General features: G+C 69.1%; 103 protein-coding genes, 2 tRNA genes and 1 riboswitch (2 of these 106 cut by a window edge). Of the genes, 63 read left to right on the top strand and 42 right to left on the bottom strand.

The features are described 5' to 3' along the window. Nucleotides 1-161 carry the start of an NAD(P)-dependent oxidoreductase gene (locus NG1_RS10920; RefSeq protein WP_062969912.1) on the bottom strand. Its footprint begins 403 nt before the window's first position, so only the first 161 of its 564 coding nucleotides appear in the window; its start codon is at nt 159-161; its stop codon lies off the left edge, out of view. Beyond that, complete coding sequence (locus NG1_RS10915; RefSeq protein WP_084498843.1) at nt 158-1090, bottom strand: EamA family transporter; 933 nt, start codon at nt 1088-1090, stop codon at nt 158-160. The genes NG1_RS10920 and NG1_RS10915 overlap by 4 nt, the downstream gene beginning before the upstream one ends. Before the next feature lie 78 nt (nt 1091-1168). On the opposite strand from NG1_RS10915, the gene NG1_RS10910 reads away from it, so the two are divergent. Further along, complete coding sequence (locus NG1_RS10910; protein WP_062969911.1) at nt 1169-2053, top strand: LysR family transcriptional regulator; 885 nt, start codon at nt 1169-1171, stop codon at nt 2051-2053. Nucleotides 2054-2138: 85 nt separating this feature from the next. Here NG1_RS10910 and NG1_RS10905 read toward each other — a convergent pair whose 3' ends face one another. Then, nucleotides 2139-3245: a PQQ-dependent sugar dehydrogenase gene (locus NG1_RS10905; RefSeq protein WP_062969910.1), complete on the bottom strand. Its 1107-nt coding sequence runs from the start codon at nt 3243-3245 to the stop codon at nt 2139-2141. 118 nt (nt 3246-3363) lie between these two features. Here NG1_RS10905 and NG1_RS10900 point away from each other — a divergent pair, with 118 nt between their 5' ends. Beyond that, entirely contained in the window at nt 3364-4239 is an 876-nt protein-coding gene (locus NG1_RS10900) for a DoxX family protein (protein WP_062969909.1), read from the top strand. A 79-nt stretch (nt 4240-4318) separates the two neighbouring features. Here NG1_RS10900 and ilvD read toward each other — a convergent pair whose 3' ends face one another. Then, the gene (gene ilvD / locus NG1_RS10895) at nt 4319-6160 is read right to left on the bottom strand and encodes a dihydroxy-acid dehydratase (RefSeq protein ID WP_062969908.1); all 1842 of its coding nucleotides are present in this window, start codon (nt 6158-6160) and stop codon (nt 4319-4321) included. A gap of 322 nt (nt 6161-6482) precedes the next feature. Next, nucleotides 6483-7055, bottom strand: coding sequence for a PH domain-containing protein (locus NG1_RS10890; RefSeq protein WP_063910314.1), 573 nt, complete (start codon nt 7053-7055; stop codon nt 6483-6485). 337 nt (nt 7056-7392) lie between these two features. Between NG1_RS10890 and NG1_RS10885 the strand changes: the two genes are divergently transcribed. From NG1_RS10885 to NG1_RS10860, 6 genes are all read left to right on the top strand, one after another. Continuing rightward, nucleotides 7393-9327 (top strand): acetolactate synthase large subunit, encoded by a 1935-nt coding sequence (locus NG1_RS10885; RefSeq protein WP_062969907.1) that lies wholly within the window; start codon nt 7393-7395, stop codon nt 9325-9327. Continuing rightward, nucleotides 9324-9827 carry an acetolactate synthase small subunit gene (gene ilvN / locus NG1_RS10880; protein WP_039799659.1) on the top strand — a complete coding sequence of 168 codons (504 nt, stop codon included), beginning with the start codon at nt 9324-9326 and terminating at the stop codon, nt 9825-9827. The genes NG1_RS10885 and ilvN overlap by 4 nt, the downstream gene beginning before the upstream one ends. 229 nt (nt 9828-10056) lie before the next feature. After that, the gene (gene ilvC / locus NG1_RS10875) at nt 10057-11058 is read left to right on the top strand and encodes a ketol-acid reductoisomerase (protein ID WP_174315411.1); all 1002 of its coding nucleotides are present in this window, start codon (nt 10057-10059) and stop codon (nt 11056-11058) included. A 230-nt stretch (nt 11059-11288) separates the two neighbouring features. Further along, complete coding sequence (locus tag NG1_RS10870) at nt 11289-12338, top strand: acyl-CoA thioesterase (protein ID WP_063910313.1); 1050 nt, start codon at nt 11289-11291, stop codon at nt 12336-12338. A gap of 21 nt (nt 12339-12359) precedes the next feature. After that, nucleotides 12360-13244 carry an AAA family ATPase gene (locus NG1_RS10865; protein ID WP_062969906.1) on the top strand — a complete coding sequence of 295 codons (885 nt, stop codon included), beginning with the start codon at nt 12360-12362 and terminating at the stop codon, nt 13242-13244. Nucleotides 13245-13352: 108 nt separating this feature from the next. Then, on the top strand, nt 13353-14777 hold the full coding sequence (locus tag NG1_RS10860) for a vWA domain-containing protein (RefSeq protein ID WP_245659855.1): 1425 nt from the start codon (nt 13353-13355) through the stop codon (nt 14775-14777). Nucleotides 14778-14798: 21 nt separating this feature from the next. Here NG1_RS10860 and NG1_RS10855 read toward each other — a convergent pair whose 3' ends face one another. Further along, the gene (locus tag NG1_RS10855; RefSeq protein WP_062969905.1) at nt 14799-15407 is read right to left on the bottom strand and encodes a TetR/AcrR family transcriptional regulator; all 609 of its coding nucleotides are present in this window, start codon (nt 15405-15407) and stop codon (nt 14799-14801) included. Nucleotides 15408-15437: 30 nt separating this feature from the next. On the opposite strand from NG1_RS10855, the gene NG1_RS10850 reads away from it, so the two are divergent. Then, a complete protein-coding gene (locus NG1_RS10850; protein WP_245659854.1) occupies nt 15438-15788 on the top strand; it encodes a DUF6463 family protein in 351 nt (116 codons plus the stop codon). An 89-nt stretch (nt 15789-15877) separates the two neighbouring features. On the opposite strand, the gene NG1_RS37400 is transcribed toward NG1_RS10850, so the two are convergent. The 4 genes from NG1_RS37400 to NG1_RS38785 form a co-directional block, all read right to left on the bottom strand. Continuing rightward, complete coding sequence (locus tag NG1_RS37400; RefSeq protein WP_169812345.1) at nt 15878-16234, bottom strand: hypothetical protein; 357 nt, start codon at nt 16232-16234, stop codon at nt 15878-15880. 557 nt (nt 16235-16791) lie between these two features. Then, on the bottom strand, nt 16792-17406 hold the full coding sequence (locus NG1_RS10840; RefSeq protein WP_062969902.1) for a GNAT family N-acetyltransferase: 615 nt from the start codon (nt 17404-17406) through the stop codon (nt 16792-16794). A 133-nt stretch (nt 17407-17539) separates the two neighbouring features. Further along, nucleotides 17540-18427, bottom strand: coding sequence for an HNH endonuclease (locus NG1_RS10835; RefSeq protein ID WP_062969901.1), 888 nt, complete (start codon nt 18425-18427; stop codon nt 17540-17542). A gap of 97 nt (nt 18428-18524) precedes the next feature. After that, complete coding sequence (locus tag NG1_RS38785) at nt 18525-18647, bottom strand: hypothetical protein (RefSeq protein ID WP_281218169.1); 123 nt, start codon at nt 18645-18647, stop codon at nt 18525-18527. A 1202-nt stretch (nt 18648-19849) separates the two neighbouring features. Here NG1_RS38785 and NG1_RS10825 point away from each other — a divergent pair. Beyond that, nucleotides 19850-21268 carry an NsdA family TPR-like regulatory protein gene (locus NG1_RS10825; protein WP_501193575.1) on the top strand — a complete coding sequence of 473 codons (1419 nt, stop codon included), beginning with the start codon at nt 19850-19852 and terminating at the stop codon, nt 21266-21268. Further along, nucleotides 21265-21405 (top strand): hypothetical protein, encoded by a 141-nt coding sequence (locus tag NG1_RS36575; protein ID WP_157113967.1) that lies wholly within the window; start codon nt 21265-21267, stop codon nt 21403-21405. The genes NG1_RS10825 and NG1_RS36575 overlap by 4 nt, the downstream gene beginning before the upstream one ends. A gap of 157 nt (nt 21406-21562) precedes the next feature. On the opposite strand, the gene NG1_RS10820 is transcribed toward NG1_RS36575, so the two are convergent. Both NG1_RS10820 and NG1_RS10815 read right to left on the bottom strand, forming a co-directional pair. Continuing rightward, nucleotides 21563-22582, bottom strand: coding sequence for a Gfo/Idh/MocA family protein (locus NG1_RS10820; protein ID WP_062969898.1), 1020 nt, complete (start codon nt 22580-22582; stop codon nt 21563-21565). Nucleotides 22583-22618: 36 nt separating this feature from the next. Continuing rightward, nucleotides 22619-23623, bottom strand: coding sequence for a LacI family DNA-binding transcriptional regulator (locus NG1_RS10815; RefSeq protein WP_062969897.1), 1005 nt, complete (start codon nt 23621-23623; stop codon nt 22619-22621). A gap of 248 nt (nt 23624-23871) precedes the next feature. Here NG1_RS10815 and NG1_RS10810 point away from each other — a divergent pair, with 248 nt between their 5' ends. The 10 genes from NG1_RS10810 (at nt 23872) to NG1_RS10765 (ending at nt 34216) form a co-directional block, all read left to right on the top strand. Next, nucleotides 23872-24768 (top strand): TIM barrel protein, encoded by an 897-nt coding sequence (locus NG1_RS10810; RefSeq protein ID WP_062969896.1) that lies wholly within the window; start codon nt 23872-23874, stop codon nt 24766-24768. 9 nt (nt 24769-24777) lie between these two features. Beyond that, nucleotides 24778-25779 (top strand): sugar ABC transporter substrate-binding protein, encoded by a 1002-nt coding sequence (locus tag NG1_RS10805; RefSeq protein ID WP_084498841.1) that lies wholly within the window; start codon nt 24778-24780, stop codon nt 25777-25779. Between the two features lie 10 nt (nt 25780-25789). Next, nucleotides 25790-26836 carry an ABC transporter permease gene (locus NG1_RS10800; RefSeq protein ID WP_062969949.1) on the top strand — a complete coding sequence of 349 codons (1047 nt, stop codon included), beginning with the start codon at nt 25790-25792 and terminating at the stop codon, nt 26834-26836. Next, the gene (locus NG1_RS10795; RefSeq protein ID WP_062969895.1) at nt 26833-27615 is read left to right on the top strand and encodes an ATP-binding cassette domain-containing protein; all 783 of its coding nucleotides are present in this window, start codon (nt 26833-26835) and stop codon (nt 27613-27615) included. Before NG1_RS10800 ends, NG1_RS10795 begins: the two co-directional genes overlap by 4 nt. After that, nucleotides 27612-28562 (top strand): 5-dehydro-2-deoxygluconokinase, encoded by a 951-nt coding sequence (gene iolC, locus NG1_RS10790; RefSeq protein ID WP_218018953.1) that lies wholly within the window; start codon nt 27612-27614, stop codon nt 28560-28562. The genes NG1_RS10795 and iolC overlap by 4 nt, the downstream gene beginning before the upstream one ends. Nucleotides 28563-28865: 303 nt before the next feature. Next, a complete protein-coding gene (locus NG1_RS10785) occupies nt 28866-29759 on the top strand; it encodes a Cgl0159 family (beta/alpha)8-fold protein (protein WP_062969894.1) in 894 nt (297 codons plus the stop codon). Between the two features lie 243 nt (nt 29760-30002). Further along, nucleotides 30003-30899: a 5-deoxy-glucuronate isomerase gene (gene iolB, locus NG1_RS10780; RefSeq protein ID WP_062969893.1), complete on the top strand. Its 897-nt coding sequence runs from the start codon at nt 30003-30005 to the stop codon at nt 30897-30899. After that, nucleotides 30890-32731, top strand: coding sequence for a 3D-(3,5/4)-trihydroxycyclohexane-1,2-dione acylhydrolase (decyclizing) (gene iolD / locus NG1_RS10775; RefSeq protein ID WP_062969892.1), 1842 nt, complete (start codon nt 30890-30892; stop codon nt 32729-32731). Before iolB ends, iolD begins: the two co-directional genes overlap by 10 nt. A 467-nt stretch (nt 32732-33198) precedes the next feature. Further along, nucleotides 33199-33402, top strand: a complete 204-nt coding sequence (locus NG1_RS10770) for a cold-shock protein (protein WP_014987157.1) — start codon at nt 33199-33201, stop codon at nt 33400-33402. Between the two features lie 289 nt (nt 33403-33691). Next, the gene (locus tag NG1_RS10765) at nt 33692-34216 is read left to right on the top strand and encodes a winged helix-turn-helix transcriptional regulator (protein WP_040868436.1); all 525 of its coding nucleotides are present in this window, start codon (nt 33692-33694) and stop codon (nt 34214-34216) included. 15 nt (nt 34217-34231) lie between these two features. Here the strand turns inward: NG1_RS10765 and NG1_RS10760 are convergent, their stop codons facing one another. Then, nucleotides 34232-35038 (bottom strand): nucleotidyltransferase domain-containing protein, encoded by an 807-nt coding sequence (locus NG1_RS10760; RefSeq protein ID WP_062969891.1) that lies wholly within the window; start codon nt 35036-35038, stop codon nt 34232-34234. Between the two features lie 96 nt (nt 35039-35134). On the opposite strand from NG1_RS10760, the gene NG1_RS10755 reads away from it, so the two are divergent. Next, on the top strand, nt 35135-35608 hold the full coding sequence (locus NG1_RS10755; protein ID WP_084498840.1) for a LysR substrate-binding domain-containing protein: 474 nt from the start codon (nt 35135-35137) through the stop codon (nt 35606-35608). Between the two features lie 768 nt (nt 35609-36376). On the opposite strand, the gene NG1_RS10750 is transcribed toward NG1_RS10755, so the two are convergent. Together NG1_RS10750 and NG1_RS10745 are read right to left on the bottom strand one after the other, a co-directional pair. Beyond that, on the bottom strand, nt 36377-38086 hold the full coding sequence (locus tag NG1_RS10750; protein WP_062969890.1) for an alpha/beta fold hydrolase: 1710 nt from the start codon (nt 38084-38086) through the stop codon (nt 36377-36379). A gap of 69 nt (nt 38087-38155) precedes the next feature. Continuing rightward, entirely contained in the window at nt 38156-38710 is a 555-nt protein-coding gene (locus NG1_RS10745) for a TetR/AcrR family transcriptional regulator (RefSeq protein WP_062969889.1), read from the bottom strand. 143 nt (nt 38711-38853) lie between these two features. Here NG1_RS10745 and serA point away from each other — a divergent pair, with 143 nt between their 5' ends. Together serA and NG1_RS10735 are read left to right on the top strand one after the other, a co-directional pair. Continuing rightward, entirely contained in the window at nt 38854-40452 is a 1599-nt protein-coding gene (gene serA, locus NG1_RS10740) for a phosphoglycerate dehydrogenase (RefSeq protein WP_062969888.1), read from the top strand. A 279-nt stretch (nt 40453-40731) separates the two neighbouring features. Further along, nucleotides 40732-41739 (top strand): 3-isopropylmalate dehydrogenase, encoded by a 1008-nt coding sequence (locus tag NG1_RS10735; RefSeq protein WP_062969887.1) that lies wholly within the window; start codon nt 40732-40734, stop codon nt 41737-41739. Between the two features lie 619 nt (nt 41740-42358). Here NG1_RS10735 and NG1_RS10730 read toward each other — a convergent pair. Further along, nucleotides 42359-43540, bottom strand: coding sequence for an MFS transporter (locus NG1_RS10730; RefSeq protein ID WP_062969886.1), 1182 nt, complete (start codon nt 43538-43540; stop codon nt 42359-42361). A gap of 201 nt (nt 43541-43741) precedes the next feature. Here NG1_RS10730 and NG1_RS10725 point away from each other — a divergent pair, with 201 nt between their 5' ends. The 4 genes from NG1_RS10725 (at nt 43742) to NG1_RS10710 (ending at nt 46423) form a co-directional block, all read left to right on the top strand. Next, entirely contained in the window at nt 43742-44515 is a 774-nt protein-coding gene (locus NG1_RS10725) for a fumarylacetoacetate hydrolase family protein (RefSeq protein WP_062969885.1), read from the top strand. Between the two features lie 13 nt (nt 44516-44528). After that, nucleotides 44529-46019 (top strand): glutamate--tRNA ligase, encoded by a 1491-nt coding sequence (gltX, locus tag NG1_RS10720; RefSeq protein ID WP_062969884.1) that lies wholly within the window; start codon nt 44529-44531, stop codon nt 46017-46019. A gap of 114 nt (nt 46020-46133) precedes the next feature. Further along, nucleotides 46134-46205: transfer RNA gene (locus tag NG1_RS10715), tRNA-Gln, on the top strand. Nucleotides 46206-46350: 145 nt separating this feature from the next. Continuing rightward, a tRNA-Glu gene (locus tag NG1_RS10710) sits at nt 46351-46423 on the top strand. A 528-nt stretch (nt 46424-46951) separates the two neighbouring features. On the opposite strand, the gene NG1_RS10705 is transcribed toward NG1_RS10710, so the two are convergent. The 3 genes from NG1_RS10705 to NG1_RS10695 all read right to left on the bottom strand — a co-directional run bounded on the left by NG1_RS10705 (nt 46952) and on the right by NG1_RS10695 (nt 48515). Next, on the bottom strand, nt 46952-47131 hold the full coding sequence (locus NG1_RS10705; RefSeq protein ID WP_062969883.1) for a DUF5302 domain-containing protein: 180 nt from the start codon (nt 47129-47131) through the stop codon (nt 46952-46954). A gap of 148 nt (nt 47132-47279) precedes the next feature. Next, nucleotides 47280-47780 (bottom strand): PPOX class F420-dependent oxidoreductase, encoded by a 501-nt coding sequence (locus tag NG1_RS10700; protein WP_062969882.1) that lies wholly within the window; start codon nt 47778-47780, stop codon nt 47280-47282. A 33-nt stretch (nt 47781-47813) separates the two neighbouring features. Continuing rightward, nucleotides 47814-48515 (bottom strand): IclR family transcriptional regulator, encoded by a 702-nt coding sequence (locus NG1_RS10695; protein ID WP_040868418.1) that lies wholly within the window; start codon nt 48513-48515, stop codon nt 47814-47816. 155 nt (nt 48516-48670) lie between these two features. Here NG1_RS10695 and leuC point away from each other — a divergent pair, with 155 nt between their 5' ends. The 3 genes from leuC (at nt 48671) to NG1_RS10680 (ending at nt 51547) form a co-directional block, all read left to right on the top strand. Continuing rightward, the gene (leuC, locus tag NG1_RS10690) at nt 48671-50092 is read left to right on the top strand and encodes a 3-isopropylmalate dehydratase large subunit (protein WP_062969881.1); all 1422 of its coding nucleotides are present in this window, start codon (nt 48671-48673) and stop codon (nt 50090-50092) included. Nucleotides 50093-50131: 39 nt separating this feature from the next. After that, nucleotides 50132-50740, top strand: coding sequence for a 3-isopropylmalate dehydratase small subunit (gene leuD / locus NG1_RS10685; RefSeq protein WP_040868414.1), 609 nt, complete (start codon nt 50132-50134; stop codon nt 50738-50740). Nucleotides 50741-50896: 156 nt separating this feature from the next. Then, the gene (locus NG1_RS10680) at nt 50897-51547 is read left to right on the top strand and encodes an HU family DNA-binding protein (protein ID WP_062969880.1); all 651 of its coding nucleotides are present in this window, start codon (nt 50897-50899) and stop codon (nt 51545-51547) included. 193 nt (nt 51548-51740) lie between these two features. Here the strand turns inward: NG1_RS10680 and NG1_RS10675 are convergent, their stop codons facing one another. The 3 genes from NG1_RS10675 to cofC all read right to left on the bottom strand — a co-directional run bounded on the left by NG1_RS10675 (nt 51741) and on the right by cofC (nt 55626). Then, complete coding sequence (locus NG1_RS10675; protein WP_245659853.1) at nt 51741-52649, bottom strand: NUDIX hydrolase; 909 nt, start codon at nt 52647-52649, stop codon at nt 51741-51743. 50 nt (nt 52650-52699) lie between these two features. Further along, a complete protein-coding gene (locus NG1_RS10670) occupies nt 52700-54871 on the bottom strand; it encodes an RNA degradosome polyphosphate kinase (protein ID WP_062969879.1) in 2172 nt (723 codons plus the stop codon). 71 nt (nt 54872-54942) lie between these two features. Further along, nucleotides 54943-55626 carry a 2-phospho-L-lactate guanylyltransferase gene (gene cofC / locus NG1_RS10665; RefSeq protein ID WP_062969878.1) on the bottom strand — a complete coding sequence of 228 codons (684 nt, stop codon included), beginning with the start codon at nt 55624-55626 and terminating at the stop codon, nt 54943-54945. A 31-nt stretch (nt 55627-55657) separates the two neighbouring features. Here cofC and NG1_RS10660 point away from each other — a divergent pair, with 31 nt between their 5' ends. Continuing rightward, nucleotides 55658-56653, top strand: coding sequence for an NAD(P)H-dependent glycerol-3-phosphate dehydrogenase (locus tag NG1_RS10660; RefSeq protein WP_062969877.1), 996 nt, complete (start codon nt 55658-55660; stop codon nt 56651-56653). A gap of 88 nt (nt 56654-56741) precedes the next feature. Beyond that, nucleotides 56742-57845, top strand: coding sequence for a D-alanine--D-alanine ligase family protein (locus NG1_RS10655; protein ID WP_062969876.1), 1104 nt, complete (start codon nt 56742-56744; stop codon nt 57843-57845). A 125-nt stretch (nt 57846-57970) separates the two neighbouring features. Here NG1_RS10655 and NG1_RS39220 read toward each other — a convergent pair whose 3' ends face one another. Continuing rightward, nucleotides 57971-58483, bottom strand: a complete 513-nt coding sequence (locus NG1_RS39220; RefSeq protein WP_373686136.1) for a DUF3515 domain-containing protein — start codon at nt 58481-58483, stop codon at nt 57971-57973. Between the two features lie 455 nt (nt 58484-58938). On the opposite strand from NG1_RS39220, the gene thiL reads away from it, so the two are divergent. From thiL to NG1_RS10630, 4 genes are read left to right on the top strand one after another with little or no spacing between them, the layout of a single operon-like run. After that, nucleotides 58939-60105: a thiamine-phosphate kinase gene (gene thiL / locus NG1_RS10645; protein ID WP_062969874.1), complete on the top strand. Its 1167-nt coding sequence runs from the start codon at nt 58939-58941 to the stop codon at nt 60103-60105. Nucleotides 60106-60116: 11 nt separating this feature from the next. Beyond that, nucleotides 60117-60800: a uracil-DNA glycosylase gene (locus tag NG1_RS10640; protein ID WP_062969873.1), complete on the top strand. Its 684-nt coding sequence runs from the start codon at nt 60117-60119 to the stop codon at nt 60798-60800. 52 nt (nt 60801-60852) lie between these two features. After that, the gene (locus tag NG1_RS10635) at nt 60853-61092 is read left to right on the top strand and encodes a hypothetical protein (RefSeq protein ID WP_062969872.1); all 240 of its coding nucleotides are present in this window, start codon (nt 60853-60855) and stop codon (nt 61090-61092) included. A 58-nt stretch (nt 61093-61150) separates the two neighbouring features. Next, a complete protein-coding gene (locus NG1_RS10630) occupies nt 61151-62014 on the top strand; it encodes an alpha/beta fold hydrolase (protein ID WP_040868398.1) in 864 nt (287 codons plus the stop codon). Between the two features lie 7 nt (nt 62015-62021). Here the strand turns inward: NG1_RS10630 and NG1_RS10625 are convergent, their stop codons facing one another. From NG1_RS10625 to rpmB, 3 genes are all read right to left on the bottom strand, one after another. Continuing rightward, nucleotides 62022-62810 carry an enoyl-CoA hydratase-related protein gene (locus NG1_RS10625; RefSeq protein WP_062969947.1) on the bottom strand — a complete coding sequence of 263 codons (789 nt, stop codon included), beginning with the start codon at nt 62808-62810 and terminating at the stop codon, nt 62022-62024. Nucleotides 62811-62820: 10 nt separating this feature from the next. Beyond that, complete coding sequence (locus NG1_RS10620) at nt 62821-63357, bottom strand: GNAT family N-acetyltransferase (protein ID WP_062969946.1); 537 nt, start codon at nt 63355-63357, stop codon at nt 62821-62823. Between the two features lie 103 nt (nt 63358-63460). Beyond that, a complete protein-coding gene (gene rpmB / locus NG1_RS10615; protein WP_011210730.1) occupies nt 63461-63652 on the bottom strand; it encodes a 50S ribosomal protein L28 in 192 nt (63 codons plus the stop codon). A gap of 332 nt (nt 63653-63984) precedes the next feature. Here rpmB and NG1_RS10610 point away from each other — a divergent pair, with 332 nt between their 5' ends. Both NG1_RS10610 and recG read left to right on the top strand, forming a co-directional pair. Next, nucleotides 63985-65721: a DAK2 domain-containing protein gene (locus NG1_RS10610; protein ID WP_062969871.1), complete on the top strand. Its 1737-nt coding sequence runs from the start codon at nt 63985-63987 to the stop codon at nt 65719-65721. A gap of 3 nt (nt 65722-65724) precedes the next feature. Next, nucleotides 65725-68007 carry an ATP-dependent DNA helicase RecG gene (gene recG, locus NG1_RS10605; RefSeq protein WP_062969870.1) on the top strand — a complete coding sequence of 761 codons (2283 nt, stop codon included), beginning with the start codon at nt 65725-65727 and terminating at the stop codon, nt 68005-68007. 13 nt (nt 68008-68020) lie between these two features. On the opposite strand, the gene NG1_RS10600 is transcribed toward recG, so the two are convergent. Beyond that, a complete protein-coding gene (locus NG1_RS10600) occupies nt 68021-69442 on the bottom strand; it encodes a short-chain fatty acyl-CoA regulator family protein (protein WP_062969869.1) in 1422 nt (473 codons plus the stop codon). Nucleotides 69443-69688: 246 nt separating this feature from the next. Between NG1_RS10600 and NG1_RS10595 the strand changes: the two genes are divergently transcribed. Then, on the top strand, nt 69689-70060 hold the full coding sequence (locus tag NG1_RS10595; protein WP_062969868.1) for a nuclear transport factor 2 family protein: 372 nt from the start codon (nt 69689-69691) through the stop codon (nt 70058-70060). Between the two features lie 392 nt (nt 70061-70452). Here NG1_RS10595 and metE read toward each other — a convergent pair whose 3' ends face one another. Beyond that, nucleotides 70453-72723, bottom strand: coding sequence for a 5-methyltetrahydropteroyltriglutamate--homocysteine S-methyltransferase (gene metE / locus NG1_RS10590; RefSeq protein ID WP_084498838.1), 2271 nt, complete (start codon nt 72721-72723; stop codon nt 70453-70455). Between the two features lie 146 nt (nt 72724-72869). Continuing rightward, nucleotides 72870-73100: riboswitch (cobalamin riboswitch) on the bottom strand. 671 nt (nt 73101-73771) lie between these two features. Here metE and NG1_RS10585 point away from each other — a divergent pair. Genes NG1_RS10585 through coaD form a run of 3 tightly spaced genes read left to right on the top strand, consistent with a single transcriptional unit; the run spans nt 73772 to nt 78275 of the window. Continuing rightward, nucleotides 73772-77176 (top strand): pyruvate carboxylase, encoded by a 3405-nt coding sequence (locus NG1_RS10585; RefSeq protein WP_062969866.1) that lies wholly within the window; start codon nt 73772-73774, stop codon nt 77174-77176. Next, nucleotides 77173-77736 (top strand): 16S rRNA (guanine(966)-N(2))-methyltransferase RsmD, encoded by a 564-nt coding sequence (gene rsmD, locus NG1_RS10580; RefSeq protein ID WP_062969865.1) that lies wholly within the window; start codon nt 77173-77175, stop codon nt 77734-77736. The genes NG1_RS10585 and rsmD overlap by 4 nt, the downstream gene beginning before the upstream one ends. Before the next feature lie 53 nt (nt 77737-77789). After that, nucleotides 77790-78275: a pantetheine-phosphate adenylyltransferase gene (gene coaD, locus NG1_RS10575; RefSeq protein ID WP_062969864.1), complete on the top strand. Its 486-nt coding sequence runs from the start codon at nt 77790-77792 to the stop codon at nt 78273-78275. Between the two features lie 66 nt (nt 78276-78341). Here the strand turns inward: coaD and NG1_RS10570 are convergent, their stop codons facing one another. After that, the gene (locus tag NG1_RS10570) at nt 78342-78860 is read right to left on the bottom strand and encodes a GtrA family protein (protein WP_062969863.1); all 519 of its coding nucleotides are present in this window, start codon (nt 78858-78860) and stop codon (nt 78342-78344) included. Between the two features lie 201 nt (nt 78861-79061). Between NG1_RS10570 and NG1_RS10565 the strand changes: the two genes are divergently transcribed. The 12 genes from NG1_RS10565 (at nt 79062) to NG1_RS10510 (ending at nt 90859) form a co-directional block, all read left to right on the top strand. After that, the gene (locus tag NG1_RS10565; RefSeq protein ID WP_062969862.1) at nt 79062-79808 is read left to right on the top strand and encodes a DivIVA domain-containing protein; all 747 of its coding nucleotides are present in this window, start codon (nt 79062-79064) and stop codon (nt 79806-79808) included. A 97-nt stretch (nt 79809-79905) separates the two neighbouring features. Next, nucleotides 79906-80535, top strand: coding sequence for a YceD family protein (locus NG1_RS10560; protein WP_084498837.1), 630 nt, complete (start codon nt 79906-79908; stop codon nt 80533-80535). Nucleotides 80536-80587: 52 nt separating this feature from the next. Continuing rightward, a complete protein-coding gene (gene rpmF, locus NG1_RS10555) occupies nt 80588-80770 on the top strand; it encodes a 50S ribosomal protein L32 (protein WP_014987105.1) in 183 nt (60 codons plus the stop codon). A gap of 22 nt (nt 80771-80792) precedes the next feature. Continuing rightward, complete coding sequence (gene rnc, locus NG1_RS10550) at nt 80793-81506, top strand: ribonuclease III (protein ID WP_062969861.1); 714 nt, start codon at nt 80793-80795, stop codon at nt 81504-81506. A gap of 1 nt (nt 81507) precedes the next feature. Beyond that, entirely contained in the window at nt 81508-82368 is an 861-nt protein-coding gene (gene mutM / locus NG1_RS10545) for a bifunctional DNA-formamidopyrimidine glycosylase/DNA-(apurinic or apyrimidinic site) lyase (protein WP_062969860.1), read from the top strand. 64 nt (nt 82369-82432) lie between these two features. Further along, nucleotides 82433-83014, top strand: coding sequence for a dihydrofolate reductase family protein (locus NG1_RS10540; RefSeq protein WP_062969859.1), 582 nt, complete (start codon nt 82433-82435; stop codon nt 83012-83014). 28 nt (nt 83015-83042) lie between these two features. Further along, a complete protein-coding gene (locus NG1_RS10535) occupies nt 83043-84080 on the top strand; it encodes a PHP domain-containing protein (protein WP_062969944.1) in 1038 nt (345 codons plus the stop codon). A gap of 100 nt (nt 84081-84180) precedes the next feature. Further along, entirely contained in the window at nt 84181-85707 is a 1527-nt protein-coding gene (locus tag NG1_RS10530; protein ID WP_062969858.1) for a PstS family phosphate ABC transporter substrate-binding protein, read from the top strand. A gap of 90 nt (nt 85708-85797) precedes the next feature. Beyond that, the gene (locus NG1_RS10525) at nt 85798-86907 is read left to right on the top strand and encodes a winged helix DNA-binding domain-containing protein (protein WP_062969857.1); all 1110 of its coding nucleotides are present in this window, start codon (nt 85798-85800) and stop codon (nt 86905-86907) included. A 348-nt stretch (nt 86908-87255) separates the two neighbouring features. After that, entirely contained in the window at nt 87256-88452 is a 1197-nt protein-coding gene (locus tag NG1_RS10520; RefSeq protein ID WP_084498836.1) for a glycosyltransferase family 4 protein, read from the top strand. 8 nt (nt 88453-88460) lie between these two features. Continuing rightward, nucleotides 88461-90578: an amylo-alpha-1,6-glucosidase gene (locus NG1_RS10515; RefSeq protein WP_062969943.1), complete on the top strand. Its 2118-nt coding sequence runs from the start codon at nt 88461-88463 to the stop codon at nt 90576-90578. Between the two features lie 95 nt (nt 90579-90673). Then, a complete protein-coding gene (locus tag NG1_RS10510; RefSeq protein WP_062969856.1) occupies nt 90674-90859 on the top strand; it encodes a hypothetical protein in 186 nt (61 codons plus the stop codon). A gap of 72 nt (nt 90860-90931) precedes the next feature. On the opposite strand, the gene NG1_RS10505 is transcribed toward NG1_RS10510, so the two are convergent. The 7 genes from NG1_RS10505 to NG1_RS10475 form a co-directional block, all read right to left on the bottom strand. Then, entirely contained in the window at nt 90932-91387 is a 456-nt protein-coding gene (locus NG1_RS10505) for a DUF350 domain-containing protein (protein ID WP_062969855.1), read from the bottom strand. 64 nt (nt 91388-91451) lie between these two features. Continuing rightward, complete coding sequence (locus tag NG1_RS10500; RefSeq protein ID WP_062969854.1) at nt 91452-92615, bottom strand: glutathionylspermidine synthase family protein; 1164 nt, start codon at nt 92613-92615, stop codon at nt 91452-91454. Further along, complete coding sequence (locus tag NG1_RS37820; RefSeq protein WP_062969853.1) at nt 92616-93428, bottom strand: hypothetical protein; 813 nt, start codon at nt 93426-93428, stop codon at nt 92616-92618. It lies immediately after the preceding gene. A 31-nt stretch (nt 93429-93459) separates the two neighbouring features. Then, complete coding sequence (locus NG1_RS10490) at nt 93460-93738, bottom strand: acylphosphatase (protein WP_040868369.1); 279 nt, start codon at nt 93736-93738, stop codon at nt 93460-93462. After that, on the bottom strand, nt 93738-94199 hold the full coding sequence (locus tag NG1_RS10485) for an OsmC family protein (protein ID WP_062969852.1): 462 nt from the start codon (nt 94197-94199) through the stop codon (nt 93738-93740). The genes NG1_RS10490 and NG1_RS10485 overlap by 1 nt, the downstream gene beginning before the upstream one ends. 98 nt (nt 94200-94297) lie before the next feature. Continuing rightward, nucleotides 94298-94981, bottom strand: coding sequence for a response regulator (locus NG1_RS10480; protein WP_062969942.1), 684 nt, complete (start codon nt 94979-94981; stop codon nt 94298-94300). A 54-nt stretch (nt 94982-95035) separates the two neighbouring features. After that, the gene (locus NG1_RS10475) at nt 95036-97582 is read right to left on the bottom strand and encodes a sensor histidine kinase (RefSeq protein ID WP_062969851.1); all 2547 of its coding nucleotides are present in this window, start codon (nt 97580-97582) and stop codon (nt 95036-95038) included. A 488-nt stretch (nt 97583-98070) separates the two neighbouring features. Between NG1_RS10475 and kdpF the strand changes: the two genes are divergently transcribed. Genes kdpF through NG1_RS10450 form a run of 4 tightly spaced genes read left to right on the top strand, consistent with a single transcriptional unit; the run spans nt 98071 to nt 102974 of the window. Next, on the top strand, nt 98071-98277 hold the full coding sequence (gene kdpF, locus NG1_RS39005) for a K(+)-transporting ATPase subunit F (RefSeq protein WP_084498828.1): 207 nt from the start codon (nt 98071-98073) through the stop codon (nt 98275-98277). After that, nucleotides 98278-99948, top strand: coding sequence for a potassium-transporting ATPase subunit KdpA (gene kdpA / locus NG1_RS10460; protein ID WP_062969849.1), 1671 nt, complete (start codon nt 98278-98280; stop codon nt 99946-99948). 16 nt (nt 99949-99964) lie between these two features. Beyond that, nucleotides 99965-102103, top strand: coding sequence for a potassium-transporting ATPase subunit KdpB (gene kdpB, locus NG1_RS10455; protein ID WP_157113973.1), 2139 nt, complete (start codon nt 99965-99967; stop codon nt 102101-102103). A 1-nt stretch (nt 102104) separates the two neighbouring features. Next, nucleotides 102105-102974: a potassium-transporting ATPase subunit C gene (locus tag NG1_RS10450; protein WP_062969847.1), complete on the top strand. Its 870-nt coding sequence runs from the start codon at nt 102105-102107 to the stop codon at nt 102972-102974. A gap of 48 nt (nt 102975-103022) precedes the next feature. Here NG1_RS10450 and NG1_RS10445 read toward each other — a convergent pair whose 3' ends face one another. Together NG1_RS10445 and NG1_RS10440 are read right to left on the bottom strand one after the other, a co-directional pair. Then, a complete protein-coding gene (locus NG1_RS10445; RefSeq protein WP_210750179.1) occupies nt 103023-103652 on the bottom strand; it encodes an MBL fold metallo-hydrolase in 630 nt (209 codons plus the stop codon). Further along, on the bottom strand, nt 103646-104731 hold the full coding sequence (locus NG1_RS10440; protein ID WP_062969941.1) for an S-(hydroxymethyl)mycothiol dehydrogenase: 1086 nt from the start codon (nt 104729-104731) through the stop codon (nt 103646-103648). The genes NG1_RS10445 and NG1_RS10440 overlap by 7 nt, the downstream gene beginning before the upstream one ends. Nucleotides 104732-104959: 228 nt before the next feature. Here NG1_RS10440 and NG1_RS10435 point away from each other — a divergent pair, with 228 nt between their 5' ends. Beyond that, the gene (locus tag NG1_RS10435) at nt 104960-105385 is read left to right on the top strand and encodes a DUF1707 SHOCT-like domain-containing protein (protein ID WP_062969845.1); all 426 of its coding nucleotides are present in this window, start codon (nt 104960-104962) and stop codon (nt 105383-105385) included. Between the two features lie 57 nt (nt 105386-105442). Here the strand turns inward: NG1_RS10435 and NG1_RS10430 are convergent, their stop codons facing one another. Further along, nucleotides 105443-107053, bottom strand: coding sequence for a hypothetical protein (locus NG1_RS10430; protein WP_157113965.1), 1611 nt, complete (start codon nt 107051-107053; stop codon nt 105443-105445). A 441-nt stretch (nt 107054-107494) separates the two neighbouring features. Here NG1_RS10430 and smc point away from each other — a divergent pair, with 441 nt between their 5' ends. After that, nucleotides 107495-111115: a chromosome segregation protein SMC gene (gene smc / locus NG1_RS10425; protein ID WP_062969940.1), complete on the top strand. Its 3621-nt coding sequence runs from the start codon at nt 107495-107497 to the stop codon at nt 111113-111115. Here smc and NG1_RS36560 read toward each other — a convergent pair. After that, complete coding sequence (locus NG1_RS36560; RefSeq protein WP_157113964.1) at nt 111051-111326, bottom strand: hypothetical protein; 276 nt, start codon at nt 111324-111326, stop codon at nt 111051-111053. The two genes, smc and NG1_RS36560, sit on opposite strands and share 65 nt — an antisense overlap. Nucleotides 111327-111455: 129 nt before the next feature. Further along, nucleotides 111456-112376: an NmrA family NAD(P)-binding protein gene (locus NG1_RS10420; protein ID WP_062969843.1), complete on the bottom strand. Its 921-nt coding sequence runs from the start codon at nt 112374-112376 to the stop codon at nt 111456-111458. A 106-nt stretch (nt 112377-112482) separates the two neighbouring features. On the opposite strand from NG1_RS10420, the gene NG1_RS10415 reads away from it, so the two are divergent. Beyond that, nucleotides 112483-113256 (top strand): TetR/AcrR family transcriptional regulator, encoded by a 774-nt coding sequence (locus NG1_RS10415; RefSeq protein WP_062969842.1) that lies wholly within the window; start codon nt 112483-112485, stop codon nt 113254-113256. A gap of 130 nt (nt 113257-113386) precedes the next feature. On the opposite strand, the gene NG1_RS10410 is transcribed toward NG1_RS10415, so the two are convergent. Continuing rightward, nucleotides 113387-113776: a DUF2237 family protein gene (locus tag NG1_RS10410; protein WP_019048221.1), complete on the bottom strand. Its 390-nt coding sequence runs from the start codon at nt 113774-113776 to the stop codon at nt 113387-113389. Between the two features lie 193 nt (nt 113777-113969). Between NG1_RS10410 and ftsY the strand changes: the two genes are divergently transcribed. Then, nucleotides 113970-115343: the 5' portion of a signal recognition particle-docking protein FtsY gene (ftsY, locus tag NG1_RS10405; RefSeq protein WP_062969841.1), read on the top strand. Its footprint extends 126 nt past the window's final position; the window shows 1374 of its 1500 coding nt (coding positions 1-1374); the start codon lies at nt 113970-113972; its stop codon lies beyond the right edge, outside the window.

Raw genomic sequence — 115343 nt, 5'->3', positions numbered from 1 at the left:
TCCTGGCCGGGGCCCGGACGGGTCGCGGCCACGATCGCGTCGGTGCCGTGGAACAGGTCACCCATCCGGGCGGAGTCGTTCGCGTCGCCCTCGATCGCGGTCACCCCGGGAACGACGCGGGAGCCGACCATGCCGCTTGCTCCGATGACGGTGATCTTCATTTCAGTACCCCTTCGGGTGTCGAGACGATGTGGGTTGAGCGGCTGGGCGCGGGAAGCTGTCCCGCGACGATCGCGGCCAGCGCGAGCCCGAACCCGGCGACCTGGATCGGCCCGAGCGTCTGGCCGAGCAGTATCGCGCCGAGAACCGCGGCGACCAGCGGTGAGAGCAGGACGAGAACCGCGACCGAGGTGACCGGCAGTGTCCCGATCCCGCGGAACCAGAGGACATAGGCGAGAAGACCGCCGACCAGACCCAGCCAGAGGTAGCCGAGGGCAGCGGGCGGGTCGATCGCGGGAGGCGAACCCTCGACGAGGAACGTGAGCGGCAGCAGGAACAGGCCTCCCGCCGTGAGTTGCCAGCCTGCGAAAGCGGTGGGGCTCGCCTCGGCGGGCCGTCCCCACTTCTTCGTCAGCGTCAGGCCAAGCGCCATCGACGCCGCGGCGGCGAGGCCCGCCACGATCCCCGCGAGGTCGAGGGTCGCATGCGGCCCGATCACCACCATGCCGACGCCGACGACGCCTACCGCGCCCCAGGCCAGGCGCCACGCAGACGGGCTCTCGTGCAGGACCACCACGGCCAAGACGGCCACGACGAGCGGCTGGGCCGCCGCCAACGTCGCGGCCACCCCGCCCGGCAGGCGTTCGGCGGCGAGGAACAACAGCGGGAACAGCAGCCCGATGTTGAGCACGCCCAGCACCGCGGCTTTGCCCCACCAGGCTCCCCGCGGCAGGGTCCGCGTGAACGCCAGCGCGAGCACACCGGCGGGCAACGCGCGCAGGAGCCCTGCGAAAAGGGGGTGCCCCGGGGGAAGAAGCTCGGTGGTGACGACATATGTCGTGCCCCAGGACACGGGAGCGAGCGCCGTCAGGACGGTGCGAGGGAGACTTCCGTCTCTGCCGGAAACCCTCTGTGCTGCTGAACTTTCCACATTCGCAGTCTCGCCCGGAGTGATCAATGAGTCCAACACATGTTTGTCACTTCATCGATCTCGATACACGATTGATCCATGGAGCTTCAGCAGATGCGGTACGTGCTCGCCGTCGCCGAGACGAACAGCTTCACCCGGGCCGCCGAGCGATGCCTGGTCGTCCAGTCCGCGCTGAGTCACCAGATCGCGCGTTTGGAACGGGAATTGGGCGCGAGGCTCTTCGAGCGCACCAGCCGCCGGGTGCGATTGACTGCGGCCGGTGCGGCGTTTCTCCCGGCCGCCCGCCAATGCCTGGATGCCGCCGAGCGCGCGGCCGCCGAGGTCGCCGCGGCGGTCGGCGAGGTACGGGGAAGGCTCGCCGTCGGCCTGATCCCCACCGTCGCCGCGGTCGACATCCCGGAGGCGCTGCGTGATTTCCGGCAGCGATACCCGCACGTGCGCATCAGCCTGCGAGTGGGCGCGAGCGAGGAACTCGTCGAGCGAGTCACACAGGGAGCCCTCGACGTGGCTTTTCTCGGATTGCCCACCACTGCCCGGCCACGGGGTGTCGCCGCCCACGAACTCGCCCGTGACCGGCTCGTCGCCGTGGTCGCACCCGACCATCCCCTCGCCGGTGCGCCCACGGTCGATCTGCGCAGACTCTCCTCCGAGGTTTTCGTGGACCTTCCGGCCGGAACCGCTGGACGCCTCCAATCCGACCAGGCCTTCGCGGCCGCCGGCCTGGACCGCGACGTCGCCTTCGAAGTGACCAGCGCCGACTACATCGCTCGTCTCGTCCGCCCCGGCCTCGCCGTAGCCATGCTGCCGTCGGCCTACGCGCCGCAACTCGAGGGCGTGGTCACCATCGAGGTCTCCGACGCCCCGGCGCGCGTCGAATACATCATCTGGAGCCGCAGCCGCCCACCAGCGGCCACCGCCTTCCTCACTGTCCTCGGCATCCCGGTAGATCGTGACAACTCCTGAGAAGCGCCGAGGAATCGGGCTGCGTCCGATGGCCGTCCGAGTGGCCGTCGCGTCCGCGACGAAGTCGCGGCAGAACAAACACAGCTCAGTCCGGTCCGCCGCCTCCGGCCTGCGGTGGCGGGATGCGGACGACGCGGTCGTCGAACGGGCCGGGCTGGCCGTCGGTCTTGTTCACCGTGGTCACCCAGATGGTGCCGTCGGCGCCGACCGCCGCGCCGCCGAGCTGCCCGTACTTGTCCTGCGCCATCAGGGTCGGCGCCGCGGTGACCGCGTGGGTGTTGGGGTCAGCGGCGGCGATGGCGAGGGCCTTTGCGCGGGTCAGCGAGATCGCGACACCGTCGGTCGCCGCGGCGCAGCCCGCGACGCCGGGCCGGTCCGGCCAGGTCCACGTGGTCGTGACCACGCCGTCGTCGCCGAGCCGTTGGAGCCGGTCCTCGGCGGGGGTGCGGTCGGTGATCCAGATGCTGTCTTTGCTGTCCCGGCACACGTCCCCCGCGGTGCCGATGCCCGAGACGGCGATTTCCGGCGCGGGCGTACGGCCGGGCACCGGAGACTTCACGCGTAGCAGTTTGCCCGCGAGCGAGCCCGCCGAGGCCGCCGCGCCGGGGTTGCCCGCGTCGCCGGTCAGCACCAGCATCTGATCGGGCGCGGCGAAGTCGATCGCGCCGTGATTCCCGGTGGCGCCCTTCGGGATGCCGGTGAGAACGTCCTTGGGGGAGCCGCCTTCGGCGATGCGGACCACCCGGTTGTCGCTGCCGGTGGTGATGTAGGCGTACATCAGGCCGTCTTCGTGGTACGTGGGCGACAGCGCGATGTCGCTGAGGCCGCCGTCGCCGGAGCCGTCCACGTCCAGCTTGGCGATCTCGACCGGCGGCTGCTCCGGAGCCACCTTCATGATCCGCCCGGTCCTGCGCTCGGCCACCAGCGCGCCGTCGGCGAGCGCGACCAGGCCGCCGGTGGTGTCCAGGCAGGTGGCGACCACCGCCGGGTCCGGATCGATGCACGGGCCGCTCGGCCGGGTGGTCGAGGTGGGCGACTGGCTCGGTTTCTTCGGGTCGATGTTGGCTCCGTGCAGGGTCGGTTCCGGGGTGAACGGACTGGACGCCGAATCGTCGAACCGGGCGCACCCGACCAGCAGGACGGAGCCGAGCGCCAAGCTCGCCGCGACGCGGCCCACGACAACCAAACTCATAGCTCAGACGTTACGGAAATACCGTTGCCCGCGCCCCCTCCGGGTGCGTGTTGCGCGCACGCTGACACGCCGCGCGGTACTTGCCCGCCGTGGCACCGTGCGGCATAGGGTATTGGCCGTGACCGACAAGCCGAAAGACACGCCGGAATCCAAGGCCGGGGAGGCCACTGCCGCTACGGCCGAGCAGTCGGCGGTGTCGTCCACCGGTCGAGGGGTGACCAGCCCGTACGACTCGCCGACCGAGCAATTCGCGCGGGTGGATGAGGCCCAGCGTCCGCGGATGTCCAAGGACGTCCCGCGCACCGATGACGAACTCGGGCTCGACCCGGAGGTGCCGAGCACCGCCGAGAGCAAAGGCGCCGGGGGCAAGGGGTCCACCTACGAGTACGCCAGTATCCCGCCCGCCCCCACTCCGCCGAACGACACCGGCCGCCTGCGCAGGCGCACCGGCGAGACCAGGCGCGGCACACTCGATCTCGGTTTGTTGCTGTTGCGCTGGGTGGTCGGCGGCACCTTCCTCTACCACGGTTTGCAGAAGCTCACCGGTTGGTTCCACGGCCCCGGCCTGGACGGCACCCGCGACATGATGGAGCGCGGCGGCTGGGATCACCCGAGCGTGTCCGCCATGCTGGTCACGGCGGGCGAGGTGGGCGGCGGCGCGCTGCTGATCCTCGGGCTGGCCACCCCGCTGGCCGCGGGCGCGGTGCTCGCGGTGATTCTCGACGCGTGGGCCTGGAAGCAGGGGATGGCTCCGGGGTTCCAGTACAAAGCCGGGCCGGGTGCTGTGGAGTTGGAAAGCATCCTCGCCGGCGCCGCCGCCGCGATCATCCTGACCGGTCCGGGCCGCTTGTCCTTCGACCGCAACCGGGGTTGGGCCGTTCGCCCCGCCGCAGGGTCCTTCGTCGTCCTCCTCCTCGCCGTGGCGGCCGCGGTCGGCGCCTACTGGTACCTGCACGGTGGCAACCCGCTCACCGGCATCGGCCCCTTCGACTGAGTCCGCACGAACAAAGGCCCCTTCGCCCCGCAATGGGACGAGGGGGCCTTCGCGTTCGGTAGGCCGCGAGACGCGGGAGTTACGGCACGTGCCGCACGGCGCCCTTGTCCGCGGAGGTGGCCATGGCGGCGTAGGCGCGCAGCGCGGTCGTCACCGGACGATCGCGGTTGACCGGCTGCCAGGGCCGTTCGGAGGCTTCCATCTTCGCGCGGCGCTCGGCGAGGACGGCGTCGTCGACGAGGACCTCGAGCGTGCGGGTGGCCACGTCGATGCGGATCTGGTCGCCGTTCTCCACCAGGCCGATGACACCGCCGCTGGCCGCCTCGGGCGAGATGTGCCCGATCGACAGGCCCGAGGTGCCGCCGGAGAACCGGCCGTCGGTGATCAGCGCGCACTGCTTGCCGAGCCCGGAACCCTTCAGGAACGCGGTCGGGTGCAGCATCTCCTGCATGCCCGGGCCGCCCGCGGGGCCTTCGTAGCGGACCACGATCACGTCGCCGGGCTTGATCTTCTTGCCGAGGATGACCGACACGGCCTCCTCCTGCGAGTCCACCACCACCGCGGGCCCCTGGAAGGTGAACAGTTCCTCATCGATGCCCGCGGTCTTGAGCACCGCGCCGTCGGGCGCGATGTTGCCGCGCAGCACGACGAGGCCGCCTTCGGTGGTGTAAGCGTGCTCGAGGTCGCGGATGCAGCCACCCTCGGCATCGGTGTCCAGCGACGACCAGCGGTTGTCGGTGGAGAACGGCTCGGTGGTGCGCACCCCGCCCGGCGCGGCGTGGAACAGTTCGACGGCTTCCTGGGAAGCCTTGCCGGAACGGATGTCCCAGGTGTCGAGCCACTCGTCGAAGCTCGCGGTGTGCACGGTGGTGACGTCGGTCTCCAGCAGGCCCGCGCGGCGCAATTCGCCGAGGATGGCGGGGATGCCGCCCGCGCGGTGCACGTCCTCCATGTGGTAGTCGGAGTTCGGCGACACCTTCGACAGGGTGGGCACCCGGCGGCTGGTCTCCTCGATGGTGTGCAGATCGAAGTCGATCTCACCTTCCTGCGCGGCGGCCAGGGTGTGCAGCACGGTGTTGGTCGAGCCGCCCATCGCGACGTCCAGCGCCATCGCGTTGCGGAAAGCCTTGGCGTTGGCGACGTTGCGCGGCAGCACGGACGCGTCGTCCTCGCGGTACCAGCGGTTGGCGATGTCGACCACAACGGTGCCGGCCCGCTCGAACAGCGCGCGGCGCGCGGCATGCGTGGCGAGGGTGGAGCCGTTGCCGGGCAGCGCGAGACCGAGCGCCTCGGTGAGGCAGTTCATCGAGTTCGCGGTGAACATGCCCGAGCACGAGCCGCAGGTCGGGCACGCCGACCGCTCCACCTCCGACAGCCCCTCCTCCGACACCGCCTGATTAGCGCTCGCGGAGATCGCCGTGATCAGGTCGGTGGGCGCCTGCGCGACGCCGTCGACGACCACCGCCTTGCCCGCCTCCATCGGCCCGCCGGAGACGAACACCGCCGGAATGTTCAGCCGCATGGCCGCATTGAGCATGCCCGGGGTGATCTTGTCGCAGTTGGAGATGCAGACCAGCGCGTCGGCGGTGTGCGCGTTCACCATGTACTCGACGGAGTCGGCGATGATCTCGCGCGAGGGCAGCGAGTAGAGCATGCCGCCGTGGCCCATGGCGATGCCGTCGTCGACGGCGATGGTGTGGAATTCGCGCGGCACGCCGCCTGCGGCGCGCACCGCGTCGGCCACGATGTCGCCGACGTTCTTCAGGTGCACGTGACCGGGCACGAACTGGGTGTAGGAGTTCGCGATGGCGACGATCGGCTTGCCGAAGTCGGTGTCGGTCATGCCGGTGGCGCGCCAGAGTGCGCGTGCGCCTGCGGCATTGCGGCCGATGGTCGTGGTTCGTGAACGAAGCGGTGGCATGTGGATGGTCCTCGGGTCGCGGGGGCTGACGTGCGACGGCAGAGCCTGCTCGGCGGTCCACCACGTTACTCCCGGTGGGCGTGCCCACCGGTTGGTGGTTGCGCCGGGCGCGGCGGCCATGGCTGTCAGCCGGATCGGGGTTTGTCGCTGTGCGTGGTGTCGCAGGCGACGACGGGTCGCCGGAGGTGCCGGACCGTCGAGGGGTGGGGACGAGAAGGAGGATCACTGCTCCGGAGAAATCATCCCATCACTCGGCCGCAACAACCTAACCGCGGTGGATGTTCCGCGCATCGCTCGAGCCGGTCGGGGACACGACCGACTTCTAACGCGTGTCTTCGACGGTGGCGTCCTCGCCGGACTTCGCGACCCCGTCGGTCGGCGCGCTGTCCTCGCCGCTCGGGTCCGCGTCGTGCCCGCTCGTTTCGGCGGGGCCTTCGGTCGCGGGCTCCGCGAACGGGTCCGGAATCCGTCCGCCGGAGAACGCCGCCAGATCGCGCAGCCGGTCGTAGCTCACCGCGGGCAACTTCACCTCGGTGCCATCGGTCAGATCGGCGCGCACGTATCCGCGCTTGGGGATGCGCACACCCTTCACCCGCGCCCAGTCGAGGTGGCGGGAACCGAACAGCGTCCGCAGGTCCAGCCCCGCGTCCGAGACGCTGGTCTGCGTGCGCAGCACCCACGCCAGCACGGCGACGGGGACGAGCAGCAGCCACCACAGTCCGGCGGGCCAGCCGACGAACGGGAAGAACACGCACATCAGCAGGATGAACACGCCCAGGAAGGCCAGCCGTGGGATGCGGATCACACGGGCGTCGGAGGCGCTACCCGTATCCGTTGCCGCCGCGGGCGTGTGGGACGATTCAGAAGGTGGCACGGACTGATGCGGTGATGACACACCACCATCCTCGCATCCTGGTGAACGGACACAAGCAACCGCACTGTCCCACATAATGGGACGCACGGGGTCATCTGTTTGACTCTTCGGTTCACACCCGCTTAACGTCGTGCGCGTGAATCGAAACGAGTTGCTCGTAATCGGCCGGCGCGTCCAGCGTTGAGCCTGACACACTGAGTCGAATACGTCAGCTCGCGTTGCGACGCGCCACCCTCGAACAGCCCTGTGCTGTCGGGGGCTTTTTTGTGTTCGGACTAACCTCCAGCATGGCGAAGCGCAAGACACCGCTGGCACAAAAATCCGGGGTCAGAACGACAACCAGTAAGGAACGAAGACGGTGAGCGCACCTACCGCACGGCCCGGGCCTTCCGCCCGTAGGCCAGTGCCTTCGGCGAATCAGCAGGCCACGCCCGCTGCCAACGCGATCTCCGCGGCCAACCGCCGTCCGGTCCCGCCCGAGCGGGTCACCGGCGCGCAGTCGGTCGTCCGGTCGCTCGAGGAGCTGGGCGTCGACACCGTATTCGGCATTCCGGGTGGCGCGATTCTCCCGGTGTACGACCCGCTGTTCGATTCCACCAAGGTGCGCCACGTCCTGGTCCGGCACGAGCAGGGCGCCGGTCACGCGGCCACCGGTTACGCGCAGGCGACCGGCAAGGTCGGTGTGTGTATGGCCACATCCGGCCCCGGCGCCACCAACCTGGTGACCCCGATCGCCGACGCGCAGATGGACTCGGTCCCGATCGTGGCCATCACCGGCCAGGTCGGCCGGAGCCTGATCGGCACCGACGCGTTCCAGGAAGCCGACATCTCCGGCATCACCATGCCGATCACCAAGCACAACTTCCTGATCACCGACGGCATCGACATCCCGCGCATCATCGCCGAGGCGTTCTACCTCGCCGCGTCCGGCCGCCCGGGCGCCGTGCTCGTCGACATCCCCAAGGACGTGTTGCAGGCGCAGACCACCTTCAGCTGGCCCCCGGAGATGCGGCTGCCCGGCTACCGTCCGGTCACCAAGCCGCACGGCAAGCAGGTGCGCGAGGCCGCGCGGATGATCATGGAGGCCAAGGCCCCCGTGCTCTACGTCGGCGGCGGTGTGATCAAGGCCGACGCCTCGGCCGAGCTGCTGCAACTGGCCGAGCTGACCGGCATCCCCGTGGTCACCACGCTGATGGCGCGCGGCGCGTTCCCCGACAGCCACACACTGAACATGGGCATGCCCGGCATGCACGGCACCGTGGGCGCCGTCGCCGCGTTGCAGCGCTCGGACCTGCTGATCACTCTCGGCGCGCGGTTCGACGACCGCGTCACCGGCCAGCTGGACTCCTTCGCGCCGGGCGCCAAGGTCATCCACGCCGACATCGACCCGGCCGAGATCGGCAAGAACCGGCACGCCGACGTCCCGATCGTGGGCGACTGCCGCGAGGTGATCGTCGAGCTCATCGAGACGCTGAAGGCGGATCCCGCCGCGGGTGACGCGCTGCCGCTGGCGCTGGCCGACTGGTGGACCTACCTCGACGGCGTGCGCGACTCCTACCCGCTGGGCTGGACCCCGCCCGCCGATGGGTCGCTGTCGCCGGAGTTCGTCATCGAGGCGCTCGGCCGTCTGGCCGGACCCGACGCGATCTACTGCGCGGGCGTGGGCCAGCATCAGATGTGGGCCGCCCAGTTCATCAAGTACGAGAAGCCGCGCACCTGGCTGAACTCCGGTGGCCTCGGCACCATGGGCTACGCCGTCCCGGCGGCCATGGGCGCCAAGATGGGCGCGCCGGACAAAGAGGTGTGGGCGGTCGACGGTGACGGCTGCTTCCAGATGACCAACCAGGAGCTGGCCACCTGCGCCGTCGAGGGCGTCCCGATCAAGGTCGCGCTGATCAACAACGGCAACCTCGGCATGGTGCGCCAGTGGCAGACGCTCTTCTACCAGGAGCGCTACTCCAACACCGACCTGGGCACGCACTCGCTGCGCATCCCCGACTTCGTGAAGCTCGCCGAAGCCCTCGGCTGCCACGGCATCCGGGTGGAGCGCGAGGAGGACGTGGAGGCCGCCATCCGCGAGGCGCAGTCCATCACCGACCGCCCCGTGGTGATCGACTTCATCGTCGGCAAGGACGCCCAGGTGTGGCCGATGGTCGCGGCGGGCACCAGCAACGACGAGATCATGGCCGCGCGCGGCATCCGCCCGCTGTTCGACGAGGACGAGCAGGCCGCCGAGCCGGCGGTCATCCACGCGGCGATGTCGCAGGAACAGAACAAGGTGAACAACGGATGAGTACCACGCATACCCTCAGCGTTCTCGTCGAGGACAAACCGGGCGTGCTGGCCAGGGTCGCGGCGCTGTTCTCCCGCCGTGGCTTCAATATCGAATCCCTGGCGGTCGGCGGCACCGAACTGCCCGAGATCTCGCGCATGACCATCGTCGTCACCGTCGAGGACCTGCCGCTCGAGCAGGTCACCAAGCAGCTCAACAAGCTGGTGAACGTCATCAAGATCGTGGAGCAGGACTCCGACAGCTCGGTGGCCCGCGAACTGATCCTGGTGAAGGTGCGCGCCGACGCCAGTGTGCGGACCCAGGTGATCGAGGCGGTCGGGCTGTTCCGCGCGAAGGTCATCGACGTGTCGCCGGACGCGCTCACCGTCGAGGCGACCGGAACCCGGTCCAAGCTCGACGCGCTGCTGCGGATGCTCGAACCGTATGGCATCCGGGAGATCGTGCAGTCCGGTGTCGTCGCGGTGGGACGTGGACCGAAGTCCATCACCGCCACTCGATGAGGTAGCGAGCGGCACACCGATGGGGCCGACCGGCCGACGGCGGCCACGCGCTAGTCTTTCTGCGATCGACGGTTGGCGTGCCGCCCTCCCCGCCTACGCGGGAATGATCCCCTCCCGCTGCTGCGGGGGTTGATCCGATCCAGAACAACGAAAATCAACACCGGCGCAAGCACGGTGTGCCCCGCCTCGCGCGGGGATGATCCCGGAAGGAACCACAGTGGCAGTCGAGATGTTCTACGACGACGATGCCGACCTGTCGATCATCCAGGGCCGCAAGGTCGCTGTCATCGGCTACGGCAGCCAGGGTCACGCGCACTCGCTGAGCCTGCGCGACTCGGGCGTCGAGGTCCGCGTCGGTCTGGCCGAGGGTTCGAAGTCGCGTCCGAAGGCCGAGGAGGCCGGCCTGACCGTCGGCACGCCCGCGGAGGTCTCGGAGTGGGCGGACCTCATCATGGTGCTGGCGCCGGACACCGCGCAGGCGTCGATCTTCGCAGGCGACATCGAGCCGAACCTGAAGGACGGCGACGCGCTGTTCTTCGGCCACGGCCTCAACATCCACTTCGGCCTGATCAAGCCGCCCGCCAACGTCACCATCGGCATGGTGGCGCCGAAGGGCCCCGGTCACCTGGTGCGTCGTCAGTTCGTCGACGGCAAGGGCGTTCCGGCTCTGATCGCGATCGACCAGGACCCGAAGGGCGAGGGCCAGGCGCTGGCGCTGTCCTACGCCAAGGGCATCGGCGGCACCCGCGCGGGCGTCATCAAGACCACCTTCAAGGAAGAGACCGAGACCGACCTGTTCGGTGAGCAGGCCGTGCTGTGCGGTGGCACCGAGGAACTGGTCAAGACCGGTTTCGAGGTCATGGTCGAGGCCGGTTACGCGCCGGAGATGGCCTACTTCGAGGTGCTGCACGAGCTGAAGCTGATCGTCGACCTGATGTACGAGGGCGGCATCGCGCGGATGAACTACTCGGTGTCCGACACCGCCGAGTTCGGTGGTTACCTGTCGGGCCCGCGGGTCATCGACGCCGACACCAAGAAGCGCATGCAGGACATCCTCAAGGACATCCAGGACGGCAGCTTCGTCAAGCGTCTGGTCGCCAACGTCGAGGGCGGCAACAAGGAGCTCGAGGCGCTGCGCAAGCAGAACGCCGAGCACCCGATCGAGGTCACCGGCGCCAAGCTGCGCGGCCTGATGAGCTGGGTCGATCGTCCGATCACCGAAACCGCCTGACACATCTCCTGATTCACGGGTGGCCCGCTCCGGATTCCGGAGCGGGCCACCCGCGTCTTCGCCGTGCGCGTTGCTCATCGATCGCCGAAGACTATTCGCGGGTCGGCTGATGCGGTCGTTTCGCATGGCTGGCGATTCGTTACTCGCTCGTACCGATGCCGGGGCCTAAGGTTCTCCCGGACAACGAGGTCAGGTAGCCGAAGATTCTCTGACCGAACGGATGGTGAGCCTTGCCCAACCCGACCGATACCGACCCTCGCGCGACCGTCTCGCATCCGGCCCCGGCCGGTCGGCGTCCCGAGGCGATCCACCGCTTTCTCGTTCAACCCGCCGACGCGGGCATCGTGGGGTCGGTCGACGGCGGCAAGCTCCTCGAGTGGATCGACAAGGTCGCCTACGCGGCGGCGGCCCAGTGGAGCGGTCGATACTGCGTCACCGCCTACGTCGGGAACATCCATCTCGACCGGCCCATCGCGGTCGGTGAGCTGGTCGAACTGCATGCCAATCTGGTCCACACCGGCCGCACCAGCATGCACATCCTCGTCACGGTCTATTCGACCGATCCCACCCGGGTGAAGCCGGTGCAGTCGGCGCAATGCCTGACGATCTTCGTCGCGGTGGACGACGATCGGCGCACCGTCGAAGTCCCGCAATGGAATCCGACAACGCTGCTCGAATCGCAGCGGCACCGGCAGGCCCGGGCCCGCGTCTCGGTGCGCAAGCACATCGAGGAGGCGATGGCCGCGCAGCGCTACACCTCCGCGGGCACCGCGCCGAGCGCCACGCTGCGTTTCCTCGCCGCGCCTTCGGACATCAACTGGGGCGGCAAGGTTCACGGTGGCCGCACCATGCGGTGGATCGACGAGGCCGCGTACGTGTGCGGCGCGGACTGGGCCGGGCAGCGCGTCCTCACCTCCTACTTCGGCGGGATCCGTTTCTATCGGCCGATCGTGATCGGCCATGTCGTCGAGGTCACCGCGCGACTGATCCACACCGGCCCGCGCAGCATGCACGTCAGCGTGCACGTCACCTCCACCGACACCCATTCCGACGAACCCGCGCTGGCGGCGCACGGCCTCGCCGTGGTCGTCGCGATCGACGACGACGGAAAGGCGCGAGCCGTGCGGCAGTGGGAGCCGGTCTCCGAGGAGGATCGGGCGCTCGACGCGCACGCCCGGCACCTGATCGAGCTGCGGTCGCTGGTCGAACCGTTCACCACGGCAGGCGCCGTGCCGTCCGACGCCGAGCCCAGTCATTTCCGGATACCGACACCGAGCTGACCCCGGCTAGACTAGTTACCGATGAGTAAGTTCTTCGCGTCGGTGGACGAGGTGACCGAGCGCCTCACCGAGGCCGGGTATCTCCCGTCCCTCGATATCGCCACCGCCGTGTTCCTCGCCGGCCACCTCGGCAAGCCCCTGCTGGTCGAGGGTCCGGCGGGCGTCGGCAAGACCGAGCTGGCCAAGGCCGTCGCCACCGCGACCACCTCCGACCTGGTGCGCTTGCAGTGTTACGAGGGCATCGACGAGGCCCGCGCGCTCTACGAGTGGAATCACGCCAAGCAACTGCTCCGCATCACCGCCACAGACGACGAAGGCTGGGACAGTACCCGCGACCACGTCTTCACCGAAGAGTTCCTCCTCGCCCGCCCGTTGCTGGCCGCCATCCGCAACCCGCGTCCCACGGTGCTGCTCATCGACGAACTCGACAAGGCCGACGTCGAGCTGGAAGGGCTGCTGCTGGAGGTGCTCGGCGACTACCAGGTGAGCATCCCCGAACTCGGCACCGTCACCGCGGTGCGCAAGCCGTTCGTCATCGTGACGTCCAACGCCCACCGCGAACTGTCCGAAGCGCTCAAGCGCCGCTGCCTCTATCTGCACATCGATTACCCGACGGCGGAGCTGGAACGGGCTATCGTGCGGATGCGGGTTCCGGAGCTGGACGAGGCGCTGGGGGAGCCGGTGGTCGGCGTGGTCGGCGCGTTGCGTCAGCTGTCGTTGCGGAAGGCGCCTTCTATCGCCGAGACAGTCGACTGGGCGAAGACATTGGTCGCGTTGGGTGCGCGCAACCTGAGTGGAAGCGTTGTCCGCTCGACGCTCGGTGTGCTCTTGAAGTACCAGTCCGACCATCGTCTGGCGATCGAGCGGCTCGGGCTCGATATGGATGCCGACCGAGGAGGGCGGTGAGATGAAGTTCGGGCTCTGTCGGGTCGTTTCTGCGCCGGTCGACGTCGTATCTCGTGTGCCGGGGGCCGTCGCACACGTTGCGGTAGGAATCGGTTGCCGGAGTCGGGCATGAGACTCGCTGAAGGCCGCGCCCGTGAGGCGGGTCGCGACCTCTCCGACTCGATGACCGATCGACTCGTCGAATTCGTCGAGCTACTCCGCGATCACGGCATCAACGCAGGGCCGAGTGAGACCATCGATGCCGCGGAGGCGATGCTTGCCCTCGGAATCGACGATCGCAATCGCCTGCGCTCCGGCATGGCCGCCTGCCTGCTACGCCGCAATGGTCAACGCGCTGTGTTCGATCAGCTCTTCGACCTCTATTTCTTGACCGCTCAGCAGCCGCAGCCCGTTGATCCGTCGACGACCGAATCCATCGAAGCCCTGCGTGATCGCCTCGTCTCCGCACTGGCACAGGACGATTCGGAGTCGGTCGCCGAGCTGGCCCGCCGAGCACTGACCGAACTCGGCGCCTACGGCGGGGCCGGAACCGGGCAGTCCTCCGCACCGGTCACCACCGCATCCGGCGCGGGCTGGTCCTCCTACCTGACCATGAAAGCCCTACGCCCGGAAGAACTCATCGATCGCATCGTCGCGGGCATGAACGGCTCCTCCCAACTCGACACCACCGTCCACACCATCGAAGCCGATCGCCGCCTCGCCCAATTCCGCACCGCCGTCCAGACCGAGGCCCGGCTGCGTTCGGCGCAACTGCGCGGCACCGAATACATCGCCCGCCGCGGCGTCGAATCCAGCACCGACCAGATCGATTTCCTCGGCGCCCGCGAACAAGACCTCGCCGAAATGCGCCGCCTCGTGCACCCTTTGGCCCGCAAACTCGCCACCCGCCTAGCCGTCCGCCGCCGCAAAGCCGTGCGCGGCCGAATCGACCTGCGCCGCACCCTGCGCCGCTCCATGGCCACCGGGGGCGTCCCCATCGACCCGGTCCTGCGCGCCCGCAAACACGGCCGCCCCGACCTGGTCGTCCTCGCCGACATCTCCGGCTCGGTCACCGGCTTCGCCGAATTCACCCTGCACCTCATCCAGGCCCTGCAAGACCAGTTCAGCAGGGTCCGCAGCTTCGGCTTCGTCGACACCTGCGACGAGATCACCCACTTCTTCACCCCCGGCGAGCCACCGACCCCCGGCACCGCCGCGCGAATCATCCGCTCCACCAGAGTCGCCCGCTTCGGCAGCTCCAACTACGGCGAAGCGTTCCAAGGATTCCTCGACAACTACGCCGACGCCCTCGGGCCGCGCACATCCGTACTCATCCTCGGTGACGGGCGAACCAATCGCACGGACCCGAATCTCGCTGCGGTGCAAACCATTGTCGACCGCGCGAAACACACCTACTGGCTGAATCCGGAGCCGTCGCGGTCCTGGTCGACGGGGGATTCCGCCGCCCACGTGTACGCGGACTGTGTGACGATGCACGAGTGCCGGAACGTCAAGCAGCTGGCCGAGGTCATCGCGCGGCTGCTGCCGGCGTGACTCGGCCGCCGGAATGGCGCCTCAGCGGGATGCCCGTTCACTGCCCGCCGGGCGCAACTTGTGGACCACGGCGGCCGTCGCGGTGGCGATGACGTCATCGACCCAGTCCGGAATGGGCGCCGCGCCCGCGATGTACTCGCGAACGAGCCCGTAGGGAATAGCTTTGACGGCAGCCACCGCGATCGCCATGCGATGCTCGTCGGCTTCGCCGAACTCCGCCGCGACGGCGGCGCGTAGCGCGTCGTTCATGCGGTCGTTGACCGTGGCGATGTCGGCGCGCAACTCGGCAGAGCCCACCTCGAGCAGTTCCTCACGCCGGAACATCTTCATCGCACGAGCTTCGGTGGGATGTGCACGGCAGTATCGCGGCAGGTGCATCGCGGCGGCGAGCAGCGGGTCGGCTCCCGACAGCGCGGCGATGAATCCGGTGTGGAAGCGCTGGATCGAGCGCAGCCACAGTCGTGCGAGCAACTCTTCGCGGGAGGCGAAGCGCACGTAGATCGATCCGGTGTGGACGCCGGAGGCAGCGCTGATCGCGGCGATGGTCGGCCTGGTCGTCGCCGGATCGGCGAGCAAGTCGCGCGCGGCATCCAGGATCTGGTCATCGGTGAATCGCCGGGGTCTTGCCATGGGGAAGAGCTTAGGGCAATGTTTAGGAATATGGATTCAAAAACTCCTTTGCCGGTGACGGGCAGTCTGCTCGCGTTCATCGGATCGGCGCATACCGCACTCGGCGTCGTCATCTGGGCGACCGGCCGAGAGCAGACCGAACTCGCCTTCTGGTTCACCGCGTTCGGAGTCGCCGCCGTCGGCTTCGGTATCGCCGTGATCGAGACGGAGCGAACGCGCGGCTACGTTCCAGCGCCGATCCTCGCCGCGATCGCTGTGCTCACCGCCTTCGGCATCGCATTCGAGCCGGTCTCCGGGTTTCTCACCGTCCTGCTGCCGCTGGCCATCGGTGTCCGCGGATGGTTACGCCATCGCCGCATCGCCACGGTTCCGGCAGGGTAAGTCCGGCCCCGCGCACCGGAGGCGAGCCGACTCCGTATCCGCCGCCGCGAGCCCGACCGAAATCGCTGTCGCGACCGGCTAGAGGTCGACTACGAGCCGACGCCGCCGATGTCGGGTCGACCTCGGCCGAGCACGCCGCGCTGGATTGCGCCGCCCGTGGTCGGAACACCTCGGTCGTGGACTTCGGTTCCGCTGGGGCGCAGGAAGGTCCCGGCGGCGAGGGCCACCGCGGCGCCGACCGCCGGGTATATGAGGGCATCGGCGTGCCGGTACCAGAAGGTGGCGTAGCGGCTGTCGGTGGTGTCGCACAGGTCATCGATCGACCGGGTATTCGTTGTCTGGTCGACACAGATCCCGACGTAGATCGGTTGCGCGGTGTCGGTGGTCGGCGTGGTCGAGGGGGTCCGAGAAGTGGTCGTCACCGGTGGGGTAGTGGTGGTGGTCACCGGCGAAGTGGTGCGAGCCGGAGGCTTCGAGGTGGTGGTATAGACCGTGGTGACGATCGGGCGGGGAGCGGCGGTGCCACCAGCCCCGCACCCACTCGACACAAGCGTCATGGCCACCAGGGCGGGCAATGTGTACGAGACACGGCGCGACGCCATGACCCGCTTCTGCCGACGATCGCAGCCCGACGTGCCGCTCATGCATCCCCTCCCGGGTCCATACGAACCACTGTCACGAACCGCCCGATGCTAGCAACGCGCCGGCGCGCGCACCGTCGATCCACGGTTCGTGAAATGCCAATTGCCAGAATGTTTTTCCCCCTCGATCCCCGGATTCGTTCCGATATCGAAGTACGCACTGAACAACCGGGAGAACTCATCAACACGGAGTGCGTGACGATGCGCGCGTGCCGGAACGCTATGCAGTTGACCGAGGTCATCGCGCGGTTGCGGCCGACGTAGAGCCGCAGAACTTCGCACCGTAATTCGCGAATTCCTCTGGCCGGTGTTCACCGCCACCCGCGACCCATGCGGTCAGACGGCTTACTCCTTGTCGGCGATCAGTCGGTTGCGCCCCTCCGAGCTCGCTCGAGACCACGCATCAGCACATCGAATCGCGGGGCCTCCGGCCAGCTCGGTCGCAAGGTGCCGACGCGGTACCACCCCCACCGACGATAGTTGTCATACGCACGGTGATTATCCGGGCGGACCAGCAGTGTCGCGCGCTGCTCGGGCCGTCCCGCGAGCAATTGGTCGTGCAGGGCCCGCGCGATACCCCTCCCGGTGAATTGCTTGCGCACCATGATCTCGCTGAAGGCGAATGTGCGCGAACCGTTCTCGGCGGTGAACGCCGCGTGGTCGCCTTCGTCGAGCCGCAGCCCGTCCCACCACGCGGTCTCGGCGGTGAGCGGCCAACCCCACGCCTGCCCACAGAGTTCGCCGTCGAGACGAGCGATCACCAACTCGAACGCACCGGCGCGGGCGGGGTCGGTATAGGCATCGAATCGGTGCATGAACGCCTCGGGCGACTCGAACTCCTCACCGGACTCGATCGCATCGACGTAGGAGTCTCGGAAGATCAGCTCGACTTCGTCGCGCAGTTCGCGAGCCTGTGCGGCGGTGTAGTGCTGAAAGTTGACGCCATCCACCGGCAACGCGGAATGCCCAGAGCTCATACGGTGATCGTCCTTCCTTCCAGATCATCGAATCGCGTCGAGAACTCCTCGGACCGGCCTTCCGTCGCTACCCGTACGGGTTCGAGTAGCCGCAGCGTTCGAGTAGAGGACACTGTCCTAATCGGCTGCGAGTTCAGCTAGCGGCCTTGAATTCGGCGAAACGTTCAGCGAGCCGATCTCTTGATGGCCGGTCGCTGCGTCGGTGCGGCAGAGACAGTTGGCGACCGTTCATGTCGCGGAAACCATGTCGGAGCATGGGACCGTCATTTGGGTCCTGCATCATCTTCTTCCCGATCACAACTTCGTAGTTGGGCGATATGCCGAGAAGCTGCATGTCGTATGCGGCGTGGTGGATCTTGCAAAGGCACAGGCCGTTATCGACCTCGGGGACGCCTTCTTCGTGGTTATCCGCGAGTATGTGCGCTGCATCGAGAAGCTGTGGTTGCCTTAGGTCGCACACAGCGCATCTGCGATCGTAGGCGAGCAGTATCCTGCCACGAAACTCGGGCTGATGCAGCCGCTGTCGTATGGCGCGCTGGGCGTACTTGCGCTCGATTGGCTTCAGTTTGAGTGGATCCGTTACGAACCGGAGGCTTTCGTCGAGCGCCAAGATAAACCTGCGGCCTTCGGTGTCGTCTGCGACCACGTACACCGGGAATACGGGGACGTAGACGCCAGGGCGGATCCACCGCAGCAAGATGATCGGAAATTCCAGCTCGCATGCTCGGCGCAGCTTCGTATTGTCGCCGTTTGTGCTCCCTTCACGGTACGAGTACGCGAAGAGTGACTCGCCGACTTCCCCATCCGAGTACTGACTGTCAGGCTTCGAAACGATGGACAGTGTTGCTTGCAAGTCGCGCGGGTTCCAGATGCCGCGGTTCAGGTCGATAAGACGTCGAGTCCCCCCGTTCACCGGGAGAGCTGTCAGTTCCGCACGTGTCAGTGTGCCTTGTTCAGCGACACGCTGCGTCAGATGATCGAAGATCATCTGACGCAGTTCCAACTCTGCCCCGCTCTCCACAAGTGGAGTGTGGCACGGACGTCGGATCGGTGTCGACGCTTCCGCGCAGTAGTGGGCTGTCGTAGGCCGCGCCGCGCGTTCGAGTGCGCTCTTCGAGTCACGTCTGAGCGGACCTCGGTTCAGCCAACGCTCTGGAGCCGAGTTGAAGCACCTCTGCCAAGGTCGAGCGGTCGATCGTGAGCTCGAATTCGTTGCCGGACGTGCCGAACACGAAGGTCACAGATTCACTGTCCTCGCCTCTGACGATCCTGACAGGGCAGCCTTCACTCGTACTGACCCAACTGCCGATCGTCAACCGATCCCACGTCATCGTTGATCCTCATCAGTCGTCGATGCTCCCGAGACCTCATCGAGCCATTGCGCTTCGCCGCGTCCTCCGACGTACCGTCCGCCTGGAGGATCGGCATACGCAGCAAGCATGGTTTGTCTTGCCGACGGCGAAGCGGCTGAGAGGTTTCGGTCTCGACAGCGCTTCCAATCCGCCCAGCACCACCCCGCGCCTGCGTCGATCGTGAATTCGGTGACAGGGGTTTTCGCGCCGTCGATGAACACATGGATATCGACGGGTCCGTCCGGATCCCGGACGACGACGACTTCGACCTGTCGATCAGGATGCACGGCCCTCGCGCAATCGCTTCTCACGATTCGAGTCCAAGCGCACCTGATGACAACGCCGTCGAGTTCTGTGGTGGCATCTGCCGTTTCTCCTCTATCACGCCCGGCGCGGACGGGGTCGAGCGCATGCACGGACGGATGCGATGACGGCCAGTCCTGACGGCCGGTAGCTGTCCCGGGGTGGTTGCACCCACACCCGAAATCCGTGTCGGTCAGCGGGCGACGGAAGTGCGATCTGTGCGCCGAGGCGCGCGACGGATGCGTTGAGGCGAAACAGTTCTCCGAACAGGGCGAGGTCGTTGTCGGGCACGTCCGGCACGACGAGGAACGTCCATCGCTTCGACCGGGGATGCGAGACGATCGGGCCGGGGTGAACGCCACGCGCCTGCATGTGTCCTCTGACGGCGGCCCCGAGTTCGGCGGGGACGGTGATTCCGCCGACGCTGCCCGAGGGGATGAAGAGTTGGTGGAGTTGCGGTTGTATGCGCGCGGGCAGGCCGCAGACCTCCCGATAGAACCGGCATCTCGACATCAGGGTGTCCGCGGATACGCCGTGCACGCGTGGTTCTTCGTGGGTCCTGCTTGCCGCAGATCTGTGAACCGACTGCATTCTTCTGCCTTCCTGCTCCAGTCGCTCTAGGACAGGCACCCGGAGAGCCGGACGTGGCTTCGTGTCATTGCGGCGCCGAGTGCTGTGGCTAGATTCCGTCTCGGTGGGGTGCTGCGGGAACGCCCGTTCGAGGGAGGACAAGGGGAGAAGTGCGGGACAGCGGGTCGGTTCAGACATGGACACCCCTGGCGAATGCAATGATTTGTCTGCGGGTTACCGAACGAGGGGGACGGGGCTTGTCTGAACCGAATCACCAGCTCAGTGCGGCCAGAGCGCGGACCAGGTCCGAACTGACCGGGCATCCGTTGTCGCGAGCGGAACTTGCCGATGCGGTGAACTCCTGGGTTTTTCGCCGGACCGGTCGGGTTGTTCAACTGTCCGGCAACTACATCGGGAAGTTGGAGCGCGGAATCTTTCGCTGGCCCAACGCGGACTACCGAGCTGGGTTGAGGGCTGTGCTCGGTGTCGCGACTGACGCCGAACTCGGTTTTCGTCCTGCCGAGCGAGGATCCGTTAGCGATAGCATGGAGGCGGATGATTCACCGATGTCCCCGCCGAGCGCGGGGAGAGAGGTTGACGACGTGCTCCGACGAACCTTCCTGCTCGGTGTTTCTTCCGCTGGTATCGAGATGGCGATCGGGTTGGAATCCGTCCGGCATGGATTCAATCTGGCTGTCTCAGAAGATATCTCGGTCGATCTCGACGACTGGAACGAAATCGTCCGTGAGTATGGAGTTGCTACCGGAACGCACACCGCCACCGAGTTGCGGGAGGCACTGCTGGTGGATGTCATGAGTCTCGAGGTTGCGTTGGGCAGGTCTTCCGACCTCGCACACCGCCGACAGCTGTATCGGATCGGGGCGCTGCTCAGCGAGTACTTAGCTCAGGCTGTTGGGGATCTTGGACTGCGGCGCGAAGCGAGGCGATGGTGGCGCACGGCCAACTATGCCGCAGACTGCTCAGGGGATATGCACGCGATGATGTATGTGCGGGGGCGCGGAGCTATCCGAGCGATTTACGACGGCCAGCAGCCGGAAATCATCATCGATGAGATCAGCAAGTCCGACGAACTGATTGCACACGGCCCCCTGCACGGACGACCGAGTTTGCTCGCGGCGCGCGCGCAGTCGTTCGCGTTGCTCGGACGTGCCGAGGAAGCCAAAGCATCATTGGTCGCACTGCGCGATACTTTCGCGGCATTGCCGTCCGGTATGACGAAAGACCACAGTTGGCATTGCTGGGCATACTCCGAAGCGCGAGTCAGGTTCGCCGAAAGCTTCGTGTACTCCCATCTCGGTGATACTCGCCGGGCGGAAGAGGCGCAGTCGGCGGCTCTCGGCCTGTACCCGCCCAACAATCGGCGCGGGCCGATCCAGATCGAGTTGCAGCGCGCACTGTGCCTGGTCTCGGCCGGTGATCCGAGCGAGGGCACCGCGTACGCGACGACCATGTTGGATAGATTGCCTGTCGAACACCGGACGCGGTACGTCATGGGCTTGGGCGAGCAGGTTTTCGCGGCGGTGCCGAAAGACCAGCGGCGCATCGCGAGTGTCCGAGAACTTCACGAGCTACTGAGGGACGACGCCTTTCGTCAAGGCAAGGCTCTCGAGTCATGATCAAGCGTTCGTTCGAACTCGCCCGCAACGACGCCATCGAGGCACTCGCAGACGAACTCGAGGCCGTGAATCTCGACTCGCACCGCGAGCGTAAGACACCCTGTGGTCCAGCCCAGCACGATTATGGGAACGGTTGAAAGATAGGTCCGCCCCCAGGGCGGGCTTCGAACTAGTGGCTCATGTCGCGCCCGTCCCGGTCGGCGGCTTGATTCGGCATCGAGGTGCCGGCCGCTTCTCGGACTGAGAACAAGAAGCACGGTTACGTATCTTGATTTCGACGATCTCGGCGACTCCTCAGCGCCGAACCTCAGCTATCTCGACAGCCCGGCCCTCTCGTCGCGAAACTTCGCACGCCTCAGCGACGTAGAACGCCTCCAGCGCTTCGTCCGGTGTGCAGGGACTGTCGAGCTGCCCCGTGGCGACATCGACGAACGCGGCCAGTTCGTCGGCATACGCAGCACGGAACCGCTCCATGAACCCCGCATAGGGAGGATAAGGGGAGGGGCTGTGGTCGGGCTCGACGGAAGTCAGGGGGGCGCGTTCGTCCAGTCCTACGATCGCGTTCCCTTCGGAGCCCAACGCCTCCAACCGCACGTCGTACCCCGCCCCGTTGTAGCGGGTCAGCGACACCGTCGCGAGGGTTCCATCGTCCAGGCGTAGCAGCACCGCCGCAGTGTCGACGTCGCCCGCTTCGGCGAAGAACGACGCGCCCCGGTTCGCCCCGGTGGCGTAGACGGAGGTGATCTCGCGCCCGGTGACCCACCGGATGATGTCGAAATCATGCACTCCGCAGTCTCGGAAGATGCCGCCGGAGCGGGCGATGTATTCGGCGGGCGGGGGAGCCGGGTCGAGGGTCGTCGCGCGCAAGGTGTGCAGCCGGCCGAGGCTGCCGGAGCGGATCGCTTCGCGGGCCGCGCGGTAGCCGGCGTCGAAGCGGCGTTGGAAGCCGATCTGGACGGGGACGCGGGAGTGGCGGGTGCGGTCGATGACGGCGAGGGTGCCGGTGATGTCGGCGGCGACGGGCTTTTCGCAGAAGACGGGGATGCGCGCGTCGACGGCGCGGATGATGAGGTCGGGGTGGGAAGCGGTGGTGGTGGCGATGATCAGGCCGTCGAGCTCGGCGGCGAAGAGGGTGTCGAGGTCGGGGGCGAATTCGACGCCGAGGTCGGTAGCGGTGGCGCGGGCGCGGGCGGGGTCGGCGTCGGCGACCAGGACGGTGGCCACGTTCGGGAGTTTGCTCAGGATTTCGGCGTGTGAGGTGCCGATGCGGCCGGTTCCGGCGAGGCCGAGGGTGACGGCTCGGTGGGAGGACATCGGCTCTCCTTCGTGAGGGATCGCGCCGGGCGAGGCTCAGCGCCCCGGTGCGGTCGTGGTCGAGCGGACGACGAGCGTGGGTTCCAACCGGCGGCGGACCGGTCTCGTGCGGCCGTCGCGAAGTCGTTCGGCGATGGCCTCGATCGCGAGGCTGCCCATTTGGATTCGCGGTTGATCGATGGTGGTCAGCGCGACGTGACGCAGGGCGGCCAGCGAGGTGTTGTCGTAGCCGATCACCGAAACGTCCTCCGGCACCCGCAATCCCGCTTCCTCGAGCGCGGACATCGCCCCGACGGCGTTGAAGTCGTTGCCGCACACCAGTGCGGTGGGAAAGGCGTCGCGGGAGAAGAGGTTCAGCAGTTTGCGCACCGCGGCCATGCCCGCGGAATCGGTGTGCTCGCTCGGCACGACCAGCGGTTCCAGGCCGTGGCGTCGCATGGCGGCTCGGTAGCCCTTGCGTCGCGGCGCGGAGGTGAACGCGCCGCCGCCGTCGAGGTGGACGATGCGCCGGTGCCCGAGTGAGACCAGATGATCGACGGCGAGGGTGGCGCCTGCCTCGCCGTCGTCGTTGACCGTGTCGATGCCTGCGACGGTGGAGGTACGCGACACCAGCACCACCGGAGCCTGCTGCGCCGCCGCGCGAATGGCGGCGGCGGGCAGGATGGGAGACAGCAGGATGACCCCTCCCGGCCGGAACGAGAGCAGGCTCTCCAACGCGGTGTGTTCGCGTGCGGCGCTGCGCCGGCCGGTATTGAGGATCAGTTCGAGGCCGGACTCCTGCGCGGCGGCGTCCATGCCTTCGACGACGTCGGCGAAGAAGGCGTTGCGCAAGTCGGAGACGAGGACACCGACGATGTTGGAGGTCCGGCTGGCCAGCGAGCGGGCCAGGATATGCGGCTGGTAGCCGAGGTCTTCGGCCGCGTCCAGCACGGCGCGGCGGCGGTGCTCGCTGACCTTCGGGGAGTCGCGCATGACCAGCGAGACGAGGGCGCGGGAAACGCCCGCGCGCGCGGCGACGTCTTCCATGGTCGGTCGTGCCACGGCGCCTCCGTTCCGCGTTCACCAGCCCTGCCGGGACGGACGATACGCGGTGCGCCAGAGGGGATCAATAGAGCGCTCTAATCTGGCTTCGGCGCACGGCAGTCTTCCATGAAAGACCGGATAATCGCTGGTAGAGCCGCTTTGACCGGCACGCCGCAAGCCCTTGACACGATATGACCCGCGTTACATAGTTGGAGCGCTCCAACTACAGCGGCGTCAACTCGATATCGAAGGTCGGAGAAGTGCCGATGCCCGAATCTCTCCACCCGCTGCGCCTCGCGGCCGCGCCGATCTCCTGGGGAGTCTGTGAGGTCCCCGGCTGGGGTCACGTGCTCGACGCACACACCGTTCTGTCGGAGATGGCCGCGCTGGGGCTGTCCGCGGCCGAACTCGGGCCACCCGGCTATCTGCCGCGCGACCCGAGCGAACTGCGACGACTGCTCGCGGCCTTCGACATCACCGCGGTCGGCGGCTTCCTCGCTGTCGTGTTGCATCGCGACCGGCACGCCGCCCTCGCTCGGACGGAGGAGACCGCCGCGCTGCTGGCCGCCACGGGCGCGGAAGTGCTCGTGCTCGCTGCCGCGACCGGACTCGGCGGATACGACGATCGCCCGCCGCTCGACGACACGCACTGGCGCGCAGTGATCGACACCGCTGCCGAGATCCGCGATATCGCCGCCGCGTACGGCCTGCGCACGGTGCTGCATCCGCATGTCGGCACGCATGTGGAGAGCGAGGCCGAGGTCGAGCGGTTCCTCGCCGATTCCGATCTCGACCTCTGCTTGGACACCGGGCATCTGCTCGTCGGCGGCACCGACCCGGTTCGGCTCGCCCGGCGGCACGCCGAGCGGATCGGGCACGTTCATCTCAAGGACGTCCGAGGCTCGCTGGCCGACCAGATCCGTGGCGGGAAGCTCGAGTACAGCGAGGCGGTGCGCGGTGGGCTGTACGTCCCGCTGGGCGAGGGGGACGTCGACATCGCGGCACTCGTGCACACCATGCGCGGCGCGGGGTATCGGGGCTGGTACGTCCTGGAGCAGGACGCCGCGCTGCGACCGTCCGACTCGGCGGAGAAGCCGAGCGGCGACACCGCGCGCAGCCTCCGCTTCCTCAGCGACATCGCGCTCGCCGCGGCCGGAATCTAGGCGATGCGGATGCTTCTGCGAGCACGACGCGGCGCGACCCCGCGGCACCGGATCCGCATGCTGCCGTGGATCGCCACCGCCGCACTCCTGGCGGCATGCAGCGGCCCCGGCGCCGACGCGCCCGCTCCGTCACAGGCGCCGACCGAGGTCGGCACGGTGCGATCGGTAGCGGTGGTGACCCACGGCAGCCCCGGTGACGCGTTCTGGAACGTCGTCAAGAACGGCGCGGAGGCCGCGGGCAAGGATTTGGGGATCCGTGTGGAGTACAACGCCTCCGGTGATCCCGGTCAGCAGGCGAAGCTGATCGACAACGCCGTGGCGCAAGGCGTCGACGGCCTCGTCGTGTCCATGGCCAATCCCGAGGCGCTTCGGCGCTCGGTCGAAAAGGCTGTCGCCGCGGGCATTCCGGTGGTGACGATCAATTCGGGGGAGTCGGAGAGCGCGCGGTTCGGCGCGTTCGTCCATGTGGGGCAGAGTGAATCGCTGGCCGGGCAGGCCGCGGGCAGACGGCTCGCGGAAGCCGGGCGCGGGAAGATGCTGTGCGTCATCCATGAGGCGGGCAATATCGGCGCGAACGAGCGTTGCGCCGGCGCGACGAAGGTGTTCGGCACCGCGACCACGCTCCAGGTGGACATCAATAATCCGACCGACGCGCAATCGAGGATCAAGGGCGCGCTGGAGGCCGACCGGTCCATCGACGCGGTCCTGACGCTCAACTCCCAGGTCGCCGCACGCGCTGTCGACGCCGTCCGGGAGGCCGGGTCGCCCGCCACCGTCGCGACCTTCGACCTGAATGCCGATGTGGTGGAGGCGATCAGGGCGGGAAAGCTGCTGTTCGCGGTCGATCAGCAACAGTACGAGCAGGGTTATCTTCCGATCGTGTTGCTGAAGCTGTACCGGACGAACCTGAACACCGTCGGAGGCGGCGCGCCGGTGCAGACCGGGCCCGGTTTCGTCGACAAGAACAATGTGGACGCCGTCGCCGCGCTCGTCGCGCAGGGCACGCGCTGAGGTGGATGAAATGACCGTTGCCACACAAGCATCCGACTCGACGCAGGACCGTCCTGGCCTCTCGCCGCTGCAACGTCTGGCCGTGCGGCCGGAGATCGGCGCTGCGCTCGGCGCGTTGCTGGTGTTCGTGTTCTTCTCGCTGGTCACCGACCGGTTCCTGAGCCCGCTCGGCGTCGCGACCTGGCTCGACGACGCCTCCACGCTGGGCATCATGGCGGTGGCCGTGGCGATGCTGATGATCGGCGGCGAGTTCGATCTGTCGGCGGGCGTGATGACGGCCTCGACGGCGCTGGTCACCGCGTTGCTGGCGGTGCACGCCGGATGGAACGTCTGGCTCGCGCTGCTGGCATCGATGGTCTTCGCGCTGGCCGTCGGCGCGTTCAACGGCTGGGTGGTGATGCGCACCGGCCTGCCGAGTTTCATCGTCACGCTGGGCACCTTCCTCGCCCTGCAAGGGTTGAACCTCGGCGTGACGCGCCTGGTGACCGACACGGTGCAGGTGTCGGGCGTGCGGAGCGCGGGTGGCTACCAATCGGCGGGGTGGGTCTTCGCCTCGACCCTCGACATCGGCGAAGCGCGCATCCAGGCTTCGGTGCTCTGGTGGATCGTGCTCACCGCCATCGCCGCGACGATCCTGGTCCGCACGAGGTTCGGCAACTGGATCTTCGCCGTCGGCGGTGCGCTGCCGAGCGCCCGCGCGGTCGGTGTGCCCGCCGACCGCACCAAGATCCTGCTGTTCATGGGCACCGCGTTCGCGGGCTGGGTGGTGGGTTCCTGCAACATCCTGCGGTTCGCCAGCGTGCAGGCCAACCAGGGCGTCGGGCTCGAATTGCACTACATCATCGCCGCCGTGGTCGGCGGGTGCCTGCTCACCGGCGGCTTCGGCTCGGCGGTCGGCGCCGCCATCGGCGCGCTGATCTTCGGCATGGCGCGCCAGGGCATCGTGTTCGCGCGCTGGGACAGCGACTGGTTCATGCTGTTCCTCGGTGTGCTGCTGCTGGCGGCGGTGCTGGTCAACAATAGATTCCAGAAACGAGCCGAAAGGGTGCGCCGATGACTTCCCTCATCGAGGCGGTCGACCTCGGCAAGAGCTACGGCGGCGTCGTCGCCCTGCGCGAGGTGTCCACGGTGGTGAACGCGGGCGAGGTGACCTGCGTGCTCGGCGACAACGGCGCGGGCAAATCGACGCTGATCAAGATCCTGGCCGGGGTGCACCAGCACGACCGCGGCGAACTGCGTGTGGAGGGCGAAGCGGTCCGGTTCGCCTCGCCGCGGGCGGCGCTGGATCGCGGCATCGCCACGGTCTACCAGGATCTCGCGGTGGTTGCGCTGATGAGCGTGTGGCGCAACTTCGTGCTCGGGTCCGAGCCCACCTTCGGATACGGTCCCTTCCGGCTGCTGGACCGCAAGAAAGGCTGTGAGATCGCGCGGACGGCGTTGGCCGACATGGGTATCGAGATCCGGGATATGGAACAGCCGGTCGGCACGCTGTCGGGCGGCCAGCGGCAGTGCGTCGCTATCGCGCGGGCCGTGCACTACGGCGCGAAAGTGCTGATCCTCGACGAGCCGACCGCGGCGCTGGGCGTCAAACAGGCCGGGGTGGTGCTGAAGTACGTCGTGCAGGCGCGCGAACGCGGGCTCGGCGTGGTGCTCATCACGCACAACCCGCACCACGCCTATCCGGTGGGCGACCGATTCCTGCTGCTGAAGCGGGGCGCGATGCTCGGCGCGTACGAGAAATCGGAGATCGACCTGCCGGAGCTGACCCGCCAGATGGCAGGCGGGGCGGAACTGGAGGCATTGCAGCACGAATTGCAGCGTGTGGTGACGCCGTGAACGAGCGGGCAGGCGAGCTGGAGGCGTTGACGATCGGTCGCGTCGGGGTGGACCTGTATCCCGAACAGAGCGGCGTCGCCCTGGCGCGGGTGCGCAGTTTCGCCAAGTTCCTCGGCGGCACCGCCACCAACGTCGCCGTGGCCGCCGCCCGGCTCGGCCGTCGTTCCGCGGTGCTGACCAAGGTGGGCCCCGACGGCTTCGGCGACTTCGTGCGCACGTCGCTGGAGGACTTCGGCGTCTCATCCCGTTACGTGACGACCGCGCCGGACCTTCAGACGCCCGTCGTCTTCTGCGAGCTGACGCCGCCGTCGGATCCGCCGCTGTTGTTCTACCGTGCGCCGATCGCGCCGGACCTCACCCTCACCCCGGACGAAGTGCCCTGGGATGTGGTGGATGCCGTGCCGCTGCTGTGGGTCACGGGCACCGGAGTGAGCGCGGAACCCGGCCGCAGTACACAGCGGGAGGTTCTGCGGCGCCGCGCACGACGGGGGCACACGGTGCTGGATCTGGATTACCGGCCGATGTTCTGGCCAGATGTGGATACCGCGCGAGCCGAGATCGGGTGGATGGTCGACCACGTGAACGTGGTGGTCGGCAACCGTACCGAGGTCGAGGTGGCGGTGGGGACCGCCGACCCGGAGACGGCGGCGGATCGGCTGCTCGCGCGGGGGGTGCGCCTCGCGGTGATCAAGCAGGGCGGTGACGGCGTTTTGGTGGCCACCGCCCAGGAACGCTGGACGGTGCCGCCGTGCCGCGTGGAGGTGGTGTGCGGGCTCGGCGCGGGTGACGGTTTCGGTGGCGCGCTGATCCACGGCCTGCTCTCGGACTGGGACCCACGGCGCGTCGCCACCTATGCCAACGCGGCGGGCGCGCTGGTCGCCGCGCGTCTGGCCTGCGCGGATGCGATGCCCACGGCGGCGGAGATCGAGGAATTGCTGTGCGGCTGAACCGGCGTGGGAATCGAGGAACTGCTGTGGGTGAGCCGCGGGTCGGCGGAGCCGCTGTGCGGCTGGGCGGGGCGCGGAGTGGAGGTACCGCTGTGCGGGTGCGCCCGGGAGGGAGTGGAGACACCGTCGTACGGCTGAGCGGGGCGCAGATTGGAGGAGCAGCTGTGCGGCTGAACCGAGGGCAGATCGGGGAACCGCTGTTGTGCCGCTGGGCGGGGCACGGAGTGGAGAGCCTGCTGTGCCGCTGAGCGGGGCGCAGATCAGAGGAGCCGGCCGGTATCGAGCGCGGAAGAAGGAGCCGCCATGCATGTGACCGACGAACGCTGGCATGAGTTGCTCCATGTGCGTGCGACAGACCCGGCCGCGGTCGAGCGGGCCTACGCGAAACGGCTGCGCCGCGCCGACCTGCTGGCGGGTAAGCAGACGTTGTTCCTGGTCGCCGCCGATCACCCTGCTCGCGGCGCGCTCGGTGTCGGCGAGGACCGTACCGCCATGGCGGATCGGCGCGCGTTGCTGGAACGGCTGCTGATCGCGCTGGCCGACCCGGACGTCGACGGTGTGCTCGGCTCGCCGGATGTAGTCGAGGAACTGTTGCTGCTGGACGCCCTGGACGACAAGGTCGTGATCGGGTCGATGAACCGGGGCGGGCTGGCGGGCGCGGAGTGGGAGATCGACGACCGCTTCACCGGATACGACGCGGACTCTCTGGCGCGGTTCCGGCTCGACGGCGGCAAGATGCTGCTGCGCCTGGTCGATTCCGACGCGGGCACCGTGCCGACCCTGCAAGCCTGCGCGCGGGCGGTCTCGGAACTGGCGGCGCACGAGCTGATGGCGATGGTCGAACCGTTGCCGTACCACCGGGACGAATCCGGTGCGCTGGTGATGAGCAACGACGCCGTCTCGCTGTCGCGGGCGATCACGGTGGCCTCGGGGCTCGGCGTTACTTCGGCCTATACCTGGCTGAAGATCCCCGCACCACAGGACATCTCGGTGCTGGACGCCACCACGCTGCCGGTTCTCGTGCTGGGCGGAGCGCCGTCCGGAGACTCGGCGGTGGATCGCGCGCTGTGGGGCGGGGCGCTCGGCCACGACGTGGTCCGCGGTCTTGTCGTCGGGCGCACCCTGCTGTACCCGCCGGACGGCGATGTCGCCCGGGCGGTCGAGAGCGCCGCCCGCCTGTTGAAGGAAGCCCGATGACGCGCGGCAACCCCCTCGGGTACGTCTGGGCGTCGGCACGGCCGCGAGCAAGAAGTGCCGCTCGCTTGTCGACGAAACCGGACACACCGTGGCGTTCGCGACGCGGGTTCGTGCCGCCTCGAGAACGCCGCGGTCGCAGCTGCGGCTCTGGTGGTGGCCTTCCGCGCACATGGCGGTCGAATTCGTCTGCCGACGGAGCGATCGGACGGAGGGTATCCGGGGAATCTGTATCGAGGAGGTGTGATGACCCTGCATCGTCCCGAAGGAACATTGCGCCATGACGGTGACCCGATCCTGCTGACCCCCGAGGACGCCGGATGGACCTACGCGGGCCTGCGGGTGCTGCGGATCGGCGGGGGCGAATCGCGGATCGTTCGGACGGGCGAGTTCGAGGCGTTCGTCCTGCCGCTGGCCGGAGCGTGCACGGTGCGCGTGGACGGCGCGACCTTCACGCTGGCCGGGCGGGATTCGGTCTTCGCCCGGGTCACGGATTTCGCCTACGTCCCGCGAGACGCCGAGGTGCGGCTGACGGCCGAGGGTGTCGACCTGGAGGTGGCGCTTCCGATGGCCCGTTGCACGAAACGGCTGGAGCCGCGATACGGCCCCGCCGAGCAGGCGCCGGTCGAAGTCCGCGGGGCTGGACGCGCGACGCGCCAGGTCACCAACTTCGGCATACCCGGCGTGTGGGAGCACGCGGACAAACTCAACGCCTGCGAGTTGATCACCCCGGACGGCAACTGGTCGTCCTACCCGCCGCACAAGCACGACTCGGCCGGTGCTTGCGAAGTCGTCAACGAGGAGATCTACTACTTCCGCATCGCCGGACGGGACGGGATCACACCATCGCGCGAGGGATTCGGCCTGCACCGCACCTACACGGCCGACGGCACGGTCGAGGAGAACGTGGCGGTCCGTGACGGTGACGTCTTCCTGATCCCGCGCGGCTATCACGGCCCGTGCGTCGCTGCGCCCGGGTACCCCATGTACTACCTCAACGTATTGGCCGGTCCCGCGCCGGAGCGATCGATGGCGTTCTGTGACGACCCCGCGCACAGCTGGGTGCGGGCGCGCTGGGACTCCGAGCCCCTCGATCCGCGCTGCCCGGTCACCTCGCACGAAGGACGGACGGGATGCGACTGACCACGGCGCAGGCGCTGGTGGCCTGGCTGATCGCCCAGCGCTCCGAGACGCTCGACGGCCGCGAGGCGCCATTGTTCCCCGCCGTGTTCGCGATCTTCGGCCACGGCAACGTGCTCGGCCTCGGCACCGCGCTGCACGAGCGGCGCGCCGAACTACCGGTCTGGCGCGGGCATACCGAAGAGGGGATGGCGCTCGCGGCCGTCGGCTACGCGAAGGCCGCCCACCGGCGTCAGGTGGGCGCCGTGACCTCATCGATCGGTCCCGGCGCGCTCAACATGGTGACGGCGGCGGGCGTCGCGCACGCGAATCGGCTGCCGTTGCTGCTGCTGCCCGGCGACACCTTCACCGGGCGGGCACCGGACCCGGTCTTGCAACAGGTCGAGCACTTCGGCGACCCGACCGTCACGGTGAACGACGCGTTCCGGCCGGTGAGCAGGTACTTCGACCGCCTCACCCGCCCGGAGCAGCTGATCTCGACCCTGCCGCAGGCGGTGGGCGTGCTCACCGATCCGGCGGATGCCGGTCCGGTCGTCCTCGCGCTCCCGCAGGACGTCCAGGCCGAGAGCTACGACTTCCCCGACGCGCTCTTCGAGCCGGTGGTGCACCGTCTCGCGCGGCCGCGCCCCGATCGGCGAGCGCTCGCCGACGCCGTGGCCGCAGTGCGCTCGGCGCGCCGTCCGCTGCTGGTGCTCGGTGGCGGCGTCCGCTATTCGGGCGCGGGGGCCACCGTGCTCGAATTCGCCGAGCGCCACGGCCTCCCGGTCGTGGAGACCACCGCGGGCCGCACCCTCGTGCCGCACGAGCATCCGCTGTTCGCGGGCCCGCTCGGCATCACCGGCTCGGCATCGGCGAACGCGATGGCGGCCGAAGCCGACTTGATCCTCGCGGTCGGGACCCGGTTACAGGACTTCACCACCGCGTCCTGGACGGTTTTCGCGCCGGACGTTCGCCTGGTCACGATCAACGTGGCGCGCTTCGACGCGGTCAAGCACGGCGCCCGCGCGGTGGTCGGTGACGCCGAGGCCACCGTGCGCGAGCTGGCCGCGCAGGTGGGGCAATGGCGAGCCGACCCCGACTGGACCGCGCGAGCCGCCGAACTGCGCGGCTCTTGGGACGCGCGTATCGACGAACTGCGCGCACCGACCCAAGGCGCGCCGAGTTATGCCCAGGTAGTGGGCGCCGTGAACGACCTGAGCGAGCCGAGCGATTACGTGATGACGGCCTCCGGCGGCTTGCCCGGTGAACTCGTCGGCGGCTGGCGGGCGACCGGCGGCGCACCGACGATGGACGTGGAGTACGGCTTCTCCTGCATGGGCTACGAGCTCGCGGGTGCGTGGGGCGCGGCCATGGCGCGGGACGAAGGCGTGGTGACGACCCTGCTCGGCGACGGCTCGTATCTGATGCTGAACTCGGAACTGTTCTCCGCGGCGTTCGCCGGGCATCCGTTCATCGCCGTGGTCTGCGACAACGACGGGTACGCCGTGATCGCCCGGCTGCAAGAGGGGCAGGGCGGCGAGCCGTTCAACAATTTCTACGCCGACTGCCACACCACGCACGAACATCCGCCCCGTGTCGATTTCGCCGCCCACGCCGCCGCGCTGGGATGTTCGGTTTTCACTGCCTCCGGCCTGGACGAATTCCGTGCCGCCTACCCGCGGGCGAGGGCGGCGGCGAGGGCCGAGCGCCGGCCGGCGGTGCTCGTCGTGCGGACGCAGCCGTCGGCGTGGACCGACGCGGGCGCCTGGTGGGAGGTCGGAGTGCCGGAGCATCTGCCCGGCCGTGCCGCATACGACGAGACGAAACCGCGCCAGGTGCGCTACCTCCGGCCGTGAACAGAACTTAAAGAACGGTGCAGGCGGTGCGCCCCGGACGTAGGCTGACTTGTCGTATTCTGCGTCCGGTACACTGAAATCAGTTGTGGCACAAGCTAATTGGTAGCCATTGCGCATCGGTGCCGAACCGCGTCGAAGAAGGAGTCCCATGATGCCGGGCGCGGGTGGCCCCTCCGCGTGGGGTGTGCTCGACCGGGCACGGCGGCGGACGTTATTCGAGGCGAAGTGCGGGTATCCGCCTGATGGGCCCGGCGAAATCGCACGGACCGGGACCCGACCGAACGTGGGAGGTGACAGACCCAGCCCCCTGAGCGAGCGTCGCGCACGACGGAGCCGAGCGTCGTCGTGAGCGTTAGCTCACAGTTGGTGGCGCGGAACGTGAGTAATTCGTCGGATCGTGGCATCGTTGATCTACGAGGCCAGGGCATCTCATAACACCTACCTGGCTCGTCTACAGAAAGTATGAAATGGCTCAAGGCATTGTGAAGTGGTTCAACAGCGAGAAGGGCTTCGGCTTCATCGCACAGGACGGCGGGGGGCCCGACGTCTTCGTGCATTACTCGGCTGTGAGCGGCTCGGGTTTCCGGTCCCTCGATGAGGGGCAGCGCGTGGAGTTCGAGATCGGCCAGGGACAGAAGGGTCCGCAGGCCCAGGACGTCCGCGTTCTCTGATCGCGACTTTAGCTTCGAAAGGCCCCGCACCGGGATGGGTGCGGGGCCTTTCCCCTGTTCGGGACGTTTGCACGCTGCGGAGCGGGTGAAGGTCACGTGGGTGAATCCGGCCCCTGGTTCGGACCGGCGACGTAGCCGTCCAGTTAGATCGCGAGGTTGTGTACGCGCAGCTCGGGCAACGGTTCGCTCATTCCGCTAAGTGATTGCAATTCGCAACTGGTTGTGCGCAGTGTACGGCTTACCGGTTGTATATTGCAAGCAGTAGTTGTCGGACCGAGAGGAGTGCCGGGTGCGCGAGGACGGACGTTCGGGGTGCCCGATCAACGCGACGATCGAGGTGATCGGCGATCGGTGGACGCTGCTCGTGCTGCGCGACGTGATGTTCGGCGACCGGCGGCACTTCCGCGAGCTGCTGGCCGGCTCGGAGGAGGGCATCGCCTCCAACATCCTGTCCGATCGGCTCAAGCGCCTGGTGGCGGCGGGGCTGCTCAGCCGCGCGGACACCCGGCCCGGTCAGAAAGCCGAATACCGGCTCACCGAACCGGCCATCCAATTGGTGCCGATCATGGCGCAGCTCGGCGCGTGGGGATTGCGGCACCGCCCGACCACCCGGACTCTTCGGGTGCGGGCCGAACTGCTCGAGGCGGGCGGTCCGCGGCTGTGGGCGGACTTCATGGACGAGCTACGGGAGAGCCACCTCGGCATCCCGCGCCCAGACCCGGATCGTCCGACCGCGACGCGACGACTCGCCCAGGCCTACGCCGACGCGGTCGCCGAGTCGAACGAAGCCGACGAGCGGAAAGCCGCCTCGTAGACCTCTTCGCGCCGCTCAGCCCGCCAGCGCCTCGGAGCGGAAGAACTCCGCGGTGATCGCGCGGGCCCGCATGTGGTCGCGGCCCCCGGACCTGCGGAACACTTCGGCGGCGCAGGCGAATTCGGCGGCGATGAACCCGGTGATCGGCGCGGGCACCGACCCGCTGCCCATCTCCCTGGTCCGCGACTTCAGGTCGGTCAGCTCGGTCACCGCCGCCGTCAACTCGGCAGGCAGCTCGCACTGCCGCAGCAGCGTCGGCAGATGCATCGGCGCCACCGCCGCCGCGGGATGCTCGCGCAGCCACCGCAGCGCCATCGCAGGCCGCAGCGCGTAGAACACCTTCTTCAACGATCCGGTGCGCTCGTACAGCGCCCACTGCTTGGTGCCCAGGTGCAGATAGTGCCGCGCGACCTTGTCCCGGTCGGCGACCTCATCGGCCACCGCGCGCAATCGGTCGCGGAAATCCTCGTCGCCGCGATAGACGATCGGCGACATCAGCCACTCGATGAGCACCGCGTTACCCTGCACCAGCAGCCGTAGCGCCTTGGCCAGATCCCAGCCGTTCACGTCGAGCAGGTCCGTCAGCGGCGTCTCCACCACGTCGCGGGTGCGCCACGGGGACAGGTAGGTCTCCAGTGTCGCGACATAGACGAACCGGCAGTCGTAGTCCGAATCCGGAGACGGGAATCCCCAAGCGCGACTACCGCTCTCGATCGCCAACCGGATCGACACCCGGTGCTCCCGCTCGACCCGGTCCAGCTCACGATCGATGGACCCGACCACCGCCGGGTCCATCGAAGCCGGAATCGCGCGCAAAGACATGAACGTGATGGTAGGTGCCGAAAAGGGTTGTCGCAGCTGCTTTTCGCCGCCTCACGGGCGAGGCGCGACGGGCCCGAACGAAGCGACGAGCTGCCGATGGGTGAGCGTGATCTGGTGCTCGGATCGGTGTTCGCGGGGCAGCCGCAGACGCTCGCGGTGTCCAGTTCGCATGCGCTCGCGGGACGCGCCGCACTGTCGGTCGAGGACATCGCCGAGGTCCCCATGGTCGCAGTGCGCGCCCCGGCGCCGGAGTACTGGCGCAGGGCGCAGACGCTGGATGTGACGCCGGAGGGCTGGACGGTGCGCCCCGGTCCGGAGGTCGGCACGTTGGAGGAGGGCCTCGCCGCGGTGGCGGCCGGCCGCGGCGCGATGCTGCTGTGCCACCCGACCGCGGAATCGCACCGCAGGCGGCCGGTGACCTTCGTGCCGGTGACCGGGATCGCCGAGTCCCGGCTGGGATTGGTGTGGCACCGCCACCGGGAGACCCAGCGGGTGCGTGCGTTCTCCCGCGCGGTGGCCGCCACGAAGGGGACCGAGGGTGTGCCGTTGGTCACCGTGGACGCTTCCTGACCTACCCCGCGATCGGGATCGCGTCGGTCACCGAATCCCCGTGCCGACATGGCGCGGCTGATTTTCGGAGCCGCCGAACAGGGTTACGGAGAGTTATTCGGAAGCTCTATCGGTCAGCTCGGAAAGGTCGTGCCGAATGATTGTTCATACGCCCCTATTGCTGGGGTAGTGAAAACTCGTTTCGACTTTGTCTACGCGTCGGTTAGCGAGGGAAATTAGCGGCCCGGATTGGGCTTCCGACCTGGACGTATGACTAGAATCGCAGCTCAAAGCCGCTATCTCATGTGCCGCAGACCACTATCGTACGTATATGTGGTCTGCATCTCCATATTATCGAAATTTGTAACCGCCACCGAGTCGCCGCCGATGTCCCCCGTGTCAGCCAGTTCGACTGGATAATTTTTCGAGGAAGAGGTATTTCCATGATCCCCGTTATCATCGACACCGGCAGCGCTGCTGTGAACGGTCTTTTCGACACGCTCGGCGCCGCGCTGCACGGCCTCGTCGACACCCTGTGGACGGGTTCCTTCGGCGGCCGCTGACCGACGTGACGGTCGAGGAGATCGACCGGGTCCCACGCCGACCCGAGGCGTGACCGAGCGGGCCCCCGCACCGAATGGTGTTGGGGCCCGCCGCTGTGTGGGACCGCACGGCGGAACGAACTGTCCGGCTCCCGGTTCGCAGGCGACCTCGGGCATGCCATTGCGTCGGCGACGCCGTTGCGGTCCGGCCCTCGGTAGCGCAGGCGACCTACGGTGCGGGCCCTGATCAGTGCAGCGCCTCGACAGTGCGGACTCGCGCGATCTCGGCCGCGAGCCGCGCGGGATGGGTCAACTGTGGGTAGTGGCCCGTGTCCGGTATCGCGATCGAGTCGCGTGCGGTCGCGACCGTCAACGGATCGGCCGAACCGGTGACGATCCGCACCGGCACCTCGATCCGCGCGAGCAGGGCGCGCAACTTCTCGCGCCGCGCGGGGGCGCTCGCGCGGCGCAGAGCGGCGACGGTTCGTGCGGCGACGCCCGGCCTGCGCAGGTTCGCCGCGGCGCTCGCGAGCGCGGCGCTCTCCGGCACGCCGAGCCGATCGGCGAGGGAACCGGCCGACATCCGGCGCATCGCCACCGCGGCCAATGGTGAGCGCAGCAGCGGGCCGGACCGCGGTTGCAGGAACGCGGGAGCCACCAGCACCACCCCGGAGACCCGCTCGGGATGCCGCGCCGCGTACCGCAGCACCGGACCGCAGCCGAGCGAATGGCCGACCAGCACGGGACGGCTACGGACGGAGGCGAGCAGTTTCGGCAACACCGCATCGGTATCGCCGGGCGCCGAGCGCCCCAAGCCCGGCAGGTCGACCACCAGGCTCGGCCCGTCCAACTCGGCGCGCACCTCGTTCCACGACTCACCGTCGAGCGGAAGGCCGTGCACCAGAACATAGTCCGGTCGGCTCCGTTCGCCACTCACCCATACGCCGTCGACGAAGCCGGCGGTCGGATCGTCGGCCACCGCGCCGAACCGGCTGGCCACCAGATGGTCGGCCCACGTCAGCAAGGTCGCCTCGGTCGGAGGCATGGTGAGCCCGGCACGGCGGGCCACGTCCTGCGCCGCCGATGTGTCGTAACGGTCCTCGGCGATGAACGTCATTGTTTCCGGATCGGCGCCGGTCAGCGCGCGCGGAAGTTTCGCGATGACGCCGACCGGAATGGACAAGCGCGGCGCGCGGACGCCGAGATGCCCGGCAAGCAGGCGAATCAGCTTCGGAAGCTCGGGTGTTCGATCATCCAGAACCGTGTAGGAGCGACCCGCGGTATCCGGCAGGGCGGGCAGGCTGATCAAGAAATCGGTGAAGTAGTCCAGGTCGACGATCGGCACGAAGCTCGCGGGGCCGCCGGGGACGGCGGGGAGCCGTCCGTTCCACAGGTCCTCGACGACGCTCGACAGCCCGACGTACTGACCGGGTCCGATCACGCTGCTCGGATTCGCGATTGTCAGCGCGACGCCGAGCTCCGCCGCCCGGCTGCGCAGCAGCGGGTCCGATTCGAACTTCGAAGCGCCGTAAGCGCCCCTCTCGTAATGCTGCTCCTCGGATTCCTCGACGGTGATCCGATATCCGGTGATGTGCACGACGCGTCGAAGCTCGGGCCGGGCGGCGGCCCACTCCAGCACCCGCAGCGCGCCGGTGACATTGACCGCGTACGCGTCCTCACGAGCGAGCCCGAAGGCGAAGCGGGCGGCGCAGTTGTAGACGTCGCGAATGCCGGAGGGATCGAACCCCGCGGGCAGGCCGAGGTCAGGTGCGGTGACATCACACGAGACGATCTCCAGCCCGCTCGCGTCGACCCCTCGGCGGCGCAACCATCCGGTCAGCCGCTCCTCGCTGCCCGGCCGCAAGGCGGCGGTGACGGAATGCCCCTGCTCGAGTAAACGGGCGACCGCGTTGCGGCCGAGGAACCCGGCGGCTCCGAACACGATGCTGTCGGACATGACTTCTCCTTACTAGACCGGTCTACATATTTTGTGGACACGTGGAAAGACTCGGCGGGACATCCGCGGTCAGATCAGGGTGCGCAGCGTGCGTTCCACCCGTTCCAGGGGTTCACGACTGCGTTGGGCGCGGGCAAGCAATAACGCGCCCTCGACCATCGCCAGCACGGTGGCGGCCAAATCGTCGGCGTTCGCGCGACCGTCGGCGCGCAGCCGCAGCCGCAACGCCTGTTCCCATGCGGCGTACGCGGCGGCGCACTCCGCTTGGATCGGGTCGTTCCCGGCCGCGACGTCCAAGGCCACCGTGGCGATCGGGCAGCCCTGTTGCCAACCGGACGCTTCCAGCCGGTCGCCGAACGCACGCAGCAGCATGCTCGCGGCCGCGCCGGCGTCGCCGGGCTCGATCGTGTCGATCAGCGCCGTGATCTCCTTGCCCGCCTGGGCGATCGCCGCCGCGACCAATTCGTCCTTGCCGCCGGGGAAGTGGAAATACAACGACCCACGTGGCGCGCCGCTGGCCGCCAGGATCTGGTTGAGCCCCGCACCGTAATAACCGTGCCGCTCCACCAGCGTGCGGGCCGCGTCGACGAGTTTGCCGCGGGTTTCGGTGCCTTTGACGCCCATGCGTCGACTGTAGACCGGTCTTCATATTTTTACCAGGAGGGTGACTGAGGACGCCCGCCTACCAGGTGGTAGCGGGGGTGGAAATCGCGCGCACTAAGCTGTTCGGCGGTAATTGCCGACCCCATTCCCCAGGAGTACTCCACGTGAGCCAAGCAGGCCGTCCTGTAGTTCTGATCGCCGACAAGCTCGCCCAGTCGACCGTCGACGCGCTCGGTGACGGTGTCGAGGTCCGGTGGGTCGACGGACCCGACCGCCCGGCCCTGCTGGCCGCGGTGCCCGAGGTCGACGCGCTGCTCGTGCGCTCGGCGACCACGGTCGACGCCGAGGTCCTGGAAGCCGGGAAGAACCTGAAGATCGTCGCCCGCGCGGGCGTCGGCCTGGACAACGTCGACGTGCCCGCCGCCACCGAGCGCGGTGTCATGGTCGTGAACGCGCCCACCTCGAACATCCACACCGCCGCCGAGCACGCGGTCACCCTGCTGCTGGCCGCCGCCCGCCAGGTTCCCGCCGCCGACGCCACCCTGCGCGAGCGCACCTGGCAGCGCAGCAAGTTCAACGGCGTCGAGATCTTCGACAAGACCGTCGGCGTCATCGGTCTGGGCCGCATCGGCCAGCTTTTCGCCGCTCGCCTGGCCGCCTTCGAGACCAAGATCGTCGCCTACGACCCGTACGTGTCGCCCGCGCGCGCCGCGCAGCTCGGCATCGAGCTGCTGACCCTCGACGAGCTGCTCGAGCGCGCCGACCTGATCTCGATCCACCTGCCGAAGACCCCGGAGACCAAGGGCCTCATCGGCAAGGAGGCCATCGCCAAGACCAAGCCGGGCGTGATCATCGTCAACGCCGCCCGCGGTGGCCTGGTCGACGAGGCCGCCCTGGCCGAGGCGATCAAGTCCGGCCACGTGCGCGCCGCCGGCCTGGACGTGTTCGAGACCGAGCCGTGCACCGACAGCCCGCTGTTCGATCTGCCGCAGGTCGTGGTGACCCCGCACCTGGGCGCCTCCACCTCCGAGGCCCAGGACCGCGCGGGCACCGACGTCGCCAAGTCGGTGCTGCTGGCGCTGGCGGGTGAGTTCGTGCCCGGCGCGGTGAACGTCACCGGCGGCACCGTCGGCGAAGAGGTCGCCCCCTGGCTGGACATCGTCCGCAAGCAGGGCGCCCTGCTCGGCGCGCTGTCCAACGAACTGCCGGTCAGCGTGGAGATCCAGGTGCGCGGCGAGCTGGCCGCCCAGGAGGTCGGCGTGCTGGAGCTGTCCGCGCTGCGCGGCATCTTCTCCGCGCTGGTCGAAGACCAGGTCACCTTCGTCAACGCGCCCGCGCTGGCCAAGGACCGCGGGATCACCGCAGAGGTCACCACGGCCTCGGAGAGCCCGAGCCACCGCAGCGTCGTCGACCTGCGCGCCGTGTTCGGCGACGGCAGCACCCTGAACGTGGCGGGCACGCTGACCGAGCCGCAGCTGGTGGAGAAGATCGTCAACATCAACGGCCGCAACTACGACATGCGCGCCGAGGGCCTCAACCTGGCCATCCTGAACTACGAGGACCGGCCGGGCGCGCTGGGCCGGATCGGCACCAAGCTCGGCGAGGCCGAGGTCGACATCCTGGCCGCGCAGCTGACCCAGGACGTCGACAAGGAAGGCGCCACCGTCGTGCTTCGCGTGGCCCGCGAGGTGCCCGCCGACGTGCAGGCCGCGATCGCCGAATCCGTCGGCGCGGCCAAGGTCGTCCAGGTCGACCTGTCCTGATCCCACCGGGGCGCGATGCCCCGGCCGAAGCGGAATCGGCGCCGCGCGCGAAGCGCTCGTGCGCGGCGCCGGTCGCTCGTCCGGCGCGCCACCGGCGCATGAATCGGGACGAGTTCGCGGTGCGCCGCGTGCTCGCGCCCGGTGCTCGGCGATCCGGCCGCGCCGAGTACCGTGACGGTGCTGCGGTCACCCGGCCGGAATGTCGTGCGCACCCGACGGTCGCCTCTGGGCCGCATGATGCGGCGGCCGCGACCGGCAACATCGAACGGAGCATTTGTCATGAAGCTTGCTGTCATCCCGGGTGACGGGATCGGGCCCGAGGTCATCGCCGAGGCGCTCAAGGTGCTCGACGTGGTCGTGCCCGGCGTCGAGAAGACCGAGTACGACCTCGGTGCGCGCCGCTACCACGCGACCGGCGAGATCCTGCCGGACTCGGTGCTGCCCGAGCTGAAGCAGCACGACGCCATCCTGCTCGGCGCGATCGGCGACCCGTCGGTGCCCAGCGGCGTGCTCGAACGCGGCCTGCTGCTGCGCACCCGGTTCGCGCTGGACCACCACGTGAACCTGCGGCCGTCCAAGCTGTTCCCCGGCGTGACCAGCCCGCTGGCGGGCAATCCCGACATCGACTTCGTGGTCGTGCGCGAGGGCACCGAGGGGCCCTACACCGGCACCGGCGGCGCGATCCGCGTGGACACCCCGCACGAGGTGGCGACCGAGGTCAGCACCAACACCCGCTTCGGCATCGAGCGCGTGGTGCGCTACGCCTTCGCCAAGGCGCAGGCCCGGCGCAAGCACCTGACGCTGGTGCACAAGAACAACGTGCTCACCTTCGCGGGCTCGCTCTGGCAGCGCACCGTTGACGAGGTCGCGGCCGAATTCCCCGACGTCACCACGGCCTACCAGCACATCGACGCCGCCACCATCCACATGGTCAACGACCCGGGCCGGTTCGACGTGATCGTCACCGACAACCTCTTCGGCGACATCATCACCGACCTCGCCGCGGCCGTGAGCGGCGGCATCGGCCTGGCCGCCAGCGGCAACATCGACGCGTCCGGGACGAACCCCAGCATGTTCGAGCCGGTGCACGGCAGCGCCCCCGATATCGCGGGCCAGTCCAAGGCCGACCCCACCGCCGCGATCCTCTCGGTCTCCCTGCTGCTCAACCACCTGGGCGACACCGAGGCGGCCACGCGCGTCGAGTCGGCGGTGGCCAAGGACCTCGAGTCGCGCTCGGGAGCCGCGTCGACCGTGGAAATCGGCGACCGGATCGCCGCCACCCTCTGACCGTGCCTCAGGAAGGCCCCTTTCCCCCATGGGAATGGGGCCTTTCCGCATTCGGTCTCGGTACGCACCCGCGCCTCGACCGCTGTCTCGGACATCAGCGTCGCCAGTGTGAGACCGATCGCCGCGCGAAGCGGTCCCCGGTCGGGCCACGACATCGCGAGAGTTCGCCTGCTACGTCACTCCGGCGTGGCTCGGCCTTGTCCGCGGTTCGACTTCGGCCGCGCGACGAAGCTCCTGGTAGATCGATGGCGACGACGAGATCCGAAAATGACCGGATCACTGGGAACTTCGGGACGGCTCGGCCGCCCTTGCGGTCCGCCTACTGCTGTGTCATCTAGTTCCGGCGGATCGGTGGGTCGAGGGCGGGGCGCGGTGAGGGCCCTCGACAGGAGAATTCGGCGTGGTTCGGCCAGGCTTGCGGCTGGGCCGTCGGGTTCCGGCGGATCGGTGGGTCGAGGGCGGGGCGCGGTGAGGGCCCTCGACAGGAGAATTCGGCGCGGTTCGGCCAGGCTTGCGGCTGGGCCGTCGGGTTCCGGCAGATCGGTGGTGCCGAGGTCGAGAGCGTCTCGTGTCCTTGGGCGCCCTTCGGCCGGGATGGGCGAGAGGTCGGGGCGCGGGCCTAGTCGGCGTCTCGCGGGACGAGGGGGACTGCCGCGACAGCCGTGACGGCGGCCAGCAGGAAGGCGGCGGGGAAGCCGCTCGCGGTGATCAGCGCGCCGAACACCGGCGGGACGGCGGCCATGGCCAGGTTCTGGCCGGTGTTCTGGATGCCGAGGCCCCGGCCGCTCCAGTACGGACCCGCGATCTCGGCGACCGCGGTGAAGGCCAAACCGTTGTCGGAGACGGTGATCACGGACGTGGCGATCAGCAGCGGGATGGCCGCCCACCACCACTCGGTCCAGGCGGTCAGCGCCAGCGCGGCCATCGAGAGCACGGCGGCCACGGCGACGGTGCGCAGCGGCCCCATCCGGCTGCCGACCCGATCCGACCACGCACCCGCGCCGATGCGGCCCAGCGCGCCCAGAATCTGGGTGACCGTCACCAGCGCACCGGCGGCGGCCAGGGACCAGCCGATGTCGCGGTGCAACCACAGCAGCGCGAAGGTCCACACCGTGCCCTGCGGGACGACCAGCAGCACCGAGACCAGATGGATGCGCCACAGTGTGGCGTCGTCGCGATAGGGATTGGCGCGCAACGCCGGATCGGCGGCGGAACCGGCGGGGCGCGGCGGATCGACGATGCCTGCCAGACAGCCCACGGCCGCCACGCCCGCCATGAGCGCGGGAACGAGGATGGCCGCGGGCACGCCGTGGGCGGCGGCGACGGCCGGAATCGCCAGTGCGCCGACGCCGACGCCCAGCGGCTGCGCGGTCTGCCGGATCCCCATCGCCAGCCCGCGCCGGTGCGGCGGGAACCAGCCGACGATCACCCGGCCGCTGGCGCCATTGGTGCTCGCCGCCCCGACGCCGCCGAGGAACAGCAGCGCACCCAGCGCGATGTCGTCGGTCGTGGTGGCCGCGGCGCACCCGGCCGCAAGCATCAGCAGCGGACCGCCGATCAGCACTTTGCGTTCGCCGATCCGGTCGACCAGGTAGCCCCACGCGATCAGGGTGCACACCAGGCCGACGGTGGGCATGGCCACGAGCAGGCCTGCCGTCGCCAGCGGCATGCCGCGATCGGTCAGCGCGGGCAGCAGGAACGGGACGCCGTGGATGAAGACCGCGCTGGAGGCCTGGGCGAACACGCCGAGACCGAGCATGGACCAGCGCCGAACCTCGTCGATCTGCGTAACGGTCGCCATCGGCCCACCTCGAATCTCATTATTTGGGATTATCTTCCCATCTTATGAACTGCTTCGCTCACGGTACACCCGGTGGCCGCTCGATTCGACGGCAGCGGCTGTCGGACTCCCCACAGCGCGGACACGGCCGCGTCCGCGTGGGATCCGACCACTCGGTCGGGCGCGTTCGGGCTGGTGACGGCGGGTCGATAGACTCCGGGCATGCGTCTAGGTCGAGTTGCCAGTCCCGATGGGGTCGCCTTCGTCAGCATCGAGGGTGACGGAAGCGACAGCGTGGCCAAGGAGATCGCGGAACACCCGTTCGGCACACCGACGTTCACCGGCCGGAGCTGGCCGCTGGCCGACGTGCGGCTGCTCGCGCCGATCCTGGCCAGCAAGGTGGTCTGCATCGGCAAGAACTACGCCGCCCACGCCGCCGAGATGGGCGGGCCCGCCCCCGCCGACCCGGTGATCTTCCTCAAGCCGAACACCGCGATCGTGGGTCCGAACGCCCCGATCATCCTGCCGCCCAGTTCATCTCAGGTCGACTACGAAGGGGAGCTGGCGATCGTCATCGGCCGCCCCTGTAAGGACGTGCCCGCCGCCCGCGCGCTGGACGTGGTGCTGGGTTACACCGCCGCCAACGATGTGACCGCCCGCGACCAGCAGCGCCACGACGGCCAGTGGACCAGGGGCAAGGGCTACGACACGTTCTGCCCGCTCGGCCCCTGGATCGAAACATCCTTGGACCCTTCGGATCTGGAGATCGTCACCGAGCTCGACGGCGAGGTGCGCCAGCGCAGTCGTACTTCGCTTCTGCTGCACGACATTCCGAAGCTCATCGAGTGGGTCACCACCGTGATGACGCTGCTGCCCGGTGACGTCATCCTCACCGGCACCCCCGAGGGCGTCGGCCCGATGCGCGAGGGCCAGCAGGTGTCGGTGACCGTCGAGGGCATCGGAACACTCACCAATCCCGTTGCCGCCAAACGCTGATCGAAAGAGAGCCATGACTGAAGTACGGGTCCGATTCTGCCCGTCACCGACCGGAACGCCGCACGTCGGCCTGATCCGGACGGCGCTGTTCAACTGGGCCTATGCCCGCCACCACGGTGGCACATTCGTCTTTCGGATCGAAGACACCGATGCCGCACGCGATTCCGAGGAATCCTACCGCGCGATTATCGACGCGCTGCGCTGGCTCGGGCTCACCTGGGATGAGGGGCCGGAGGTCGGCGGCCCTTACGAACCATATCGTCAGTCGTTGCGAAAAGATCTGCACCTGGACGTGGTTCGGCGTTTGCTGGAGGCCGGTGAGGCGTATGAATCGTTCTCCACACCGGAGGAAGTCGAAGCTCGCCATCGTGCCGCCGGACGCGATCCGAAGCTCGGTTACGACAACTACGATCGCGATCTGACGCCCGAGCGGATCGAGGCCTACCGGGCCGAGGGCCGCCCTGCCGTTATCCGGCTGCGAATGCCCGACGAAGACCTGTCCTGGAACGATCTGGTGCGCGGCGAGACCACCTTCAAGGCGGGCAGCGTGCCGGACTTCGCGCTCACCCGTGGCAACGGCGATCCGCTGTACACCCTGGTCAACCCGGTCGACGACGCGCTGATGCGGATCACCCACGTGCTGCGCGGCGAGGACCTGCTCTCCTCGACGCCGCGCCAGCTCGCGCTGTACGCCGCGCTGCGCCGGATCGGGGTCGCCGAATTCACTCCCGAGTTCGGTCACCTGCCCTTCGTCATGGGTCAGGGCAACAAGAAGTTGTCCAAGCGTGATCCGGAGTCGAATCTGTTCGCCCACCGCGACCGCGGCTTCGTTCCTGAAGGTTTGCTGAATTATCTCGCGCTACTCGGCTGGGGACTGTCCGAGGACCGCGATGTTTTCTCCATGGCGGAGATGGTCGAGGCCTTCGATATCTCGAAAGTAAATTCGAATCCGGCCCGTTTCGACCAGAAGAAGGCGGACGCGCTCAACGCCGAGCACATCCGATTGCTGGCGCCGGGTGATTTCGCTCACCGGCTGCGGGAGTATCTCACCGAACACGGGCATATCGGCGCGGAAATCGACGAGAAGGTGTTCGCCGAGGCGGCGGAACTCGTACAGACCAGGATCGTCGTGTTGTCCGACGCCTGGGAACTGTTGCGTTTCCTGTTCGCGCCCGCGGACGAGTTCGCCATCGACCCCGCCGCGGGTGCCAAGAATCTCGGTTCCGGCGCCGCCGAGGTATTGCAGTCCGCTATTACCGTGTTGGAGCCGTTGACCGACTGGACCGCCGAAGCGATCGAAGAGGCGCTGAAAAAGGCGCTGATCGATGATCTGGGTCTGAAACCGCGCAAAGCCTTCGCGCCGGTGCGGGTGGCGGTCACCGGGTCGCATATCAGCCCGCCGCTGTACGAATCGCTGGAACTGCTCGGCCGCGGCGTCACCCTGGACCGGTTGCGCTCGGCGTTGCACTGGAAAGAAGCGGGCCCGGACGCGTCCGAAGGCTGAAAACATGGCTTTGACCAGGCGATTTGTAGTTCACCCTCACCCGTTTGGTACTCTTCTTCTCGGCCCGGAACACGGTCTCGAGTCATCCAGACGCGAGGCTGAACGCCTGGTCATTGGGGTATGGTGTAATTGGCAACACAGCTGATTCTGGTTCAGCCATTCTAGGTTCGAGTCCTGGTACCCCAGCGGAGTGGGTTGTTCGACTTCGGTTCGCGGCCGAAATCAATCAACACCTGGCGATTTGGTCGCCGGGCCTCGGCCGGTTAAGCTAGCCGAGCCTCCTGATCGAAAGATCACCACGGCGCTCCTCGCGACAGTGAGAAGCAGTCCTGGCCCCGTCGTCTAGCGGCCTAGGACGCCGCCCTCTCAAGGCGGTAGCGCGGGTTCGAATCCCGTCGGGGCTACGCGAATGAAAGGCCCATGCTCATAGAGCATGGGCCTTTCTCGTTTCACTATGTCTTGTGGGGTGCTCACCCCCGCCCGGAGCGCTTCGCCCCCGGGCCTGCGGCGAGGTCTACGCCCCGCCTGCGAGCTGCGGCTGATGGGATCGACTCAGCGAGCCACGTGCTCGCTTCGCCGCGACGGCAGCGTGGGATGCCCAAGTGATCGGGTTACGGCCAGGGCCCTCCGAGATACAGCGCACTCAGTTGTGGATTTCGTGTAGAGCCGCGGATCGGGCTCGCGGACACGGCGTGCGCCGGTGCGGCCGCGCTCGTGGCTCGGTCCGCGACGTGGCTGTTCGCGCTACTCCGGATATCGGGCTGCTGTCGGCGGCATGACGCCTTCGCCGGTCCCGGATGTCCAGCTGCCGGAGAAGCCGACCCGGCGGGGTTCGCCGAGACCCGTGTGCCCCTCGACTCGTCCGACCCGAACGGGCGCAAAAGAAAGGCCCTCCAGCGATCTTGCTGGAGGGCCTTCGCCGTCTGCGCGGACTATCCGCTCTTGCGCCGGAATTCCCGCTTGTGGCCGACCGCGGTGTGTGCCGCGGACGCCTTGGACCGCCCGTCGAGGTGGTCTGCCGCGCGGGCGTTCTGCTGGTTCTTGCGCTCCAGTGCCTCCCGGAACTTGCGCTTCACCTCGTCGGCGCCATTGGACTTACCCGAATCCGCCATCGCTGCTCCTCGTCGTCGCGGTCGCGCAGCGCGTCCTCGCGGGCGGCGCTGCCCGGCCGATTCCTGTCGAACACCCCGACGCTAGCCGGTGCGGGGCGGTTGTGTCAGTTGGATTTCGGGCGCGTCGCGCGACCCGGGCGCGGGCGGGTCAGTCCAGCGCCCGCGCGGTGCTGCCGCCGAGGGGCATGGCCGGGAGGCCGAGCTTGCGATGATCCCAGCTGCGCGTGCGCTCGGGCACGACCCGCACGGCGACCCGCTTGTGCAGCATGGCCTCGACCATCGGCCGCACCTCCTCGCTGTAGGGGCCGGTGTAGCGCTCCCAGACGCTCACGCCGACGGCGAAGAGTTTCCCGGCGTCCTCGATGATCTCGGCGCGGCCCTCGATGGCCACGCCCCTGAGCTGGTCGTAGGTGTCGCCCGCCTCGACCATGCAGGTGACCCGGGGATCGCGGCGCAGGTTCACCGCCTTCTGCGACTTGGCCTTGGTCTCGAACCAGATCTCGCCGTCGATGAGCGCGTACCACATCGCGGTGAGGTGCGGCGTGCCCTTCGGGCCGATGGTCGCCAGCGTCGCGATCCGGCTGCGCTGCAAGAAATCGGTGATCTCGGTGTCGGACATCACGATCTGTGCCCGTTGGTTGACTCCCATGGGCCCACTGTAGAGAGCCCGATGTGAAACGCGTTACAGGCGCTTGTGCAGTGCCTCGGCCGCCGCGACCAGATCCGCCGCCCACCGGGCGCCCGGCCTGCGGCCCATCCGATCGATCGGCCCCGACACCGACACGGCCGCGACCACGGTGCCGCCGGCGTCCCGCACCGGCGCGGAAACGCTGGCCACGCCTGCCGCGCGCTCGGCCGCGCTCTGCGCCCACCCGCGCTTGCGCACCTCGGCCAGCGCCCGCTCGCCGAACACCGCGTCCGTCAGGATGGTGCGCTGGAGTTCCGGGTCGGCCCACGCCAGCAGCACTTTGGCCGCCGAACCCGCGGTGAGCGGCAGTCGGGCCCCGATCGGCACGGTGTCGCGCAGTCCGACGGGGGGTTCCAGCGCCGCGACGCAGACGCGGGCGTTGCCGTCGCGGCAGTAGAGCTGGACGCTCTCGCCGGTGATCTCGCGCAACCGGGGCAGGATGGCCGAGGCGGCCTCGAGCAGCGGGTCATCGGCGCTGGTCGCGAGCTCGGCAAGCGCCGGACCAGGCCGCCAGGTGCCGTTGCTGTCGCGAGCGAGCAGGCGATGCACCTCCAGGCCGACGGCCAATCGGTGTGCGGTGGCGCGGGGCAGGCCGGTGCGCGCACAGAGCTCGTTGAGACCCGAGGGATGCTCGGCTACGGCGTACAGGACCGCCACTGCTTTGTCGAGGACGCCGATGCCGCTATGCTGTCTCATAGAACGATACTAGCGTCTCGAATGTTGAGAAATCCACCTTCACCGGTACGTGCCCTCAGCGTTCGGACCAGGCGCAGCTATCCCAACTCGTGCAACCGTCGCCGCGTCGGAGTCCAGATCGCGGAACGGCTGCTTCGTCCGAAAGGTGATCGACAATGGCCGAACCGCGCACGCTGGCCGAGAAGGTATGGGACCAGCATGTCGTCGCTCGCGGGGAAGGTGCGGGTGCCTCGCGCGAACCGGACCTGATCTACATCGACCTGCATCTCGTCCACGAGGTGACCAGTCCGCAGGCCTTCGACGGGCTGCGCGCCGCGGGCAGGCCGGTGCGGCGGCCGGATCTCACCATCGCGACCGAGGACCACAATGTCCCGACGATCGATATCGACAAGCCGATCGCCGACCCGGTTTCGCGCACCCAGGTGGAGACGCTGCGGCGCAACTGCGCGGAATTCGGTGTGCGACTGCACCCGATGGGCGACCTCGATCAGGGCATCGTGCACGTGGTCGGGCCCCAGCTGGGCCTGACCCAGCCGGGCATGACCGTGGTCTGCGGCGACAGCCACACCTCGACGCACGGCGCGTTCGGGGCGCTGGCGATGGGCATCGGTACCTCCGAGGTCGAGCATGTGCTTGCCACCCAGACCCTCTCGCTGCGCCCGTTCAAGACGATGGCGATCACGGTGGACGGCGCCATGCCCCCCGGCGTGACGAGTAAGGACCTGATCCTGGCCGTCATCGCGAAGATCGGCACCGGCGGCGGCCAGGGCTATGTCCTGGAGTACCGCGGCGAGGCGATCCGGGCCATGTCGATGGAGGCCCGAATGACGATCTGCAACATGTCCATCGAGGCGGGCGCGCGGGCCGGCATGATCGCCCCGGACGAAACGACCTATGAATTCCTCGAGGGACGGCCGCACGCCCCGCAGGGAGCCGATTGGGACGCGGCGGTGGCCGCCTGGGAGGCGCTGAAGACCGACGAGGGCGCCGTTTTCGATGCCGAGGTGCACATCGACGCCACCGAGCTGACCCCGTTCGTCACCTGGGGTACCAACCCGGGCCAGGGCGCCCCGCTGGGCGAGACGGTGCCCGACCCCACCGCCTTCGCCGACGAGGTGGCCCGCGAGTCCGCGGAGAAAGCTCTGCGTTACATGGACTTGGAGCCGGGTACTCCGCTTCGACAAGTACCGATCGACACCGTATTCGTCGGTTCGTGCACCAACGGACGCATTGAGGATTTGCGTGCGGTGGCCGGGATTTTGAAGGGACGCCATGTCGCCGACGGCGTGCGAATGCTGGTTGTACCGGGGTCGATGCGGGTTCGCGCACAGGCGGAAAAAGAAGGACTCGGCGAGATTTTCACCGCGGCGGGCGCCGAATGGCGGCAAGCGGGCTGCTCAATGTGCCTGGGAATGAATCCGGACCAGCTCGAGCCCGGCCAGCGTTGCGCGTCCACCTCGAACCGCAACTTCGAGGGCAGGCAGGGTAAAGGCGGCCGTACGCACCTCGTTTCCCCCCTCGTAGCGGCCGCGACAGCGGTCCGCGGAACACTGTCGTCGCCTGCGGATCTGGACTGACCGGCCCCGATTCCCTCGAACAAACCCAGGAGATTCGTAATGGAAGCCTTCACCGTGCACAAGGGCATCGGAGTGCCGCTGCGCCGCTCCAATGTCGATACCGATCAGATCATCCCGGCGGTCTACCTCAAGCGGGTCACGCGGACCGGATTCGAAGACGGCTTGTTCGCCGCATGGAGGTCGGATCCGGACTTCATTCTGAACATCGCGCCTTACAACAGCGGTAGTGTGCTGGTGGCGGGTCCGGATTTCGGTACCGGGTCGTCTCGTGAGCACGCTGTTTGGGCGCTGGCGGACTACGGCTTTCGGGTGGTCATCTCATCCCGGTTCGCCGACATCTTCCGCGGCAATGCGGGCAAGGGCGGTGTGCTCGCCGCTCAGATGTCACAGAACGATGTCGAAATGCTCTGGAAGTTGCTCGAGGAACAGCCCGGCTTGGAATTGGTAGTGGATCTCGGGGCGCGCACGGTGACGGCCGGAACCGTCGTGTTGCCGTTCGATATTGATGACTACACCAGGTGGCGTCTGCTGGAGGGATTGGATGACATCGGGCTGACGCTGCGCCAGGAGGACGCGATCACCCGGTTCGAAAAGGCAAGGCCAACATGGAAACCCACTACCCTCCCGGCACATATTTCGCAGACGTAATCACCCCGATCGGTTAGCTGGACAGCCGGAGTTGCGGTAGCTGGACGTGTGCTAAACCACATGAATTTTGGCGTGGCACATAGACTCTTGCCCAAAGTGGGTTTACCGTGGTACCTAGTCGGTCCGACGACGGGCCATTAGTCTGCGGAGGATTCAATGAACAAGGCGGAACTGATCGACGTTCTGACCGAAAAGTTGGGTACGGACAGGCGCACGGCCACCGCGGCAGTCGAGCATGTGGTCGACACCATCGTGCGCGCGGTGCACAAGGGTCAGAGCGTCACTATCACCGGTTTCGGTGTGTTCGAACAGCGTAAGCGCGCGGCTCGCGTCGCACGGAACCCGCGTACCGGCGAAACCGTCAAGGTCAAGCCCACTTCGGTGCCCGCGTTCCGCCCCGGCGCTCAGTTCAAGGCGGTGATCGCGGGTAAGCAGAAACTGGCCGCGACCGGGCCCGCCGTCAAGCGTGGGGTGAATGCGCCGGTGGCCGCGAAGAAGGCGGCGGCGAAGAAGACGGCGGCGAAGAAGACCGCCGCCAAGAAGTCGACGCCGACCAAGGCTCCGGCCAAGAGCACGGCCCGTAAGGCCGCCGCCAAGGCCCCGGCGAAGACCACCGCGCGCAAGACGACCGCTACCAAGACCGCTGCGAAGAAGGCGCCCGCGAAGAAGACCGCGGTCGCGAAGAAGGCTCCGGCCAAGAAGACGGCCACCAAGGCCACGGCGGCCAAGAAGACCACCACCGCCGCCAAGAAGACCCCAGCGAAGAAGACCGCGGCCAAGAAGGCCTCGGCTCGCGGAACCCGCTGATCTCGAGCCACCGCCGGATCGGCGCTGAATGCGCGGCCCCACCACCGGGCCCATTCGCCTCAACGTCGAGACGGCCCCGGGAGACACCCGGGGCCGTTTTCGGCTGTCCGCCTGCCGTGGCCTCATCCTCGCGGCGCCGTTGTCGTCATCGGCGCCCGCCGACCCGCGCGGTGACGGGGAAGTTGCCGTCGTATCAGGACTCCGCGTCGTAGGCTGACAGCGATCGATCCAGATGGTCGGCGGCCACCAAGCGGTGGCCGACGAACGACAGCACCCACACACTGCCCTTGCGATTGCGCGCCGACGGCAGCGTGATCCCGTCGCGTTCGGCCAACCAGCCCAGCAGATCCGGGATCACCTTGCCCTGACTGCAGACGACGCGAACGGCCTTGTCCGACACCAGGGCTCGCAGACATTCCCGGGCCTCGTCCGGATGTTCGGCGTACCCGGTCTCGGAAAACACCGGCTCCTCGATGATTTCGGCGCCGAGCTTCTCCGCCAGCGGCGCCACGGTCTGCACACAACGCAGGGGAGGAGCCGAATAGACCTGAGATGCGCCGAATGCCAAGAGATTCGGCGTGAGCGCGCGCGCCTGCGTCTCACCCTCGCGGTCGAGCGGACGCTGCTCGTCGGGACCGTTGTAGCGGTCCCTGCGGCCTGCTTTGGCATGCCGGATCAGAAGGAGGGTGTCGGTGCGTGCGGGCAGCCGGGTGAAGGCGCGCACCACTTGCCGATCCATCGGATACGACAACTGGTCCATCACCCGATCCAGCGGGTGCCAGCTGAGCACGTCCACTTCGGAGTTGGCGGTGAACTCACCGCCCGCCTGCTCGGCGGCCCAATAGTCGACCCGCTTGAGCTTGCGGTGGCCCGGAATCGGATAGGTCACGTGGCCGAGGTAGCGGCCGAGCCTGCACTCCAGCCCGGTCTCCTCGCGGACCTCGCGAACCGCGGCCAGCACTGGTGTCTCACCCGGATCGAGCTTGCCCTTCGGCAGCGACCAATCCTCGTACTTGGGGCGGTGGACGAGCGCGATCTCGATCGTCCCCGCCGACGATTCACGCCACAGCACCGCCCCGGCGGCGTAGATATTGGCAGTCACCCGGGGATCCCAGATCGGGCCCCCCTCCTGCTCGAACCCCGTTTCGGCGTTCACTGCTGTTCTGGCCTCCGCAGCCGCATCAAGAACTCCTGATGATCTCTGATCTTGTCCCCGTCGCCGGATTGTCCCGGCGATGCGCGCCAGGTGCCGTCCGGTTGCAACACCCAGCAGCGCGTGTTCGGCGACAGCGCGGAGTCGAACACCCCGTGCAGTTGCTCGGTCAACCGCGGATCCTTCACCTGCGCCATCACCTCGACCCGCCGATCCAGGTTGCGGTGCATCATGTCGGCGCTGCCGATCCAGTACTGGTCCTGCGCCTGGAAGTGCAGGACGCGGGAATGCTCCAAGAACCGGCCGAGGATGGAGCGGACTTCGATGTTCTCGCTCATACCGGCCACGCCGGGGCGCAGCCCGCAGATGCCGCGCACCACGATCCGCACCGGCACGCCCGCCTGCGAGGCCCGGTACAGCGCGTCGATGATCTCCTCGTCGACGATCGCGTTGGCCTTGATCAGGATCCGGGCGTCCTCGCCCTGACTCGCCAGCTCGGTCTCGCGCTGGATGCGCTCGATGATGCCGGAGCGCACGCCGTGCGGGGCGACCAGCAGATTGCGGTAATTCTCTTTTCGCGAGTAACCGGTCAGCGAATTGAACAGGTCGGTCAGGTCGGCGCCGATTTCCGGTGCCGCGGTGAGCAATCCGACGTCCTCGTAGAGGCGCGCGGTCTTCGGGTTGTAGTTGCCGGTCCCGATATGGCAGTAGCGGCGGATGGTCGCGCCCTCGCGGCGCACCACCAGGCAGGTCTTGCAGTGCGTCTTCAGGCCGATCAGGCCGTACACCACGTGCACGCCGGCCTGTTCCAGCGCGCGGGCCCATTTGATGTTGGCCTGCTCGTCGAAGCGCGCCTTGATCTCCACCAGGGCGACCACCTGCTTGCCCGCCTCGGCCGCGTCGATGAGCGCGTTGACGATCGGGGAGTCGCCGGAGGTGCGGTAGAGGGTCTGCTTGATGGCCAGCACCTGCGGGTCGGCGGCGGCCTGTTCGATGAAACGCTGCACGCTGGTGGAGAACGAGTCGTACGGATGGTGCACGAGCACGTCGCCCTCACGCAGCGCGGCGAAGACGTTGCGCGGCGTCTCGCGCTCGCCGAACGCGGGCGGTGTCGCGGGGACGTAGGGGGTGTCCTTCAGATTCGGCCGGTCCACGCCGTACACCTGCCAGAGGCAGGACAGGTCGAGCAGGCCGGGCACCTCGATGACGTCGCCGGGGTCCACGTCCAACTCCCGCAGGAGCAGATCGAGCATGTGCTCGGTCATGTCGTCGGACACCTCCAGTCGCACCGGCGAACCGAACCGCCGCCGAGCCAGCTCGCGCTCCAGCGCCTGCAGCAGGTCCTCGTCGCGATCCTCGTCGACCTCGAAATCCGCGTTGCGGGTGATCCGGAACGAATGGTGCTCGACCACCTCCATGCCGGGGAACAGCAGGTCCAGGTGCGCGGCGATGAGCGCTTCCATCGGCAGGAAAGCGGCGATCGGGGAGCCGGATTCGGTGCGGCGCACGCGGACGAACCGGTCGACGTTGTCGGGCACCTTGACGCGGGCGAAGTGCTCGCCGCCGGTCGAGTAATCCTTCACCGTCACCGCGAGGTTGAGACTCAGCCCGCTGATATAGGGGAAGGGATGGGCCGGGTCCACCGCGAGCGGGGTGAGGACCGGGAACACCTGATCCTGGAAGTAACCCGAGAGGCGCTCGCGCTCGCCGTCGTCCAAGTCGCTCCAGTCGATGATCGCGATGCCCTCGGCCGTCAGCGCGGGCAGCACGCTGTCGAGGAAGACGCGGGCATGCCGCACCGCGATCTCCTGCGTACGCGCGGCGATCAGTTCCAACTGCTCGCCGGGCGACCGGCCGTCGGCCGAGCGCACCAGCAGGCCGGTCTCGGCGCGGCGTTTCAGTCCCGCGACCCGGACCATATAGAACTCGTCGAGATTCGACGCGAAGATCGCTAGGAACTTCGCACGCTCCAGCAACGGGAGCGACGCGTCCTCGGCGAGGGCGAGCACGCGGGCGTTGAAGTCCAGCCAGCTCAATTCACGATTGAGGTAGCGATCGCGTGGCAACCGCGCAGCCGTCTCGTCGGCGGACAGGGGTGTCGCCGCCGGGGGTGGCGTGGGAAGCAACGGCTGCTGCTTGACGGTTTCCGTATCGCTCACGCCAACGATCATCCCCTACCGGAGAGCACCCGCGCATCCCGCGAGCGCGATCGACGTGTGTCTCACACCACCACGGCGACCGGCTAGCACACGTGTGGAACGGGTTCGTGAACGCCGCCCGGCCAGCCGATGTCGTGCAGGACAGCACGGGTCGCGTTTCCGGCCCCGAGCGCCACCGCGCGGTCCAAGTCGGCGGCGGTGTCGACGTCCAGGCGCAGCCCCGGCCAGTCCCCGGTGAGATCGACCGCCCCCGCCTCGATGTGGCTGCGCGCCGAACCGGGGCCGAAGCGGGGGTCGAGCGCGGCGACCGGGTCGCGAACCACGAGTGCGGCGGTGCCGCTGCCCTCGTGGTCGACCACGATCGAGCGCAGTCCGCGCGGGGCGGCGGCGAGCATGTCCGAGAGCTCTTCCGGGCGCAGCGCGGGCAGATCGGCTTGCAGCGCGAGCAGATCGATCGGCCCGTGCGCACCGCGCAGCGCGGCGGCGGTGGCGGCCAGCGCGGTGTTCAGCCCGCCGGCGTGCGGTCCGCGCGGTTCCGGATGGACGTCGGCGCCCAGCGCGCGGGCCAGGTCCGCCACCTCGGGATCCGGCGTGACCACGGTGACCGACACGACTTCCCCGACCGCCGCGGTGGCGGTCACGGTGTCGGTGAGCATGGCCAGCACAAGGCGTGCCCGGTGCTCCGGGCGCAGCCGGTCGGCCAGTCGGCTCTTGGCCTGATCGAGGCTCTTGACCGCGATCACGGCATGCACGGCGTGCGGGCGCATGCGAGCAATCCTTCCATGGCATATTGGGCTGATGACGAGGGTGGCAGTGCTGGGCGCGGGATCGTGGGGCACCGCGTTCGCGAAGGTGTTGGCGGACGCGGGAACCGAGGTCACGATCTGGGCCAGGCGCCCCGAGGTCGCCGCGGCGCTGGCCTCCGAACATCGCAATCCCGATTACCTGTCGGATATTCCGCTGCCGCCGATCGCGGCGACCCACGACCCGGCGGTGGCGCTGGACGGAGCCGACATCGTCGTGCTCGCGGTGCCGTCGCAGTCGCTGCGCGCGAACCTCGCGGCGTGGAAGGGATTGATCGGGGCCGACGCCACCCTGCTGAGCCTGGCGAAAGGGATCGAGACCGGCACGCTGCTGCGGATGAGTCAGGTGATCGAGGAGGTCACCGAGGCGGATCCGAGCCGGATCGCGGTGCTGTCCGGGCCGAACCTGGCGCGCGAAATCGCGGTGGGCCAGCCCGCCGCGACCGTGATCGCCTGCTCGGACAACGACCGCGCCGTGGCGGTGCAGCACGCCAGCGCGACCGGATACTTCCGGCCCTACACCAACACCGACGTGGTCGGTTGCGAGATCGGCGGTGCCTGCAAGAACGTCATCGCGCTGGCCTGCGGTATCGCGTCCGGAATGGGTCTGGGCGACAACTCGATCGCCAGCCTGATCACCCGCGGTCTGGCCGAGATCATCCGGCTCGGAGTGGCCCTCGGCGCCGAGCCGGTGACGCTGGCGGGCCTGGCCGGAGTCGGTGACCTGGTCGCCACCTGCACCTCGCCGCTGTCGCGCAACCGGTCGTTCGGTCATGTGCTCGGCGCGGGCGGGTCCATGGAGGCCGCGCAGTCGGCCACTCATGGCCAAGTCGCCGAGGGTGTGAAGTCCTGCACATCGGTGCGCGCGCTGGCCGAGCGGCAGGGTGTGGAGATGCCGCTGACCACCGCCGTGCATCAGGTCTGCCATGAAGGACTCTCCGTGCGCGAAGCGGTCGGCAACCTGCTCGGGCGGCGGATGAAGCCGGAGTGATCCCGGCTCCGCCCCGCGTGGGCGGAGGCCGGAGTGTCCGGGACGGTCAGGCGTGGGATCGCGTAGTGAAACGGGTACGGTTCGGGGCATGACGAACCGGATCAGGGTGGCAGTGGTCTTCGGCGGGCGGAGCAACGAGCACGCCGTGTCCTGCGTATCGGCCGGTAGCGTGCTGCGTCATCTGGACCCGGAGAAGTACGAGGCCGTGCCGATCGGCATCACCACCGAGGGCAGCTGGGTGCTCGGCGGTGCGGAGGTGGCCGCGCTCGGCATCCACGATCGCGCCCTGCCCTCGGTGGACGCCGCGGGCACGGCACTCACCCTGGCCGCGGACCCGAGCCGCTCGGGGGCGCTGATCGCGCTCGACGATCCGAGCGCCGCGCTCGGCGCGGTCGACGTGGTCTTCCCGATCCTGCACGGACCGTTCGGTGAGGACGGCACCCTGCAAGGAATGCTGGAACTCGCCGGAGTCCCCTATGTCGGCCCCGGTGTGCTGGCCAGCGCGGCGGGCATGGACAAAGAGTTCACCAAGAAACTGCTCGCGGCCGAGGGACTGCCGGTCGGCACCCAGGTGGTGCTGCGGCCCGGCACCGCGACGGTCGCCGAGGAGGACCGGCTGCGCCTCGGCCTGCCGGTGTTCGTCAAGCCCGCCCGCGGCGGTTCGTCGATCGGCATCACCCGCGTCGGCGACTGGAACGACCTCGATGCCGCCATCGCGGCGGCGCGCGAGCACGACCCGAAGGTGATCGTCGAAGCGGGCATCGTCGGACGCGAAGTGGAGTGCGGGGTCCTGGAATTCCCGGACGGCCGGGTCGCGGCGAGCGTGGTCGCGGAGATCCGGATGCCGGAGACCGGCACCATCGCCGACGCGCCTGCCTTCTACGACTTCGACACCAAATACCTCGACGACGTCTGCGAATTCGACGTCCCCGCCAAGCTGGACGACGAGGTCTCCGACCAGATCCGGGAACTGGCCGTGCGAGCCTTCCGCGCGCTCGACTGCCAGGGCCTGGCGCGGGTCGATTTCTTCGTCACCGAGCAGGGACCGGTGATCAACGAGATCAACACGATGCCGGGATTCACCGCCATCTCCATGTACCCGCGCATGTGGGAGGCCACCGGCGTCGACTTCGCCGGACTGATCTCCTCGCTCATCGACACCGCGCTCGCCCGCGGCACCGGCCTGCGTTGAGCCCGCTCCCCTCGGAACTCGGTCCCACTCCGGTTCACGTTCGGCTCTGATCGCCTGCGCTGTGCGCCGCGGGGCGAGTGGTTCGCGCAGGCTTTCGCGGACCGATCGGCGCACGTTGCTCGCCGTCAGTTGGGCAGCGGTCCCGGGTCGATGGGCTGGGTCGGGAGGTGGGCGGTGATGGTGTCGGAGACTTCTTGCAGCGGCGTGGGGCCGGAGCCGTCGGGGACGGTGAGAGCGACGTAGGTCCCCCGGTCGACGGCGAACCAGGTGCTCGCCGCGGCGGCTTGGTCGCGGACCTCGAACCACTGCACGCCGTCGACGATCTGCAACGGCGAGGCGCGGTTGAATTCCAGCGGGCGATCCAGCCCGCAGCGCAGGACGATGGCGTCGCCGCCTTCGGTGCGCTGCCAGGCGCGGGTGGCGGGCGGCGCGGGCTCGACCAGGGTCGATTTGGTGAACTCACCCAGGTTCGCGGGCAGGGTGGGCAGCAGCTCGGCGCAGGCCGGACCCTCCGCCGCCGGGGCGGGGACGGGGCCGAGCACCAGCGGTTCACGCTCGACGGGCGCGCGGCGCGCGAGCACGGCGGCCACGATCACGGCGACGACCAGCACGACCGGAAGCGCCACGGCGGTCGCGATGAGCGCGGGCGAGTACTGGTGCGCGGTGGCCTGCGCGGGCGGGTTGTCCGGTTCGCCCGCTGCTGCGGAGTCTTCGGCGTCGCTCTCGTCTGCTGCGGAACCTCCGGTGTCGCTCTCGTCTGCTGGGGCGGGCGAGTCCTCGGCGTCGCTGTCCCCGGTGCCGTTGTCCGGTGTCGCGGCGTCGGCGCTACTCACCGCATCGTCCGTGTGCCCGGACTTGCGGGATTCGGTAGCGGCTTCCGGGTGTTCGTCCCGCTGCTCGGAATCGCGGTCCGGCGAATCCGCCGCCATGATCACCGATCCTTTCTGGTGCGCGTCGCCCTGGTCGGCAGCCGCGCAGCGGTGGACCGGGCCGGAAGTACTCGAATGCCTCCGAAAGGGTACCGTCGGGCTCGTTCCAGCAAGCACCGCGCCGGAGAGGATCGGTCATCAGCGCCAGCAGGGCCCCGAGGACAGTGCGTGAACTGGGGGAGTTCGCGCTGATCGACCGCATCAACGCGGGCCGGGTGCAGGCGCCGGGTGTGCTGCTCGGCCCCGGCGACGACGCGGCGCTGATCGCGGCTCCCGACGGCCGGTTCGTGGTGACCACCGACATGCTCGTGCAGGACCGGCATTTCCGGCTGGACTGGTCCAGCCCCGAGGACGTGGGCCGCAAAGCGATCGCGCAGAACGCCGCCGATGTGGTCGCCATGGGTGCCACACCGACCGCGTTCGTCGTCGCGCTCGGCTGCCCCGCCGATACCCCGCTCGAGGTGGTCGACGGACTCGCCGACGGCATGTGGGCCGAGGCGGCCAGGGCGGGGGCGTCCATCGCGGGCGGCGACCTGGTCCGCAGCCGGGAACTGGTCGTCTCCGTCACCGCCTTCGGCGATCCGGGTGGTGGCGCGCCGATCACGAGAGCGGGTGCGCGCGTGGGGGATGTCGTCGCGGTGGCGGGCCGGCTCGGCTGGTCGGCCGCGGGCCTGGCCGCCTTCACCGCCGGGGTGACCGGCCCCGAGGTCGCCGAAGCGCTTGCCGCGCACCGCGTCCCGCAGCCGCCGTACGCCCTCGTCCTGGATGCACTGGCCGGTGGTTCTCCCGGAGGGTCGGAACTCACTGCCGCTGAACCGTTTTCGGCTCGCGCCGCATCCGATGTGGCCGCGCTGGATTTCGAGACCGTCTCGCTCGAAGCCCGAGCCCCGGAATCGTCGTCCCGGCCCGCGCCGCTCGGTCCCGAACCGGAAACGCGTACCGCGTCCGGAGGTCCAGCGCCGGGAGCGCCCGGCCTCGGGCTGCACGCGCTGACCGACGTGTCCGACGGGTTGCTCGCGGATCTGGGGCACATCGCATCGGCCTCGGGCGTGGCCATCGACCTGGATTCGGCCGCATTGCGCGACCCGGCGCTGGAGCTCGTCGCCGCTCGGCTGGACGCCGATGCGGCGCAATGGATCCTGACCGGCGGTGAGGATCATGCCTTCGCGGGCGCGTGGGCGCCGGGCCGCGCGCTCCCACCCGGATGGGTCGTGATCGGGCGAGTCGTGGCCGGTCGCGGGCTTACCGTCGACGGCGTCGCGCAGACGGGCGGCGGTGGGTGGGAATCGTTCCGTGGGGCGGAATCGCCGTCCGGCGGCGAGCCACGCTAAGTTGTGCGGTCATGGGCGCGAAACCACTGTCGGAAATCATGGATCCGGGCTGGGCGAAGGCACTCGAGCCGGTGGCGGATCGGATTTCCGCCATGGGCGAATTCCTTCGTGCCGAGAACGCCGCGGGCCGTGGCTACCTACCGTCCGGTGAGAACGTCCTGCGCGCCTTCCAGCGTCCGTTCGACGCGGTGCGCGTGCTCGTGGTCGGCCAGGATCCCTACCCGACGCCCGGCCACCCGATGGGGCTGAGTTTCTCCGTGGCGCCGGATGTTTCGCCGATCCCGCGCAGCCTGGCCAATATCTTCGCCGAATACAGCAAGGATCTCGGCCACCCCACGCCCTCCTGCGGCGATCTGAGCCCATGGTCGGACCAGGGTGTGCTGATGCTGAACCGCGTGCTCACCGTATCGCCGGGTAAGCCCGCTTCGCACCGCGGCAAGGGCTGGGAGGAGGTCACCGATCAGGCGATCCGCTCCCTGGTCGCCAGGGACGAGCCGTTGGTGGCGATCCTGTGGGGCCGCGACGCGGCGACGCTGAAGCCGCTGCTGGTCGAGGCCGAGGTCCCGTACATCGAGTCCGCGCATCCGTCGCCGCTGTCGGCGTCTCGTGGGTTCTTCGGTTCCCGCCCCTTCTCTCGAGTGAACGAACTACTCGACGAACTGGGTGCCGAACCGGTTGACTGGCGCCTGCCCTGAATCGGGCGTCTGTGTGTGATCGACCGAGAGTTAACGAGTGAGGAGCTGTTCCATGCACAACACCACCGTTCGCGGCGCGCTGCGCGGCACCACCGCGACCCTGGCCTTCTGTGCCGCTTTGACCAGCGGCGCGGCCGTCGCGGGAGCGGCCCCCCTGCGGCTCGAGCCCGCCACGGAGACCACGACGGCTCCGGTCGCCGAGGAATACACCTCCAGCGGCTCCTCCACCCTGTCCGCGTCGGTGAACGCCAAGATCGCGTGCCTGTTCTTCGTGGGCAATCTCGGCTGCTGAACCCTCGATTCGCCGGGTTCGCGCCGGCGCGGAACAGCGTTGTGCGATCCTACAGATCGTGAGTAATGCGAACAATCTTCTCGAACCGTCCCGGCTTCGGCTGCGCGGTTCGGGCGGAATCGAGCTGGCCGCCGATCAGTTCGGGCCGGTCGACGGCCCGCTCGTCGTCTTCTTGCACGGTGGCGGGCAAACCCGGCATTCGTGGAAGAAGACCGGCGCCCGGCTGGGCGCGTCGGGGATGCGGGTCGTCACGGTCGACGCCCGCGGCCACGGCGACAGCCAGTGGGCGCCGGATCGTGACTACCGCCGCCAGACCATGGTCGACGACCTGTTGCTGGTGCTGGAACAGTTGGGCGCCCCCGCGGTGGTCGTCGGGGCCAGCATGGGCGGGATCACCGGGCTGCTCACCACCGCGCGGCCCGGCGGAGCGGCGATCAGCGCCCTGGTGCTCGTCGACATCGTGACCCGGCCCGAGCCGGAAGGGGTCGCCCGGGTGATCGACTTCCTCGGCAAGCATCGCGACGGCTTCGACAGCATCGAACAGGCGGCCGACGCGGTCGCCGAGTACCTGCCGCACCGTCCGCGGCCGAAGAGCACCGAAGGCCTGCTGCGCAACCTGCGCGAGCGCGACGGTCGCTGGTACTGGCACTGGGATCCCGAGATGCTCGGCGACCGGCCGGAGGACCCGTCCGCGATGATCGAGCCGATGGAGGACGCGGCGCGGGCGCTGCGCATCCCGGTGCTGCTGGTCCGCGGCATGCGCTCGGATGTGGTGAGCGCCGAAGGAGCCGAGGCGTTCCAGCGGCTGGTGCCGCATGCCCAGCTCGTGGAGATCGGCGGCGCCGCGCACACCGCCGCCGGTGACGACAACGACTCGTTCACCGACGCGGTGGCGAAATTCGTCCTCTCGACCCTCGAGTGACGACCGATCAGGCCCTTCCGGCGTAGTCGGGCTTGCGCTTGGCGACGAAGGCGTCGACGCCCTCCCGTCCGGCGGGGGAACTCGCGGCCGCGGCGATTCCGTCGCGCTCGCTGTCGAGCTGATCGCTCAGCGTCGCGGTATCCGACTGCCGCAGCAGCGTTTTGATGCTCGCGTGGGTGGAACGCGGTCCGGCGGCGATGGTGCGTGCGAGGCGCTGCGCCTCCTCGGCGATCTCGCCGTCGGGGACCAGCCTGCTCAGCACGCCGAGGCGCACCGCCTCCTCGGCGTCCAGGACGGCGTCGGTGAGCAGGATCTCGCGGGCGCGCGCCCGCCCGACGACGCGCGGCAGCGTCCAGGACATGCCGCCGTCGGGGCTCAGGCCGATGCCCGGATACGCCGGGCGCAGCTTGGTGCCGGGTCCGCCGAGGGCTATGTCGGCCAGGCAGACCAGGCTCATGCCCGCCCCGGCCGCCCAGCCCTGGACCGCAGCCACCACCGGGACCGTGACCGCGTCCAGCGCGCGGACGAATTCGTGCAGGTCGGTGGCCAGACCGTGGATGTGCGCCGAGCGATCCGGCGCGGCGGCGAAGCCGCGCACGTCGCCGCCCGCGCAGAAGTTGGCGCCGGTGCCCCGCAGCAGCACCGCCCCCACCTCGGAACCGAGCGAGTGCAGTACGGCGGTGCCTGCGTTGATGCCCGCGAAGTCCATGGACGTGCCGTTGGCGGAGGTGGCGATGGTGATCTGGAGGACGCCGTCGACGGTTGTCGCGTACCCTGCTTGCTCGCTGGAGATCATGATCTGCACCTTAACGGGCACGGTAGGACACGTCCGTGGGTGGCCGACGCCGAGATGGGGTGCGCACCATGCGCACTTCCATCGCGGCGGTGAACGGCTCGACCTTGCGCGTGCCGTCGAGCACGAAACCGTGCTTGCGGTAGAACGCCTGGGCCCGCGCGTTCCGCTCGAACACCCACAGCGAGCACGGGGCGGCCGGATCGAGGGCGGCGCGGATCAGGTCGTCGGCGACTCCGCTGCCGTGCCAGCGGGACCGCACATAGAGGGCGTGCAGCTCGAGCGGGGTCACCGCGTCCGCGTCGTCGGGCGGGCCCGCGCTGGAGAATCCGATGACCAGGTCCTCGACGACCGCGACATGTGTGCGGCCCGGATAGCGCACCCGGTCGCGCTCCCCCAGCTCGGCCCGGCGCTCGATGTCGAACGCGTCGAGCACGTGTACGGGCACCAGCCCCCGATACGCCTCGCGCCAGCAGGCGATGTGGCATTCGGCCAGGCTGTGGACGTATTCGGCGGCCAGCGGCCGGACCCGCCACGGATGCTCGGTCACCGCTGCCGCGCTCGTCGGCACACCGCAGTCACGACAACGCCCCGGACCACCCGATACGGGTGCCGGGGCGTGTGCCGACGGTATTGGTCAGCCGGGAAGCGGATCAGCCGCGGACGACCTTGCCCGCCTTCAGGCAGGAGGTGCACACGTTCATGCGGCGGGTGTTGCCCGGAGCGACCTGTGCACGCACGGTCTGGATGTTCGGGTTCCAACGACGGTTGGTGCGCCGGTGCGAGTGCGAGACCGACTTCCCGAAGCCGGGGCCCTTGGCGCAGACGTCGCAGACGGCAGCCATAGTCGCGAACTCCTTCATGTCAATGGTGGGGACCGCCGCCTTCGCGGTGCGACGCGTCCTCGTTGCAATGTCGAGTGTGCCCTGCCGACGGAGAGCCGACCAGCGCAGACCGGCGACGGCCACGCGAGGCAACCCTGCAAGGGTAGCTGTGCAGGCGCCGATCCACCAAACCGGTCCTCACGGATGAGTGCCGGATCCGTTGCCGGGCATCCCCAGTGTAGGAGCGCGGTCTTGCCGGTCGCCTGTCGGGACCGCCCGCTAACCTGGCGGGCGGCGAGGGTGGGCAGGTGGCGGAAGGGAGTGAGGTGACGGTGTCCGGAGTGCGGGATGTAATGGACGGCACGGCATTGCTGCGCTGGGGCCGTACCTGTCTCGCAGGCCTTGAACACCGGCGCGAGGAGATCAACGCACTCAATGTCTTTCCCGTCCCGGACGCGGATACCGGTACGAATCTGCTGGCCACCATGCGCGCCGCGGTGGAGGCGGGGGAGGCGGCGGCGAACGCGGACGGGAGCGCGGCCCGCGCCGTAGCCGTCGCCATGGCGCACGGCGCGACGGTAGGCGCCAGGGGCAACTCCGGGATCATCTTGTCCCAGGTGCTGCGTGGCGTCGCGGACGCGGTGGACGGTGGCCCGTTCACGGCCGACAGCCTGCGCGCCGCGCTGGCGCGGGCCTCCGAACTGGTCCGCGAAGGGCTTAGCGTGCCGATCGAAGGGACCATTCTCACCGTGCTGGACCGTGCGGCCGCGGCGGCCGCGCAGTGCCCGGACCAGGAGCTGGCGAACGTTGCGCTGGCGGCGGCCGACGGAGCGGCCAAGGCGCTCGGCGACACGCCGTTCCAATTGGGTGTGCTGCGTCGGGCGGGTGTCGTCGACGCGGGAGCCCGCGGATTGGTGGTGCTGCTGGACAGCTTGGTCACCGTGACCCGGGGTGAGGCGCCCGCGCGACCGGAGTACCCACGGCCCGCGGCGGCGCGATCGGCGCCCGCCGACGACGCCGAGCCGCAGTACGAGGTGATGTACCTGCTGGCAGGCTCCGACGAGCGGAAGGTGGCCGCGCTGCGCGCCCGGCTCGGCGAACTCGGCGACTCGGTCGTGGTGGTCGGTGACGGCGGCGGGTCCTGGTCGGCGCATGTGCACTGCGCCGACGCCGGAGCGGCGGTGGAGGCGGGCATCGCGGCGGGCGAACTCAGCCGGATCCGCATCGAGAATGTCGTCCGCACGCCGGACGCCCCGGCCGGGTCCGGCGAACGCGTGGAAGCGGCGAATCCCCTCGCCGGTGACGGTATCTCCGACGCGCGGCCCCGGCCCGTCCGAACCGGGGGCATCGCGTCGTCCGCACCGGCTGCCGATTCGACCCAGGTGGTGGCCGGTGGGCTCGGCTCGAGCGCGGGGGCGACGCCCGAACTTCCGGCCGATCGGGGGATTCTGGCGGTGGTCGCCGGTGCCGGCGCCGCGACGCTGTTCGAGGACGCGGGCGCCGTGGTGCTGGCGGGCGACGAGCCGGTCACCGCGACGACGCTGCTGACCGCGATCCGGCGGATGCCGAACCGCGAGGTACTGGTGCTGCCCAACGGCGCCCTGCCCGCGCACGAACTGGTCGCGGTCGGCGTCGCCGCGCGTGACGCCCATCGGGACGTGCTGCTGCTGCCGAGTGCGTCGATGGTGCAGGGTCTGGCCGCCCTGGCCGTGCACGACCGAGGACGATTCGCGGTGGACGACGCCTTCGCCATGTCGGAGGCGGCCGCCACGACGCGGTGGGGCTCGCTACGCCCGGCGACTGAGCGCGCGCTCACCATGGTCGGCACCTGCGAGCCGGGCGACGGTCTCGGACTGGCCGGGCACGATGTCGTCGTGATCGAGCCCGACGTGCGCGCGGCGGGGCGGACGCTGCTGGACCGGCTGCTCGCCTTCGGCGGCGAGCTGGTCACCCTGCTGATGGGAGCGGCGGCGCCGGACGGTCTCGGCGACGAACTCGCCGCTCATATCGCGCAGAACTTTCCCGGGGTCGAGGTGATCGTGTATTCCGGTGGGCAGCAAGGCGATTCGGTGCAGATCGGAGTGGAGTAGCGCATGGCGGCACTGAGCGATCGGCTCGACCACATTCTCGGCGCGAAGGCCGCGGACTCGCTGGCGGACGCGTTCGACATGCGGACCGTCGAGGATCTGCTGCGGCACTACCCCCTGCGGTACGCGACGCAGGGTCAGCCGCTCACCGAGGATGCGCCCGAGGACGGTTCGCACATCACCGTCATCGGGCGGATCACCAAGGCCGAACTGCGGCCGATGCGCAACCGCCGCGGATCGCTGCTGAAGGTGGTTCTCGACACCGGTGCCGGACGCGGCGTCGACGTCACCTTCTTCAACGGCGACAAGGTGAAATACGTGGTCCGCGAAGGTCTGCGCGCGATGATGTCGGGCACGGTGAACTACTGGCGCCCCGGCCAGTGGAACCTCAGTCATCCCGGCTACCTGATCCTGCCGGAGGCCGAGGGCGACGACGATTCGGTCGGCGCGCTGACGAAGGTGCGCGGCGGCGGAGACCTGCGGGGTCTGGCGCAGAGCGCCGCGGGCGCGGGGGGAGTGGACACGTCGTTCATGGAGCGGGAGTTCATCCCGGTCTACCCGGCGACCGCCAAGGTGCAGAGCTGGGACGTGCTCGCCTGCGTGCGGCAGGTGCTCGACCAGCTCGATCCGCTGGATGATCCGCTGCCGGAGGACGTGCGCGCCGAACGGGCGCTACCCAACCTGTCGGACGCGCTGCGGCTGATCCACTTGCCCGAACGCAAGTCCGATATCGACCAGGCCAAGGATCGGCTGCGCTTCGACGAGGCGCTGGCGCTGCAATTGGTGCTGGCCGAGCGCAGGCACGAGGTGTCCGGCCGCCGGGCGCGCGCCTGCGGGTCGCGCACCGACGGCATCGCCGCCGCGTTCGACCAGCGGCTGCCCTTCGAACTCACGGCGGGGCAGAAGCAGGTCGTGGCGGAGATCTCCGCCGATCTGGGCCGCGAGCAACCGATGCACCGGTTGCTGCAAGGCGAGGTGGGCTCCGGCAAGACGATCGTCGCCCTGCACGCCATGTTGCAGGTGGTGGACGCGGGATTGCAGTGCGCGCTGCTCGCCCCGACGGAGGTGCTCGCCGCGCAGCACTATCGGTCGCTGCGCGGCATGCTCGGTGAGCTGGGGGCCGCGGGCGAACTGGGCGCGGCCGACCACGCCACCCGCGTGGTGCTGGTGACCGGGTCGATGTCGGCCGCGGCCAAGAAGGCCGCGCTGCTGGAAGCGGTGACGGGCGAGGCGGGCATCGTGATCGGCACGCACGCGCTGATCCAGGACAACGTCGAGTTCTTCGATCTCGGCATGGTAGTGGTCGACGAGCAGCATCGTTTCGGCGTGGAGCAGCGAGACGCCCTGCGCGCCAAGGCCAAAACCGGTGTCAGCCCGCATCTGCTGGTGATGACCGCGACGCCGATCCCGCGCACCATCGCCATGACCACGCTCGGTGATCTGGAGACCTCCACGCTGACCGAACTGCCGAAAGGGCGCTCGCCGATCGTCTCCAAGGTGGTGCCGCGCAGGCAGCATCCGAACTGGGTGGATCGCGCGTGGGAGCGGATCGTGGAGGAGGTCGCCGCCGGGCGTCAGGCGTACGTGGTGTGTTCGCGCATCGGCGACGACGAGGAGACGACGGGCAAGTCCCGCAACGGGCGTTCGAAGTCCGGCGACGGCGAGAAGGAGGGCCCGACCACCCAGGCCGCGCTGGACGTATACGAGATGCTGCGCGGCGGCCCGCTGGCCGGCGTACGGGTCGGCCTGTTGCACGGCAGGCTGCCCGCCGACGAAAAAGACCAGGTGATGCGCGCGTTCAACGACGGATCGGTGGACGTGCTGGTGTGCACCACCGTGGTCGAGGTCGGCGTGGACGTGCCCAACGCGACGGTGATGGTCATCGTCGACGCCGACCGGTTCGGCGTCAGTCAGTTGCATCAGCTGCGCGGCCGGATCGGCCGCGGACGCCACCCCGGGTTGTGCCTGCTGGTCACCGATGCCGCGCCGGGCGGGTCGGCGATGGCGCGGCTGGACGCCGTCGCCGCCACCACCGACGGCTTCGAACTCGCGGTGCTCGACCTGCGTACCCGCCGCGAGGGCGACGTGCTCGGCGCCGCCCAGTCCGGCACGGCCCGCTCGTTGCGCCTGCTGTCGCTGCTGGACGACCTCGAGGTCATCACCGCCGCCCAGGAATTCGCCCGCGCCGTGGTGGCGTCCGACCCGGGCTTGCGCAAGCATCCCGGTCTGGCGGGAATGATGCACGCGGCCGTCGATTCCGAGCGGCTGGAGTACCTGGCCAAGTCCTGATGCCCCGGCGAGGTCAGCGCCCCAGCCGCGGGTAGGGCAGGTCGGTGCTGGTGTGCTCGGCGACCGCCAATGGGCTGCCGATGTGCGGGAAGGCGCGCTGCGGGCACGCGGGGCGCTCGCACACTTTGCAGCCCGCGCCGATCGGCACCGAGGCCGCCGGGTCTTCCAGCTGCAACCCGGCCGAATACACCAGACGGTCGGCGTATTCCACGTCGCAGCCGAGGCCGATCGCGAAATTCTTCGCCGCGGTTCCGAACCCGTGCGGGGCGATCGCGGCGGTGCGCGCGACCCACAGATAGCGGCGGCCGTCGGGCATCTCGGCCACCTGGGTCAGGATGCGGCCGGGGTTGGAGAAGGCCTCGTGCACCACCCACAGCGGGCAACTGCCGCCCACCCGGGAGAAATGGAAGGCGGTGGCGGACTGCCGTTTGGAGATGTTGCCCGCCCGGTCGGTGCGCACGAAGAAGAACGGGACGCCACGTTGGCCCTGACGTTGCAGGGTGCTGAGCCGATGGCAGATGGTCTCGAAGCCGACCTCGAACCGCAGACCGAGCAGATCGATGTCGTAGTGCAGTTCCTCGGCCGACCGCAGGAATCGGCCGTACGGCAGCACCAGCGCGCCCGCGAAGTAATTGGCCAGCCCGATCCGCGCCAGGGTGCGGGATTCGCCGTTGAGCGCCGGGCTCTCGGCCAAGACGGCGTCCAGCTCGGCCCCGTAGAGCAGAAGGCCGAGCGTGGTGGCGATCTGGAAGGCGCGCTGGCCGGGTCGCAACCGGCGAGCCAGCGTGAGCGTCCGGGTCTGCGGGTCGTAGTGGCGCTTGGGGACGGTGTGGTCGGCGCCGTCGCCGCGTACCAGAACGGTGACTCCGGCGCGTTCCTCGGCGATGCGGGCGAGCTGACGATCGAGCGAGCCGATGGTGAGCCCGGAGTTCTCGAACAGCTGCTCGGCGGCGATGTCGAGCTGCGCGATGTGGTTGTGATGGTCGTAGAAGAAGTCGCGCACGTCCTCATAGGGCATGGGCACGCCCGGCGCGCCCGCGGGCGCGGACACCCGCGCGGAGAGCAGGTCCAGCTGATCGGTGGCGGCGCGTAGTCGGCGATGCATCGCGACGACGATCCTGGCGACCTCCGGCTGGCGGGTTGCCAGTTCCTCCACCTCGGTCAGCGGCGCGGTGTGCCCGCCCGCGGCGTCGATGAGCACCTCGTGCAGGTCCGACACGAGCCGCGCGTCGGAATCGGCGGCGAAGAACTGGACGTCGAGATCGAAGGTGGAATTGAGTTTCAGTAGTACGGGAATGGTGAGTGGGCGCTGGTCGCGCTCGAGCTGATTGAGATAACTCGGCGACAGGTCCAGCGATTTCGCCAGAGCCGCCTGAGTCATCCTCCGTTCTTCACGCAATCGCCGAAGCCGGGCGCCCGCATACATCTTGCGCACGTGCACGATGGTAGCTGCGATGATTCGCAATCATCGCAAGAACGCGCGTTCTTACCCGCAGGAATATGCTTTTGCGAGGTATCCGGTAATGCCTTCGATCTGCGTAGCGTGCGAAGAGAGGTTTGCCGTCGCCTTGTGGATCGGGCATGAAAATGCCCATCGATCCCCTTCCCCACCGAGCGATTGCTTGGTTGAATCGAGAGGTCCGGCACCCGCCTTCCGGCAGCAGGAAAGTGAGCAGAACGAATGCCCGATCCCGACGAACTCGTGCGTGCGATGTGCCGAAGCTGGTCCGACCCCGATCCGGATCGGATCAGCGCGTATTTCGCCGAGGACGCCGTCTACCACAACATCCCGATGGAACCCATCGTCGGTCGCACCGCCATCCGCGACTTCATCGCGGGTTTCCTGACCACCTTCGAGGCCATCGATTTCGACATCCATCACCAGATCGCCTCCGGCAACGTGGTGATGAACGAGCGCACCGACACCCTCCGCTCCGCGGGACGCGAGACCTCGCTGCCGGTCATGGGCTTCTTCGAGGTCGCCGACGGCGAAATCACCACGTGGCGAGACTACTTCGACATGGCCGCCATCAACCGGGCCTTCGGACTGTAGCGCGGACTCGGTCGAACAGGTCGTCCTCGAATTCGGCTGTGGGTGACGAGTTCGATCGGCCTCGGTGGTGGCGATGATTTCCGGATCGGATGGAACCGAATCAGGGGGTGGGCACGTCGAAGTAGGTAAGAGGGGAACGATTGTCCGGTGGTCGACATGCGAGGAGGGGTAGCCGATGGAGCGTTGTTCCGGGTGTCATACGGCGTGGCGGCGGGGGATGCGGGCGCGGGCGCGGGAGTTGCCGGTGACGCGGCGGGAGGAACCGTGCGATCGGTATACGCTGCGCCGCAGGCAGCCACCGCGGCCGGAGCCGGAAACGGACTGCGGCTCTTGACGGTTCGGTGCCCCCTTCGGGCGGGAAGGGGGCACCGAACGCCGATGAGCGGGAAGGGTTACCGGACAGCGGCCGCCGCGGCGACCATGTTGCGCAGTGAGGCTTCCACCTCGGCGCGCCCCCTGGTCTTCAGCCCGCAGTCGGGATTCACCCAGAGCCGTTCGGCCGGAACAGCTTTCAGTGCCGCGCGCAGCGAAGTGGTGATCTCGTCCACGCTGGGCACCCGCGCGGAGTGGATGTCGTACACGCCGGGGCCGACGCCGAGATCGAATCCCGCCGCGTTCAAATCGTCCAGCACCTCCATGCGGGAGCGCGCCGCCTCGATCGACGTGACGTCGGCGTCCAGCCCGGCGATCGCATCGATCACCTCGCCGAATTCCGAGTAGCACAGATGCGTGTGGATCTGCGTCGCATCGGACACTCCGGAGGTCGCGATCCGGAACGATTGCACCGACCACTCCAAGTACCCGGGCTGGTCGGCCGCGCGCAGCGGAAGCAGTTCACGCAGGGCAGGCTCGTCGACCTGGATGATTCGGATGCCCGCCGACTCGAGGTCGACGGACTCGTCGCGGATCGCCAGCGCCACCTGGCGGGCGGAGTCGCCCAACGGCTGGTCGTCGCGCACGAACGACCACGCCAGAATGGTGACCGGGCCGGTCAGCATGCCTTTCACGGGCTTGTCGGTGAGCGACTGCGCGTACGCGATCCACTCGACGGTCATCGGCTCCCGGCGCGCGACGTCACCGAACAGGATCGGCGGCCGCACGCAGCGGGTCCCGTAGGACTGCACCCATCCCTGCTCGGTCGCCGCGAACCCGTCGAGCTGCTCGGCGAAGTACTGCACCATGTCGTTGCGCTCCGGCTCGCCGTGTACCAGCACGTCCAGCCCCAACCGCTCCTGTAGCGCGATGACCTCCGCGATCTCGGCGCGCATCCGGCGGACGTACTCCGCCTGGTCGATCGCGCCCTTGCGCAGCGCGGCGCGCGCAAGCCGGATGGCCGAGGTCTGCGGGTAGGAACCGATCGTCGTGGTCGGCAGCGCGGGCAGCCGCAAACGGTCCCTTTGCAGTTCTCGGCGTTGTTCGGCGGGTGCGCGGCGGACGGCGTCGGGCCCGAGCGCGGCCAGCCGGGCCCGCACCCGCGGATCGTTCAGCCGCGGATCGGATCTCCGCGACGCCAGCGCCGCACGCACCTCGGCCAACTCGGCGTCGATCGCTTGCGCACCGTCGCTCAGCGCGGTCGCGAGCAGGCGGACCTCGGTCACCTTCTCCGCGCCGAACGCCAGCCAGGAGCGCAACCGTTCGTCCAACGCCGTCTCCGCCGCCAGCGTGTAGGGCACGTGCAGCAGCGAGCACGAACTCGAAACAGCCACCTGCGCAGCGGATCCCCGCAACGTATCGAGGGTGGCCACAGCGCGGTCGAGATCGGTACGCCAGACGTTGCGACCGTCCACGACCCCCGCGACGATCAGCTTCCCGGTCAGCGCGGGCACGTCGGCCCCCGCCGCCACATCGGCGCCGGAGGTGAAGTCGAGCGCTACTCCTTCTATACCGGTGCTCGCCAGCGCAGGCAGCGCGGCGTCCGGCTGCCCGAAGTAGGTCGCGACGAGGATCGCCGGACGCTCGGGGGCGTCGGCGAGTTCCGCGTAGGTGACCTGCACCAGGCCGATCTCCTCCGCCGTGAGGTCGGTGACCAGCACCGGCTCGTCGATCTGCACCCACTGGGCACCGGCGACGGCGAGCCTGCGCAGCAGTTCCCGATACAGCGGCAGCAGTTCGATCAGCCGGGCCAGGGCCGAGCCGCCGCTCGCCTTGGCCAGTTTCAGGAAGGTGATCGGGCCGATCACCACCGGTCGCGCAGGCACGCCCAGCTCGAGCGCCTCCCGCAGTTGCGCCAGCAGCTTGTCCGGGTGCAGCGAGAACGCGGTCTCGGGGCCGATTTCCGGCACCAGGTAGTGGTAGTTGGTGTCGAACCACTTGGTCATCTCCAAGGGCTCCACCGTCTCGGTGCCGCGCGCGGCGGCGAAATACCGATCCAGCGGGTCGGCGATCCCGGCGACCCGGGGCGGCAGTGCGCCCAGCAGTTCGGCGGTGTCGAGCATCTGGTCGTAGTAGGAAAAGGTGCCGACCGGAATCGAGTCGAGGCCCGCGGCTCGCAAATCGGTGAGCTGGGTCCGCCGCAGGTCGCGCGCCACGGCGTGCAACCGGCCTGCGTCGATCTCGCCTGCCCAATAGGCTTCGGTGGCCCGCTTCAGTTCACGCCGGGGCCCTACTCGCGGAAGCCCGAGAACCGTCGCGGTGAACGGGTTCTGCTGTGCAACAGTCACGATGTTTCTCCATTGCTGTGGACGAAAGCCATCGCCGTACGGGCAGGCGGAGAACCTTGCGACATGCCGGTGAAATCCCGGCCGAGGAGCCCGACACGTCAGCTGGTGATCCGCACGCCCAATCCACGAGGCGGTGGCCGCCGGGTACGGCGTACCCGGCACGACTGGCAGGTCTTCGGACTCGCGGGCACCGGCCGTGCGGGCCGGCGTACGCCGGAGTGCTCCCGATGGCCGACCTACTGGCCGTCGCTTCCCGGGTCGCGGAGCCTTCCGGCTCGGTGAAACCCAGTGCCTGGTGACGGCGGTCGTTCCTGCATACCGCTGCGGGACAGTCCCGGATTCCCACCGGGTTCCCTCTCGCCCGCCGTAACGTCGCCGCACGGGCGGGCTCGACTCCGTCGCGCGACGTCGGGGCTCCATCTCGTCGTGCTGCGGTGAACCAGCTGCACTCTCAGCATAGGACGCGGTGCGGCCGCCAGGAACGACCGACCCGAGATCGGGAGCCGTTGCAGCGGCCACCTGCGGTCGGATAGGAGCCGCACTGGTCGGCCCCGCGGACGCGAAGTTGTCCGGTGGCGCGCCGCGAGCGACCTCACATCGAATATTTGCCCGACTCGATCGCCGCGTACCGATTCGGCGCCGGCTTGCGCTCCGGCTATCGGCACGACCGGGCACGCCGATTCGTATCGACCGTTCCCGGAATCCCCGGGTCGTGCGCGGCATCGGATCGGCTCTTCGCCCGATACCCGGCGGCTGTTACCGGCGATCCGCACTCCCGAACTCGTCGTGCGTCGTGGTTCGCCTCATGTGCCCCGCGGCCGCGTGTCGAGGTATCGAGGCAGAGCTCGGCCGTCGGTCGACCGCGCGGCGGCCACCCGCACCCCACCTCGGACCGTCCCCGGCCGCCGGGCAGCACACCGGTTGCTGCGGCGCCGCCCATGTGTCGGCGCTGTGAACGCAACTTCGCAACGGTGCTAGGCGGTCTTGTGAAGAGGTTTGCGAAGGGGGATTCCATGTCGGTGCGGTTCACGCCGCCGGGTACCTTAGGTCAATGTTCTCGAAAGTCTTGGTTGCCAACCGTGGCGAGATCGCCATCCGAGCCTTCCGCGCGGCTTACGAACTCGGCATCGGGACGGTCGCCGTGTTTCCCTACGAGGACCGCAATTCGGTCCATCGGTTGAAGGCGGCGGAGTCGTACCAGATCGGCGAGCCCGGTCATCCGGTGCGGGCCTACCTGTCGATCGAGGCGATCATCGAGGCGGCCAAGTCGGCGGGCGCGGACGCGATCTACCCGGGATACGGGTTCTTGTCGGAGAACCCCGATCTGGCGGCGGCGTGCGCCCGCGAGGGCATCACGTTCATCGGCCCATCGGCCGAAGTGCTCGAACTCGCTGGTAACAAGGCGCGCGCCATCGAGGCGGCCAAGGCGGCCGGTCTGCCGGTGCTGCGTTCGAGCGCGCCGTCGTCGGACGTGGAAGAGTTGCTTGCCGCGTCGCGCGAGCTGGAGTACCCGATCTTCGTCAAGGCGGTCGCCGGTGGTGGCGGTCGCGGGATGCGCCGGGTCGCCGCGCCGGAGCAGTTGCGCGAGTCGATCGAGGCGGCCTCCAGGGAGGCGGAGTCGGCGTTCGGTGACCCGACGGTGTTCCTCGAGCAGGCGGTGGTGAACCCTCGCCATATCGAGGTGCAGATCCTGGCCGATCAGCACGGCAATGTGATGCACCTGTTCGAGCGGGACTGCTCGGTGCAGCGTCGGCATCAGAAGGTGATCGAGCTGGCGCCCGCGCCGAATCTGGACCCCGCGCTGCGTGAACGGATCTGCGCCGACGCGGTCGCCTTCGCCAGGCAAATCGGTTACTCGTGTGCGGGCACCGTGGAGTTCCTGCTGGACGAGCGCGGCAACCACGTCTTCATCGAGATGAATCCGCGCATCCAGGTGGAGCACACGGTGACCGAGGAGATCACCGACGTGGACCTGGTGCAGTCGCAGCTGCGCATCGCGGGCGGGGAGACGCTCGAGCAGTTGGGCTTGAGCCAGGACGCGGTGACGATCCGGGGCGCGGCATTGCAGTGCCGGATCACCACCGAGGACCCGGCCAACGGGTTCCGTCCCGACACCGGCCGCATCACCGCCTACCGCACCCCCGGCGGTGCGGGCATCCGCCTGGACGGCGGTGCGAACCTGGGCGCCGAGATCGGCGCCTACTTCGACTCGATGCTGGTCAAGCTCACCTGCCGCGGTCGCGACTTCGGCGCGGCGGTGGCGCGGGCGAGCCGGGCGCTGGCGGAATTCCGCATCCGCGGTGTGGCCACCAACATCCCGTTCCTGCTCGCGGTGCTGGACGATCCCGACTTCAAGGCGGGCCTGGTCACCACCTCGTTCATCGAGGAGCGTCCGCAGCTGCTGACCCTGCGTCGATCCGCCGACCGGGGCACCAAGATCCTCGACTACCTGGCCGACGTCACGGTGAACAAGCCGCACGGCGAGCGGCCGACCACGGTGTACCCGCACGACAAGCTGCCCGCGATCGATCTGAGCGTGCCGCCGCCGGACGGCTCGCGCCAGCGGCTGCTGCGGCTGGGGCCGGAGGGCTTCGCGCAGGCGCTGCGGGCGCAGAAGGCGGTCGGCGTCACCGACACCACCTTCCGCGACGCGCACCAGTCGCTGCTGGCCACCCGCGTGCGCACCAACGGCCTGCTGGGAGTGGCGGGGCATGTGGCGCGGTTGACGCCGGAGCTGCTGTCGGTGGAGTGCTGGGGCGGCGCGACCTACGACGTGGGATTGCGATTCCTGTACGAGGATCCCTGGGAGCGGCTGGCGGCCTTGCGGGAAGCGATCCCGAATATCTGCTTGCAGATGCTGCTGCGTGGCCGCAACACCGTCGGCTACACCCCGTATCCGGAAGCGGTGACCCGCGCGTTCGTCTCCGAGGCGACTGCCACCGGTATCGACATCTTCCGTATCTTCGACGCCCTCAACAACGTCGACCAGATGCGCCCGGCCATCGACGCGGTCCGCGAGACCGGCACCGCGGTCGCCGAAGTCGCGATCAGCTACACCGGCGATCTGGCGAATCCGGACGAGACGCTCTACACCCTGGACTACTACCTGAAGCTGGCCGAGCAGATCGTGGACGCGGGCGCGCACGTGCTCGCGATCAAGGACATGGCCGGACTGTTGCGCGCTCCGGCCGCGACCAAGCTGGTCACCGCGTTGCGCAGCAATTTCGATCTGCCGGTGCACGTGCACACCCACGACACCCCCGGCGGGCAGTTGGCCACCTACCTGGCCGCCTGGCAGGCCGGCGCCGACGCCGTCGACGGCGCGAGTGCGGCGATGGCCGGCACCACGAGCCAGCCCGCGCTCTCGGCGATCGTCGCCGCGGCGGCGCACAGTGAGTACGACACCGGGTTGAACCTGCAGAACGTCTGCGACATGGAACCGTACTGGGAGGCGCTGCGGAAGGTCTACGCGCCGTTCGAGTCCGGGCTGCCCGCGCCGACGGGTCGCGTCTACACCCACGAGATCCCCGGCGGGCAGTTGTCGAACCTGCGTCAGCAGGCCATCGCGCTCGGGTTGGGTGACCGGTTCGAGGAGGTCGAGGCGAAATACGCCGCCGCCGACCGGCTGCTCGGGCGTCTGGTGAAGGTCACCCCGTCCTCGAAGGTCGTCGGCGACCTGGCGCTGGCGCTGGTCGGCACCGGCGTCGAGGTCGAGGACTTCGCCGCCGACCCCGGCCGCTACGACATCCCGGACTCGGTGATCGGGTTCCTGCGCGGCGAACTGGGCACCCCCGCCGGTGGCTGGCCCGAACCGTTCCGCAGCAAGGCACTCGCCGGGCGCGGCGCGGCCAAACCCGAGACACCGTTGACACCCGCGGAGGAGAAGGCCCTGGCCGGTAGCTCCGAGGAGCGCCGGGCGACGTTGAACCGGCTGCTGTTCCCCGGCCCCACCGCCGAATTCCTCGCCCACCGCGAGAAGTACGGCGACACCTCCGGGTTGTCTGCCAACCAGTTCTTCTACGGCCTGCGTCGCGGCGATGAACACCGGGTGCAACTGGAGAAGGGCGTCACCCTGCTCATCGGCCTGGAAGCCATCTCCGAACCCGACGAGCGCGGTATGCGCACGGTGATGTGCATCCTCAACGGGCAGTTGCGGCCCATCTCGGTGCGCGACCGGTCGATCGCCAGCGAGGTCCCTGCGGCGGAGAAGGCCGACAAGACCAATCCCGGCCACGTCGCGGCGCCGTTCGCCGGTGTCGTCACTCTCGCGGTGTCCGAAGGCGATTCGGTGGCGGCGGGTGACACCATCGGCACCATCGAGGCCATGAAGATGGAAGCCGCGATCACCGCGCCCCGCGCGGGCACCGTCGGCCGCGTCGCCATCGGCACCGTGCAACAGGTCGAAGGCGGTGACCTGCTCATCGAACTGGCGGTCCGGGAGTCGTCCGCCGGATGACGCGGATCGTCGCTGGAACGGCGGGTGGGCGGCGCCTGCGGGTGCCGCCGTCGGGCACCCGCCCGACCTCCGACCGCGTGCGGGAGGCGCTGTTCAGCGCGCTGGACGCCCGGCTGGATTTCGCGGGCGCGCGCGTGCTCGACCTGTACGCGGGTTCCGGCGCGCTCGGGCTGGAGGCGCTGTCGCGCGGCGCCGAGCACGCGCTGCTAGTCGAGTCCGACCGCAAGGCCGCGGCCGTGGTCCGCGGCAACATCGCCGACCTCGGGCTGCCCGGCGCCGAACTGCGGGTCGCGACGGTGGCCGGCGTACTGCTACAGGGCGGGGCGGGCCGCTTCGATGTGGTCTTCTCCGACCCGCCCTACGCGGTGGACAACGCCGCGGTGCTGGCCGATCTGCGGGCGCTGACCGAGCGCGGTTGGCTGCGTCCCGGCGCGTCGGTGGTACTGGAGCGTTCGGCGCGTTCGCCCGAAATAGCCTGGCCCGCAGGCTTCGTCCCCGCCAAATCGCGACGGTACGGCGAAACACGCATCGATCTCGCGGAGTTCGAGCCGGACGGGTAGGCGCGGGTCCGGCCGCGCGTGCCCGCCGGCGGTCGCCCTGCTAGCGTCGCCTCATGGCAGGAGCACTGTGCCCCGGGTCGTTCGACCCCGTGACCTACGGACACCTCGACGTCTTCACCCGGGCCGCGGCCCAGTTCGACGAGGTCGTCGTCACCGTCTTGATCAACCCGAAGAAGCAGGGCATGTTCACCGTCGAGGAGCGCATCGAGCTGCTGCGCGAGTCGACCGCGCACCTGGCCAACGTGCGGGTGGAGTCGTGGCAGGGCCTGCTGGTCGACTTCGCCCGCGAGCAGGGCGTCACCGCGATCGTGAAGGGCCTGCGCGACGCGGGCGACTTCGGCTACGAACTGCAGATGGCGCAGATGAACAAGAAGCTCTCCGGGGTGGACACCTTCTTCATCGCCACCAACCCGTCGCTCAGCTTCCTGTCCAGCTCACTGGTCAAGGAGGTCGCGGCGTACGGCGGCGACGTCGCCGACATGCTGCCGCCTTCGGTGCACAAGCGCCTCCTCGACCGCTTGGCCGAGCGCGAGAACTGACGGAGAAACAAGTCCTGAACGTGGCCGGGTCCCGCCGTACCGGTACTCCCGGAGAGGCGGACCGGCTCAGAACACCAGGCCGCGCAGGGCCAGGAAGCGCAGGCCGCCGACGGCGGCGGTGATGGCGAGGATCGCGGCGGCCTGGGCGGTGTCCCCGAGGCCGGGGGCCCACACGCCGAGTGCGGCAAGCGCGGCGGTCGTGACGCCGAGGCCGACCATCGCCAGCCCGCCGCCTTCCCACTGTGCCGTGAACCAGCCGACCCGTCCCGCCGCGTGGAAGGTGAGCTGACGGTGCAGCTCGTTGGCGATCATGGTGCTGACGATGGAGCCGACCACATTGGCGAGCAGCGGTCCGGCCCCGTGCATGGCGAAGAACAGCAGGACATAGGCGATATTGCTGGACCCGCCGACCAGCGCGAACCGGATCAGCTGAGCGAAGGCGCGATCGCCGCGCAGATACTGGGCGAGCTGTCCGAACTTGCTCGCGACCGCGGTGGCAGGTAACGCGGGGTAGGGGCCGCCCCACGGCACGAAGAAGCTGGTGGCGCTCACTCCCGCCGGTCGCGGTAGTTCCAGAACAGTCATCGTCTTTCCGATCGAACATTCGGTCTTGGTCGACCTTCCAGAAAAATGTAACACGAAGCGGAGAGGAGGTCTCCACTTGATTTCTGTGGCGTGCGAGACACTGACACGACACACCGGAAAGTGACTCGGCACGAGCCGTGACGAGGGGCACACTGGGCTGGGCGGAGAGTTTCGCCGTGAGTCCGCAGGAGGGTAGTGAGCATGTATCGCGTATTCGAAGCGCTCGACGAACTTGTCGCCATCGTCGAAGAGGCGCGTGGCATCCCCCCGACCCGAAGCTGCATCGTGCCGCGTGGCGACGTGCTCGAACTACTCGACGACGTCCGGGACGCGCTGCCCGGCGAACTCGACGACGCCCAGGACGTGCTCGACCATCGGGACAAGATCGTGTCCGATGCCAGGACCGCGGCCGAGACCGCCGTGACCGGAGCGAACGAGCAGGCCGAGCACACCATCACTTCGGCGCGCGAGGAAGCCGATCGCATCCTGGCCGACGCCAAGGCGCACGCCGACCGGATGGTCGCCGAGGCGAGTGCGCACGCCGATCACCTGGTCGCCTCCGCGCAGGAGGAGGCCGATCGGGTGGTGGCCGACGGCAACGCCGAATACGAGGCGGTGACCGGCCGGGCGCGCGTCGAGTCGGACCGGATGATCGAGGCGGGCAAGGCCGCCTACGACCGCTCCGTCGCCGAAGGGCTCGCCGAGCAGGAGCGGCTGGTCACGCAGACCGAGGTGGTCCGGGCCGCGCACGCCGAATCGGCCAGGGTGATCGACGCCGCGCACGCCGAAGCCGATCGCCTGCGCGAGGAATGCGATCACTACGTCGACTCCCGGCTCGCCGACTTCGAGGAGACGCTGACCAGCACGCTGCGCACGGTCGGGCGCGGGCGTCATCAGCTGCGCAGTGGCACGGGCGTACCCGACTACGCCAGCGAATTCCGCAGGTAGCGGCGCCGAGCGCGAGGGGCTGCGTTTGGGAGCGCACCGCCTGATCGCTTATTGTGGAGTGGTTGCCCATACCCCATCGAGCGTGAGTGAGTTCGTGATGTCCGCCGGTTCCGGTTCCGCGTCGCGTCCCAGGTCGGCCAAGCGCCGGTTGCCGGACGCCGGTTTCGTGCTGGACGCCCGCAGCCTCGGCCGCAGGCCGGGGACCATGCGCGAGCTGCGCCGCACCGTCACCACCGAGAATCGGATCGGGCTGGATCTGATCGCCGTTCCCGTGGGCGCGCAGGTGGAACTCGACCTGCAGTTGCAGGCGGTATCCGAAGGTGTGCTGGTCACCGGCACGGTCACCGCGCCGATCGAAGGGGAGTGCTCGCGCTGCCTGGAGCCGTTCGGCGACGAGGTCACCCTGCGGGTGACCGAGCTGTTCGCCTACCCGGACAGCGCCACCGAGCAGACCACCGAGGACGACGAGGTCCACCGCCTGATCGACGACACCATCGATCTGGAGCCCGTGGTGATCGACGCCGTCGGTCTCGAGCTGCCGCTGCAGCCGCTGTGCTCGCCGGATTGCGCGGGACTGTGCCCGGAATGCGGCGTACGGATGGCGATTGCGGGATCCGACCACGGGCATGAGATACTTGACCCTCGCTGGGCCGGACTGGCTAACTTCGCCTCCGGATCGCCCGGCACAGGCAGCCCCGACGAGGGTGCGGCCGACCGAGACCACTGAGCAAGACCGATCAGCCGAACCGGCAGAGCAATTAGACAGAGGAGAAGTAGTCGTGGCCGTTCCCAAGCGCCGGATGTCCCGTTCCAACACCAGGTCGCGGCGCAGCCAGTGGAAGGCCACCGCGCCGACCCTGATCACCTGCCCGAACCGCGCCTGCGGCGAGAAGACCCTGCCGCACATCGCCTGCCCGTCCTGCGGCACCTACAAGGGCCGCCAGGTCACCGCCGCGGTCTGATCGTCAGACCTGTCGTAGCGACGTGACCGACGAACCCGACTCGTCCGGTGAACACGCGAGCCTGCTCGCCGCCCTGGGCGTCGATTTGCAGCCGGATCTTCTGCGTCTCGCGCTGACCCATCGGTCGTACGCGTATGAGAACGGCGGTCTGCCGACGAACGAGCGTCTCGAGTTCCTCGGCGACTCCGTGCTCGGGCTGAGCATCACCGAACGGCTGTATCACGAGCATCCCTCGAAGTCCGAGGGTGAACTGGCCAAGCTGCGCGCGAGCGTGGTGAACATGCGCGCGCTCGCGGAGGTAGCCCGCGGGCTCGGCGATGGCGGCCTCGGTGTGCACCTGTTACTGGGCAAAGGCGAAGAACTCACCGGCGGCCGGGACAAGGAGAGCATCCTCGCCGACGGCATGGAGTCACTGCTCGGCGCCGTGCACCTGGAGCACGGCATCGAGGTGGCTCGCGCCGTGGTGTTGCGGCTGTTCGCCGAGCTGCTCGAGCGCGGACCGCGAATGGGCGCCGGACTGGACTGGAAGACGAGCCTGCAGGAACTCACCGCCGAGCGTGGTCTCGGCGTGCCCAGCTACGAGATCACCTCGACCGGGCCCGACCACGACAAGGAATTCACCGCAACCACGGTGGTCGGTGGACGGGCCTACGGGCAGGGTGTCGGCCGGTCCAAGAAGGAAGCCGAGCAGAAGGCCGCGGGGGCCGCCTACGAGGCGCTGACCGCCGAAACCTGACGTGCCCGAACTACCCGAGGTCGAGGTCGTGCGACGCGGCCTCGCCGAGCATGCGGTCGGCCGGGTCGTGGAATCGGTGGCGATCACCCATCCCCGCTCGGTGCGCCGCCATCTCGAAGGCGCCGCCGATCTCGCCGCGCGGTTGACCGGCCTGCGGATCGAGTCGGCCGAGCGGCGCGGCAAATTCCTCTGGCTCACCTTCGACGACCCGGAAGCCGCCTTGGTCGTGCACCTGGGCATGAGCGGTCAGATGCTGGTCCAGCCCGCCGCCGCGCCGCTGGAGAAGCACGCCCACATCCGCGCCACCTTCGGTGACGGTACCCAGCTGCGTTTCGTCGACCAGCGCACCTTCGGTGGCTGGGCGCTCGCGCCGCTGGTCGAGGTGGACGGCACCCTGGTGCCGCAGCCGGTCGCGCACATCGCCCGCGACCCGCTGGATCCGCGTTTCGACCTCGAGTCCGTGGTCGCCGTCGTCCGGGGTAAGCAGAGTGAGATCAAGCGCGTCCTGCTCGATCAGGGCGTCGTCTCCGGGATCGGCAACATCTACGCCGACGAGGCGCTGTGGCGGGCGAAGATCCACGGTGGCCGGCTCGCCTCGGGACTGTCCAGGCCCGCGGTGCGTGGATTGCTCGCCGATGTGGCCACGGTGATGGGCGAAGCGCTCGACGCGGGCGGTACCTCGTTCGACGCGCTCTATGTGAACGTCAACGGCCAGTCGGGCTACTTCGAACGCGCCCTGGCCGTATACGGTCGGGAGAACGAGCCGTGTCGCCGGTGTGGTGCGCCGATCACCCGGGAGCGGTTCATGAACCGCTCGTCCTACTCCTGCCCGCGCTGCCAGCCGAAGCCTCGCCGTCGCTAGCGCGGGCGGGCTACCGTTTCCTCAGGGCGGTTCGGAATGTCAGCCGGCCGTGAGGAAGGGAAGCATGCGCAAGCTCACCTATTACGTCGCGTCGACGATCGATGGATTCATCGCCACCGAGGATGGCTCGGTCGACTTCTTCCCGGTCGGCGGCGACCACGGTCCGTCGATCAACGCGCAGTACCCCGAGACGCTGCCCACCAAGGTCCGCGAGGCGCTCGGGGTGGAGGAGCGCAATCGCTATTTCGACACCGTGCTGATGGGGCGCAAGACGCACGACTTCGGCGTCCGCACCGGCACCTCCACGCCGTACGCGCACCTGCGGCAGTTCGTGGTCTCGACCACGCTGCCCGAGAGCCCCGATCCGGCGGTCGAGCTGATCTCGGAGAACCCGGTCGAGAAGGTTCGTGAACTCAAGCGGGAGAGCGGGCTGGGCATCTGGCTGTGCGGTGGCGGCGAGCTGGCGCAGGTGCTGCTGCCGGAGATCGACCAGATCTTCCTCAAGCTCTACCCGATCGTGCTCGGCCGCGGCCGCCCGCTGTTCGGCGCCGGATCGCGGCTGCCCGAACCCGCCAAGTTCCGGGTGATCACCAGCACCGTGTTCGAGGACGGCGTGGCCTTCGTCAAATACAGCCGGGTGCGCTAGCACGGTGTCCGACCAGGATCCGAGCGGGATGCCGGACCGGGCCGCGGCGCCGGGTCCGGAGGCGGCGCTGCGGGAGATCGGCTTCTGGCTGGAGCGCTCCCGTGCGGAGACCCACCGCGTGAAGGCCTACCGGCGCGCCGCCGACGTCGTCGCGGGATTGCCCGCCGACGAGCGCGCGGCGCGCCGAGCGGCCGGCAGCTGGACCGAACTGGCAGGCATCGGGCCCAAGACCGCCGCCGTCATCGAGCAGGCGTACGCCGGTGTGGTGCCGCGATACCTGGCCGAGTTGCGCGCGGCCGCCCAGCCGATCGGGGCGCCGGGCAAACCGTTGCGGGAACAGTTGCGCGGCGATCTGCACACGCACTCGAACTGGTCCGACGGTGGCAGCCCGATCGAGGAGATGATGCGCGTCGCGGCGGCGCTCGGGCATGAATACTGCGCCCTGACCGACCATTCGCCGCGCCTGACCGTGGCCAACGGCCTGTCCGCCGACCGACTGCGCAAGCAACTCGACGTGGTCGCCGAACTCAACGACCGGATGGCGCCGTTCCGCATTCTCACCGGCATCGAAGTGGACATCCTCGACGACGGCACGCTCGACCAGCAGGCGGATCTGCTCGCCCGCCTGGACATCGTCGTGGCCAGCGTGCATTCGCACCTGCGCGACGACAGCGCGACGATGACCAAGCGCATGGCGTACGCCGTCGCCGACCCCAATGTCGACGTGCTCGGCCACTGCACCGGCCGCCTGGTCGCGGGTGGACGCGGCACCAGGCCGGAGTCGACGTTCGACGCCGAGGTGGTGTTCGAGGCGTGCCGCACCTACGGCACCGCCGTGGAGATCAACAGCAGGCCCGAACGACTGGATCCGCCTTCGCGATTGCTGCGACTGGCCGCCGAGATGGGGTGCTACTTCTCGATCGACACCGACGCGCACGCCCCGGGACAGCTCGACTGGCAGGGCTACGGTTGCGAGCGCGCGGTCGCGAACGGTGTCGCGCCGGAACGGGTGATCAACACCTGGCCGCTGGCGGATCTCTCGGCCTGGACTCGCGCGCGAGCGTGACCGCCGGGTTAACTGTTGCCGAACACTTCGACTTCGCCTGGGTCGGTAGGCGATCGCCGCCGAGAATGATGGCCACACGGATTGCTGGGGGGATCGACTGGTGGGCGACTTTCCGCTCGAAATCGTACTGGCGCTCATCGGTATCGCGGTGCCGATCGGCGCGTTCCTGTGGGAGTTCGTTTTCGCAGGCCGCAGGCGGCTCGGCTATCGAGTACAGATGGACACGCCGGTCACCGGCGAGATCGAGTCGGTGTTCCCCGGGGTGCTTCCGCAGCTGCGCCCCTCGGCCGACGGCGCCAGCCCGGACCTGAAGGACATCTCGGTCGTGCTGGTGCGCATCGAGAACAGCGGCGTCACGACCATCGACAGTCATGACTACAAGGCGCCGGAAGCCGCGCGGATCGGTCTGCACCTGCGCTTTCCGCAGCGCCGCGTGATCGGCATGGCGGTCAACGAACTCAGCGATCCCGCGTTGGCCGACAACCTCGACGCCGACTCCGGCATCGCGGTACGCGAGGACACCGACGGGCACATCGGTGTGATCGACTTGCCGAAGGTGCCGCTCGGCCCCGGCGATCACTACAAGATCCTGGCGATCCTGCAGCGGTCCGAAGGTGTGGGCGAATACCCGCAACCGGTGCTGCGCGGCGGCATCAAAGCCGGCCGGATCACCGAAACCCGCAGCCGCACCGGAATCCCGCTGATGATGGTCGCGCTCACGATATTCCTGGTGCTGGTGATCGTCGTCCAACTGGTGGTGGCCGCGCTGGAGCCGTCGCCGACGCCACTGGAGTGCGCCTCGGGCAAACTGACCGTGACCGGGTCGTCGGCGTTCGGCCCCGTGGTCAGGGAAGCCGCCGAGCAGTATCGGAAGCGTTGCACCGGTGCGGAATTCGCGTTCGGTTTCGAGGGCACCGAGCGTGGACTGGACCGGCTCGCCGAGGAGGGCGCGGGCAACTCCGGATTGCTCGCCATCACCGACGGTGCGAAGGGCAGCGGCTATCCGTCGTTGGTGCACCGTCCGCTCGCCTTGTCGTTGTTCGCCATGATCGTGCATCCCGGCGTCGGCGTCCGGGATCTCACCGTCGCCCAGATCCGGGATCTGTACCGTGGCGGCATCGGCAACTGGCGCGAGGTGGGCGGACCCGACCTGCCGGTGGTGCTGGTCAACCGCACCCCGGGTTCCGGTTCGCGCAACACCTTCGAACGCAGGCTGCTCGACGGCACTCAGCCGGATCGCGCGCACGTGAGCTGCACGGCGCTGAAGGGCACCGTCACCACCGCGCCCGCGCACTGCGAGGTCCAGGTCACGGCCGACATGCGCAAGGCGGTGGCCGAGATCCCCGGAGCCATCGGCTATACGGAGTTCTCCGAGGCCGTCGACGCGGGCCTGCCGACCCTGGTGATCGAGGGCGTCGGCGCAGGCCGCGACGCCGCGGTGCGCCGCGCCTACCCCTTCTGGGGAGTCGAGTACGCCTACAGCAACGGCGAGTTGCCCGGTGACTCGCTCGCCGCGAGCTTTCTGCACTTCCTGACCGATCAGACCGGCAAGGAGGTGCTGCGCGCGCACGGCAACGCGCCGTGCGCCGACTTGCCCGATCCCGGCCGCTGCCTACCGGATCAGTGAACCCCGGACGCCCTCGCGGGCACCCGTGGAACGGTGCGCATGCTTCGCGAGGAGCGTCGAGATGTCGGTCGGCTCGGCGAAGATGGGCGCATGACGGAACTATCACTGCGCGAGCTGAATCGGACGCTGCTGGTGCGCCAGAAGCTGGTGGAGCGGGTGGCGCTGCCCCCGCTCGAACTGGTCCGGCATCTGGTCGCGGTGCAGGGCCAGGAGCCGAACTGGCCCTATGTGGGGCTGTGGTCGCGCCTCGCGGAGTTCCGGCACGACGATTTGGCCGCGCTGCTGCGTGACCGCAGGCTGGTGCGTTCCACCATGATCCGCGGGACCGTCCATCTGGCCGACGCCGCGGACTACCGCTGGCTGCGGCCGACGGTGCAACCGGTGGTCGACGCCGCGCTGAAAGCACCGTATTTTCGCGACGAGATCGACGGCGTCGATCTGGGAGCGCTCGCGGCCGCCGGACGTGAACTGCTGGCCGGACAGCGGCTGCGCCGCGGTGAACTGGGCGACCTGCTCGCCCGGCGTTTCCCGGACCGGCACGCGCGCAGGCTCGCCGAAACCGTCGAGTTGCTGGTCCCGTTGACGCACGGCCCCGAGACCGGCGCGTGGGGGCGGTGGCGCTATCGGCAGGTCACAGTCGGTCTGGCCGAGGAATGGACGGGCCTGCCCATGGCCGAGGTGTCCCAGCCCGAGACGCTGGTCCTGCGCTATCTCGCCGCGTTCGGTCCGGCCACGGTAGCGGACATGCAGGCGTGGGCGGGTATCACCCGGCTGGCCGAGGTCGTCGACGGCCTGCGCACCCGGCTGCGCGTGTTCACCGACGACCAGCACCGCGTGTTGTTCGATCTGCCGGACGCGCCGTTGGCCGAGCCGGATCTGCCCGTGCCCGTACGCTTTCTGCCCGCCTTCGACAACGCGCTGTTGGGCCACAAGGACCGCCGCAGGATCATCAGCGAGGAAGACCGGAAACGCACCGCTAGAGAGGCTTCCGCGGGCGTTCCCATGTATCTGGTCGACGGTTTCGCGCACGGCCGCTGGTCGCTGGACGGCGCCACGCTGCGCATCAGGCCCTGGCATCCGCTGTCCGCGACCGAGGAGGCGGCGGTGCGCGCGGAAGCGGAAGATTTGCTGTCGTTCATCGTGGCGGGTGGGGACGCCACCGCGGCCGACTGTGATCCGCAGGTCGTGCTCGAAGGGTGAGACGCGCGGTGACCGTCTCGGAGAAGGCGGGGCCACCGGACTACCCATCGGTAGCTGAACAATCGCTGGACGACGGGATTTTTCCCCAACTGTGGTTTGAACCACACCGCCTGAGGTACCTCCCACTCGGCCCCCCTGATCATGCCGAAAGCGTGACCAGGCCAACCAAGCCCCATGGACGGCGGTGCAGCTAGGTCTTCACCTCCGCCGCGGGGGCCACTTAGTTCAGTTCGGCGCCCGGTACTCCGAGTGCTGGGTGAATGCGAGTGCTACTTGGTTGTCCCTGGAAGGAGGGTCATGAGCGCGCTTTCCGTGCCGATTTCCGCGCAGGCGTCGTCCGATCTGGAGATGCCGTCGTGCGACTACGTGTCGACAGATCGCTCCAGCGGTCCGTTCCGGATCGCGATGGTCGTGCCGCCGTACTTCGACGTCCCGCCCAAGGCATACGGCGGTGTCGAGGCCGTGGTGGCCGATCTGGTCGACGCACTGGTGGCCCGTGGCCACGACGTGACTCTGCTTGGCGCGGGGGAACCGGGGACGAAGGCCAAGTTCGTGCCGGTGTGGGATCGGGCGCTGCCCGAGCGTCTCGGGGAGCCGTTTCCCGAGGTCGTGCACGCGTTGCGGGTGCGCCGCGCCATCGAGAAGCTCGTGGCCACATCGGGTGTCGACCTGGTGCACGACCACACCTTCGCAGGCCCGCTCAACGCGTCCGTCTTCCAGCACATGGGTCTGCCGACGGTATTGACCGTGCACGGGCCGGTGGAGGACGACATCTACCGTTACTACCAGGATCTGGGCGACGAGGTGGCGCTGGTCGCGATCAGCGACCGCCAGCGCGAGCTGGCGCCGGGCCTGAATTGGTCCGGGCGCGTGCACAATGCGCTGCACGTCGACGACTGGCCGTTCCGTGTCGAGAAGGACGACTACGCGCTGTTCCTCGGCCGGTTCAACGAGTGCAAGGCCCCGCACCTGGCGCTGGAGGCCGCGCACGCGGCGGGCATCCCGCTGGTGCTGGCCGGTAAGTGCAGCGAACGTCCGGAACAGGCGTACTTCGAGGAGAAGGTGCGGCCGATGTTGACGGACAACGATCACGTGTTCGGACTCGCCGACGCGGCGGCCAAGCGTAAGCTGCTTGCGAATGCGCGTTGCCTGTTGTTCCCAATCCGCTGGGAGGAACCGTTCGGCATGGTGATGATCGAATCCATGGTTTGTGGCACGCCGGTGGTCGCGTTGCGCGGCGGGGCGGTGTCCGAGGTGATCGTCGACGGCGTGACCGGCCGCATCTGCGAGGATCCCGCCGAATTGCCCGCGGCTATCGAAGAGGTCCGCGGCATCGACCCGTATGCCTGCCGAGCCCACGTGCAGGCCAATTTCGGGTCCGACACGCTCGGCTTCGGGTACGAGCAGGTGTATCGCCGTCTGCTGCGTTCCAAGCAGCGGTTCGGTGCCGCGCCGCTCGACATCGCGGCGCCCGCGGCCGCGCCGCTCGACGCCACGGCGACCGGCTCCGCGCCCGTCCGGATCGCGGCGAGCGGATTGGCGTGACCGGTTCCATCCCGTTGAGCCCAGCCCCCCTGAACGCCGGTGAGCCCACCGGGTTCGGGGGGTGCGGTTCGGTCACCCTGGTCGAAGGCGGCACGTTCTGCCTGTCCAACCGGCTCGGTGACGTCGAACCGGGCAAGCCGCACGGCTTGTTCTTCCGGGACGCGCGCGTGCTGTCCCGCTGGGAATTGCTGGTGAACGGCAAACCCGCCGAGTCCCTTTCGGTGCTCAGTCCGGAGGCGTTCGCCGCCAGGTTCGTGTTGCGCAGGCCCCCGCAGGCGGGCCTGGCCGACAGCACGCTGCTGGTGGTGCGCGAGCGGATCGTGGCCGACGGCATGCACGAGCTGATCACGCTGGAGAACATGGGCCGCGAGCCCACCGCGGTGCTGCTGGAACTGCACGTGGACGCCGACTTCGTCGACCTCTTCGCGGTGAAGGAAGGCCGGGCGGGGCACGCGCGGGCCGACGTGACGGTCGCCGACGGTGAACTGGTGCTGCACGACCACGCCGACCGCAGCCGGGGAATATCGATCTCCGCCACGGTGGAACCCGAGGTTCTTCCGGGTTCGCTGCTGTGGCGGGTGATCGTGCCGGTCGGCGAATGCTGGCAGACCGAGATCATCGCCCAGCCGACGGTGGGAAACCAGCGATTCCAAGCCGTGTCGCCGGGGGAGCACTACGGCGTGAGCGCGCCGGGCCGCAAGATCGAGGCGTGGCGCGACACCGCCACCGACATCGCCGCGTCCGATCCGGCGCTCACCCGCGTGCTGCGCCGCACCGAGAGCGACTTGGGCGCGTTGCAGATGCACGACGAATCCGGCGACGCCCGGCCGTTCGTCGCCGCTGGCGCGCCGTGGTTCATGACCCTGTTCGGCCGCGACAGCCTGCTCACCGCGTGGATGGCGCTGCCGCTGGAGGTCGATCTGGCGCTGGGCACGCTCCAGCAGCTGGCGGAACTGCAAGGCCAGGACGTGAACCCGCTCACCGAGGAGGAGCCCGGGCGCATCATGCACGAGATGCGCCGCGGCCCGGCGGGCGGGCAGGTGTTCGGCGGCAACATCTACTACGGAACCGCCGACGCTACACCGCTGTTCGTGATGCTGCTGGCCGAATGCCATCGCTGGGGCGCCGACTGCGAGGCGATCCGGCAACTGCTGCCCGCCGCCGACGCGGCGCTGCGCTGGATCACCGACTACGGCGACCGGGACGGCGACGGCTTCGTCGAGTACCGCCGCGCCACCGACCGCGGCCTGATCAATCAGGGGTGGAAGGACAGCTTCGACGGGATCAACGACGCCACCGGCCATATCGCCGAGGCGCCGATCGCGCTGTGCGAAGTGCAGGGCTACGTGCACGCGGCGATGCTGGCCAGGGCCGAGCTGGCCGAGGCTTTCGACGACCCTCGGCTGGCCGGCCTGCTGCGCGAACGCGCCGCGGAGTTGCGCGTCAAGTTCGCCGAACAGTTCTGGCTGCCCGACCGCGGCTGGTACGCCGTGGCGCTGGACGGCGGCAAACGTCAGGTCGACGCGCTGACCAGCAATGTCGCCCACTGCCTCTGGTCGGGTATCGCCACCGACGAGCACGCGGCCGAGCTGGTGTCGCGTATCGCGTCCCCGGAGATGGACTCCGGCTTCGGTCTGCGCACCTTGGCCTCGAACATGGGTGCCTACAACCCGATGAGCTATCACTGCGGCTCGGTCTGGCCGCACGACACGGCGATCGCGGTGGCGGGCTTGCTGCGCTATCGGCACGTGCCCGGCGCGGTCGAGCTGGCGACCCGGCTGGCCACCGGTCTCTTGGACGCGGCGGCGGTGTTCGACGGCCGATTGCCGGAGTTGTTCTGCGGTTTTCCCCGGTCCCGATTCGCTACGCCCGTGCCGTATCCGACGTCCTGCTCGCCGCAGGCGTGGGCGAGCGCGGCGCCGCTGTTGCTGGTGCGCTCGTTCCTCGGACTCGACCCGGACACGCCGAGCAGGACGCTCACCGTCCGGCCGCAGCTACCGGCGCGGTGGGGCAAGGTCTCGCTGCGCGCGCTGCGGCTCGGTGCGACCACCGTCGACCTGGAGGCCGAGGGCGCGCAGATCACCGCGGCACGCCTGCCCGACGACTGGCGACTGGTGACCCGGTGAGCCACACCGGTTGCCGAGAGGCCCGAGCGGGTATGCCTCCGGCGTAAGGACATTGCAAGCCTTCTCGCTCTGATACGCAGCACGGGAGGTGCACGATGCAGACATCGCTGGATACGCAGGACCTCTGGCGGAGCCGATACCGGGACTGTTCCGCGGACCCGACAGATCTCGACCTCGATCGCGCGCTGTTCGTCCGCGGCGTGCACGCCGGTCACGGCCCGGAGTGCCGCCAGTACCTCGCCGCGGCGGCGTACTGTCTCGACCACGGAGACGATCACTGACCGGCGGCCGCGCCGCTGCGAGGAATGTCGGGCCGGTGCCGGACGTGGGGGCCGATGAGTTCGCGGCTACGCCTAGAGGATCGCGAAGGCGACCACCAAGCCGAGCGCGAAATGCGCGGCCGCCACCACGAGTACCTCGGTGGTGTAGGTGTCGGCGTGCAGCGCGGTGCCGATGTCGATGCCGAGCGCCCGCTCGATCACGCGCACCGAGATGACCTGGGCGACAATGCCGACCAGGCCGAACACCAGCGCGGCGATCAGTCCCTCGGACAGCTTGCCGCCGCCGCCAACGGCGAAGATGGCGAGCACGACGATGAACGCCATGCTGATCATGCCCGCGGCCGTGACGATGACGGCGTTCGGCTTGCCCGCCACCACCAGTTTGCGCAGCTTGCCCGGCGTGGTCAGGTCGATGGCGTAGAAGCCGACGAGCATGAGCACCAGGCCGACGAGGGCGTAGAGGATGATCGCTCCCACACCCTCGCCCAGCGAACTCCAGTACCCCGATTCCAGGGCGACTGCGGTCATCTTGATCCTTCCGAGAGGGATTGGCGGGCGGCCGAGATTATTTCGTGCTTGCCGGTGACGAGGTTCAATCGATGATGCGGTGCGGGACGAAGGCGGAGCCGTCGTCGGTGATCAGTCCCGCGGTCTCGCGGATGCCGAGGCCCGCCGCGGCGTCGCCGACGATCCACGCGCCGAGCACCGGACGCATGTCGTCGAATTCCGGCAGCGGGTCCAGCAACTGGTACACGTAACCTTCCTCGCCGTAGACGCCACCGGTCGCGGTCTCCAAACCGGCGCCGACGATCGTCATATTGGCGCCCTCGCGTCCCAGCTTCGGTTTACGGATGTACTCGGTGAGCTCGTTGGGCTGGTCGAGATAGGCGGGCAGCAGATTCGGGTGGCCCGGGTACATCTCCCACAGCACCGCCAGGATCGCCTTGTTGCTCAGCAGCGTCTTCCACAGCGGCTCGATCCACATGGTCTCCGGCAGGCTGTCCACGACGCGCTTGCCGAAATCGTCGTCGAGCGCCCACTCCCACGGGTAGAGCTTGAAGATCGCCTCGATCGGAGCCTCCGCCAGATCGACGAAACGTTCCAGCGCGGAATCGAAGCCGATCTCCTCGATCGGCAGCGCGATGGTGTCGAACCCGGCCTCGGCCGCGGTCTCCTGCATGTAGGCGGTGGTGACGTTGTCCTCACCGGTCGCGTCCGCGCCGGACCAGGTGAAATGCAACTGCGCGCTGGGCAGCACGTCGCGCAGCTCGCCCCACCGCTCGACCAGCTTCTCGTGCAACGAGTTCCACTGGTCGCCGCCGGGGTAGCGGTCGGTCAGCCAGTGCCACTGCACGATCGCCGCCTCCAGCAGCGAGGTCGGCGTGTCCGCGTTGTACTCCAGCAGTTTCGCCGGGCGTCGCGCGTCGTAACGCAGGTCGAAGCGCCCGTACACGTGCGGGTCGGAGCGCCGCCAGGATTCGGCGATCGGGCCCCAGCTCCATTCGGGCAGACCGAAATCGGCGTACCGCTCGGTCAACACGATGTGCTCCACCGCGTTCAGGCACATCGAGTGCAGCAGTTCGACGTCGGCCTCCAAGGCGAGGATCTCCGGCATCTCGAACTCGTAGTGCACCGACTCGTCCCAGTACGGCCGCGGCTGACCGCTCGCGTCCCGTCCCGGCGAACCGTAGACCAGGCCCTGGCCCTCGATGATCTGCTGCCAGCCGGCCCGGGGAGTATCCCGCACGCGCCGCATCTACGACCCTCCGCCGGTGCTCTTGCTGCCCAGGCCGCCGCGCTGGATCGTGGTGCCGCTCTTTGTCTTGATCTCGGCGCCTTTCGGTTTGATGGTGGTGCCGCCGGTGGGCGGTCTGCCGACGGTGCCGGTGCCGCCGTAGTAGTAGCGGTACTGCGGTCCGCCGCCGAGGATGATCAGACCGGGACCGACACCGGTGTCGCCGATGAAACCGGGACGACCGTCGCCGCAGTGGGAGTCGTCCACCACGATCTCTTGGCCGTTCTCGACTTTCACGCACTGAGCGGTGACCCGGTCCGGGGCGGTCAAGGCGCGATAGGTCAGGTAGCCGCCGCCGACCAGCGCGGCGACGCCGACAATGGCGGCACCGCCGATCATGACGCGCTTGCGGGTGCGCTTCTTGGCCTCCTCGGCCGCCGCGGCCGCGCGCTGCGCTTCTTCGGCGCGCTTGCGGGCCTTGTCCCTCGCCCGTAGCTCGGCCACCGTGGGCGGGCGGGGCTGGGTCACGCCGGCTTCTTGCCGCTGGATACTGCCGGGACGAGGCGGGTGCTCGGCGGGTGGTTGCTGCTCGGCCGGACCGCTCGGACTGCCGGGCGGCACCGAAGTGGGCGTCGACCAGTCGATCTCGGACTGCTCGGGGCCACCCGGCGTGGAAGCGGGTTCCGTGCCACCGGAGACGGGCGTCGACCAGTCCTGTTCGTCGCCGGACCCGGATGTGGCCGCGGCCGGATCGTTCTCGTCGGGGCGTGGCGTCCCGGAAGGCCGCTTGGGATCGTCCCGGCGCTCGTCGTCACCCGGATTCAGCGTGCTCACCGCTGTACCCCCCTCGTCGCCCGAACCACCACTACCGCTCCTCGAAACCGGTCAAATCACCCCGCGCGGGCTCCCAGCTTTCCACAACCAACCTGACCTGACCAGGAGTATCGCCGGAACGCAGCTGTGCGAGCAACCGCTCGCAGGCCGGTCGCGGCCCCTCGGCGATCACGTGCACCCGGCCGTCCCTGGCATTCCTCGCCTGCCCGACCAGCCCGAGCTCCAGCGCCCGCGACCGAGTCCACCAGCGGAAACCCACGCCCTGGACCAGGCCGTGCACCCAGGCGCTCAACCGAACGGCCTCGTCCATCAGGCCTCGATGTCGAACGACAGCGTCACCTTCGACCCCGCCTTCAGCGTCCGTCCCACCGTGCAGACCTTGTCGATCGCACGCTGGACGGTGACCAGCAACCGCTCGCGGGCCTCGTCGTCGAGGTCGCTGAGATCGAGTTCGAACACTTCGTCCAGCTGGGGGTAGACCTCGTTCTCCCGGTCGGCGTCGCCGGAGACGCGGATGGTCGCGTCGAAGTTGTCGCCGAGTTTGCGCGACAGCGGGAAGTCCGCGCTCAGGCCGGAGCAGGCGGCCAGCGCGATCTTCAGCAGCTCGCCGGGGGTGAACACACCGGGGACGCCCTGCGAACCGATCAGGACCTCGGCGCCACGGGAGCTGCGTCCGGTGTAGGCCCTGGTTCCGGTGCGTTCGACCCACAGTGTGGTGGGCTCCGGCGCGCTCGGCGCCGCGGTGGCGGGTGTAGCGGTGTGTTCAGCCATGGGTTCGATCCTGCCATTGTCGTCGCAATCAACTCGCGCGCCTGGCAACGCCGTGCCCCGTCGCGCCATTCCGCGCCGTCGGCGGCCCGTGGCCGGGATTACTCCTGAAACCGGTAACCCATGCCCGCCTCGGTGAGCAGATGCTTCGGGCGCGACGGATCGTCCTCCAGTTTGCGGCGCAATTGCGCCAGATAGACCCGCAGGTAGTGGGTCTCGGTGGCGTAGGACGGCCCCCAGACCTCGCGCAGCAGTTCGCGCCGCCCGACCAGCTTGCCGCGATTGCGGACCAGCATCTCGAGCATGCCCCATTCGGTGGGCGTGAGGTGCACGGTATGGCCTCGCTTGGTGACCCTCTTGGCGGCCAGGTCGACGGTGAACGAGTCGGTGGTCACCACCGGGGCCGAGGCGTCGGTATCGGTGGCGCCGCGCCGGACGGCGGCCCGCAGCCGGGCCAGCAACTCGTCCATGCCGAACGGTTTGGTCACGTAGTCGTCGGCGCCCGCATCCAGCGCTTCGACCTTGTCGGCGGAATCCGTCCGCGCCGACAGCACGATCACCGGCGCCGAGGTCCAGCCGCGCAATCCCGCGAGCACCTCGATGCCGTCCATGTCCGGCAGGCCCAAGTCGAGGATCACGACGTCCGGGTGCCGGTCGGCGGCCGCGCGCAGACCCGCGCCACCGGTCGCGGCGGTGATCACCTCGTAGCCACGGACCGACAGGTTGATTCGCAGCGCGCGCACGATCTGCGGTTCGTCGTCGACCACGAGCACCTTCGTCGCCATCGCCTCGGGCGTCTTCGTCACAACCGCCGCCTCCTGTGTCGTCACCCGGACACCTCACTCACCCGCGCGCGTCGTTTCGTGCGCCGCGCCGCCGCCCGTACCGTCCACGTCAGGCGGCTCGCCGCCGGGCAAGTCGACCAGCATGGTCAATCCTCCGCCGGGGGTCGGCTCGGCGTGCACGGTGCCGCCCATCGCTTCGACGAACCCGCGCACCACCGACAGACCGAGCCCGACTCCGGTGGTGTTGTCCCGGTCCCCGAGGCGCTGGAACGGTTCGAACAGCTGCTCCTCGGTACCTTGCGGCACGCCGGGACCGGTGTCGACGACCGCGATCGAGACCCGTTCGCCCGCCCGTTCAGCGGTGACCCGGACCGTGCCCGCGCGTGGCGCGTGCCGCAGCGCGTTGTCGATCAGGTTGGCCAGCACGCGTTCCAGCAGACCGCTGTCGGCGCGCACCGACACGTCGCCGACCTCGATGCGGATCCGGTCCATCGCGGCGCGGCGCAGTCCGCGCGCACCCATCCCGACGCTCAGCAGCGCGCGGTGCACCGCCTCGTCCAGGTAGACCCGCCGCACTCGCGGGGTGACGACGCCGACCGCGAGCCGGGAAGAATCCAGCAGATTGCCGACCAGCGCGGTGAGCTGGTCCACCGATTCCTCGATCGTCTCCAGCAGTTCGGCGGTGTCCTGCGGGGAGAACTCGATGTCGTCGCTGCGCAGGCTGGACACCGCCGCTTTGGCGCCGGCCAGCGGGGTGCGCAGGTCGTGACCGACCGCCGAGAGCAACGCCCGCCGCAGGCGGTCGGCCTCCAGCAGGGCCGCGGCGGCGCCGGCCTCCTCGGCCAGCCGCGCCTGCCGCACCAAGGCGACGGCCTGGTTGGTGACCGCGTTGAGCACCGGGCGGTCGGCCGCCGCCAGCGGTCGGCCCGCCAGCAGCAGCCAGTGGCCCCCATCGCCCGCCTCGACCACGGTGTCCGCGTCCGAGGGGCGCCGCGGCGGGTCGGCACCCACCTCGGCGAGCATCCGGTCACCCGACACCAGGCAGACCGCGCGCTGCGCGAAGACCTCTCTGATCTGTTCGAGCAGCCGGGGCAGATCCGCGCCGTGCAGGATGGCGCCGGAGAACATGGTGAGCAGTTCGGCTTGCCGGGATGCCTTGCGCGCCTGGCCGGTTCGTTTCGCGGCCAGATCGACCAGCGCCGCCACCGCGACGGCGACGATGAGCAGCACCACCACGGTGATGAAGCTGTTCGGCTCGGCGATGGTCAGGCTGTAGCGCGGCGGCGCGAAGAACCAGTTCAACAGCAGGCCGGACAGCAGGGCCGAGAACGACGCGGGCACCACGCCGCCGAGCAATGCCACCGCGACCACACCCACGACGAACACGGCGCTGATGCCGCCGAGATCGAGCACATCATCGAGGTAAGCGGCGCTGACGGCACAGACCAGGGCCGGTACGGCAACGGCGGCGAGCCAGGCCGCCACGGGGCGGCGCGGATGCAGGGCCGCGTACCGGAAGCCTCGATGGGCCTGCTCGTGCGTCACCATGTGCACGTCGATCTTGCCGGAGCGCTGCACCACCGTGGAGCCGATGCCCTCATCGAAGATGCGAGCCCAGCGCGAGCGGCGGGAGGTGCCGAGCACCAGCTGGGTGGCGTTCACCTCGCGGGCGAACTCGAGCAACGCGGTGGGCACGTCCTCGCCGGTGACGGTGTGCAGCGACGCGTCCAGGCTGGCCGCCAGCTCGCGCAGCCGCGCCAGCCGCTCGGTGGAGACGCCCGCCAGGCCGTCGCCGCGCACCACGTGCACGACCACCAGGTCGGCGCTGGATTTGGTGGCGATGCGGCCGGCCCGGCGCACGATCGTCTCCGATTCCAGGCCGCCGGTCACCGCCACCACGACGCGCTCTCTGGCCTCCCACAGTTCGGTGATCCTGTGGTCGGCCCGGTACCTGGCCAGCGCGGCGTCCACCTGGTCGGCCAGCCACAGCAGCGCCAGTTCGCGCAGCGCGGTGAGGTTCCCCGCGCGGAAGTAGTTGCGCAACGCCGCGTCGATCTTCTCGGCGGCGTACACGTTGCCGTGCGAAAGTCTGCGCCGCAGCGCTTCCGGGGTGATATCGACCAGCTCGACCTGGTCCGCCCCGCGTACCACCGCGTCGGGCACGGTTTCGCGCTGCTGGATGCCGGTGATCCGCTCCACGACGTCGTTGAGGCTGTCCAGGTGCTGCACGTTGACCGTGGAAATCACGTCGATGCCAGCGTCGAGCAGTTCCGCCACGTCCTGCCAGCGCTTCTCGTGCTTGCTTCCGGGGGCGTTGGTGTGCGCCAGCTCGTCGACCAGCACCACCGCGGGCGCACGCCGCAGTACCGCCTCGACGTCGAGTTCCGCGAACGTGCTGCCGCGATACTCGATCGACTTCGGCGGTATGCGTTCGATGCCGTCGAGCAGCGTCGCGGTCTTCTCCCTGCCGTGGGTTTCGACCACCCCGGCCACCACATCGCGGCCGCGTTCCAGTCGCCGGTGCGCCTCGCCGAGCATGGCGTAGGTCTTGCCGACTCCCGGCGCGGCGCCGAGGTAGATACGCAGCTGACCGCGTTTCACGTGTTCATCATCGCGCGTCGCGCTGCCGGGCCGCGCAAGGCTCGATCACCACGGCGTGCTGCCACGGGCATGGTGCTGCCGCGCCGCGTCGCCGGTCCCCGTCACCGGCGCGCATCGTCCGCCTCGATCGTGACCGGTAGGGGCCGCCGCGTCTGTTCACGAGTTCCGAGCGCGCGGATGACCAGCGCGCAGCAGACGAATGTGGCGACGAGGACGACTACCGACATTGCGATCCCTCTCTTCTCTCCGGGCCGTTCGGCACCGGTCGCGCGCTGGAATGGTCCGCGTGGTCCGGCTCTCCACTTCTACCGCCGCCGGACCCGCCGACCTCGATCTTTACGGTGTGCTGACGGTTCACCGGGATTCCTTGACGGGTTACTTGCGGGACGTCGCGCGGCCGTCAACGAAGCGCAAATGCCGAGTATCGGAGCATCAAGAAGTCGTCAGGAGCCGGTCGGCGGGCCCGGACGGGCGGTTCACTCGCTCTGATGCGCCGCGTCCCGGCGCGCGGAGGGAGGTTGTGGAGTCATGTCGGTCGTCGTGTTCACCGCGCTCACCGTGGCTGCGTTCGCGCTGCTGGGGTTGGTCCAGCGCGGGGTGGAGAAATTGTGACCGCGAATTGGATCGGTCTGGTTCTCGCTGTCGGCGTGGCGATCTACCTGATCGCGGCGCTGCTGTTTCCCGAGAGGTTCTGAGTGAGCGCGACAACCGCCGGGGCCGTCTTCGTGGCGGCCCTGATCCTGGCGCTCGCGCTGGTGCACGTGCCGCTGGGGGATTACATGTACCGGGTGTACGAGGGGCGAAGACACTCTCGTGCCGAACGCCTCGTCTACCGTTTGATCGGCGCGCAACCGGAAGTCGAGCAGCCGTGGCCGGTCTATGCACGCAGTGTGCTGGCCTTCTCGGCGGTCGGCATTCTCTTCCTGTTCTTTTTCCAACTCCTGCAAGGCAGATTGCCGCTGCACCTGAACTATCCGGGCACCACGATGACGCCCGCGCTGGCCTGGAACACCGCCGTCAGTTTCGTGACGAACACCAACTGGCAGAACTATTCCGGTGAATCCACCCAGGGGCACCTGGTACAGATGGCCGGGCTCGCCGTGCAGAACTTCGTCTCGGCGGCGGTCGGCATGGCCGTGGCGGTTGCGCTGGTGCGCGGGTTCGCCCGCAGGCACACCGGCGACCTCGGCAACTTCTGGGTGGATCTGGTGCGCGGCACGCTGCGCATTCTGCTGCCGATCGCGTTCGTGTTCGCGGTCGTGCTGGTGGCGGGCGGTGTGATCCAGAACTTCCACCTGCACGATCAGGTGGCGCAGACCCTGAACGGCACCGGGCAGACGATCACCGGCGGGCCGGTCGCCAGCCAAGAAGTGATCAAGGAACTGGGCACCAACGGTGGCGGCTTCTACAACGCCAACTCCGCGCACCCCTTCGAGAACCCGGCTGCCTGGACCAACTGGTTGGAGATTTTCCTGCTGCTGGTGATCAGCTTCTCGCTGCCGCGCACCTTCGGCCGGATGGTGGGCAGTCGCAAGCAGGGCTACGCGATCGTCGCGGTGATGGGGACGATCGCACTGATCAGTGTCACGTTGACCGATCTTTTCCAGCTCCAGCACCACGGCACTGTGCCGACCGCGATCGGCGCGTCCATGGAGGGCGCCGAACAGCGCTTCGGTGTGGCGAATTCGGCGACCTTCGCCGCCTCGACGACACTGACCTCCACCGGAGCCGTCGACTCGTTCCACGACTCCTACACCAGCCTCGGCGGATTGATGACGATGTTCGATATGCAGCTGGGGGAGGTCGCGCCGGGCGGCACCGGATCGGGTCTGTACGGCATGCTGATCCTGGCGGTGATCACGGTGTTCGTCGCCGGATTGATGGTCGGGCGCACACCGGAATACCTCGGCAAGAAGATCACGCCACGCGAGATCAAGCTCGCCGCTTCGTATTTTCTGATCAGCCCGCTGATCGTGCTCATCGCCACGGCAGCGGCGATGGCGATGCCCGGGCAGCGAGCGAGCATGCTGAACTCAGGGCCGCACGGTCTGTCGGAGGTGTTGTACGCGTTCACCTCAGCCGCCAACAACAACGGCTCCGCCTTCGCGGGCCTGACCGGCAACACCGAGTGGTACAACACCGCACTCGGTCTCGCCATGCTCTTCGGCCGCTTCCTGCCGATCATCTTCGTCCTCGCGCTGGCCGGTTCACTGGCCCGGCAGGGCACCACCCCCGCGTCGATCGGCACGCTGCCGACGCACCGGCCGCAGTTCGTCGGCATGGTCGTCGGCGTGACGGTGATCCTGGTCGCGCTCACCTTCCTGCCCGCGCTGGCGCTCGGGCCGCTCGCCGAAGGAATCCACTGACATGTCCAGTTCTGTGATGGATGAGAAGGTTTCGGCGCATGCCGAGCCCGAGCGGCGGCGGGGCGAGAGCGTCCCCAGGGGAGTGCTCGATCCGAGGACGCTGCTGACCTCGTTGCCGGACGCGCTCCGCAAGCTCGACCCGCGCACCCTGTGGCGCAACCCGGTGATGCTCATCGTCGAGCTGGGCGCGGTGTGGTCGACCGTTCTCACACTGGCGAATCCGTCCTTTTTCGCCTGGGCGATCGTCGTGTGGCTGTGGCTCACGGTGATCTTCGCGAATCTGGCCGAGGCGGTCGCGGAGGGGCGCGGCAAGGCGCAAGCCGACACATTGCGCAAGGCGAAGACCGACACCGTCGCACGGCGACTGGTCGAGTGGTCGCCGGGCGCGCGGGTGGTCGAGGAGCGCGTCGCAGCTGCCGCACTGCGCCGCGGCGATCACGTCGTCGTCGAAGCCGCGCAGGTGATCCCGGGCGACGGCGACGTCGTGGAAGGCATCGCCTCGGTCGACGAGTCGGCGATCACCGGTGAATCCGCGCCGGTGATCCGGGAATCCGGCGGTGACCGGTCGGCGGTGACCGGCGGCACCACCGTGCTGTCGGACCGGATCGTCGTGCGGATCACCCAGGAGCCGGGCCGCAGCTTCATCGACAAGATGATCGCGCTGGTGGAGGGCGCGAGCAGGCAGAAGACCCCGAACGAGATCGCGCTGAACATCCTGCTGGCGGCGCTGACGATCATCTTCGTCTTCGCGGTCGTCACCCTGCAGCCGATGGCGATCTTCAGCAAGTCGAACAATCCGGGGGTGCCGGACAGCGCGGCGCTGGACACGCACGGTGTCACCGGCATCGTGCTGGTCTCGCTGCTGGTGTGCCTGATTCCCACGACTATCGGCGCGCTGCTCTCGGCGATCGGCATCGCGGGCATGGATCGCCTGGTGCAACGGAATGTGCTCGCCATGTCCGGTCGTGCCGTCGAGGCCGCGGGTGATGTGAACACGCTGCTGCTGGACAAGACGGGCACCATCACCCTCGGCAATCGACAGGCCACGAACTTCGTCCCGGTGCCCGGCGTGGGCGAGGACGAATTGGCCGACGCCGCACAGCTTTCCAGCCTGGCCGACGAGACGCCGGAAGGCCGCTCCATCGTCGTCTACGCCAAGCAGACCCATGGGCTGCGGGAGCGGACGGCAGGCGAGTTGGCCCACGCGCGGTGGGTCGAGTTCACCGCGCAGACCAGGATGTCGGGTGTCGACCTGGACGGCCGCCGGTTGCGCAAGGGCGCGGCGGGCGCGGTCACCGACTGGGTGCGGGCCGAGGGCGGTGCGGTGCCCGGCGAACTCGGCGCGACCGTCGACGGGATCTCGGCGGCCGGCGGCACACCGCTGGTCGTGGGCCGGATAGCCGACGGCGTCGCGCGGGTGCTGGGCGTGATCCAGCTCGAGGACGTGGTGAAGCAGGGGATGCGTGAACGGTTCGACGAGATGCGCCGGATGGGCATCCGGACCGTGATGATCACCGGTGACAATCCGTTGACGGCCCGGGCGATCGCCGACGCAGCCGGGGTCGACGACTTCCTCGCCGAGGCGACGCCGGAGGACAAGCTGGCGCTGATCAAGCGGGAGCAGGAGGGCGGACGGCTGGTCGCGATGACCGGTGACGGCACCAACGACGCGCCCGCGCTGGCGCAGGCCGATGTGGGCGTCGCGATGAACACCGGCACCTCGGCCGCCAAGGAGGCGGGCAACATGGTCGATCTGGACTCCGATCCGACCAAGCTGATCGAGATCGTGGAGATCGGCAAGCAGTTGCTCATCACCCGCGGTGCACTGACCACGTTCTCCATCGCCAACGACATCGCCAAGTACTTCGCCATCATTCCGGCGCTGTTCGTCACGCTGTTCCCCGGTCTGGACCGGCTCAACGTGATGCGCCTGGCCAGTCCGCAGTCGGCGATCCTGTCGGCGGTGATCTTCAACGCCCTCGTCATCGTGGCGCTCATCCCACTCGCGCTGCGCGGGGTGCGCTACCGGCCGTCCCACGCGTCGAAGTTGCTCAGCCGCAATCTCACCGTCTACGGGCTCGGCGGCGTCATCGCGCCGTTCCTCGGCATCAAACTCATCGACCTCGTTGTCCACTTCCTCCCCGGGATGTCCTGAGATGCGCCTTTCGACCTGGATTCGACAGCATCTCGCCGCGTTGCGCGCCCTGCTCGTGCTCACGGCGATCACCGGAATCGGCTATCCCCTGGCGGTACTCGCGGCGGCGCAACTACCCGGGCTGCACGACAAGGCGGACGGTTCACTGCTCGAGGCGAACGGATCGGTCGTGGGCTCCGCCCTCATCGGTCAATCGTTCGCCGACGCCGGTGGCGCCGCCCTCGCGCAGTATTTTCAGAGCCGCCCGTCGGCCGCTGGTCACGGTTACGACCCGATGGCCACGGCGGCGAGCAATCTCGGACCGGAGGACATCGTGGACACCGCGTCGCGGCCGAGCTTGCTCACCACCGTGTGCGCGCGTAGCAAGGCGGTCGGCGACCGTGAGGGGGTCGACGGCAGTCGCCCGTTCTGCACGAAAGACGGCGTGGGCGCGGTCCTCTCGGTGATCGGTCCACCTGGCGCCGACGGCGACGTGGCGCATCCGGTGCAGGTCGTCAGCGTCAACCAGGTCTGCCCCGCGCGGCCGTTCCTCGCCACCTATCGCGGAGTGCGTGTCGAATGCGCCGAACCCGGCCGGGACTACACCCTCGGCCGTATCGTGCCGATTCGCGGTGACGCCCCCGACGCCCCGGCGGTGCCCCCGGACGCCGTATCCGCGAGCGGCAGTGGGCTGGACCCCCATATCTCACCGGAGTACGCGACCATTCAGGTGGCGCGCGTCGCGAAGGCACGCGGGATCACCGAGGCGCAGGTGCGGGCACTGGTCGACGAACACACCCGCGGCCGGACCCTGGGGTTCCTGGGTGAGCCGCGGGTAGACGTCCTGCGATTGAATCTGGATCTGGATCAGCGCTACCCGTACCGCGGCTGAGCGGGATCGCGGGTGGCCGCACTCGACCCACCCGCGATCCTCGAGGTCTCAGTGACCGCGGGCGATCCACTCGGCCAGGAACGGTTTCTCCGCGCCGATGGTGGTGGAATCGCCGTGCCCGGTGTGGACCGCGGTTTCCTCCGGCAGCGTCAGCAGGCGGTCGCGGATCGACTCGATGATCGTGCCGAAATCGGAGAACGAGCGACCGGTCGCGCCTGGCCCGCCCGCGAACAGCGTGTCGCCCGTGAACACGGCTTTCGCGTCCGGCAGGTGCAGGGCGACCGATCCGGGGGAGTGCCCCGGCGTGTGCAGGACATGGATCTCGGTGTCCGCCACCGCGATCCGGTCGCCGTCCTGGAGCGGCTGGTAGCCGGTGTCCGGGTGGGTCATCCGCCACAGCGGCTCGTCGCCGGGATGCAGCAGGACCGGTGCGTTCAAGCGTTCGGCGAGTTCGGGCGCCACCGTCACGTGATCGTTGTGCCCGTGGGTGCACACGATCGCGCGGACGGCGCGGCCCGCGACCGCCGCGACGATCGGGCCCGCGTCGTGGGCGGCATCGATGACGACCACCTCGTCGTCGTCACCGACCAGCCAGATGTTGTTGTCCACCGCCCAGGTGCCGCCGTCCAGGCAGAAGTCGCCGGAGGTGACGACGCGGTCGATGCGGGCGGTCACCAGACCACCACGGAGCGCAGCACATCGCCGGTGTGCATCTCGGCGAAGGCCCGCTCCACCTGGTCGAGCCCGATGCGTTCGGTGACGAAGCGGTCCAGCGGCAGCCGTCCCTGGCGGTGCAGGCTGATCAGGTTGGGGAAGTCGCGTTCCGGCAGACAGTCGCCGTACCAGGAGGATTTCAAGGCGCCGCCGCGGGAGAACAGGTCCAGCAGCGGCATCTCGATGGTCATCTCCGGAGTCGGCACGCCGACGAGCACCACCGTGCCGGCCAGGTCGCGGCCGTAGAACGCCTGCTTCCAGGTCTCCGGTCGCCCGACGGCCTCGATGACGACGTCGGCGCCCCACCCGCCGGTGTACTCCTGGATCTTCTCGACCACGTCCTCGGTGGTGGCGTCGATCGTGTGGGTGGCGCCGAAGTCCGTGGCCCAGCGCAGTTTCCGGGCGTCGCGGTCCACCGCGATGATGGTTTCGGCACCCGCCAGCCGGGCTCCGGCGATCGCCGCGTCCCCGACGCCGCCGCAGCCGATCACCGCGACGGTGTCGCCGATCGAGACGTTGCCGGTGTGCAGCGCCGCGCCGATGCCCGCCATCACGCCGCAGCCGAGCAGGCCTGCCACCGCGGGGTCGGCCGCCGGATCGACCTTGGTGCACTGGCCTTCGTGCACCAAGGTCTTGTCGGCGAACGCTCCGATGCCCAGCGCGGGGGTCAGTTCGGTCCCGTCGGCGAGCGTCATCTTCTTGCTCGCGTTGCGGCTGTCGAAGCAGTACCAGGGACGGCCCCGTTTGCACGCCCGGCACTCGCCGCAGACCGCGCGCCAGTTGAGGATCACGTAGTCACCCTCCGCCACGTGGGTGACCGCGGCGCCCACGGTTTCCACCACGCCCGCCGCCTCGTGACCGAGCAGGAACGGGAAGTCGTCGGTGATACCGCCTTCGCGATAGTGCAGGTCGGTGTGGCAGACGCCGCAAGCCTGCACCCGCACCACCACGTCGTGCGGTCCGGGATCCGGGATCACCACCTCGACGATCTCGACCGGTGCGCCTTTGCTGCGGGCCACGACCCCGCGGACGGTTTCCGACACCTGTTCCTCCTCGAGCGAGTTGGTCGGGACGCGGAGCCGGCCGTTCGGCGGGCCCGCGAGCCGAACACCTGTCCATACAGTTGTTCTCGTCCATCCGAACATTACCGCCGCCGGGTGGGAAGTCCCCGGTTTCGGACGGTGAAACCCTGGGGATTGACATTCCACTTTGGAGGGTTATACTGGATCTATATTCCACTATGGAGGGTGGAACCGTCGATAGGACCAGGCATGGACATCTCCACCGGCACCCGCGCCTCGAATGCCGAACGCGACGCCGTGGTGCGCCTGCTCGGCAGGCATATGGCAGACGGGCGGCTCGATCTGCCCGAATACGACCAGCGCGTCGCTCAGGTGTACGCCACCACCGATCGTGAGGACCTGCGCTCGGTGCTGTCCGATCTGCCCGAACTCGGCAAGGATGCCGTCGCACCGGCTTCCGCCCGTCCGCGTATCCCGATCTGGCAGCGCATCGAGGGCAGCACCTGGCTCGCCGTGAGCCTGCTGGTGCTCGTCATCTGGGGTGCGGTCTCGCTGAGCGTCGGCGCCTTGACCTACTTCTGGCCGATCTGGGTGATCGGCCCGTGGGGCGCCGTCCTCGCCTTCCGTATGGTGGCCGGCTTCGAGAACGGCCGGTTCACCCACCGCGCGAGCTGAACTCCGCTTCTCGGCGCTGTCACCCGGAGCACCGGGTGACAGCGCCGATTTCGTGTCCTACCAGCCGCGTCGCGAGGGGGACTCGTGCGAGGGGGACGGGGTTTCGCGCTGTGAGCGCTGATGGCGGCGTTCGGGTGGCGGTTCGGACGGTATGGGCCGGTCCCGTCGGCTGGTCCTCGGCTCGAAGTCCGGAGGCGGCTGAAGGTTGCGCCCTGACTGCCGACCGGGTCGTGAACGAGAGGAATCGGTCTCGTCGGGGTAGCGATCCGGCTGCCGGGCGACGTGCTGGTCGTCGTCGGCGAGTTCGCGGTGTCGACGTCTCGGGAGGTCGGGACGGCCGGGGGTGGGCCGGGTGCGCACTTGCGGCTCTTCCGCACCGGGCCACCGATCGCTGCGCTGCGCCGATTCGGGTTCGCCTCGTCTACGGCGCGCCGGGGGCGTTCGCGCCGGCGAGCCGTAGTCGTCGGACCGGAAGTTCTGTTGCCCCACGTCGTCGCGTGATCGTCGATCGGCACCGGCGCGGTGGGATGAGGGTCGGGGGGCGGCGGCGCTCGGTGTGGAGCGGCGCTCGGAAGCTCTCGCAGCGGCCGGAGGTCGTTCGCGACCGGATGAGAGCCGGGCATGGTGGTCGTCCACAGCTTTGGCCGACCGGCGTGCGGTCCCGGTGCCGGACGCGTCATCGGGCAGGGTGCGGAGGGATTTGCCCGCGCGCGGCGGCTGCGGTGGACGACCCGGCTGGAGGGCGGGTAGTTCGCGGGTGGTCTGCGCGGCGTTGACGCCCTTCTCCCGGTAGGTCGCGGGAATGTCGTGGGCGCGCAGCCATGCGCCGGGGTCTTGGCGGGCGCCGGCGTCCAGCCAGGGAACGGTGTCCTCGAGCAGATCGAGGAGGTCGCCGGGCCCGTCGCCGAGGGCGCTGCGAATGGCGTGGAAGGCGTCGGGGTGGAACGTCCACTTCCATTCGGAGGGCGGATGCGCACCGCCGTGCCACCGGCCGTGCACGACGAGGTCGCCGGAGCGGCCGATCCTGGCTCGCACCGTTCGCCTGCTCGATTCGATGACGAGTTCGCCCGTCTCGGTGCGGGTGATCTGCTCTGTCTCGTCCTGGTCGTCGAGTTCGCCGTCGGCTTCCTCGTCGGGGTCGACGCGGCGAATCCACTTCGTCATCGCGTTCAGGGTCGGCAGGGGCAGCCGTTCGCCCGAGGCACCGAGGCGGGTGATCCGCAATGTCCGCGCAATCCCGCTGACGAGATCGGCGCGCCCTGCGGATTCCTCGGGTTCGAGCTGGTCGTCGTCTTCGAGGTCGGCCATGGGAGCCGGTCTCGCGGCCGCCACCGTGCGACGCGCTCGCTCGCCCCTGCCGTACGCCGTGTCCGCCCGACGTCCGGTTCGACCGGGAAAATTCCCAGGACTGGGAGTTTCGTACTGCTCGGCGTCGTCCCACGGCGGATCGGCGTCCTGCTCCAGCCCCCGCAGCTTGATCTCGAACCACGCCGCGGCCAGGGCGGCGGCACCGAGAGCGGCCGCGAACGCCACCTCCACCCGCACATCGCCGAGCAGTGCGCTCTTGCTGCGCTCGCAGGCGTGCAGGAACACCAGGCTGCCGAGTACCAGCCCCGTGATCCGGGCAAGGCGCAGCCGCGTGCTCGTCCCTGGTGAGGGGGCAGACATCGTGGTGCGCTCCCGAACGTTCCGCTGGCGAATCAGAGGGATCGTATGTGGCCGGAGCGCGCGGCGTCAGTGCCAGTTCGAGACCGCCCGGATTCGGCGGATCGACGAGCCCGGAAGCGGACCGGCGATCGAGCGAACACGCAGGGGCGGCGCGCCGTCGCGGGCGAGGCCTCAGTGGTTCGCGGTGCGCGCGCCACCGGTTTCGACCGGGTGCCCCGGACAGTGCGGCGCGCCCTCCGGGCAAACCTCGGGCACATCGAAATGCGCGCGAACCGGTGGCGAGTCGATAACCTACGGATATCGCCGAACCGCCACTCGGCCGCGTGCGCCGTCGGGGCCGGAAAGCGCCCGGCACGCGACGGCTACCATGACTGGTCGCCGGATGCGCTGCCTCGACCGCGCGGAACGCCGACCGGGCAGAACACGGAAAGGTCGTCGAACTTGCACCTGAAGAGTCTGACGTTGAAGGGCTTCAAATCCTTCGCGTCCGCGACGACGCTGCGGTTGGAGCCGGGCATCACGTGCGTGGTCGGTCCGAATGGATCGGGCAAGTCGAACGTCGTCGACGCGCTCACCTGGGTGATGGGCGAGCAGGGTGCGAAGGCGCTGCGGGGCGGCAAGATGCAGGACGTCATCTTCGCCGGCACGGCGGGGCGCGCGCCGCTCGGCCGCGCCGAGGTCACGCTGACCATCGACAATTCCGACGGCGCACTGCCGATCGACTACGCCGAGGTCTCCATCACCCGGCGCATGTTCCGCGACGGGGCGGGCGAATACGAGATCAACGGCAACTCCTGCCGCCTGATGGACGTGCAGGAACTGCTCAGCGACTCAGGTATCGGCCGCGAGATGCACGTCATCGTGGGGCAGGGGCAGCTGTCGGCGATCCTGGAGTCGCGCCCCGAGGACCGCCGCGCGTTCGTCGAAGAGGCCGCCGGTGTGCTCAAGCACCGCAAGCGCAAGGAGAAGGCGGTACGCAAGCTGGAGGCCATGCAGGCCAATCTGGCCCGGCTCACCGACCTCACCACCGAATTGCGCAGGCAACTCAAACCGCTGGGCAGGCAGGCCGAGGTGGCCCGAAGGGCGCAGACCGTGCAGGCCGATCTGCGTGACGCGCGGCTGCGCCTGGCCGCCGACGACCTGGTCACCCGCCGCGCGGAGCTGGCAGGCCAGCAGAGCAAGGAGGCGTACGCGCGCGAGCAGCAGATCACCGTGCAGTCCGAGCTGGACGCCGCCAACGCGGCGCTGGCGCAGCAGGAATTCCAGCTGTCCCGGTTGACGCCGAGCGCCGAGGCCGCCGCGCAGATCTGGTTCCAGCTCTCCGCGCTGGCCGAGCGGGTCAACGCGACCATCCGCATCGCGGGCGACCGGGCGCGGCACCTGGACACCACCGCTCCGGTCGGCGCGGGCCGCGACCCCGAGCAGCTCGAGGCCGAGGCCGATCGTGTCGAGGCCGAGGAGGCCGAGCTGCGCGAGGCGGTCGAGATGGCCACCGAGACGCTGGAGGCGGCCAGAGACCAGCTGGCCGAACGCGAACACGCCGCCAAGGCCGCCGAGCAGGCGCACCTGGCCGCGGTGCGGGCGATCGCCGACCGGCGCGAGGGCGTGGCCCGGTTGGCGGGCAAGGTGGACACCTTGCGGGCCAGAGCGCAGTCGGTGGACGCGGAGATCGCGCGCCTGTCGGTCGCCATCGCCGACGCCCGCCATCGCGGCGAGGCCGCCCAAGCCGAATTCGACACGGTGCAGACCGAGCTCGACGAACTCGACGCGGGCGAGGCCGGTCTGGACGCCCAGCACGAGCACGCGGTACAAGCCCTCGAACTGGCCGATCAGCGCGTCACCGAACTGCGCGAACAGGACCGCGACGCGAGCAAGCGGGTCGCCTCGCTCGGCGCGCGCATCGAGGCGCTCGGGATGAACCTGGCGCGCCGCGACGGGGTGGCTTGGCTGGTGGAGCACCGCGAACAGGGCTTGCTCGGTCCACTCTCGGCGTTGCTGCGCGTGCACGGTGGGTATGAGGCCGCCGTCGCCGCCGCGCTCGGCCCGCTGGCCGACGCCGTCGCCGCCGACACCGGCGAGTCCGCGCACGCCGCCATCCAGGCGCTCAAGGAAGCCGACGGTGGTCGCGCCGCGGTCGTCTTCGGCACCGAGAACGCCGAGGGGCCGCACCCGGGCGCATTGCCCGGTGGTGCCCGCTGGCTGGTCGACGTGGTGGAGTGCCCCGACACCGTGCGCGGCGCGATCGCGGCGCTGACCGCGGGAATCGCCGTGGCCGAGGATCTGCCCGCCGCCCGCGCGCTGGTCGCATCCAGGCCCGGCCTGCGCGTGGTCACCCGCGACGGCGACCTCGCCGGAAACGGCTGGCTGCTCGGCGGTTCCGATCGGGCGCCCAGCCAGCTGGAGATCCAGGCCGACATCGATGCCGCCAAGGCCGAGCTGGTGTCCGCGCAGCGGCGCGCCGAGGAACTCGAGGCCGCGCTGTCCGGTGCGCTCGAGGAACAGGCCGACCGCAAGGATGCCGTCGATCAGGCACTGCTCGCCCTGCACGAATCCGATCAGGCGCTGGTGGCGATCTACGAGCGGCTGGGCAGGCTCGGCCAGACCGCCCGCACCGCACACGCGGAGAGCGAACGGCTGCTCGGCCAGCGCGACGACGCCGAGGCCAACCGGGAAGAGGCGCTGGCCGCGCTGGCCGACCTGGAGGATCGCCTGCGGCACGCGGAATTCGAACAGTCCGAGGTGGATGCCGACGGCGCGGGCGCCGCGGGTACCGAAGCCGCGGGCCGCGCGCGCGAGGAGGCGGCGTCCGCGCTGGCCGAGGCGCGCGCGATGGAGGTCGAGGCCCGGCTCGCCGTGCGCACCGCCGAGGAACGCGCGGAATCGGTGCGCGGCAAGGCGGAGTCGCTACGCCGCGCCGCCCGTGCCGAGCGGGAGAACCGCGCCCGCGCCGAACGCGCGGCGGCCGCGCGCAAGAAGGCGGCCGAGGTGGCCGCCGCTGTCGCCGAATCCGGTGCGAAGATCGCCGCCGAGCTCGAGCGGGTGGTCGCCGCTGCGGGCGCCCGCAGGGACGAACTGGTGCGCAAGCGCTCGGAGTGCGCCGCGCAGGTCGAGCAGATCAAGGAGCGGGTGCGTGCGCTCACCGCGCAGCTGTCCCAGCTCACCGACGCCGTGCACCGGGACGAGGTGGCGAAGGCGCAAGCGGCGTTGCGCATCGAGCAACTGGAGGCGACGATCGCCGAGCAGTTCGGCATCGCGCTGAACGATCTGATCGCCGAGTACGGTCCGGACGTGCCGCTGCCGCCCTCGGCGCTGGAACTACAGGAGTACGAGCAGGCCAAGGAGCGGGGGGAGCAGGTCAGCGAGCCCGCGCCGATGCCCTACGACCGGCAGACCCAGGAACGTCGCGCCAAGCGCGCGGAGAAGGATCTGGCCACCCTCGGCAAGGTGAATCCGCTGGCGCTGGAGGAATTCGCGGCGCTGGAGGAGCGCTACAACTTCCTGGCCACCCAGCTGGAGGACGTCAAGAGCGCGCGCAAGGATCTGCTCGACGTGGTCGCCGAGGTCGACGCCCGCATCCTCCAGGTCTTCACCGAGGCATACGCCGACGTGGAGCGTGAGTTCGTCGGGGTGTTCGCGAAACTGTTCCCCGGCGGCGAGGGCAGGCTGCTGCTCACCGACCCCTCGGACATGCTCACCACCGGCATCGAGGTGGAGGCCCGTCCGCCGGGCAAGAAGGTCAAGCGGCTCTCGCTGCTGTCCGGCGGAGAGAAATCGCTCACCGCGGTCGCGTTGCTGGTGGCCATCTTCCGCGCCCGGCCCTCGCCGTTCTATGTGATGGACGAGGTCGAAGCCGCGCTCGACGACACCAACCTGCGCCGCCTGATCGGCTTGTTCGAGCAGCTGCGGGAGAAGAGCCAGCTGATCGTCATCACCCACCAGAAGCCGACGATGGAGATCGCCGACGCGCTCTACGGCGTCAGCATGCGCGGCGACGGCATCACCCAGGTGATCTCCCAGCGGCTGCGCGGGGAGAATCTGGCGCCGGTCGGCGCGGCGGGCTGAGCCACCGCCCGGTCACCCGCCGGTCGCGGGGAGGGGTGACCGGGCCGACGTCCAGGTCGACCAGCGGATCGTCACCGGAGACGCGGTCGTCGAGCTTCGCGACCGCCACCCATTCCTTGCGCTCGTGGATGTGCTTGCGCGACGGGCCGAATATCTCGTCGACTTCCGCGCCCACCGGGTCGCGCCGGGGACGGCGGGATGCTCGGCGCATGCGTAACACCGTGCCGAGGGTACGCCTGGCGGGGCGATCACCCCGGCGAGCTGGGCGGCGGCTGAGCAGACGTCCGCGGCGTGGTGGGCGGCCTGTCGCGCCGTCACATGCGGATCGGCCGGGCTCTTGTCAGCTGACCGCGGCGGTGGCCTTTTCGCCGTCCAGCAACGCTTTGATCTGCGCCGCACCGGTTTCGGCGAGCCAGGTGTCGAATGTCCGCAGGCCGGGGTGGATTTCGCGGATCTCGTCGACGTCGGCGCGCCAGCCGCCCGTGTGGCGCATCAAACGCCAGGTATTGCCGATCTCCGCGCCGATCGCGTCCGCCTCGGCCTCGCCGATCTCCTGATACCGGACGGAGTGGCCGGTGGCCGCGCTGATCGCCGCGGCGGCCGCGGGCGGGGCGAGCACGTCGCCCGCGAGTTCGAGGACGCGGCCGTGGAAGCGATCCGGGTCGGCGAAGACGAGACCGGCGATATCGCCGATGTCCGCAAGGGCGATCACCTTCATCGGCCCTTCGGCCGGGAAGAGATGCCGGTGTACACCGTCGAAGATGCCGTCGACCGGTGAGGTGCGCAGCAGATAGTTCTCCATGAACCGCACCGGGCGCAGCAGGGTGTAGCGGGCGCCGCTGGCGATGACGGCGTCTTCGATGCGCTTCTTGCCGGTCACGCCCCACGACGCGTTGTCGCCCATCGAGGCGATGCCGGTGAACACGATCTGCCGAACGCCCGCCTCGCGCGCCGCGTCCACGACCGCTCGTCCGCGCGCGGCTTCCAGATCGACATCCCAGCCCTGCGGACTGTATGCGGCCGGCGGGACAAGGAACAGCCCGGTGACACCGGCCAGCGCCGCGGGCAAGGTCTCCGGGGCGTCGAAGTCGCCGACGACGAGTTCGGCGCCCGCCGCGGCCAAGTCCTGTGCGGCCGGTGCCTGCGCGTCGCGGACCAGCGTGCGCACCGCCCTGCCGTCCGCCAGCAGTCTGCGGGCGGTCACGCCGCCCTGCTTGCCGGTGGCGCCGGTGACCAGGATGAGGTTGTGCTGAGGGGACATGCTCCGCCTTCTCTGCTCGTTAGAATCGGGTCGGTCAACCCGGATTCGGACGATACGGGTGGCTCGACCCGATTCACCAGGTCGCTTCCAGGAAGGCCGTAACGAAATGACCACCTCGCTCGCCCCGGACGGGCTGTCCCGAGCCGATGCCCGGCGCAACCGCGCCCTCGTGCTGGCGGCCGCGCAGCGGGCCTTCGCGGAGCAGGGCGCCTCGGTGTCGCTCGCCGAGGTCGCCCGCCGGGCGGGCGTCGGCGCGGGCACCGTCTACCGCCACTTCCCGACGAAAGCCGCTCTGCTGGAAGCCGTAATGCAGCAGCGCATCGACCGCTTGGCGAAAATGGCCGCCGACCGTCTCGGCGCGGCCGACCCCGGCGCCGCCTTCTTCGACCTGTGCACCGCCGTGATCGCGACAACCCCGGGTAACCAGGCGCTGTGCGATCTGGTCCAGTCCGACGACGGCTGGCCGCGGGCGCTGCTGCAGGGCGCGGGCGCGCGTTTCCATCGAGCGCTGGGCGCACTGCTGGCCGCGGCCCAGCGCGAGGGGGCGGTCCGGGCCGACATCGAACTCGACGACGTGCTGGCGATCTTCACCGGATGCGTTGCGATTCAACAACTCCGCAAAGCGCGGGGCGAAGTGGACCGCACCGCGGCGCTCGTGCTCGACGCGCTGCGCGCCCGGCCAGGTGGTCCGGCAGTGACGAAACGGGATGCCGGGATCGAAAACCGTAACGAATCACTCGAACGTAACGAAACCGGGGGCGGTCGCTGCCCGGTGTGCCACGCGGCGGTGCCGCGGGCCGGAACGGGCCGCCGGGCCAGGTATTGCTCGGCGGCATGCCGCCAGAAGGCGCATCGCCGGCGTGTCGCGGCGGCCCGGTAGGAAGAATGGCGCATCTGTGCCATTCGGTGCTCTGCTGCGCCACCCATCCGATCGGACGCTGGTTCACGGTCGGGGGCGGTGGTTTCTCGCGGCGACCCGCCGCGGGCCGAGGAAGGGAATTCCCCCTCGCTCAGAGCAGGTCGCTGACGTCGTCGGGCACGTCGACGGCGTACTTACGCAGGATGTCCATCGAGATCACTTCCAGGGCGTTCTCGTGGGTGGCCGCCAACACCACGGGCGCGGCCACGCCGTCCTCGTGTGCGTGCAGCCACCGCACGGCCACCACGCACCACCGATCGCCGGGCTGGAGGCCGGGAAAATTGTTCTCCGGACGCGGAGTGCTCAAATCATTTCCGATGGAAGCTTGATGCTCCAGGAATTCTGCCGTGACGACGGTGCACACGGTGTGGCTGCCCAGATCCTCCGGCCCGGTACTGCAGCAGCCGTCCCGGTAGAAGCCGGTGAGAGGATCGGTGCCGCACTCTTCCAGCGGCCCCCCAAGCACGTTTCGATCGGTCACGTCGCCGATCCTATTGTCCCTTCGCGAGAAGTTCCGCAGGACAAGAAATCTCGGGGGCTGTGTCGGTGCCGGGCAGGGCTCGTGCACGGCCCGGTACCTGCGGTGTTCCCCGAGGTCACGCCGTCGCCCCGGTGGTGCGACTCGCGCGGCGGGTGCGGCTCGGGGCCCGGCACGTGAGGGTCGGTCTGCAAGGATGGTCCGCGTGAGTCCCGAAGTCTGGATCCTGATCGCCGCGGTCGCCGCACTGCTGCTCGTCGTGCTCGTCGCCGGTTTCGTCCGGTACCGGCGCGGCCGCGTGTCGCTGACACCGCCCACGCAGGACAAGGAGGTGACCGACCGGTCCGGTGGTTACACCGCGTCCGGCGGATTCACCTTCAGCCGGGGCGGCACGGCGACCGAGCCGCAACCGGTCGAGCGCACCGACACCGAAGGACAGCCGCACGTCGGCGACGACGCCGCGATCCCGCGCGACGCGCCCAAACGCGGCATCACCAATGTTCCGTTGCCGGAGGCGGACGTCGCCGAGGCCCCGCCCGCGGCCGGTGGCGCCGCTCCTGCCGAACCGGAGACGGCGGAGCCCGCCACCGGCGAGGCGGCAGCGCCGGAGAGCCCCGTGACCGGCACCGCGCCGGTCACGGCCGACGAGACCGAGGTCGCTGACGCGACCGCCGAGCCGGCCACCGACACCGCGGCCCCGGATGCCACCGCCACCGGAGTCGTCGCTCCCGACACGCCCGCCGGCGTCGAGGCGCCTGTCGCGCTGGAGGAGATCGAGCCCACCGCCGGACGCCTGGTCCGGCTGCGCGGACGGCTGTCGCGCTCGCAGAACGCCGTCGGCAAGAGCCTGCTCGGCCTGCTCGGCGGCGGTGACCTGGACGACGACTCGTGGGAAGAGGTCGAGGACACCCTCGTGCTGGCCGACCTCGGCACCGCCAGCACCACGGCCGTCGTCTCCCGGCTGCGTGCGGAGATGGCGGCGCGCAGCGTGCGCACCACCGACGAGGCGCGTGCGGTGCTGCGCGACGTGCTTGTCGAGCAGTTGCGACCGGAGCTGGACCGCGCGGTGCGCGCGCTGCCGCACCCGGACCACCCGTCGATCCTGCTCGTGGTCGGCGTGAACGGCACCGGCAAGACCACCACCACCGGCAAGCTCGCGCGTGTGCTCGTCGCCGACGGCCGCCGGGTGCTGCTCGGCGCGGCCGACACCTTCCGCGCCGCGGCCGCGGACCAGTTGCAGACCTGGGGTGAGCGGGTCGGCGCCGACACCATCCGCGGCCGTGAGGGCGCCGATCCGGCCGCGGTCGCGTTCGACGCGGTGGCCGCGGGTGTCGAGCGCGGCGTCGATGTGGTGCTGATCGACACCGCGGGGCGGCTGCACACCAAGACGGGGCTGATGGACGAACTGGGCAAGGTCAAGCGGGTCGTGGAGAAGAAAGCCGCCGTGGACGAGGTCCTCCTCGTGCTGGACGCGACGGTCGGGCAGAACGGACTGACCCAGGCCCGGGTGTTCGCCGAAGTGGTGGATATCACCGGCGTCGTGCTGACCAAGCTGGACGGCACGGCCAAG

It is taken from the genome of Nocardia gamkensis NBRC 108242 (genome assembly GCF_001612985.1).
Taxonomy (GTDB): Bacteria; Actinomycetota; Actinomycetes; order Mycobacteriales; family Mycobacteriaceae; genus Nocardia; species Nocardia gamkensis.
This window is presented reverse-complemented; position numbering and strand designations above follow the sequence as displayed.

Bases quoted from the DNA above. Each gene is read 5' to 3' on its own strand.
- NG1_RS10910 (WP_062969911.1), top strand. From the start codon at position 1,169: ATGGAGCTTCAGCAGATGCGGTACGTGCTCGCCGTCGCCGAGACGAAC.
- NG1_RS10905 (WP_062969910.1), bottom strand. From the start codon at position 3,245: ATGAGTTTGGTTGTCGTGGGCCGCGTCGCGGCGAGCTTGGCGCTCGGC.
- ilvD (WP_062969908.1), bottom strand. From the start codon at position 6,160: ATGCCACCGCTTCGTTCACGAACCACGACCATCGGCCGCAATGCCGCA.
- ilvN (WP_039799659.1), top strand. From the start codon at position 9,324: ATGAGTACCACGCATACCCTCAGCGTTCTCGTCGAGGACAAACCGGGC.
- ilvC (WP_174315411.1), top strand. From the start codon at position 10,057: ATGTTCTACGACGACGATGCCGACCTGTCGATCATCCAGGGCCGCAAG.
- NG1_RS10865 (WP_062969906.1), top strand. From the start codon at position 12,360: ATGAGTAAGTTCTTCGCGTCGGTGGACGAGGTGACCGAGCGCCTCACC.
- NG1_RS10860 (WP_245659855.1), top strand. From the start codon at position 13,353: ATGAGACTCGCTGAAGGCCGCGCCCGTGAGGCGGGTCGCGACCTCTCC.
- NG1_RS10855 (WP_062969905.1), bottom strand. From the start codon at position 15,407: ATGGCAAGACCCCGGCGATTCACCGATGACCAGATCCTGGATGCCGCG.
- NG1_RS10850 (WP_245659854.1), top strand. From the start codon at position 15,438: ATGGATTCAAAAACTCCTTTGCCGGTGACGGGCAGTCTGCTCGCGTTC.
- NG1_RS10840 (WP_062969902.1), bottom strand. From the start codon at position 17,406: ATGAGCTCTGGGCATTCCGCGTTGCCGGTGGATGGCGTCAACTTTCAG.
- NG1_RS10825 (WP_501193575.1), top strand. From the start codon at position 19,850: ATGATTTGTCTGCGGGTTACCGAACGAGGGGGACGGGGCTTGTCTGAA.
- NG1_RS36575 (WP_157113967.1), top strand. From the start codon at position 21,265: ATGATCAAGCGTTCGTTCGAACTCGCCCGCAACGACGCCATCGAGGCA.
- NG1_RS10820 (WP_062969898.1), bottom strand. From the start codon at position 22,582: ATGTCCTCCCACCGAGCCGTCACCCTCGGCCTCGCCGGAACCGGCCGC.
- NG1_RS10810 (WP_062969896.1), top strand. From the start codon at position 23,872: ATGCCCGAATCTCTCCACCCGCTGCGCCTCGCGGCCGCGCCGATCTCC.
- NG1_RS10805 (WP_084498841.1), top strand. From the start codon at position 24,778: ATGCTTCTGCGAGCACGACGCGGCGCGACCCCGCGGCACCGGATCCGC.
- NG1_RS10800 (WP_062969949.1), top strand. From the start codon at position 25,790: ATGACCGTTGCCACACAAGCATCCGACTCGACGCAGGACCGTCCTGGC.
- NG1_RS10795 (WP_062969895.1), top strand. From the start codon at position 26,833: ATGACTTCCCTCATCGAGGCGGTCGACCTCGGCAAGAGCTACGGCGGC.
- NG1_RS10785 (WP_062969894.1), top strand. From the start codon at position 28,866: ATGCATGTGACCGACGAACGCTGGCATGAGTTGCTCCATGTGCGTGCG.
- iolB (WP_062969893.1), top strand. From the start codon at position 30,003: ATGACCCTGCATCGTCCCGAAGGAACATTGCGCCATGACGGTGACCCG.
- iolD (WP_062969892.1), top strand. From the start codon at position 30,890: ATGCGACTGACCACGGCGCAGGCGCTGGTGGCCTGGCTGATCGCCCAG.
- NG1_RS10770 (WP_014987157.1), top strand. From the start codon at position 33,199: ATGGCTCAAGGCATTGTGAAGTGGTTCAACAGCGAGAAGGGCTTCGGC.
- NG1_RS10760 (WP_062969891.1), bottom strand. From the start codon at position 35,038: ATGTCTTTGCGCGCGATTCCGGCTTCGATGGACCCGGCGGTGGTCGGG.
- NG1_RS10755 (WP_084498840.1), top strand. From the start codon at position 35,135: ATGGGTGAGCGTGATCTGGTGCTCGGATCGGTGTTCGCGGGGCAGCCG.
- NG1_RS10750 (WP_062969890.1), bottom strand. From the start codon at position 38,086: ATGTCCGACAGCATCGTGTTCGGAGCCGCCGGGTTCCTCGGCCGCAAC.
- NG1_RS10745 (WP_062969889.1), bottom strand. From the start codon at position 38,710: ATGGGCGTCAAAGGCACCGAAACCCGCGGCAAACTCGTCGACGCGGCC.
- NG1_RS10735 (WP_062969887.1), top strand. From the start codon at position 40,732: ATGAAGCTTGCTGTCATCCCGGGTGACGGGATCGGGCCCGAGGTCATC.
- NG1_RS10730 (WP_062969886.1), bottom strand. From the start codon at position 43,540: ATGGCGACCGTTACGCAGATCGACGAGGTTCGGCGCTGGTCCATGCTC.
- NG1_RS10725 (WP_062969885.1), top strand. From the start codon at position 43,742: ATGCGTCTAGGTCGAGTTGCCAGTCCCGATGGGGTCGCCTTCGTCAGC.
- gltX (WP_062969884.1), top strand. From the start codon at position 44,529: ATGACTGAAGTACGGGTCCGATTCTGCCCGTCACCGACCGGAACGCCG.
- NG1_RS10705 (WP_062969883.1), bottom strand. From the start codon at position 47,131: ATGGCGGATTCGGGTAAGTCCAATGGCGCCGACGAGGTGAAGCGCAAG.
- NG1_RS10700 (WP_062969882.1), bottom strand. From the start codon at position 47,780: ATGGGAGTCAACCAACGGGCACAGATCGTGATGTCCGACACCGAGATC.
- NG1_RS10695 (WP_040868418.1), bottom strand. From the start codon at position 48,515: ATGAGACAGCATAGCGGCATCGGCGTCCTCGACAAAGCAGTGGCGGTC.
- leuC (WP_062969881.1), top strand. From the start codon at position 48,671: ATGGCCGAACCGCGCACGCTGGCCGAGAAGGTATGGGACCAGCATGTC.
- leuD (WP_040868414.1), top strand. From the start codon at position 50,132: ATGGAAGCCTTCACCGTGCACAAGGGCATCGGAGTGCCGCTGCGCCGC.
- NG1_RS10680 (WP_062969880.1), top strand. From the start codon at position 50,897: ATGAACAAGGCGGAACTGATCGACGTTCTGACCGAAAAGTTGGGTACG.
- NG1_RS10670 (WP_062969879.1), bottom strand. From the start codon at position 54,871: ATGATCGTTGGCGTGAGCGATACGGAAACCGTCAAGCAGCAGCCGTTG.
- cofC (WP_062969878.1), bottom strand. From the start codon at position 55,626: ATGCGCCCGCACGCCGTGCATGCCGTGATCGCGGTCAAGAGCCTCGAT.
- NG1_RS10660 (WP_062969877.1), top strand. From the start codon at position 55,658: ATGACGAGGGTGGCAGTGCTGGGCGCGGGATCGTGGGGCACCGCGTTC.
- NG1_RS10655 (WP_062969876.1), top strand. From the start codon at position 56,742: ATGACGAACCGGATCAGGGTGGCAGTGGTCTTCGGCGGGCGGAGCAAC.
- NG1_RS10640 (WP_062969873.1), top strand. From the start codon at position 60,117: ATGGGCGCGAAACCACTGTCGGAAATCATGGATCCGGGCTGGGCGAAG.
- NG1_RS10635 (WP_062969872.1), top strand. From the start codon at position 60,853: ATGCACAACACCACCGTTCGCGGCGCGCTGCGCGGCACCACCGCGACC.
- NG1_RS10625 (WP_062969947.1), bottom strand. From the start codon at position 62,810: ATGATCTCCAGCGAGCAAGCAGGGTACGCGACAACCGTCGACGGCGTC.
- rpmB (WP_011210730.1), bottom strand. From the start codon at position 63,652: ATGGCTGCCGTCTGCGACGTCTGCGCCAAGGGCCCCGGCTTCGGGAAG.
- NG1_RS10610 (WP_062969871.1), top strand. From the start codon at position 63,985: ATGGACGGCACGGCATTGCTGCGCTGGGGCCGTACCTGTCTCGCAGGC.
- recG (WP_062969870.1), top strand. From the start codon at position 65,725: ATGGCGGCACTGAGCGATCGGCTCGACCACATTCTCGGCGCGAAGGCC.
- NG1_RS10595 (WP_062969868.1), top strand. From the start codon at position 69,689: ATGCCCGATCCCGACGAACTCGTGCGTGCGATGTGCCGAAGCTGGTCC.
- NG1_RS10585 (WP_062969866.1), top strand. From the start codon at position 73,772: ATGTTCTCGAAAGTCTTGGTTGCCAACCGTGGCGAGATCGCCATCCGA.
- rsmD (WP_062969865.1), top strand. From the start codon at position 77,173: ATGACGCGGATCGTCGCTGGAACGGCGGGTGGGCGGCGCCTGCGGGTG.
- coaD (WP_062969864.1), top strand. From the start codon at position 77,790: ATGGCAGGAGCACTGTGCCCCGGGTCGTTCGACCCCGTGACCTACGGA.
- NG1_RS10570 (WP_062969863.1), bottom strand. From the start codon at position 78,860: ATGACTGTTCTGGAACTACCGCGACCGGCGGGAGTGAGCGCCACCAGC.
- NG1_RS10565 (WP_062969862.1), top strand. From the start codon at position 79,062: ATGTATCGCGTATTCGAAGCGCTCGACGAACTTGTCGCCATCGTCGAA.
- NG1_RS10560 (WP_084498837.1), top strand. From the start codon at position 79,906: ATGTCCGCCGGTTCCGGTTCCGCGTCGCGTCCCAGGTCGGCCAAGCGC.
- NG1_RS10540 (WP_062969859.1), top strand. From the start codon at position 82,433: ATGCGCAAGCTCACCTATTACGTCGCGTCGACGATCGATGGATTCATC.
- NG1_RS10535 (WP_062969944.1), top strand. From the start codon at position 83,043: ATGCCGGACCGGGCCGCGGCGCCGGGTCCGGAGGCGGCGCTGCGGGAG.
- NG1_RS10525 (WP_062969857.1), top strand. From the start codon at position 85,798: ATGACGGAACTATCACTGCGCGAGCTGAATCGGACGCTGCTGGTGCGC.
- NG1_RS10520 (WP_084498836.1), top strand. From the start codon at position 87,256: ATGCCGTCGTGCGACTACGTGTCGACAGATCGCTCCAGCGGTCCGTTC.
- NG1_RS10510 (WP_062969856.1), top strand. From the start codon at position 90,674: ATGCAGACATCGCTGGATACGCAGGACCTCTGGCGGAGCCGATACCGG.
- NG1_RS10505 (WP_062969855.1), bottom strand. From the start codon at position 91,387: ATGACCGCAGTCGCCCTGGAATCGGGGTACTGGAGTTCGCTGGGCGAG.
- NG1_RS10500 (WP_062969854.1), bottom strand. From the start codon at position 92,615: ATGCGGCGCGTGCGGGATACTCCCCGGGCCGGCTGGCAGCAGATCATC.
- NG1_RS10490 (WP_040868369.1), bottom strand. From the start codon at position 93,738: ATGGACGAGGCCGTTCGGTTGAGCGCCTGGGTGCACGGCCTGGTCCAG.
- NG1_RS10485 (WP_062969852.1), bottom strand. From the start codon at position 94,199: ATGGCTGAACACACCGCTACACCCGCCACCGCGGCGCCGAGCGCGCCG.
- NG1_RS10480 (WP_062969942.1), bottom strand. From the start codon at position 94,981: ATGGCGACGAAGGTGCTCGTGGTCGACGACGAACCGCAGATCGTGCGC.
- kdpF (WP_084498828.1), top strand. From the start codon at position 98,071: ATGCGCCGCGTCCCGGCGCGCGGAGGGAGGTTGTGGAGTCATGTCGGT.
- kdpB (WP_157113973.1), top strand. From the start codon at position 99,965: ATGGATGAGAAGGTTTCGGCGCATGCCGAGCCCGAGCGGCGGCGGGGC.
- NG1_RS10450 (WP_062969847.1), top strand. From the start codon at position 102,105: ATGCGCCTTTCGACCTGGATTCGACAGCATCTCGCCGCGTTGCGCGCC.
- NG1_RS10435 (WP_062969845.1), top strand. From the start codon at position 104,960: ATGGACATCTCCACCGGCACCCGCGCCTCGAATGCCGAACGCGACGCC.
- NG1_RS10430 (WP_157113965.1), bottom strand. From the start codon at position 107,053: ATGTCTGCCCCCTCACCAGGGACGAGCACGCGGCTGCGCCTTGCCCGG.
- NG1_RS36560 (WP_157113964.1), bottom strand. From the start codon at position 111,326: ATGCGCCGAGCATCCCGCCGTCCCCGGCGCGACCCGGTGGGCGCGGAA.
- NG1_RS10420 (WP_062969843.1), bottom strand. From the start codon at position 112,376: ATGTCCCCTCAGCACAACCTCATCCTGGTCACCGGCGCCACCGGCAAG.
- NG1_RS10415 (WP_062969842.1), top strand. From the start codon at position 112,483: ATGACCACCTCGCTCGCCCCGGACGGGCTGTCCCGAGCCGATGCCCGG.